This window comes from Acinetobacter sp. yr461 (genome assembly GCF_900110445.1).
Classification (GTDB): Bacteria; Pseudomonadota; Gammaproteobacteria; order Pseudomonadales; family Moraxellaceae; genus Acinetobacter; species Acinetobacter calcoaceticus.
In genome coordinates this window covers 57,672-173,014 of record NZ_FODU01000003.1, presented here as the reverse complement: position 1 = coordinate 173,014, position 115,343 = coordinate 57,672, and the positions used below count along the sequence as shown (strand labels likewise).

Annotated in this window: 103 protein-coding genes and 2 pseudogenes (2 of these 105 cut by a window edge); 46 read left to right on the top strand and 59 right to left on the bottom strand. The window is 38.4% G+C overall.

Annotation, left to right across the window (positions count from 1 at the left end):
* Positions 1-1,961: the 3' portion of a TonB-dependent receptor family protein gene (locus tag BMW38_RS07125; protein ID WP_092706879.1), read on the top strand. 229 nt of this gene lie to the left of the window's left edge; 1,961 of the gene's 2,190 nt are visible here — the last part of the coding sequence; its start codon lies beyond the left edge, outside the window; it ends in the stop codon at positions 1,959-1,961.
* A gap of 76 nt (positions 1,962-2,037) precedes the next feature.
* Here the strand turns inward: BMW38_RS07125 and BMW38_RS07120 are convergent, their stop codons facing one another.
* Complete coding sequence (locus BMW38_RS07120) at positions 2,038-2,589, bottom strand: TetR/AcrR family transcriptional regulator (protein ID WP_092706877.1); 552 nt, start codon at positions 2,587-2,589, stop codon at positions 2,038-2,040.
* Positions 2,590-3,279: 690 nt separating this feature from the next.
* Here BMW38_RS07120 and BMW38_RS07105 point away from each other — a divergent pair.
* The gene (locus BMW38_RS07105; protein WP_092706873.1) at positions 3,280-3,615 is read left to right on the top strand and encodes a hypothetical protein; all 336 of its coding nucleotides are present in this window, start codon (positions 3,280-3,282) and stop codon (positions 3,613-3,615) included.
* On the opposite strand, the gene BMW38_RS07100 is transcribed toward BMW38_RS07105, so the two are convergent.
* The 9 genes from BMW38_RS07100 to pepN all read right to left on the bottom strand — a co-directional run bounded on the left by BMW38_RS07100 (position 3,596) and on the right by pepN (position 14,607).
* Complete coding sequence (locus BMW38_RS07100) at positions 3,596-4,144, bottom strand: chorismate mutase (RefSeq protein ID WP_244524338.1); 549 nt, start codon at positions 4,142-4,144, stop codon at positions 3,596-3,598. The two genes, BMW38_RS07105 and BMW38_RS07100, sit on opposite strands and share 20 nt — an antisense overlap.
* Before the next feature lie 91 nt (positions 4,145-4,235).
* The gene (locus BMW38_RS07095) at positions 4,236-4,919 is read right to left on the bottom strand and encodes an SDR family NAD(P)-dependent oxidoreductase (RefSeq protein WP_092706869.1); all 684 of its coding nucleotides are present in this window, start codon (positions 4,917-4,919) and stop codon (positions 4,236-4,238) included.
* 9 nt (positions 4,920-4,928) lie between these two features.
* Positions 4,929-5,690 (bottom strand): SDR family NAD(P)-dependent oxidoreductase, encoded by a 762-nt coding sequence (locus tag BMW38_RS07090; RefSeq protein WP_092706867.1) that lies wholly within the window; start codon positions 5,688-5,690, stop codon positions 4,929-4,931.
* A gap of 7 nt (positions 5,691-5,697) precedes the next feature.
* Positions 5,698-6,384: a glutathione S-transferase family protein gene (locus BMW38_RS07085; protein WP_092706865.1), complete on the bottom strand. Its 687-nt coding sequence runs from the start codon at positions 6,382-6,384 to the stop codon at positions 5,698-5,700.
* Positions 6,385-6,615: 231 nt separating this feature from the next.
* Positions 6,616-7,635: a Csu type fimbrial protein gene (locus tag BMW38_RS07080; RefSeq protein ID WP_092706862.1), complete on the bottom strand. Its 1,020-nt coding sequence runs from the start codon at positions 7,633-7,635 to the stop codon at positions 6,616-6,618.
* Positions 7,626-10,085: a fimbria/pilus outer membrane usher protein gene (locus BMW38_RS07075; RefSeq protein WP_092706860.1), complete on the bottom strand. Its 2,460-nt coding sequence runs from the start codon at positions 10,083-10,085 to the stop codon at positions 7,626-7,628. Before BMW38_RS07075 ends, BMW38_RS07080 begins: the two co-directional genes overlap by 10 nt.
* Before the next feature lie 9 nt (positions 10,086-10,094).
* Positions 10,095-10,802, bottom strand: a complete 708-nt coding sequence (locus BMW38_RS07070) for a fimbrial biogenesis chaperone (protein WP_092706858.1) — start codon at positions 10,800-10,802, stop codon at positions 10,095-10,097.
* A gap of 74 nt (positions 10,803-10,876) precedes the next feature.
* Complete coding sequence (locus BMW38_RS07065) at positions 10,877-11,413, bottom strand: Csu type fimbrial protein (RefSeq protein ID WP_198495542.1); 537 nt, start codon at positions 11,411-11,413, stop codon at positions 10,877-10,879.
* A gap of 587 nt (positions 11,414-12,000) precedes the next feature.
* On the bottom strand, positions 12,001-14,607 hold the full coding sequence (pepN, locus tag BMW38_RS07060; RefSeq protein ID WP_092706856.1) for an aminopeptidase N: 2,607 nt from the start codon (positions 14,605-14,607) through the stop codon (positions 12,001-12,003).
* A gap of 318 nt (positions 14,608-14,925) precedes the next feature.
* Here pepN and BMW38_RS07055 point away from each other — a divergent pair, with 318 nt between their 5' ends.
* The 3 genes from BMW38_RS07055 (at position 14,926) to thiM (ending at position 17,355) form a co-directional block, all read left to right on the top strand.
* Positions 14,926-15,183 carry a hypothetical protein gene (locus BMW38_RS07055; RefSeq protein ID WP_004643236.1) on the top strand — a complete coding sequence of 86 codons (258 nt, stop codon included), beginning with the start codon at positions 14,926-14,928 and terminating at the stop codon, positions 15,181-15,183.
* A 151-nt stretch (positions 15,184-15,334) separates the two neighbouring features.
* Positions 15,335-16,492 carry a hypothetical protein gene (locus tag BMW38_RS07050; protein WP_213031117.1) on the top strand — a complete coding sequence of 386 codons (1,158 nt, stop codon included), beginning with the start codon at positions 15,335-15,337 and terminating at the stop codon, positions 16,490-16,492.
* A 35-nt stretch (positions 16,493-16,527) separates the two neighbouring features.
* Positions 16,528-17,355: a hydroxyethylthiazole kinase gene (gene thiM, locus BMW38_RS07045; RefSeq protein WP_092706854.1), complete on the top strand. Its 828-nt coding sequence runs from the start codon at positions 16,528-16,530 to the stop codon at positions 17,353-17,355.
* A gap of 32 nt (positions 17,356-17,387) precedes the next feature.
* Here thiM and BMW38_RS07040 read toward each other — a convergent pair whose 3' ends face one another.
* The 3 genes from BMW38_RS07040 to BMW38_RS07030 form a co-directional block, all read right to left on the bottom strand.
* Positions 17,388-18,239: an AraC family transcriptional regulator gene (locus BMW38_RS07040; protein WP_092706852.1), complete on the bottom strand. Its 852-nt coding sequence runs from the start codon at positions 18,237-18,239 to the stop codon at positions 17,388-17,390.
* A gap of 81 nt (positions 18,240-18,320) precedes the next feature.
* On the bottom strand, positions 18,321-18,680 hold the full coding sequence (locus tag BMW38_RS07035; RefSeq protein WP_213031116.1) for a 5-carboxymethyl-2-hydroxymuconate Delta-isomerase: 360 nt from the start codon (positions 18,678-18,680) through the stop codon (positions 18,321-18,323).
* A 43-nt stretch (positions 18,681-18,723) separates the two neighbouring features.
* Positions 18,724-20,436 carry an AAA family ATPase gene (locus BMW38_RS07030; protein ID WP_092706848.1) on the bottom strand — a complete coding sequence of 571 codons (1,713 nt, stop codon included), beginning with the start codon at positions 20,434-20,436 and terminating at the stop codon, positions 18,724-18,726.
* 230 nt (positions 20,437-20,666) lie between these two features.
* On the opposite strand from BMW38_RS07030, the gene BMW38_RS07025 reads away from it, so the two are divergent.
* Together BMW38_RS07025 and BMW38_RS07020 are read left to right on the top strand one after the other, a co-directional pair.
* Positions 20,667-21,839 carry an iron-dependent methanol dehydrogenase gene (locus BMW38_RS07025; protein WP_092706846.1) on the top strand — a complete coding sequence of 391 codons (1,173 nt, stop codon included), beginning with the start codon at positions 20,667-20,669 and terminating at the stop codon, positions 21,837-21,839.
* Positions 21,840-22,034: 195 nt separating this feature from the next.
* The gene (locus tag BMW38_RS07020) at positions 22,035-23,003 is read left to right on the top strand and encodes an alpha/beta hydrolase (protein WP_092706844.1); all 969 of its coding nucleotides are present in this window, start codon (positions 22,035-22,037) and stop codon (positions 23,001-23,003) included.
* Here BMW38_RS07020 and BMW38_RS07015 read toward each other — a convergent pair.
* Positions 23,000-24,190, bottom strand: a complete 1,191-nt coding sequence (locus tag BMW38_RS07015; RefSeq protein WP_092706842.1) for a helix-turn-helix domain-containing protein — start codon at positions 24,188-24,190, stop codon at positions 23,000-23,002. The two genes, BMW38_RS07020 and BMW38_RS07015, sit on opposite strands and share 4 nt — an antisense overlap.
* 142 nt (positions 24,191-24,332) lie before the next feature.
* Here BMW38_RS07015 and BMW38_RS07010 point away from each other — a divergent pair, with 142 nt between their 5' ends.
* The 6 genes from BMW38_RS07010 (at position 24,333) to BMW38_RS19585 (ending at position 30,897) form a co-directional block, all read left to right on the top strand.
* Entirely contained in the window at positions 24,333-25,844 is a 1,512-nt protein-coding gene (locus tag BMW38_RS07010) for an acetaldehyde dehydrogenase ExaC (RefSeq protein ID WP_092706840.1), read from the top strand.
* A gap of 221 nt (positions 25,845-26,065) precedes the next feature.
* The gene (gene eat / locus BMW38_RS07000) at positions 26,066-27,502 is read left to right on the top strand and encodes an ethanolamine permease (protein WP_092706838.1); all 1,437 of its coding nucleotides are present in this window, start codon (positions 26,066-26,068) and stop codon (positions 27,500-27,502) included.
* 14 nt (positions 27,503-27,516) lie between these two features.
* Positions 27,517-28,902: an ethanolamine ammonia-lyase subunit EutB gene (locus tag BMW38_RS06995; protein ID WP_092706836.1), complete on the top strand. Its 1,386-nt coding sequence runs from the start codon at positions 27,517-27,519 to the stop codon at positions 28,900-28,902.
* A 10-nt stretch (positions 28,903-28,912) separates the two neighbouring features.
* A complete protein-coding gene (gene eutC / locus BMW38_RS06990) occupies positions 28,913-29,728 on the top strand; it encodes an ethanolamine ammonia-lyase subunit EutC (protein WP_092706834.1) in 816 nt (271 codons plus the stop codon).
* Positions 29,729-29,894: 166 nt separating this feature from the next.
* Positions 29,895-30,617 (top strand): glutamine amidotransferase, encoded by a 723-nt coding sequence (locus tag BMW38_RS06985; RefSeq protein ID WP_092706832.1) that lies wholly within the window; start codon positions 29,895-29,897, stop codon positions 30,615-30,617.
* A 166-nt stretch (positions 30,618-30,783) separates the two neighbouring features.
* Positions 30,784-30,897, top strand: coding sequence for a hypothetical protein (locus BMW38_RS19585; RefSeq protein WP_080592263.1), 114 nt, complete (start codon positions 30,784-30,786; stop codon positions 30,895-30,897).
* Positions 30,898-31,012: 115 nt separating this feature from the next.
* Here BMW38_RS19585 and BMW38_RS06975 read toward each other — a convergent pair whose 3' ends face one another.
* The gene (locus BMW38_RS06975; protein ID WP_092706830.1) at positions 31,013-32,740 is read right to left on the bottom strand and encodes a glutamine--tRNA ligase/YqeY domain fusion protein; all 1,728 of its coding nucleotides are present in this window, start codon (positions 32,738-32,740) and stop codon (positions 31,013-31,015) included.
* Positions 32,741-32,908: 168 nt separating this feature from the next.
* Here BMW38_RS06975 and BMW38_RS06970 point away from each other — a divergent pair, with 168 nt between their 5' ends.
* Both BMW38_RS06970 and BMW38_RS06965 read left to right on the top strand, forming a co-directional pair.
* Complete coding sequence (locus BMW38_RS06970) at positions 32,909-33,418, top strand: peptidylprolyl isomerase (RefSeq protein WP_003652397.1); 510 nt, start codon at positions 32,909-32,911, stop codon at positions 33,416-33,418.
* A gap of 15 nt (positions 33,419-33,433) precedes the next feature.
* The gene (locus BMW38_RS06965) at positions 33,434-34,153 is read left to right on the top strand and encodes a UDP-2,3-diacylglucosamine diphosphatase (RefSeq protein WP_092706828.1); all 720 of its coding nucleotides are present in this window, start codon (positions 33,434-33,436) and stop codon (positions 34,151-34,153) included.
* Positions 34,154-34,160: 7 nt separating this feature from the next.
* Here BMW38_RS06965 and BMW38_RS06960 read toward each other — a convergent pair whose 3' ends face one another.
* Entirely contained in the window at positions 34,161-34,391 is a 231-nt protein-coding gene (locus BMW38_RS06960) for a hypothetical protein (RefSeq protein WP_092706826.1), read from the bottom strand.
* A 139-nt stretch (positions 34,392-34,530) separates the two neighbouring features.
* Between BMW38_RS06960 and nfsB the strand changes: the two genes are divergently transcribed.
* A complete protein-coding gene (gene nfsB / locus BMW38_RS06955) occupies positions 34,531-35,184 on the top strand; it encodes an oxygen-insensitive NAD(P)H nitroreductase (protein WP_092706824.1) in 654 nt (217 codons plus the stop codon).
* 35 nt (positions 35,185-35,219) lie between these two features.
* Here the strand turns inward: nfsB and BMW38_RS06950 are convergent, their stop codons facing one another.
* From BMW38_RS06950 to tsaE, 5 genes are all read right to left on the bottom strand, one after another.
* On the bottom strand, positions 35,220-36,080 hold the full coding sequence (locus BMW38_RS06950) for a DMT family transporter (RefSeq protein WP_092706822.1): 861 nt from the start codon (positions 36,078-36,080) through the stop codon (positions 35,220-35,222).
* Positions 36,081-36,220: 140 nt separating this feature from the next.
* A complete protein-coding gene (gene hfq, locus BMW38_RS06945) occupies positions 36,221-36,745 on the bottom strand; it encodes an RNA chaperone Hfq (RefSeq protein ID WP_199989827.1) in 525 nt (174 codons plus the stop codon).
* A gap of 95 nt (positions 36,746-36,840) precedes the next feature.
* Positions 36,841-37,785 carry a tRNA (adenosine(37)-N6)-dimethylallyltransferase MiaA gene (gene miaA / locus BMW38_RS06940; RefSeq protein WP_056480935.1) on the bottom strand — a complete coding sequence of 315 codons (945 nt, stop codon included), beginning with the start codon at positions 37,783-37,785 and terminating at the stop codon, positions 36,841-36,843.
* Positions 37,786-37,791: 6 nt separating this feature from the next.
* Positions 37,792-39,741: a DNA mismatch repair endonuclease MutL gene (gene mutL, locus BMW38_RS06935; RefSeq protein WP_092706818.1), complete on the bottom strand. Its 1,950-nt coding sequence runs from the start codon at positions 39,739-39,741 to the stop codon at positions 37,792-37,794.
* Positions 39,734-40,207, bottom strand: a complete 474-nt coding sequence (gene tsaE, locus BMW38_RS06930) for a tRNA (adenosine(37)-N6)-threonylcarbamoyltransferase complex ATPase subunit type 1 TsaE (protein ID WP_035362360.1) — start codon at positions 40,205-40,207, stop codon at positions 39,734-39,736. The genes mutL and tsaE overlap by 8 nt, the downstream gene beginning before the upstream one ends.
* Positions 40,208-40,327: 120 nt before the next feature.
* On the opposite strand from tsaE, the gene BMW38_RS06925 reads away from it, so the two are divergent.
* The 3 genes from BMW38_RS06925 (at position 40,328) to BMW38_RS06915 (ending at position 42,199) form a co-directional block, all read left to right on the top strand.
* On the top strand, positions 40,328-41,236 hold the full coding sequence (locus tag BMW38_RS06925) for a pseudouridine synthase (RefSeq protein WP_213031115.1): 909 nt from the start codon (positions 40,328-40,330) through the stop codon (positions 41,234-41,236).
* Positions 41,237-41,347: 111 nt separating this feature from the next.
* Positions 41,348-41,656 (top strand): type II toxin-antitoxin system RelB/DinJ family antitoxin, encoded by a 309-nt coding sequence (locus BMW38_RS06920; protein ID WP_003652408.1) that lies wholly within the window; start codon positions 41,348-41,350, stop codon positions 41,654-41,656.
* Between the two features lie 99 nt (positions 41,657-41,755).
* A complete protein-coding gene (locus BMW38_RS06915; protein WP_004643268.1) occupies positions 41,756-42,199 on the top strand; it encodes a GNAT family N-acetyltransferase in 444 nt (147 codons plus the stop codon).
* Here BMW38_RS06915 and BMW38_RS06910 read toward each other — a convergent pair.
* Positions 42,192-42,896 (bottom strand): pseudouridine synthase, encoded by a 705-nt coding sequence (locus BMW38_RS06910; RefSeq protein ID WP_092706816.1) that lies wholly within the window; start codon positions 42,894-42,896, stop codon positions 42,192-42,194. The genes BMW38_RS06915 and BMW38_RS06910 overlap by 8 nt on opposite strands.
* A 90-nt stretch (positions 42,897-42,986) precedes the next feature.
* Complete coding sequence (locus BMW38_RS06905; RefSeq protein ID WP_017388115.1) at positions 42,987-43,205, bottom strand: hypothetical protein; 219 nt, start codon at positions 43,203-43,205, stop codon at positions 42,987-42,989.
* 254 nt (positions 43,206-43,459) lie between these two features.
* Between BMW38_RS06905 and BMW38_RS06900 the strand changes: the two genes are divergently transcribed.
* Entirely contained in the window at positions 43,460-43,912 is a 453-nt protein-coding gene (locus BMW38_RS06900) for a DUF441 domain-containing protein (RefSeq protein ID WP_003652413.1), read from the top strand.
* 66 nt (positions 43,913-43,978) lie between these two features.
* Here BMW38_RS06900 and BMW38_RS06895 read toward each other — a convergent pair whose 3' ends face one another.
* The 3 genes from BMW38_RS06895 to BMW38_RS06885 all read right to left on the bottom strand — a co-directional run bounded on the left by BMW38_RS06895 (position 43,979) and on the right by BMW38_RS06885 (position 46,605).
* Positions 43,979-44,899: a LysR family transcriptional regulator gene (locus BMW38_RS06895; protein WP_003652415.1), complete on the bottom strand. Its 921-nt coding sequence runs from the start codon at positions 44,897-44,899 to the stop codon at positions 43,979-43,981.
* Between the two features lie 312 nt (positions 44,900-45,211).
* The gene (locus tag BMW38_RS06890; protein WP_213031114.1) at positions 45,212-46,009 is read right to left on the bottom strand and encodes a DUF4198 domain-containing protein; all 798 of its coding nucleotides are present in this window, start codon (positions 46,007-46,009) and stop codon (positions 45,212-45,214) included.
* A gap of 167 nt (positions 46,010-46,176) precedes the next feature.
* Complete coding sequence (locus tag BMW38_RS06885) at positions 46,177-46,605, bottom strand: hypothetical protein (RefSeq protein ID WP_199989838.1); 429 nt, start codon at positions 46,603-46,605, stop codon at positions 46,177-46,179.
* A gap of 226 nt (positions 46,606-46,831) precedes the next feature.
* On the opposite strand from BMW38_RS06885, the gene BMW38_RS06880 reads away from it, so the two are divergent.
* Positions 46,832-48,031: an MFS transporter gene (locus BMW38_RS06880; RefSeq protein WP_092706814.1), complete on the top strand. Its 1,200-nt coding sequence runs from the start codon at positions 46,832-46,834 to the stop codon at positions 48,029-48,031.
* Between the two features lie 26 nt (positions 48,032-48,057).
* Here the strand turns inward: BMW38_RS06880 and BMW38_RS06875 are convergent, their stop codons facing one another.
* Positions 48,058-49,041: an ion transporter gene (locus BMW38_RS06875; protein WP_005039691.1), complete on the bottom strand. Its 984-nt coding sequence runs from the start codon at positions 49,039-49,041 to the stop codon at positions 48,058-48,060.
* A gap of 122 nt (positions 49,042-49,163) precedes the next feature.
* The gene (locus BMW38_RS06870; RefSeq protein ID WP_092706812.1) at positions 49,164-49,598 is read right to left on the bottom strand and encodes a hypothetical protein; all 435 of its coding nucleotides are present in this window, start codon (positions 49,596-49,598) and stop codon (positions 49,164-49,166) included.
* Positions 49,599-50,268: 670 nt separating this feature from the next.
* Here BMW38_RS06870 and BMW38_RS06865 point away from each other — a divergent pair.
* Positions 50,269-51,726: a DASS family sodium-coupled anion symporter gene (locus BMW38_RS06865; RefSeq protein ID WP_092706810.1), complete on the top strand. Its 1,458-nt coding sequence runs from the start codon at positions 50,269-50,271 to the stop codon at positions 51,724-51,726.
* A 125-nt stretch (positions 51,727-51,851) separates the two neighbouring features.
* Here BMW38_RS06865 and BMW38_RS06860 read toward each other — a convergent pair whose 3' ends face one another.
* From BMW38_RS06860 to BMW38_RS06830, 6 genes are all read right to left on the bottom strand, one after another.
* On the bottom strand, positions 51,852-52,433 hold the full coding sequence (locus BMW38_RS06860) for a hypothetical protein (protein WP_092706809.1): 582 nt from the start codon (positions 52,431-52,433) through the stop codon (positions 51,852-51,854).
* Positions 52,434-52,546: 113 nt separating this feature from the next.
* Positions 52,547-55,186 carry a bifunctional aconitate hydratase 2/2-methylisocitrate dehydratase gene (locus BMW38_RS06855; RefSeq protein WP_004643279.1) on the bottom strand — a complete coding sequence of 880 codons (2,640 nt, stop codon included), beginning with the start codon at positions 55,184-55,186 and terminating at the stop codon, positions 52,547-52,549.
* A 251-nt stretch (positions 55,187-55,437) separates the two neighbouring features.
* On the bottom strand, positions 55,438-55,800 hold the full coding sequence (locus BMW38_RS06845; protein ID WP_005046379.1) for a hypothetical protein: 363 nt from the start codon (positions 55,798-55,800) through the stop codon (positions 55,438-55,440).
* A gap of 132 nt (positions 55,801-55,932) precedes the next feature.
* Entirely contained in the window at positions 55,933-57,168 is a 1,236-nt protein-coding gene (locus BMW38_RS06840) for a lactonase family protein (protein WP_092706805.1), read from the bottom strand.
* 324 nt (positions 57,169-57,492) lie between these two features.
* On the bottom strand, positions 57,493-61,998 hold the full coding sequence (locus tag BMW38_RS06835) for a translocation/assembly module TamB domain-containing protein (protein WP_092706803.1): 4,506 nt from the start codon (positions 61,996-61,998) through the stop codon (positions 57,493-57,495).
* Between the two features lie 26 nt (positions 61,999-62,024).
* Complete coding sequence (locus BMW38_RS06830) at positions 62,025-64,757, bottom strand: autotransporter assembly complex protein TamA (RefSeq protein WP_213031113.1); 2,733 nt, start codon at positions 64,755-64,757, stop codon at positions 62,025-62,027.
* Positions 64,758-64,923: 166 nt separating this feature from the next.
* Between BMW38_RS06830 and BMW38_RS06825 the strand changes: the two genes are divergently transcribed.
* On the top strand, positions 64,924-66,246 hold the full coding sequence (locus BMW38_RS06825; protein ID WP_080758369.1) for an MFS transporter: 1,323 nt from the start codon (positions 64,924-64,926) through the stop codon (positions 66,244-66,246).
* 3 nt (positions 66,247-66,249) lie between these two features.
* Positions 66,250-66,885: a 2-polyprenyl-3-methyl-6-methoxy-1,4-benzoquinone monooxygenase gene (coq7, locus tag BMW38_RS06820; RefSeq protein WP_005046369.1), complete on the top strand. Its 636-nt coding sequence runs from the start codon at positions 66,250-66,252 to the stop codon at positions 66,883-66,885.
* A gap of 44 nt (positions 66,886-66,929) precedes the next feature.
* Here the strand turns inward: coq7 and BMW38_RS06815 are convergent, their stop codons facing one another.
* Positions 66,930-67,478 carry a DUF2799 domain-containing protein gene (locus tag BMW38_RS06815; protein ID WP_080027388.1) on the bottom strand — a complete coding sequence of 183 codons (549 nt, stop codon included), beginning with the start codon at positions 67,476-67,478 and terminating at the stop codon, positions 66,930-66,932.
* A gap of 404 nt (positions 67,479-67,882) precedes the next feature.
* Here BMW38_RS06815 and BMW38_RS06810 point away from each other — a divergent pair, with 404 nt between their 5' ends.
* Positions 67,883-69,307 (top strand): glutamine synthetase family protein, encoded by a 1,425-nt coding sequence (locus tag BMW38_RS06810; RefSeq protein WP_092706801.1) that lies wholly within the window; start codon positions 67,883-67,885, stop codon positions 69,305-69,307.
* Between the two features lie 101 nt (positions 69,308-69,408).
* On the opposite strand, the gene BMW38_RS06805 is transcribed toward BMW38_RS06810, so the two are convergent.
* The 9 genes from BMW38_RS06805 to BMW38_RS06765 all read right to left on the bottom strand — a co-directional run bounded on the left by BMW38_RS06805 (position 69,409) and on the right by BMW38_RS06765 (position 80,388).
* Positions 69,409-70,125 carry a response regulator gene (locus BMW38_RS06805; protein WP_092706799.1) on the bottom strand — a complete coding sequence of 239 codons (717 nt, stop codon included), beginning with the start codon at positions 70,123-70,125 and terminating at the stop codon, positions 69,409-69,411.
* Positions 70,126-70,136: 11 nt separating this feature from the next.
* Positions 70,137-72,791, bottom strand: a complete 2,655-nt coding sequence (locus BMW38_RS06800) for a sensor histidine kinase (protein WP_092706797.1) — start codon at positions 72,789-72,791, stop codon at positions 70,137-70,139.
* 38 nt (positions 72,792-72,829) lie between these two features.
* Positions 72,830-73,435: a potassium-transporting ATPase subunit KdpC gene (gene kdpC / locus BMW38_RS06795; RefSeq protein WP_092706795.1), complete on the bottom strand. Its 606-nt coding sequence runs from the start codon at positions 73,433-73,435 to the stop codon at positions 72,830-72,832.
* A 13-nt stretch (positions 73,436-73,448) separates the two neighbouring features.
* Positions 73,449-75,488 carry a potassium-transporting ATPase subunit KdpB gene (gene kdpB / locus BMW38_RS06790; protein WP_092706793.1) on the bottom strand — a complete coding sequence of 680 codons (2,040 nt, stop codon included), beginning with the start codon at positions 75,486-75,488 and terminating at the stop codon, positions 73,449-73,451.
* An 8-nt stretch (positions 75,489-75,496) separates the two neighbouring features.
* Positions 75,497-77,206 (bottom strand): potassium-transporting ATPase subunit KdpA, encoded by a 1,710-nt coding sequence (kdpA, locus tag BMW38_RS06785; protein ID WP_092706791.1) that lies wholly within the window; start codon positions 77,204-77,206, stop codon positions 75,497-75,499.
* Between the two features lie 258 nt (positions 77,207-77,464).
* Positions 77,465-77,902, bottom strand: coding sequence for a 2-amino-4-hydroxy-6-hydroxymethyldihydropteridine diphosphokinase (locus BMW38_RS06780; RefSeq protein ID WP_092706789.1), 438 nt, complete (start codon positions 77,900-77,902; stop codon positions 77,465-77,467).
* Positions 77,859-78,239 carry a dihydroneopterin aldolase gene (folB, locus tag BMW38_RS06775; protein WP_092706787.1) on the bottom strand — a complete coding sequence of 127 codons (381 nt, stop codon included), beginning with the start codon at positions 78,237-78,239 and terminating at the stop codon, positions 77,859-77,861. The genes BMW38_RS06780 and folB overlap by 44 nt, the downstream gene beginning before the upstream one ends.
* Before the next feature lie 15 nt (positions 78,240-78,254).
* Complete coding sequence (locus BMW38_RS06770; RefSeq protein WP_005039653.1) at positions 78,255-79,553, bottom strand: ABC1 kinase family protein; 1,299 nt, start codon at positions 79,551-79,553, stop codon at positions 78,255-78,257.
* A gap of 58 nt (positions 79,554-79,611) precedes the next feature.
* Entirely contained in the window at positions 79,612-80,388 is a 777-nt protein-coding gene (locus tag BMW38_RS06765) for a HesA/MoeB/ThiF family protein (RefSeq protein ID WP_092706785.1), read from the bottom strand.
* A gap of 171 nt (positions 80,389-80,559) precedes the next feature.
* Between BMW38_RS06765 and BMW38_RS06760 the strand changes: the two genes are divergently transcribed.
* Entirely contained in the window at positions 80,560-81,138 is a 579-nt protein-coding gene (locus BMW38_RS06760; protein ID WP_092706782.1) for a flavin reductase family protein, read from the top strand.
* A gap of 136 nt (positions 81,139-81,274) precedes the next feature.
* Here BMW38_RS06760 and BMW38_RS06755 read toward each other — a convergent pair.
* The 3 genes and pseudogenes from BMW38_RS06755 to BMW38_RS06750 all read right to left on the bottom strand — a co-directional run.
* Positions 81,275-81,403, bottom strand: a pseudogene (locus BMW38_RS06755) (acyl-CoA dehydrogenase family protein); the annotation flags it as partial.
* Positions 81,402-81,527, bottom strand: a pseudogene (locus BMW38_RS19315) (acyl-CoA dehydrogenase family protein); the annotation flags it as partial. The pseudogenes BMW38_RS06755 and BMW38_RS19315, both read right to left, overlap by 2 nt.
* A gap of 19 nt (positions 81,528-81,546) precedes the next feature.
* Entirely contained in the window at positions 81,547-82,317 is a 771-nt protein-coding gene (locus BMW38_RS06750) for a 3-hydroxyacyl-CoA dehydrogenase (RefSeq protein ID WP_092706780.1), read from the bottom strand.
* 169 nt (positions 82,318-82,486) lie between these two features.
* Here BMW38_RS06750 and BMW38_RS06745 point away from each other — a divergent pair, with 169 nt between their 5' ends.
* From BMW38_RS06745 to BMW38_RS06735, 3 genes are all read left to right on the top strand, one after another.
* Positions 82,487-83,515 (top strand): AraC family transcriptional regulator, encoded by a 1,029-nt coding sequence (locus BMW38_RS06745; protein WP_092706778.1) that lies wholly within the window; start codon positions 82,487-82,489, stop codon positions 83,513-83,515.
* A 237-nt stretch (positions 83,516-83,752) separates the two neighbouring features.
* Positions 83,753-84,727 carry an aliphatic sulfonate ABC transporter substrate-binding protein gene (locus BMW38_RS06740; protein WP_092706776.1) on the top strand — a complete coding sequence of 325 codons (975 nt, stop codon included), beginning with the start codon at positions 83,753-83,755 and terminating at the stop codon, positions 84,725-84,727.
* A 3-nt stretch (positions 84,728-84,730) separates the two neighbouring features.
* Positions 84,731-85,570 (top strand): ABC transporter permease, encoded by an 840-nt coding sequence (locus BMW38_RS06735; RefSeq protein ID WP_092706774.1) that lies wholly within the window; start codon positions 84,731-84,733, stop codon positions 85,568-85,570.
* 2 nt (positions 85,571-85,572) lie between these two features.
* Here BMW38_RS06735 and prmC read toward each other — a convergent pair whose 3' ends face one another.
* From prmC to BMW38_RS06720, 3 genes are all read right to left on the bottom strand, one after another.
* The gene (prmC, locus tag BMW38_RS06730; protein WP_092706773.1) at positions 85,573-86,388 is read right to left on the bottom strand and encodes a peptide chain release factor N(5)-glutamine methyltransferase; all 816 of its coding nucleotides are present in this window, start codon (positions 86,386-86,388) and stop codon (positions 85,573-85,575) included.
* Entirely contained in the window at positions 86,388-87,476 is a 1,089-nt protein-coding gene (gene prfA, locus BMW38_RS06725; protein WP_003652455.1) for a peptide chain release factor 1, read from the bottom strand. The genes prmC and prfA overlap by 1 nt, the downstream gene beginning before the upstream one ends.
* A 291-nt stretch (positions 87,477-87,767) precedes the next feature.
* On the bottom strand, positions 87,768-88,607 hold the full coding sequence (locus tag BMW38_RS06720; protein WP_213031127.1) for a type 1 glutamine amidotransferase domain-containing protein: 840 nt from the start codon (positions 88,605-88,607) through the stop codon (positions 87,768-87,770).
* Positions 88,608-88,726: 119 nt separating this feature from the next.
* Between BMW38_RS06720 and BMW38_RS06715 the strand changes: the two genes are divergently transcribed.
* The 5 genes from BMW38_RS06715 (at position 88,727) to BMW38_RS06695 (ending at position 92,842) form a co-directional block, all read left to right on the top strand.
* Positions 88,727-89,629, top strand: coding sequence for a LysR family transcriptional regulator (locus BMW38_RS06715; RefSeq protein WP_092706771.1), 903 nt, complete (start codon positions 88,727-88,729; stop codon positions 89,627-89,629).
* A gap of 195 nt (positions 89,630-89,824) precedes the next feature.
* Positions 89,825-90,244, top strand: a complete 420-nt coding sequence (locus BMW38_RS06710; RefSeq protein ID WP_005039626.1) for a glycine zipper domain-containing protein — start codon at positions 89,825-89,827, stop codon at positions 90,242-90,244.
* A gap of 237 nt (positions 90,245-90,481) precedes the next feature.
* Positions 90,482-90,994: a hypothetical protein gene (locus BMW38_RS06705; protein WP_092706769.1), complete on the top strand. Its 513-nt coding sequence runs from the start codon at positions 90,482-90,484 to the stop codon at positions 90,992-90,994.
* Between the two features lie 131 nt (positions 90,995-91,125).
* Positions 91,126-92,130 carry an LLM class flavin-dependent oxidoreductase gene (locus tag BMW38_RS06700; RefSeq protein WP_092706767.1) on the top strand — a complete coding sequence of 335 codons (1,005 nt, stop codon included), beginning with the start codon at positions 91,126-91,128 and terminating at the stop codon, positions 92,128-92,130.
* A 148-nt stretch (positions 92,131-92,278) separates the two neighbouring features.
* Positions 92,279-92,842 carry a flavoprotein gene (locus BMW38_RS06695; protein WP_092706765.1) on the top strand — a complete coding sequence of 188 codons (564 nt, stop codon included), beginning with the start codon at positions 92,279-92,281 and terminating at the stop codon, positions 92,840-92,842.
* A gap of 38 nt (positions 92,843-92,880) precedes the next feature.
* Here BMW38_RS06695 and pgaD read toward each other — a convergent pair whose 3' ends face one another.
* The 5 genes from pgaD to BMW38_RS06670 form a co-directional block, all read right to left on the bottom strand.
* Entirely contained in the window at positions 92,881-93,339 is a 459-nt protein-coding gene (gene pgaD / locus BMW38_RS06690; protein WP_092706763.1) for a poly-beta-1,6-N-acetyl-D-glucosamine biosynthesis protein PgaD, read from the bottom strand.
* Positions 93,336-94,583, bottom strand: coding sequence for a poly-beta-1,6-N-acetyl-D-glucosamine synthase (gene pgaC, locus BMW38_RS06685; protein ID WP_092706761.1), 1,248 nt, complete (start codon positions 94,581-94,583; stop codon positions 93,336-93,338). Before pgaC ends, pgaD begins: the two co-directional genes overlap by 4 nt.
* Positions 94,583-96,409: a poly-beta-1,6-N-acetyl-D-glucosamine N-deacetylase PgaB gene (gene pgaB, locus BMW38_RS06680; protein WP_092706759.1), complete on the bottom strand. Its 1,827-nt coding sequence runs from the start codon at positions 96,407-96,409 to the stop codon at positions 94,583-94,585. The genes pgaC and pgaB overlap by 1 nt, the downstream gene beginning before the upstream one ends.
* Positions 96,409-98,850: a poly-beta-1,6 N-acetyl-D-glucosamine export porin PgaA gene (pgaA, locus tag BMW38_RS06675; protein WP_092706757.1), complete on the bottom strand. Its 2,442-nt coding sequence runs from the start codon at positions 98,848-98,850 to the stop codon at positions 96,409-96,411. Before pgaA ends, pgaB begins: the two co-directional genes overlap by 1 nt.
* Positions 98,851-99,233: 383 nt before the next feature.
* On the bottom strand, positions 99,234-100,070 hold the full coding sequence (locus BMW38_RS06670) for a posphoenolpyruvate synthetase regulatory kinase/phosphorylase PpsR (protein WP_003652470.1): 837 nt from the start codon (positions 100,068-100,070) through the stop codon (positions 99,234-99,236).
* A gap of 147 nt (positions 100,071-100,217) precedes the next feature.
* Here BMW38_RS06670 and ppsA point away from each other — a divergent pair, with 147 nt between their 5' ends.
* The 12 genes from ppsA (at position 100,218) to alr (ending at position 112,621) form a co-directional block, all read left to right on the top strand.
* On the top strand, positions 100,218-102,605 hold the full coding sequence (ppsA, locus tag BMW38_RS06665) for a phosphoenolpyruvate synthase (protein ID WP_170834047.1): 2,388 nt from the start codon (positions 100,218-100,220) through the stop codon (positions 102,603-102,605).
* Between the two features lie 64 nt (positions 102,606-102,669).
* On the top strand, positions 102,670-103,425 hold the full coding sequence (locus BMW38_RS06660) for an RDD family protein (protein ID WP_092706755.1): 756 nt from the start codon (positions 102,670-102,672) through the stop codon (positions 103,423-103,425).
* A 316-nt stretch (positions 103,426-103,741) separates the two neighbouring features.
* The gene (cyoA, locus tag BMW38_RS06655) at positions 103,742-104,776 is read left to right on the top strand and encodes a ubiquinol oxidase subunit II (protein WP_092706753.1); all 1,035 of its coding nucleotides are present in this window, start codon (positions 103,742-103,744) and stop codon (positions 104,774-104,776) included.
* Positions 104,777-104,779: 3 nt separating this feature from the next.
* Positions 104,780-106,771: a cytochrome o ubiquinol oxidase subunit I gene (gene cyoB / locus BMW38_RS06650; protein WP_003652474.1), complete on the top strand. Its 1,992-nt coding sequence runs from the start codon at positions 104,780-104,782 to the stop codon at positions 106,769-106,771.
* Between the two features lie 4 nt (positions 106,772-106,775).
* A complete protein-coding gene (gene cyoC, locus BMW38_RS06645; protein ID WP_005306751.1) occupies positions 106,776-107,396 on the top strand; it encodes a cytochrome o ubiquinol oxidase subunit III in 621 nt (206 codons plus the stop codon).
* Positions 107,396-107,725, top strand: a complete 330-nt coding sequence (locus BMW38_RS06640; RefSeq protein ID WP_004643325.1) for a cytochrome o ubiquinol oxidase subunit IV — start codon at positions 107,396-107,398, stop codon at positions 107,723-107,725. Before cyoC ends, BMW38_RS06640 begins: the two co-directional genes overlap by 1 nt.
* 10 nt (positions 107,726-107,735) lie before the next feature.
* A complete protein-coding gene (cyoE, locus tag BMW38_RS06635) occupies positions 107,736-108,614 on the top strand; it encodes a heme o synthase (RefSeq protein ID WP_092706751.1) in 879 nt (292 codons plus the stop codon).
* A gap of 183 nt (positions 108,615-108,797) precedes the next feature.
* Complete coding sequence (gene rpsF, locus BMW38_RS06630; RefSeq protein ID WP_003652481.1) at positions 108,798-109,181, top strand: 30S ribosomal protein S6; 384 nt, start codon at positions 108,798-108,800, stop codon at positions 109,179-109,181.
* 11 nt (positions 109,182-109,192) lie between these two features.
* The gene (rpsR, locus tag BMW38_RS06625; RefSeq protein WP_003652483.1) at positions 109,193-109,420 is read left to right on the top strand and encodes a 30S ribosomal protein S18; all 228 of its coding nucleotides are present in this window, start codon (positions 109,193-109,195) and stop codon (positions 109,418-109,420) included.
* An 8-nt stretch (positions 109,421-109,428) separates the two neighbouring features.
* On the top strand, positions 109,429-109,875 hold the full coding sequence (gene rplI, locus BMW38_RS06620) for a 50S ribosomal protein L9 (RefSeq protein WP_004643328.1): 447 nt from the start codon (positions 109,429-109,431) through the stop codon (positions 109,873-109,875).
* A 197-nt stretch (positions 109,876-110,072) separates the two neighbouring features.
* Positions 110,073-111,518, top strand: a complete 1,446-nt coding sequence (dnaB, locus tag BMW38_RS06615) for a replicative DNA helicase (protein WP_003652486.1) — start codon at positions 110,073-110,075, stop codon at positions 111,516-111,518.
* A gap of 32 nt (positions 111,519-111,550) precedes the next feature.
* Positions 111,551-112,621, top strand: a complete 1,071-nt coding sequence (gene alr / locus BMW38_RS06610) for an alanine racemase (protein ID WP_092706749.1) — start codon at positions 111,551-111,553, stop codon at positions 112,619-112,621.
* A gap of 59 nt (positions 112,622-112,680) precedes the next feature.
* Here alr and BMW38_RS06605 read toward each other — a convergent pair whose 3' ends face one another.
* The 4 genes in view from BMW38_RS06605 to BMW38_RS06590 are tightly spaced (at most 22 nt apart) and all read right to left on the bottom strand, a layout consistent with a single transcriptional unit that may run on beyond the window.
* A complete protein-coding gene (locus tag BMW38_RS06605) occupies positions 112,681-113,415 on the bottom strand; it encodes a proteasome-type protease (protein ID WP_004643330.1) in 735 nt (244 codons plus the stop codon).
* A gap of 16 nt (positions 113,416-113,431) precedes the next feature.
* Positions 113,432-114,211, bottom strand: a complete 780-nt coding sequence (locus BMW38_RS06600; RefSeq protein ID WP_005046296.1) for a transglutaminase family protein — start codon at positions 114,209-114,211, stop codon at positions 113,432-113,434.
* Positions 114,212-114,213: 2 nt separating this feature from the next.
* Complete coding sequence (locus BMW38_RS06595; RefSeq protein ID WP_092706747.1) at positions 114,214-114,810, bottom strand: alpha-E domain-containing protein; 597 nt, start codon at positions 114,808-114,810, stop codon at positions 114,214-114,216.
* Between the two features lie 22 nt (positions 114,811-114,832).
* Positions 114,833-115,343, bottom strand: partial view of a circularly permuted type 2 ATP-grasp protein gene (locus tag BMW38_RS06590; protein WP_092706745.1) — the final stretch only. The gene runs 1,040 nt beyond the window's last position; the window shows 511 of its 1,551 coding nt (coding positions 1,041-1,551); its start codon lies off the right edge, out of view; the stop codon is at positions 114,833-114,835.

Sequence of the window (115,343 nt, the reverse complement as noted above, 5' to 3'; positions counted from 1 at the left end):
AACGTTTAGATGAAACCGCTGCAACTTCAATCCGCGAAGCATTAAAACAAATTCCTGGGGTTCAAGCTCAAGATAGTAGTGGAACTGGTGGTAGTGATGTTTCACTCAATATTGGGGTCCGTGGTTTAGCATCACGCCTATCGCCTCGCTCAACAGTTTTAGTAGATGGTGTTCCACTTTCATTTGCTCCTTATGGACAGCCACAATTATCTTTAGCGCCTGTTTCAATAGGTAATATTGAATCTGTTGACGTAGTACGGGGTGCGGGGTCAGTTCGTTTTGGGCCTCAAAACGTAGGCGGAATTATTAACTTTGCGACCCGATCAATTCCACAAGATTTTAGTGGAACTGTTAGCTTAACTTCAGAATATGCATCTGGTACTGACCAAGTAAAACTCAGTCCTAATCTATTTGTTGGGGGAACTTTAGATAACGGATTAGGCCTTGCCCTCTTATATTCAGGGACTAAAGGAAACAATTATCGAGAAGCAAACAATAAGATTGATATCGATGATGTAATGTTAAAGTCTGCTTATCAATTTAATGATAAAGATTCAGTTGCTTTAAATCTGCATCATTATGAAGGTCGAGGCGAAATGCCAGAGGGTTTAACTCAGGCTCAGTATGCTGAAAACCCTTATCAGTCTTCTGGTGAAAAAAACTATTTTGCAGGTCGACGTACTGATGTCTCTTTACGTTATAACCATAAAGATGAAAAAAATAACTTCGAAGTTCTGACTTACTACATTGACTCTTTCCGCACAAGTAATCTTGAGACCGTGTTAGCTAATGGTCAAAAGCGCCTCGACTCTGCTCCACGTGATTACAAGGTCTACGCAATTGAACCGCGTTACTCTCGCATTTATGAGCTAGGTAATACTCAAAATGAAGTAACAGTAGGCTATCGCTACTTAAAAGAAGAAAGTTCTGAGTTTGCTGGACGTACTGCATCTTATGCAGCAGATTCATCAGCTCCAGATTTTGCTCCACGTAGTAGCAGCGAAGGTGGCACCAAAGCGCATGCGGTATATATCGACAACCGTATGGAATTGGGCCGTTGGACGATTACACCAGGTGTTCGTTTCGAATCAATTGAAACCCATAATAACTTCACAGGTTATAACAAAGGACAACCTAATACTGTTTATCCAAAAATTGATTCAGACGAATTTTTGCCAAGTTTATCTGTGATGTACTCGGCAAATGAAAATTGGAATATATTTGCAAACGCTGGTGTATCTTTTGGTCCACAACAGTACAGCCAATTGGCTCGACTTGAAGGAACAACCGCAACAGCTACAACCGAAGGTTTACATCCTGAAAAATCGAATAACTATGAAATCGGAACCAAATATCTAGGTAATGGTTTAAATGCCGAATTTACTGTGTTCTATCTAGACTTTGATAAAGAGCTTTCATTAGTACGCGATGCTGGTAATAACGGGATCTGGACAGACTTAGGGGCAACCAGCCATAAAGGTATCGAAACTGGTATTAGCTATGATTTCGGTCAATTAACAGACGCGTTAGAAGGCTTAAAAGTATATGGTAACTATACTTTTACCAAAGCAGTAGCTGAAGCAGGTCAATTTAAAGATAAAGATTTACCGTTTTATTCGCGTCATGTTGGTAACGTCGGTCTAGGTTATACACTTGATAAATGGGCTTTAAATGCGGATATGTTTGCACAGTCTAAGCAGCATTCACCAGATCTTCCAGATAGTAATGTCTATCAAACAGAAGAAACTGCTGATGGTAAATACGGAGATATTCCGGGTTATACCACTTTTGCGGTCCGTACCTCTTATGACTTAAGTTCACAAGTTAAAGGTTTAAAAATCGCTGGCGGAATAAAGAATGTCTTTGATAAGCAATATTTTACCCGCTCAACTGACTCTACAGGTGGTAAGTATGTAGGGCAACCACGTACTTTCTATCTACAAACATCTTTTGACTTTTAAAGCTAAATCAAATTGAACAAAAAGCCCTCTTCGGAGGGCTTTTCTAAAGGCATTAAAAACTAGAATATTAATCAACCTAAACGAGCATCGACATAAAATATTCTAATAACTTATCTCTTTCATCGATCTTATTTGCACTTAAAAGCTGAACCATTGCTCCATCAATCACAAATAAAAACATGTAAGCATCTTCAACTGTGGCTGTAACTTTTACGGTTAAAATCAGCTTATAAATTTCTTTAATGAACCAATTTCGATAGTCACTGACGACCTTATAGGCTGCGGGATAAAGCTTTTCAATTTCAAAAATGGCTTTAAACTGCAAATGATAAAATCCTTCTAAGTCAGCATGTAAAAAGAAGATTTTCTTTAACTGATCGAAAACCATAAGTTCTTGGTAAGAATGAATAATAGAAAACACCTCATGTTTTAATGCGTCTTTTTGAAAAGTCAGAGACATCTCAACCAATTTTTCTTTAGAGTGAAAGTAATTATAAAAGGTGGCTTTTGGAATTTTGGCTTCACTAATAATTCGGTCAACCCCGATGTAAAACCCATGTTGATTAAATAAATCTTTTGCCGCGTGGAGCACTTGTAGTGCTTTAAATGAAGCTTCTAAATTTGGCATAGATATACCGTTTAAAATAATTTTTTGTTGTATATAAAAGAGATAGAAATGCCGTCACTCTTAAAATGAGCGCTAAAAACAGGCATGTGAAAACGACACAAAAGTGGTGTGTTCGCCTATCTCAGGTTTTATTGTTGCTATGTTTTTTAGTCGTAATTGATCTAGAGGTTAAAACCTATAGTCGATTAAACCTTTTTAAAGACCAGTTAGGTGGTATAAATAGAGAGAATTTGGCAAAGGCCAAGAAATAAGAAGAATTAGTACGCATAGCGGACTCCTAGATGAAATAGAAGTTCTACCAAATCACTGCTAAATGATTATGGTGGCAGAACGAAGAAGGGTTAGCAGACCAGTCATCTAGGAACCGGCACGCCCGAGGGCGTCCCTCCTCCGTCCTACCGCTACGAAGGGAGACGAACGAGTTCGACACCAAAAAATTGCTTTTTTGATGTCCTAGATGAAAACGGTCTGCTAAAACCGACTGGCAATGTGGCCAGCAGGCAAAGGATAATCGGAGAGATTTTGGGTGTCAATGTAATATTGGCCAGAAAACAGTTAAATAATTATTGTTTTTCATTAGATTAGAATATTTAATTACTTTATTAAAAATTCATTATTAGCTCGTCTTTAGTTAATATGAACTACAACTTAATTATATATTTCATCCACTACTTTAAAATAAGGATAATTATGTTAGACCTAGACGAAATGAATGGAAATTTTTTTAATTTTGATCAAGTAGATACATTCAAAATAGAACATGATCCTATAATGAATTGCTACAACCTTGTTTTGATTCTATCTAAGGATTTACATGATCCTTCAGCCCCAAAATTCAATGTATGCTTTAGCTATATTTCAGATTTAAGTCTGAATGATAGTTTTAGAAATAATTCTCAACAATTCCCTTCTTTAATTATCGAAAAGCACAAAAATCAGTGGGATAATGTTAATTATGAAATCAGACAAGTGGAAGATGAAAACTTAAGTTTCAAATGCAAGAGTTTTACTGCTTTCTTAACTTAATTTTATTTAGTGTCATACATAAAGCTTTTTTATCGGCTTCTTTAATTTGAGGGTGTTGAACAGACCACATGTAGCCACAGCTATGAGGTGCTTTGTTATTATTTTTCTTGAGTTCATAGGCAATATTTTTTAGAAGCTCTGTGTTTAGCGTACTAATTTTTAAACGTACTTCTGCTAAATCTTGGGGCTTCCAATTGGTTTCCGGACTCGATAACCAGTCTGCTCGATAGCGGTACTGAATTGCCTTAGCAACATTCATTTGAGTCACAATAAATGGCTTCATTGTTTCGCTATTTAAACCAAAAGATTCAGCTTCGGAAACAGATTGATCTAGCACTTTCTTTTCTTGAGTTAAATCTTCAATCGGCAAATGCTGCTCTGCTTTATAACCTGCTACATCCTTCATATAAGATAAACGCTCGTTAATTAAACGGGCAGTCTGATCATATTGATATGCTTGTGCTAATGAAGAAAAGCCCATGAAAACTGCCAACGTACAAACCGCTTTAACAGCTTGCTGAACACGCATAATTTTTGCCATGTAAATACCCTATCGAAATTATTGTTTTGTCATCATTCCAGATCAGTACTGTATTTTAACAACATGCGAAAGTAAAATTTCAAGATAGGCTAAGTTCTTGGCTCCATGCCGAATCAGGCTGCTGATAGATGTGTTGGCACACTTGTTTTACAGATGAAATAAAATGCTGGTTTTGTCCATCCCATTTCTCAACCATGCAATAGGTGATATGAATACCTTTAGGTTGAAACTCTCTTGCCAATGACTGCGCTAAAGCACGAATGCCCGCGAACATGCTTTGACTCAATACATCATAATGAGTCGAGTTGCTAAATGGCGCTCCAAGAAAAATAACCGTGCCCCGCTGCTGCTTTAGCATGGGCTTAATCACAGCTTGCGCTACACTCACAGCACTTAAACCTGTGGTCTGCCAACGGTGTTCAATCTCTTCTAAAGATAAAGCCTCAATATTTGGCGAAGATGAAAAGTTTGGATGAAACACACATAGCTCAATTTTGTGGCCGTGATGAGAAATATAACGCACCAAGCCTTTTAAATGATCTGCATTCATCAAGTTCAAATGGAGTGCTGTCACACCATCATTTATAGAATGGACTTGCATATTCTGTGCAGCTGAATCATGCACAACTTGATAAAGGTGTAATGGAAATTGTGCGTTTTTATCTAGAATTACAAAGTCACGCTCAATCAGTTGTAAATCATGACCAGCAACGACAACACAACCCTGCTTTTTTTGAAATCTTAGAAATATTTTTTTTAGCATTTTAGTCTCTCAAAATTTTTCTTGATAAGGGCGTAAATCCAACTCATGTGTCCAAAGCTCAGGCATTTGTTGGTAAAGCATCCAATAGTTTTCCGCAATTGCATCAATATTGAGTCCACCCGTTCCACGCGTAAGACGGGCTAAACGCCCTAGGCCAAATAATGCTTTATTCACTCTATCGCCATCGACCATTCCATCAATAATCACATGAGCAATATGTATGCCTTGTGATTTATAGATTTGAGCTAGATTTAGTGCATAAGCTCGCAAGGCAGATTTACCCATCGTAAAAGCTGCAAAAAAAGGTTTTCCGCGCAAAGAAGCACTCGCCCCAGTAAAAATAAGCGTACCGTAGTTTTGATCTTTAAAGATTTTTAGACAGCTTTGAGAAACTAAATACGCCGATAGAAAAGTGGATTGCCACATTTTAGTAAAAAATGATAGCGGGCTGCGTAAAAAAATTGAGGGAATATTCCCTCCCACATTATGAATTACAGCGGTAATACGCTCATTTTGGCTGGTGATTGTGTCAAACAAGGCCTGGACTTGCTTTACATCTTCTGCATCCAGACGAAATGCAACAGCATCGCCGCCTTTTGAATGAATTTCGGCAGCCACTGCTTCAATTTTTTGGAAAGTACGCCCAGCGACATAAACTTTTAAGCCTTCTTTTGCAAAACGATGGCACACGGCTGCACCAATGCCCTGCGATGCTCCAACGCCAATAACAACTACACAATCTAATCTTTTATCTGGTGTTGCTAATGTCATGGTCGTTTCACCCTGTTTGTTTTTTATACCATAATGCAATAGACGGACGATCCAAAATTTCTTTACTAAATTTTTTGCTTGTGCGAATCACTTCACCAAGTTGAGCCACAACAGCAATATCTGCAATTGTCTGCGAGTCTCCAACCAACCATTCACTTTGCGATAAAACCTGCTCAATACGGTCTAGGTGTTTTCTAAACTCTTCTTCAACATGTTCAGCTTTCATTCGGCCAAGGCCCTGAAAAAAAAGCTGTGTTTTCAATTCGGCCAAAATAAAACCTTTTACCATTGGTTTTTCATACGCTGGGCGGCCAACACTGCTAATACGAATTGCTTCAACTAGGGCTTCTGGGTCATTTACGCGTAAATAGACTTCAAAGAAATAAAGAGATTCATCTGCCCAGTCTTCCCATAATTCGACAAGAGCTTTTTGATTTGGATCGTCAGGATAAAGCCGTGGTGTATCTGGATAAGTTTCTTCTAGGTAGCGAGCAATTCGGGTACTGTCTTGTATTCGCTGTCCATTATGGTCAATTACAGGTACTTTACCCACTTTACTGAGCAAAGGAACTTTAGCTCCCAAAATGCCGTTATAGTTAACTGTTTCAAATGAGATTCCTTTAAATTTCAAAATTCTTGAAACTTTCTGACAAAATGGGGAAATTTCCCATTGATGCAAAATAATATTCGACATTGATTTACCTTTATTTTAATTGCCTGCTTTGCTTACTAGTTCTTTTTCAGAACTAATCAATAAATATACAGAATGTATTTTTAAGTCAAACCATTTTTAATGACGAATAAGTTTTAAAATGCCAAAATCATTTGATTTATATCGTTTTATGCTCTGCCAGTTTTAATGAATATAATTAAAATTATGCGGAACCATGTCATTAAAATAGAACCGCGTGTAGGCTCGAAAAAATTAATAAGTCACTGTAACAACAACGCTATCAGAATAATTTCCTGGCGTACTTGCAATGGAAGTACCTTGAGGAATTTTTCCATAAACTGGCGTAGTTTGAGCACTACCTGTTCCTGTGCCAGACACTCCACCTGCTCCCCCAATATTAGTCACTCCACCCGTAGCATCCCACACCGTACTATAGTTAGAGTCTTTATATAACTGGTAGGGAATAAATTCATTATTGCCATTAGTCATACGTCTAAATCCACCCGCTATACGGTTGTTTCCATCCCCTAAATAAATGCTATATGGCGTTCCATAATTACAAGTCGAATTTACAGCTCCTTGTGCTGTGTAATCATGTTTAGTCGTACTAATATCATTTATATTACCGAAATCTACAGTTGAGGTTGAGTTTAATTGGCACAAACTTGGTACCACAAAGTTCGCTGTTAGCAACGTATCGCCTGAATCCCACCCCCCAATTAAATCACCGCATGATAAACCCAAAAGATCCATATCCCAATACAACCGAACCGAAGCCGTATAGGTTCCTTTAGGATATGCAATGAGTGACCCCGTTCGGGCTGGTACTTTCACATTTACCGAGTAACTCACAATATTATTTGATGCGATTGTTGCTACTGGTCCATACCACACATTGGAGGTTTGATTCGTGGTAGAAGAGCCAGCTCCACCTACAGTTGCAGTGACTGTATAAGGTAAAGTCACACTATTATTCGCAGTGGTTGCTCCCGTAAATACGGTTTTCATACACATGAAATTAGAAATCTGGGGAAGTCCTAAATTCGTGCAAGTAATTGTGCCTGAAAGGTTTACAGTTGCATCACTATTAATATTTGCTGCCGTGTAGGTAAAAGTACTATTAGTAGTTCCGCTTACTGTACAAGCAGCATGTGCTGGACTAAAAAAAGCATAAACGAGATAAAATAAGCAAATGCCTATAAAGTATTTTAAAGACAATGAAAATTTCTTATAGCTCTCTATTTGAGCCTTATTCATAATATTTAATGACATATATAAGGTCCCAATTTCTTAGTTGAGTACTGATTACTGTTATATGTGAAGTCAACTTGGCATGAGCCATGATCCAAAAGATCGACTTCAAGTTTGTTTTGTTTTAACAGGTTTGGAATAAATACTTCACCATCGTAGCCAACTACACCATCTTGTTGCCCATTAATTCGAACCGTATAACCTGGTAATAATGCTGAGTTGTTCGAATCAACAAGTTTAACTAACCCTGAAATGACCTGATGAGCGCCAAAATCAATAAGACCACCTTGGCGATAACCTACAACTGTTTTCTGATCTGTAGATTTAACGCTCCAATTTAAAGGAAGATACGACGGATCTAAATAAATATGATTCTCTTTATATGGCATTAGACTAGGAATCAGAAATCTTCCAGAATTATCGGTTACGCCTAAATTTACCCCGCCATTTATAATCTGACTTTGCGGTCCGGCATTGGTCACAACTGCATAGCCGTCACCAATTTCATTGGCTGCAAAAATCCGTCCTGCTGCCGCAACCAACGATCCTGTCGCTGAAACTGCAACCTGATCGTTATCTCCAATTCGGTTATATCGACCTGTCAGGTAGGCTGCCCGAGCACGGTAAGAGGCATAGACCGATGCATTGTTTTGATTGGCATCCTGATCGCGCTCAACATAGCCGCCCCATCCAAATGAGCCGATTTGGGGTTCTGATAAGCCAAATATTTCTTGACGGTAACTCAACCTGCCGCTATCACTAGATACACTCGTAATCGCATTAACTCGGGTAGACGGTGTATAACGCAGTGCAAAGTAAATGCCATAGTCTTTGTGATTTTCATAATCTTTATACGCTGAGCTATAAAATCCCCAGTTCTTGTTCAGGCTTCCGCTTAAATTGGCAGACACTAACTTATAAGAATTGTCGCTAAATTTGATCTGGTTATAACCCAGATAAGCGCTATATCCTTCGTAAAAGTTATAGCTCATCCCTGCCCTAAAAATCTCATCTGCCAGCGCACTGTAGCTCAAATAATTTTTGGGTTCAGCATCGGCCTGATTATCTTTTAAATATCGAATTTGAGACACGCGGGCAAGGTCAAAGTAGTTATCAAATACTTTACGGTAACTGGTATTAAATGAAATATTCTTACTGATACGCCCTTCTAAACCAACCAAGGCAGAATAACCGTTTTCATCTTTATATTGGCTTGCTGCAATATCAGCATTAATTACCCCGAAACCAAACAGGTTCTTGGCAAAACCAGTACCCAGATTTGACAGACCATCTGTAGAAGCCTCTGCACCACCGCTTAAGGTCAGTGAGTTACTGTAGCCATATCGAATCGCGCCCGAAGCAAAGGTGGCATCATCATAATCGTTCGAATACAGCCCATAGTTATAACGTGGAACCCCAACATCTACTGAGAATTCATTAATGCCTTTTGCTAAAATTTTAGATGAAAAATAGTAAGCCTGTTTGGTAATGCTCTGCTGACCTGTTGCATCAGTGGTTACAAGCGTGACTTCATTACCCGAAATAAACGGGAGCTGCTTAATGTCAAACGGGCCTGAAGGCACTAGTCCCGAATAGATCTTTTGTTGGTTAACGTATAAATCCAGAGTCGAAGGCAGTGCAGCCGAGCCGGAAAATTGTGGTAATGCCGAAGTGACAATATCGCCACGTTGGGTATAAGCACTCGACCACTGAAAACCCGCCAAACGTACACTACTTCCCCAGTCAGAACTATTGGAAATAAAGTCTCCTAGGGTATATATCCTGATCTTTTCAGGGTCTACATACTGCCACTTACTCTCTAAGCGCACCCACTTTTCATGGCTATAACTAGTTTCATTACTGCCGTTGTATAAAACGCCTGATGAAAAGTTACCAATTGCACTGTTAAAAATCCCTTCTGCCGAACCAGAGAAAACATTCTCGTCATTAGTCAGGGTGTGATAGAGGCTATAGTTCAAAATGGCAGCGTTTAAGGGTTTCATTTTTAGTAAATGAGGACTGGTAATCTGCTGGCCATTTAAATCAACTGCATAGCCTGCCAACATGCTGGACGGAACTTGTAAGTTTAGAGATTGTTCATTCTCTAAATATTTAAACTGAATTCCTTTTAGCTCATTAATACACACCCATTGGCTATCTGGAGTATGCTCATCCATTTTAACTCTTAAATTTTTTAAGGCACCAGAGCGAATATATAGCTTTCCATCCTTAGATTGCTTCACGGCAACCAAGTCTTCAGCGGCATTTGAATTAATAGAAATAATTAAAAAAAGCTGAGTAAAATTAAGATATTGTTCCTCTCCATTGGTATTCACCTGTACATATTTATTATTGCTATCTATAGATTTAGGAACACTGGGAATTGGAGTGTTCGTATTATCTTGGAGTTGCTCAGCAAAAGAATACACAGGAAGATATGCAACACATAAGACACCTATAATGTATTTCATAGAAGCCTCTTAAAGTGTGGTTTTCTTACCATTAACTGTCAGAGAAACGCTGTATTTATGATTTGGCTGATATGTAAAATTATTAATAGAGTAGCTTCGTGCCTGCTCCGCAAGAATATAACCATTCACGGTATTTACTTTAATCGGATAGCTTTTATTCGCTGTGGTATCCACAAGCGCTAAGTCATTTAAAAGTGCATGCCTGTTTCCAATATTGCTAATATTTAAGGAAGGTACCTCCTGATTAGCATCAATTTTCCAATTCAATTGAGTAATCGCGTCTTTATTTACCACAAATACAGGCAATGACGAGCGTAAAAGTACGTTAACCCCTTGAGCTGCTTTACGGCTATCAATCGGTTTTGGTAGTTCATCAATAATAATGCGATACGTTTTTTCACCAGAAACGGGTGCTGGATTAATTCTAACTACACGCAAATTATAAGAATCATTAGACTGTAATTTTAAAAATGGCGGGCTAATTGCGATTTCATCTGTAGGTGTTAACTGATCCTGTCCATTTTTCTGAGTCCATTCAAATACACGAATCTGCAAATCACTACTTTCATTCGATTGATTAAATAAACTAATTGAAGCAGCACTCTGATTACTTAATATTTCTACATTCACAGGCGAAAGACGAATTGTAGCGGCGTTAATATTGTTAGATGATAAAGATAAGAATAATCCCATAATAATAAAGATATTTTTTTTCATGATTTACTCAAATATAACTTTTTTAATGTGTTAGCCCTTTCAAAAGGGCTAACAATATTTCTAATTTATAAAAATTAATAAGTTACTGTTATTGTTACTGTATCAAGATAACTACCCGCACTCGGCAGCGTTGAGCCAGCAGGAATACGGCCATATACATTCACTGTTTGCACTGCACCACTACCAGTTCCACTATAGGCAGTCGTTGCAATGCCGATTGCTGTGGCATGCCCCGAATCTGAGTAAAGGTTATAAGGAATATATTCGTTGCTTGTTGCACCACCAATCATACGACGTTGAGTCGTCTGAGCATTTTGCCCAGCATCGAAAGCCAAGGTCCACGGCACAGTGTTGTTACAAAGGACTTTGATTGAGGTGCCACCTGTTGTTGTGGTGTCTGCATCGACGTTGCTAGCAAGAGAACTTAAAGTCCCAAAGTCTAAAACCGCATTCGCTGTTGTACCTGTAGCGGAAGTATTCAATACACAACTATTCGTTACTGTTGCCTTAACAGTTAATGTACCCGTTGCTGTAGCTGCATTTGCTGAATTGAGAGAAAATAATGCTATAGCAATTACTGATAAATGAAAAAAAGTCTTTTTCATAGTCAAAACCTTTTAAATTAAATTGTTAAAACTAATAGATATAAAAAATTTAGCACTTATTCTTACAATCATTTTTTATTTGACTGCTCCTTTTAAAGTTTATTTTTTTACCCTATTTTTAAACATCATACATAAAAACAATTAAAATGCATGAACTTATTATTATTTTAATTTCTAATTAACAAAATATAATTACTCAAACCAACTCCACAGATACAAAAATTAACACATCAAAAACTCAACCTATTGATTTAAATAATTTAAATAAAACCTTCACAAAGTTTATTAAGTAAAATTTAAATAAATATGTCAAAAATTCAGCTAATTTTATGAAACTAAATGCTAAATACAGATTTACTTACTTTATTTTTATATTATTGCTCTCTTAAATTTTGATTGTATAAGATTACTTAAAGATAAATTTCAAACAAACTATCAAATATTATAATTTAAATAAAAGTAAAATGATGCGCAGTGGAGCTAAAGACGAATCACTATAAGGAAAGTTTTATTTTTTAAGCGTTAAATCGCTATAGAGACATATAAAAATAAAGGCCTCTTACGAGACCTTTATTTTTTATATTTAAGTCTAATTAAACACTCAACATACTATTTAAAGTTTCAGAGACATTTTTCGATTTCACTTTAGGCTGCAATGCTTGCAAAGCCTGTTGCACTTGAGTCCGCTGAGGTTCTGCCAAAGTGTACCAACGCGACAATACTTGTAACAGTCGTGAACCTAAAATTGGATTCTTCTCGTCAAGATATTGTGCAAGGTTAATAAAGTGAGCTACACCAAAGCCCCACGTGTTTTCAGGATTATTTGATAATCCTCCACTCACCGCACGAATACGGTTTGGAGTTGTTAAATCATAATCAGGATGTTGAGTAAGGTATTCAATTGTTTCAGTTGTCGCATTCGGGTTTGCAGCCTGAATCATAAACCACTGATCTAAAGATAAAGCTTCATCTTTAAAACGGTCATAGAAATCAGCAAGTACATCTTGAGCTTGAGGCGCATTTTGCCAAACCAGTACACGTAGCGCACCTAATCGTTCAGACATATTACCTGTGTTCTGATATTGCACATGTGCGAGTTCAAATGCGGTTTGATCACCCTGACGAGCCATCATCATGAGCATAATGTTCTTTAACGCACGTACACCCATTGCCAAAGAAAACTCTTTTTGCAAATCTGGGTCAAGTGTAAGGTAAGTATCTTTCCAGAATGAACCCAACTCTTGTGCTAAACGATTGAGCAATGCTTCACGTTTTACATGAATATCAGCTGGTGCATAGTTCTGATCTATACGACTACCCAAATAACCTTCGCTTGGTACATCAAACAAGCGTGATGCCAATAGCGGGTCGCGACCGACTAACTCAGGCAGAGTGCTTTGAATTGCTTGAATGTATGCATCCGCAGAATGGTCTGCTAGCAAAATACGTTCAAGCAAGGTTTGCGTTGCTTGCCATTGGTTAAAGCCATTTGTTTCATGCTGAATTAAGAAAGCTAACTCTTCATCTGTATAATCAAACACAAGATTGACTGGTGCAGAGAAATTACGGAGTAGTGACACAACTGGTTGTTCAGTCACGCCTGTAAATTCGATAGTTGCTTCATTTTGGTCAAACAAATACACGCCATCTTTAACACCGTTTACAAATAAGCTCTCACTGTGCAATGCATATTGCTCACCAGTTTTAGCATTAAATAGCGCTAAAGCCACAGGAATTGGAACAGCTTTTAAATTTGGATATTTAGGATGTGCTTTTAAACTTTGTTTAAAGCTTAAGCGATAGGTTTGTGCTGATGCATCGTATTCACCTTTTGCTTCGAGCTTTGGTGTTCCTGGTTGGTTATACCAAGTTAAGAATGCAGATAAATCGACACCTGAACCAGCAGTTAATGCAGCAACCCAATCTTCTACAGTCACGGCTTGTCCATCATGACGGCGGAAGTATTCATCGGTCCCTTGACGGTATTTTTCTTTACCTAACAAGGTCGACATCATGCGGTTAATTTCCGCACCTTTTTCATAAACTGTTGCAGTATAGAAGTTATTAATTTCGACAAAGTGATCTGGACGCGGCGGGTGTGATAATGGACCTGCATCTTCAGGGAACTGGTGTGATTTCAGCACAGCTACATCGTCAATACGTTGTACCGCAGCAGATTGTAAATCTTCAGAGAATGACTGATCGCGGAATACGGTTAAGCCTTCTTTTAAGCAGAGCTGGAACCAATCACGACAAGTAATACGGTTTCCTGTCCAGTTATGGAAATATTCGTGAGCAATCACAGACTGTACACGCATAATCGCAGCATCAGTGGTGTACTCTTCATCAGCAAGCACGCATGCCGTATTAAAGATATTTAAACCTTTATTTTCCATTGCGCCCATGTTGAACTGACTGACTGCAACAATCATGTAGTTGTCGAGGTCATAAGGACGACCATAATGTTCTTCATCCCAACGCATTGAATGCTTTAATGCTTCCATCGCGATATGACATTTTGGAATATCTTTCTCAATTGCATAGATTTCTAAAGCAACATCACGTCCTTCAGAGGTCGTATAGCGATCTTTAAGAACTGCTAAATCACCAATGACACAAGCAAATAAATAGCTTGGCTTTTTGGTCGGATCTTGCCAAATCGCGAAGTGGCGGTTTTCACCAGCTTCACCCGTTTCTAGCAAATTACCATTGGCAAGTAGCACTGGATATTTTTTGTCTGCTTCTACGCGTGTAGTAAATACAGAGAGTACATCTGGGCGGTCTGGATAGAACGTGATTTTGCGGAAACCTTCAGGTTCGTTCTGCGTTACAAACAAGTCATCTGCTTTATATAAGCCTTCTAATTGAGTATTCGTTTCAGGATGAATAATGACTTGCGTTTGTAAAATGACTTCATCTGGTGCATCAGTGATCACCAGTTGTTCACTATCGAGTGAATATTGTGCAGGAGTGAGAATTTGTCCATTTAACTGAACAGATTGTAATTCTAGGTCACGGCCTAATAGCACCAAATCTCCAGCAGTTTGACGCTTCATCACTAATGTCGAATCAACAATTGTTTTGTCATCATATACTTGGATATCAAGATTAATTGATTCAACCAAGAACGCAGGTTTTTGATAATCTTTTAAATAAACTGTCTGATCTGCCTGAACTGGAGGCTGCGCCGCAATATTCATCTTTATTCCTTATATACTCGTCTAAACAGTAGTATGAGTCGTCATGAAATATCATACGCCAAGTCATACACACTGTATTTGATTACCTTTATGAAATTAATGGGACTTCATTTATACATTTCAAATTAGAATCTTGTTTTATTAGCACAGATTAGACCAAATTTACGATAATCGTTGTTTATATAAGCAATCTATACAATAAAAATAAAACACCTTTAGCTTTTAACATTTTTTAGAGTCAGCTTACATTTTGGGCATGGTTCTTGCCTAATAAAATATACCAATATGGGTATCTAAATTAGAACAAGAGGTGTCAGCATGGAATTCAAAGCACATTTTCATCGACTAGAGAATATTAAAGCTATTCATGATCTATCAGCAGCAGGACTCGATCACCATGTGATTGCCGTGTTCTTATCTGCGGAAGGTATTTCTATTACAACTCAGGAGGTTACTTCTATTGTTAATACTTACGATGCGTTAGGGAAACTGAAATTACCAAGTAAAAAAGTACAGGCGCTTATTAAAGCCAAAAAACTTGGCCAAAATGATGAGAGCTTGCCGTGCCCTGTTTAATTCAACTTTTTAGCCCACTATGAAAACCTAAAATCGAAACATAGATTTTAGGTTTTTCTATTTTAGCAACAAACGAAAGTGGCAATCTCAGCCATCTATAGCTCGGCTGTGTATAATAGCCCCATCATTTTTATTTTATGTTCGGAGCAAAATGGCCTTACAAATTCTACAGAAACAGCTAGATGAAAGTAGCCATTGTCCTCTCTGCCAAGCCTCAATGTACTGGGTAGATGCCGAGCAATTTGAACAAGACATTCAATTCCATGAATGCAGTCATTGTCAGCACCGTCTATTTAAAGATCAAAGAATGACTTGCCACTGTGATACATGCACAAAACAACGGAAAAAGCTTCTACAACAAACACGCCTACAAGAACAACGACAATTTAAGTCAAAAGAACAACCACAACGCAGTCTGGAACAGCTCAGCTTTTTACATAAACTGTTCTTGCTAAGTCTCCTAGACGACTATGCGCGTGAAGAAATCGCTCATGATGAATATATTCATTGGGACAAAATTAAATACCATCACATCACGCCTAACTGGATGTTTCAGAGCTATTTAATTAAACAGTTGCATAAAGATGGCATTTTGAATGCAAATGACCAAACTGATGACCCACAATGTTTTCACTTAAATATTCGTTTAGATGGCTACAGCGATCCAAGTTTATTTAGTGTGGCTCAGCAACTACGTAATTGGTTTTATGAAAACTTAAGCTTTGGTATTCCTTTTCGTAGTGCAGATGAAGTGAAAGACGTACTTTTTCAGGTGCTCTATCAAGAAATTATCCAGTTCATGCAGTTCTACTGCCGAACTTGGGGTATCCAAATTGCCGGAAATTCAAATTTTCAAAGCTTTTGCTATCGTTTAATGGATTCACTCGCAATTGGGCAGATTTATTATCTGGTACAAACTGCACTCGAATATCTGTATAAACAAAAAGTTTTACAGCCTCGCAATGATAAATTTATTAACACTAATCTATTAAAGAAAACATTAGAACAATATCGAGAAAGAGCCGTGACCGAAAAGTGGGAAACCTCTATGCTCCCCCGTCCTCACAATATTCCTTACAGTAAAATGAGTTATGTTTTGCTTAATCGTTTCTTAGGGTACGACGAACAGATATTTGTGCAACCTGTATGGAAAGCATGGCGAAAAATTGAACCACGTTTAAACTTTTATTCTGTCAAACGTTGTATGTATTGTGGTTCAAATGATTTAACCGTTGACTATGATGCAGCAGATTATGTTTCTTTGATTTGCCAAAAATGTAAGCATCAAGACCACTATTTTACCCACTAAATCTATAATCACTTTGGCTTACTAGGGATAATAATATGACATCGACATCTAGTTTGATTGAACAGGTCATTGAAGCTTGGCAGAACATGCAAGCAAAAACGCCTCTTGTACAATGTATTACTAATAGCGTTGCTGCAAACTATACGGCCAATGTATTACTCGCGTCTGGTGCTTCGCCTGCGATGATTGATAATCCTTATGAAGCAGAAAGCTTTACCAAAATCGCATCGGCCTTGAGCATTAATTTAGGTACACCCACCACTGAGCAAATGCAAGCCATGCAGATCTCAGCTAAAACAGCTCAGCTAAATGATATTCCATGGGTACTTGATCCGGTTGGCTATGGGCCAATTTTACCTTGGCGTAGTCAAATGACAGACGAGCTTTTACAATTTAAGCCAAGCATTATTCGTGGTAATGCTTCAGAAATCAGTACACTTGCAGGTAATCAGGTTCAATCTAAAGGTGTAGATAGTACCCTTAGTAGTGATGATGTCTATAGACAGGCTTACGCGCTATTAGTACATACAGACTGTATCGCAATTTCAGGCGAGTCAGATTACATTCTGTCTAAAGAACTAGATGTCGTTATCCAAATTAACGGCGGCAGCCCCTTACAACCTAAAATTACAGCAACAGGATGTGCTTTGGGTGCATTAATCGCTGCATATAGTGCGGTAACGACTCCAACCATTGCAGCGCTTTCAGCTCATATACATTTTGCAATTGCGGGTAAACTTGCATCCAATCAGGCACAAACCATGGGAAGTTTTAGTACCATTTTTATGGACTATATCCATATGTTAGATGCTAACCTAATTGAGCAATATGCAAATATCAAACTATTTGGTTTAAAGGCATAACCACAAGAAGTTATGCCTTTGTGGGTAACAGACTACTTTAAAAGTAAGTAGATATCTGTAATAAGATCACATTCTTTCACATCATGCACAAAGTTATAATAGTGAAAGAAAACTGGATAATCTCCAGCTTCTTCAGGCTGCTCAGTTAACCAGTTTTTAAAAATGTAATACACGCTATCTTTAATCTGGTCATGGCTACCAAAATGTCTTACGGTCGCGTAACGTCCGGCAGGAATTTCCCCTGTTTGTACGCCATAAATATTTTCAGGTACAGTCGTTTCAATTGACCCTGCAATGTCAAACCTAAACGCGTCTGATGGCGTCTGTTCAGGGTCAGAAAAAGGAATGCCATACGTTCTTGATTTAGTCACGGGTGATAAACCCGTTTCTTTACGCCAAGCAATAAAACGTGCAGCAGTTTCAAAAACTTTATCTGGACTTCCCAGATGCGACAGATACGCAATCTTTTGGGCAGGACGCTCAACAATATTTACATTCATTTTTAGCTCACTTTTCGGAAGTGTAAAAACAAGCTTCTGGTGCCAAGATTCCCAGTCCGGTTTATCTCTAAAAGCCCGAGGAGTTTGATCAAATGAACGCTTAAATGCACGAGTAAATGCCTCTGGACTATCAAACCCTGCTTGTAATGCAATCTCAATAATTTTGAGATCAGGTTCAAAAGCCAATTGAAAAGAGGCCCGCTTTAAACGAGAAAGTTGAATAAACTTCATCACATTTAAACCAATATGAACGGCAAAAATACGATGAAAATGAAATTTGGATAAGGCTGCAATCTGGCTCAATCGATCAACATCTAAATCTTCATCTAAATGTCTTTGAATATAATCGCAAACCAGTTGCAGCTTTTGTGTATATACAGCCATACATTTATGTCTGTTCATTCGATAGCACTACTTTTACATAGTGCTGATCTCTATTCTTGATCGAAATTGCGCTTTTTAAAGTTATACAACTTGCTTAAAATAATCTTCTTTTGGCATATCAACAAGTTCAACACATAATTGAATTTCTTTATTAAACTCTTGTTGTAGATAATTTTTATTGCTGAGTGCCGCTAACAACTGATCACCCATCAACTGTTTTTGCTCTGCATTTCTTCCCGACAAAATATAAACTTTTACATGAATATAAGCCTGTTCTAGTCCCAAACCAATTAGGAAAACATCATCTTTACGCGCACGGCTTTTAATGTCTTCTGGACTAAATAACTCTGTTTCAATGAGCGTTGTATTAATTTCTTTAAGTAATTGTTTTGCGTTTAATCCAGTTAAGTTATCTGAATAATCAACTACAATGTGCGGCATAGCCACCTCAATTTATGTAATAAGTAATTAAGCTAATTAAACTTTACTCAATAAATAATAAAGCTAATCGAACCTGATCATATCCCATTCGAGGACTGGTTGCTTCAACGATTGGTCTTAGTTTGATCGAACCATCATCAGAAAAATGATCTGGATTTTGGCGCTTTTTCAGTTTCTTATAAATTTTTCGGATTTCTTCGACCACTTCTTCCCCAGGATGGGCAACCGAAATATCCAGTTTTTGTTCTTTATGCAGTCGCGCCAAATGGTTAATAATTGTCGCTGGGGTAAGGCCACGTTCATGTGCAATATCTTCAATCTCATAGCCTTCTTCAAACAACGCACGTGTTTCGTCTAGGGTTGCCGTAGCGTAATTTTGCTTACCACCTTTTGCGATTTTTTTCTCATTACGAGAAATCTCGGTTTCATTTAAAGTTCCGCCACAATGACGAATAAATGCTTTGTGCTGAGCAGTTAAATCTACATCTGCAAAGTTGCCTTCTGCTTCTTTAGACAACTCTTGGAAACGACGATCGGCTTTTACAGCCAAGCTATCTAGCTCTAGAGCTTGCTCGTTAATCCCTAATAACTTTAAACCCGTTAAAGATTTCAAACGCGACAATGCCACATAGCCCTGACCTTTTTCGAAGGTATTCGTGAGGTTAATTTCAGCAGCTTCTAAAGTCATCCCTTGGCTTTTATGAATGGTAATCGCCCATGCCAAACGGAGTGGAATTTGCTGGAAACTGGCAATCACTTTACCTGCATCATTTTCAACTGACCAAGTTTCAGGCGCGACCAGCAATGTCGTGCCATCGGTCAATTTCACCTTTGGTAGCAAACCATTTTCATCATCTTCTTCAAAACCAATGACTTCACCTAAACTCCCGTTGATATAGCCCATATCAAAGTTGTTTTTTACAAACATGACTTTTGCATGTTTCTTTAAGGTGAGCTCTTCTGGTGCACGAACCGAAGATTTTAAAGTTTCTACCAGTTTTTCATTACCATCTAAAACCGCATTGAATTGATGCCCTTCATTATCAATTTCATTTAAGTGCTGATAATTGATATTGTCGACATCCATATTGTGCGTATAGAGACGAGTAAAGGTCTCGCCAATATCTTGTGAGCGTGATTGACGTAACGCGTGTATATGGTCTGCTTGAATATTTTGCGCGCGAATGGCATTTAAAATCTGGTTAAGAATTTCATCGTCTTGGCGGTGTTGTTCTGTTAAATAACATACGCGGAATTTAGCTTCGACCCATGCATCAGACATAAAACAGAACTTGTCACGGTTGGCTTCACTATTACGTCCCACTGGTGGCAACTGGAAGAAATCTCCGGCAACAATGACTTGGATGCCACCAAATGCCTCGTCACTCTCTTTAAAATATTTTAAAACCTGATTCACCAGATTAAGCTGCTTTGCATGCAACATCGAGATTTCATCAATGACGAGAACTTGCGCATTTTCAAGGTGTTCCTTGAGATATTTACGCTCTTTCATACGTTTTAAGTCATCGTCAGTTAACTGATCTTTAATCCCGATGCCTGCCCATGTATGAATCGTCATACCGTTCATATGCGTTGCAGCAATACCTGTAGATGCCGTAATCGCCACAGGCACTTTACGTGCTTTTAAGTATTGGATGTACTGATTGAGTGTATAGGTTTTCCCTGCACCAGCCGAACCGGTTAAAAAGACATTTTCACCTGCTTTAAGCAGTTTAAGCGCAGTTTCCTGTTTCATAATCTCATAAGTACATCTTCAACAGCCCATAGCTTAACGACTTTCCCGAAAAAATTAAATGAATGCGCCAGAATTTCTGTAAAATCATTATAAATCAACAACTAATAATAAAATAATATTTGGTAGGTTTTTGGTAGGTAGGAAAATAATCTTTACATAACAATACTAAGGCCATGGTGAGGCTCACCTGTAATAACAAACAATGGATTTATGGAAGAAGGAATCACTCCATGGCTTTTAAAAATATTGCAGATCAAACAAACGGTTTTTATATTCCCTGTGTATCACTCTTTGGACCAGGATGTGCCAAAGAAATTGGTACAAAGGCACAAAACCTCGGCGCAAAAAAAGCATTAATTGTGACCGATGAAGGCTTATTTAAATTTGGTGTCGCAGATCTTATCGCAAACTATTTAACTGAAGCAGGTGTTGCTAGTCATATTTTCCCTGGTGCTGAACCCAACCCAACTGACGTCAATGTTCATAATGGCGTAAATGCATATAACGACAATGGCTGTGACTTTATTGTCTCGCTAGGTGGTGGTTCATCTCATGACTGTGCAAAAGGGATTGGCCTAGTCACTGCGGGTGGTGGTCATATTCGTGATTACGAAGGTATCGATAAAAGTAAAGTCCCAATGACGCCACTGATTGCAGTCAACACAACCGCTGGTACTGCATCTGAAATGACCCGTTTCTGTATTATTACCAATACAGACACTCATGTAAAAATGGCAATTGTCGACTGGCGTTGTACCCCACTCATTGCAATTGATGACCCGAAGCTCATGATTGCAAAACCTGCTGGTTTAACAGCAGCAACAGGTATGGATGCTTTAACCCATGCTGTTGAAGCCTATGTTTCTACGGCGGCAAACCCAATTACCGATGCTTGTGCAGAAAAAGCTATCACCATGATTAGTCAATGGTTACAACCAGCTGTAGCAAATGGTGAAAACATCGAAGCTCGTGATGCAATGAGCTATGCACAGTACTTGGCTGGTATGGCGTTTAACAATGCATCTTTAGGTTATGTACATGCGATGGCGCATCAATTGGGCGGTTTCTATAACCTACCTCACGGCGTATGTAACGCAATCTTGTTACCACACGTGTGCGAATTTAACTTAATTGCCTGCCCAGATCGCTACGCAAAAATCGCAGATTTAATGGGTGTAAAAACTCATGGACTGACGGTGATGGAAGCTGCATATGCTGCAATTGATGCCATTCGTAAACTGTCTTCATCCATTGGTATTCCATCTGGTTTAACAGAGCTAGGCGTAAAAACTGAAGACCTTGCGGTTATGGCCGATAATGCTCAAAAAGATGCATGTATGCTGACCAACCCTCGTAAAGCAAATCATGCACAAGTTGTGGAGATTTTCAAAGCAGCACTTTAATACTGATGTAATGGCACATCCCTCTAGTAAGTCAAACCCCTCCGACCGTTGACTTACTTTTTGGGGAATACTTAGCTCCAGCGGTATTCCCTTTTTTTAAACCTCTATTCCAATCGAACCTCTAAACCTGATTGACAATTCGCCCATTTCATTGAAGGATACTCAGCATGTCTTAATTACAATAGCTCGATAAAAATGAATACATCCTCAGCTACTCAAAATTATGTTCCAGATATTTTAGGTCATGGCTACGAACAGCTCACACTCAACTTTCCCGATGATTACGAAGGTAAAGTGGTAGCAACCTTAGTGCGTAAAAAGGCCGCTCAATCTACTCAAAAAGCTGTGCTTTATATTCATGGTTTTTTAGATTATTTCTTTCAAACTGAAATGGCTGAACAATTCAACGCGCATGGTTACGACTTCTATGCCTTGGATTTAAGAAAATATGGTCGTTCCAAGCTACCCCATCAAATCTTCTATAATGTGCTTGATTTAAGTGAATATGATGCCGAAATTACTCAATCATTAGATATCATTGCTAAAGAACAGCACACTCAAGTCTTACTTGCTGGCCATTCGACTGGTGGTTTAACAGCAACGCTGTACGCGGCTCATCACCCAAACCACCCTCTTATTAAAGCGCTATGGGCGAATAGTCCATTTTACGACTTTAATTTAAGCTTGGTCGAAAAGAAGTTTGGTATTCCAATGCTCAGCCGGGTAGGAAAATATCTACCTAAAGTTAAATTCCCAAGCCAACTGAACAAATGGTACACCGCGAGCCTTCACAAAGAACTTAAAGGCGAATGGGACTTTAATCTGGACTGGAAACCAACATCTGCCTCTACTGTTCAACTCAGCTTTGTACATGCGATTCATACGGCACAAAAAGAGATTCATCGCGGGGTTAAACTCGATATCCCTGCACTGATTATGCACTCCCACCAAACTAAAAATCCCAAAAAATGGGGAGTAGATGCGACTCAAAGTGATGTGATTTTAGATGTTAAAGACATTGAAAAACACGGTAAAAAAATTAAAGGAGATGTCTCTGTTGTCTCTATTCACAATGGCTTGCATGATTTAGTCCTTTCAGTCCAGCCAGTACGAAAACAAGTCTATCAACAATTGTTCCAGTGGCTGGATCAAAAAATCACTTAACTGAGCTTGGGTGAGTCAAGGTATTTCATCAGCAATTGATGCGCGGGATGTTCGCTAGGTACTAACTCCATAAGACGTTCTACCGCATCAATTGCTTCAGGGAAATGAGCTAAATGCTTTAGTAATAAATCTGTTTCTTGTGTTTTAAAAATCGCATCGCTTAAACGTGATTCGAGGCAATCACGCCATGCACATAAAAACGGGCTTTCAGTTTTTGCCAGAAATACGCCTGTGTAAAGCTGCAAAGCAGAAGCCGCATATCCCGCATCCAGCGCCTGTTCAGCTTGTAAAAAATCGGCTTCAACATGTACAAGCAAACGATATGGGCGTGAACCAAGCAAGCCTCCTAAAATATCTCGTAGTTGAGACATTTCAGCTTTAAGCGTACCCATGCTGACTTTACGTTCACCATAGAGCGCCTGATAAAGATGCTCTAAAGTTAAGCCATGCGGACATAACGCCAATATTGTCAAAATTTCAATTTGGCGTGGTGTTAATAACAAACTTTTGCCATTAAATTTAACTTGTGGCGTCGAAAATGCACGAATATGTAATTGCTGACGCTGCTGCTCTAGCAAGGCAGATTGAATAATGGATGCACAACGTTCAGCAGCCAATATCCCTAAACTATTATGATTCTTCCATGTGGTTGATAAATCAACGACACCTAAAGTTTGTTTTGAGTATGGATCGATAATTGGCGCGGCATAGCACACCCAATCATGAATCGATTCCATATAGTGTTCATTAGAAAAAACACAACTTGATTGCTGAGTTTTTAAAGATAAAGCCAATGCATTGGTGCCAACAAATTCTTCACGCCATTGCCCACCCTGCACAAAGTGAACACGCTCAGCTGCACTTTGCATTTGAGCACTTGTTGCCGTCCAAATGATCGTACTACCAATGTCACCAACAGCAATGACCATTGAAGATTGTTCAGCAATATGTCGTAAGTCGTCGGAACACTGGCTTAAAGCCATATCTAAAGCATTTTGTGAAGCAGATTTTTTCTCGACTAATGGAGCAGCAAAACGCTCTTTAGGAATCGCAGCAGAGGCTGACCGCTCCCATGAACTTGCAATACTTTGACCCAGTTTGGCAGCATTTTGAGGAGAGAGACTATTTTGCGTACGCAGTTGATCAATCAACGTCCGTTGCTGCAATAAATCCTTTTTTGTGAACATTTGTAAATTCCTTATATATCCACATTTCTATTCCAACCTTTCTCCAACCTTCTTCTTTATATCCTAATTATACAAAGTACGAAAGTACCTACTGACAGGGTTCTTGTTAGTCTTTAGTCCTAAAAAGCAAAGGAATATTTATATGCGCTATATCGATCCAAATCAACCAGGTTCAAAAGTTCAATTTAAATCACAATATGAAAATTTTATTGGCGGTGAATGGGTTGCACCTATAAAGGGTGCATATTTTGATAATGTATCTCCTGTTGATGGAAAAGCTTTCACCCGTATTCCACGCTCTAGTGCCGAAGATATTGAACTCGCTCTAGATGCAGCACATAAAGCGAAAGCAACATGGAATAAAGCCTCACCAACGGTACGCTCTAATATACTTTTAAAAATTGCTGATCGTTTAGAAGCAAATCTTGAAATGCTTGCTGTTGCAGAAACTTGGGATAACGGTAAAGCGGTTCGTGAAACTTTAGCAGCAGACCTTCCACTTGCGATTGACCATTTCCGTTATTTCGCAGGTTGTATTCGTGCTCAAGAAGGCGGCATCTCTGAAATTGATGAAGATACCATTGCCTACCATTTCCATGAGCCATTAGGTGTGGTTGGCCAAATCATTCCATGGAACTTCCCAATTTTAATGGCAGCATGGAAACTTGCTCCTGCTCTAGCGGCTGGTAACTGCGTCGTGATTAAACCAGCAGAACAAACACCAGTAGGTATTTTACTGGTTGCTGAACTGATCCAAGACATTTTACCGCCGGGTGTACTTAATATTGTCAATGGTTTCGGTTCAGAAGTCGGCCGTCCTTTAGCGACAAACCCACGTATTGCAAAAATCGCGTTCACAGGTTCCACTCAAACTGGACAAATGGTTATGCAATATGCGACTGAAAATATTATTCCAGTGACATTAGAACTTGGCGGTAAGTCACCAAACCTTTTCTTTGAAGATATCATGGATAAAGAAGATGACTTCTTAGAAAAAACGCTTGAAGGTTTTGCCATGTTTGCCTTAAACCAAGGTGAAGTATGTACTTGCCCTTCTCGTGCTTTAGTACAAGAAAGTATTGCTGATCAGTTCTTGGAGTTGGCTGTAGAGCGTGTAAAACGTATTAAAACTGGCCATCCGCTTGATACCGAAACCATGATTGGTGCTCAAGCATCTCTACAACAACAAGAGAAAATCTTACGTTGTATCAATACTGGTCGTGAAGAAGGTGCAGAACTCTTACTTGGTGGTAGCGGCCGTAAAGAAGTAGGCGATGGTTACTATGTCGATCCGACTATTTTTAAAGGTCACAATGGCATGCAAGTTTTCCAAGAAGAAATTTTTGGACCGGTACTTGCTGTGACAACGTTCAAAGACTTTGACGATGCAATTAAAATTGCCAATGACACCATGTATGGTTTAGGTGCAGGTGTATGGTCACGTTCAGCTCACATTTCTTATCGTGCTGGTCGCGCTATTGAAGCGGGTCGTGTCTGGACAAATTGCTATAACATCTACCCTGCCCATGCTGCATTTGGTGGCTACAAAAAATCAGGTATTGGCCGTGAAAACCACAAGATGATGTTAGATCATTATCAACAAACTAAAAACTTGTTGGTGAGTTATTCAACTAAACCAATGGGCTTCTTCTAAGTTCTGCACCAAGTTGATACCAGACTATCAACACTAGAAAGAAGTAAGATCATTAATTATGTAAGAAGCCGGTAATTTAGATTGCTGGCTTCTTTATTTAGTACTGTTAGTTCTCAAGTTTTTATCATTTGGAATAAAAAAGCGTCATCTATTATCTAAAGCTCTTCATTTAGGCATTGCTTTTGCATTGATTCATACAAACCCACTCGCAGGAGTATTGTATGAATCAACCAGAAACAGCTTCCGTTATTACTTCAAGCTCAGAAGTTTCATCAGCAGAATATTTTGCTCAGCGTCAACTTAAACAAGGTACTGTGGGTTGGTTACTCCTGATTGGTTTAGGTGTAGCTTATGTGATATCTGGTGATTTTGCCGGTTGGAACTTCGGTATTGCCCAAGGTGGTTGGGGCGGTATGTTTATTGCCACTGCGCTTGCTGCACTTATGTACCTGTGCCTGTGTCTTTCTATGTCAGAAATGTCCACCATGATGCCTACGGCGGGTGGTGGTTATAGCTTTGCACGTGCTGCCTTTGGTCCTTTTGGTGGCTATTTAACAGGTACAGCTATTTTAATTGAATACGCGATTGCCCCTGCTGCTATTGCCGTATTTATTGGTGGTTATTGCGAATCTTTATTTGGAATTAATGGCTGGATGATTTACCTCGCCTGCTATGCCATTTTTATGGGCATACATTTGAAAGGTGCTGGTGAAGCCTTAAAAATCATGTTTGCAATTACGCTTGTCGCAGCGGTTGCTCTTGTTGTATTTATTGCAGCAATGATCCCGCATTTTAATGCACAAAACCTGTTAGATATTCCGGTTGGCACAGGTGTGGGCGCAAGTCGTTTTCTACCTCATGGTTACTTAGGTATCTGGGCAGCAGTTCCTTTTGCAATCTGGTTTTTCCTTGCAGTTGAAGGTGTTCCTTTAGCAGCCGAAGAAGCGAAAGATCCAGCCAAATCACTCCCACGCGGTTTAATAGGTGCCATGCTAATTTTAACGGCATTTGCTATGCTCATTTTATTCTTGGGTGCAGGCGCAGCGGGCGCAAGTACTTTACAAAACTCTGGTGCTCCCCTCGTAGATGCTCTGGTTAAAGTTTATGGTACCAACACTTGGCTTGCGACCTTTGTAAACTTTGTCGGTTTAGCTGGTTTAATCGCGAGTTTCTTTTCAATTATCTATGCTTATTCCCGTCAAATTTTTGCACTCTCTCGTGCTGGCTATTTACCAACCTCACTCTCTTTAACTAACAAAAATAAAGCCCCTTATCTCGCGATTATTATTCCGGGCATTATCGGGTTCTTGCTTTCACTTACCAAAGAAGGCGATTCACTGATTTTAATCGCGGTTTTTGGTGCAACCATTTCTTATGTGTTGATTCTTTTATCTCACATCAAATTACGCCTATCTAAACCCGATATGCCCCGTCCCTATAAAACACCAGGTGGCATTGTGACCTCAAGCATTGCATTAGTTTTAGCAGTGGCTGCGGTAGTTGCAGGTTTTGTGGTAAACCCTAAAGTCTGGTTTATTGCTGCCGCTATTTATGTCTTATTTATTGCTTACTTTTTATTCTATAGCCGTTATCATTTAGTTAAAGGTACACCAGAAGAAGAGTTTGCAAATATTAAAGCCGCAGAACAAGAACTATAAAAAAGGATGCAACTATGAGTTATCGCAATATTGTTGCCAATCAGCAGTATCACTTTGCTGACCTAAAAACTTTAATGGCAAAAGCAACGCCATTACGTTCAGGTGATGAACTCGCAGGTGTAGCTGCCAGAGATGCAACCGAACATGTTGCGGCACAAATGACACTGGCCGATGTACCGCTTAAAACCTTTTTAAATGAAGTTGTGGTCGATTACGAAACAGATGAAATTACGCGACTGATTATTGATGAACATGATCTGGCGGCCTTTGCCCCTATTTCACACTTTACAGTAGGCGATTTTCGGAATTGGTTACTTGGAGAAGAAGCAACTGCACAAAGCTTAAAAGCATTAGCATCAGGTTTAACTCCAGAAATGGTGGCTGCTGTTAGCAAAATTATGCGCAATCAAGATTTGATTTATGTCGCCAGCAAGTGTGAAGTCGTTACCCAGTTTCGCAACACCATCGGCCTAAAAGGCCATCTTTCTACCCGTCTGCAACCCAATCACCCTACCGACGATGTACTTGGTATTTCCGCCAGTATTTTAGATGGTCTGATGTATGGCAATGGTGATGCCGTGATTGGCATTAACCCTGCGACAGATAATTTACATAATTTGTCAGAGCTACTGAAATTGCTTGATCATGTAATTCAGGAATATCAAATTCCGACGCAATCTTGTGTACTCACACATATCAGCTCAGGTATTCAACTCGCTGAAAAAAATGTGCCGATTGATTTGATGTTTCAATCGATTGCTGGCACACAGCTGGCTAATGAAGGTTTTGGAATATCGCTCGATTTATTACAAGAAGGATATGAAGCCACATTAGCCCTTAAACGCGGAACCATTGGGCAAAATCTTATGTACTTTGAAACTGGTCAAGGCAGTGCCTTATCAAGTAATGCACATCACGGCGTTGATCAGCAAACACTGGAAACTCGTGCCTATGCAGTGGCTCGTAAATACAATCCACTATTAGTAAATACAGTCGTCGGTTTTATTGGCCCAGAGTACCTTTTTAACGGTAAACAAATTATACGTGCAGGTCTAGAAGATCACTTCTGCGGCAAGTTACTTGGTGTACCGATGGGTTGCGACATTTGTTACACCAACCATGCCGATGCTGACCAAAATGATATGGATGTTCTTCTTACTCTATTTGGAGCCGCGGGCATTAACTTCATTATGGGAATTCCGGGTTCAGACGATGTCATGCTCAACTATCAAACGACCTCGTTTCATGATGCCCTCTATTTAAGACAACTCCTCGGTTTAAAACCCGCTCCTGAGTTTTCCGCTTGGCTTGAACAGCAAGGTATTTTTAAACAGCAAAACTCTCAAATCTGTTGGGCAGACCACATGCCTGACCAATTCTCTCGTCTGCTCATGAACTAGGGAGAACGCCATGAAACTAAACCGTGATATTCAATATCCATCTTCTACTCATCAAGATCAGTGGGAAAAACTTAAACAGTTTACTGATGCCCGCATTGCTCTAGGCCGTGCAGGTTGTAGCATCCCAACACAAGCCTTACTTGAATTTCAGTTGTCGCATGCGCAAGCAAAAGATGCGGTTTATCAAGATATGGACGTTTTCCATTTATCTGAACAATTACAGCAACAGCAGCTTCCAAGCATTCATGTACAAAGTAATGCATCCAATAAAGAAATTTATCTCAAACGCCCAGATTTAGGACGTCAGCTTTCAGATCAATCAAAAGATGTCTTAATTAAGGAATATGCAGAAAATCCACAACAGTACGATGTTTGTATTGTGGTAGGTGACGGACTCTCTGCAAGAGCAATTGAAGCGAACGCTGTGGCATTTATTGCAGCGCTGAGTGAACAAATTCAGCAAGAAAACTGGAGTCTTGCACCAATTGCACTTGCGACAGGTAGTCGGGTTGCTTTAGGTGATGAAGTTGCTGAAATCTTTAAGGCACCCATGCTAGTGATGCTTATTGGAGAACGTCCGGGATTAAGCTCTCCGGACAGTATGGGTATTTACTACACGTTGAATGCATATACAGGCTGCCTCGATGCGAAACGCAACTGTATTTCCAATGTTCGCCCAGCAGGCTTAAGTATTCCAGTTGCAGTACAACGTTTAATCGCATTAATGAAAAAATCAAAACAACTCGGCTTTTCAGGAGTTAATTTAAAAGATGAACATCAACTTTCGAACATAGGCCTTGAGGAAACTCAAAAGCTATTATTTTAAACAGTAGAATATGTTTAGGGATTTATTCATAAATAGATAATCCTTTGCATAACAACATCATTTTAACGAAAAATATCAATTTTCGGGTATTGGCGATTTATACAGATATTCTCTTCTTTATATTTATCGCTATACTCCACGTATTGATCTTCTATGAATCATTTGTATGAGCACAACAAACGCCTTCCCTAAAACTATTTATGCCATTCAGCATCTTGCTTTCGAAGACTTAGGTTCATTAGAAGATGTCTTTTATCAACTCGGATTTCGTGTCCGTTATTTTGAGGCAGGTGTTGATGATTTAACCCCTGCTTTTTCACATGAAGGTTTAACCATTATTTTAGGTGGTCCAATCGGAGTTTATGAAACTGACGATTATCCATTCTTAAAAGATGAAATCGCTTTACTCAAACAACGTTTAGCAGCTGACAAGCCTACAATTGGCATTTGCCTAGGTGCACAGCTTATTGCTCATGCACTTGGCGCAAAAGTATATGCAGGACATCAAAAAGAAATTGGCTGGGGTCCACTAAGTTTAAGCTTACGTGCTAATCAGGTTTTATCTGGCTTGCTTAACAATGTTCATGTTCTACATTGGCATGGCGACACTTTCGACCTTCCTGAAAATGCGGTGCTCTTAGCAAGCTCTGATATTTATACCAATCAAGCATTTGAAGTCGGTAATAATATTCTTGCCTTGCAGTTCCACATTGAAACCACTGAAGAACATTTTGAAAAATGGCTGATTGGTCATACATGTGAACTTCGCCATGCAAATGTTTCGATTCCAAAGCTTCGCGAAGATAATTTGCAGTACGCTCAAGAGCTCGAACATGCTGCATTTGAAATTATTCAAAAATTTCTCAAACGTATTGGATATAGTGGTTAAATTATAAAAATACAATTTAATAATTAATTAAATTATATCTACAAAGCCAAATGCTTACTTTTTACCCAAAGATGGATTATTAATCTATCTTTGGGAACCTTTATAATTAATTTCCGTGTATTATTAATTTATTCATTTTGTAACTTAAAATAAACGCTGATTTACTATGGAAATCCTGAAATTTATTAAAAGCTTTAACACGGTGAATACTTATTTATCGCTAGCATTTATTCTTCTTATAATCATTGTTCTTTATTTTTATGTGGTTAATCCAGCTTAGCTTATTTGCCAAAGCACAATAAAGAATAATATATGTAGGAAAATAGATATAAAAAAAGCCCAACTCAGTTGGGCTTTTTTTATATCTGCTATTTACTCGAAACCTGTTACTCGTGTTACTTTTTCTCAGGCTTAAAGCTATCTTTCAAATCGAGAATACGGTTAAACACTGGTTTTTCAGGTGAATGATCATGTTGATCTGCAACGAAATAACCTTCACGTTCAAACTGGAAACGATCTTCAGGACTCGCTTGTGCCAAAGCGGGTTCAATTACAGCTTCTAATACTTTCATCGAATCTGGATTTAGGTTTGCCAAGAAATCATCACCTGTTTCAGGGTCTGCTTCTGTGAACAAACGATCGTAAATACGTATTTCAGCAGGAATACCTTTTGTTGCAGATACCCAGTGAATTACGCCTTTCACTTTACGACCTTCAGGATTTTTACCTAAAGTTTCAGGGTCAATTGAACATTTCAGCTCAACCACTTCACCATTTTCATCCTTAATGACTTCATCACATTTAATCACGTAAGCATGACGTAAACGTACTTCGCCTTCAGGAATTAAACGTTTAAAGCCTTTCGGTGGTACTTCCTCAAAGTCTTTACGGTCAATATAGATTTCCTTAGTTAAAGGAATTACACGATCACCCATATCAACGTTAGGATGGCGAGCATGCGTAAGATCCATATCTTCTGGCAAATTGGTCAAAGTCACTTTAAGTGGGCTTAAAACAGCCATACCACGCGCAGCTGTATTTTCCAAAGATTGGCGAATACAGAACTCAAGCATTGCAACATCTACAATACCATCAGTTTTTGACACACCTACACGTTTACAGAAATCACGTAAACCTTCTGGTGTAAAGCCACGACGACGCATACCCACTACTGTTGGCATACGCGGGTCATCCCAACCATTTACATGACCACCCTCCACCAATTTACGTAATTTACGTTTTGATGTAATGGTGTAGTCCACGTTTAAACGTGAAGATTCATACTGATGTGGAACTGCTTTAGATTTTACCTTTTCTACAATCCAGTCATAAAACGGACGGTGATCTTGAAACTCTAATGTACAAAGCGAATGAGTAATCCCCTCAATAGCATCAGACAATGGATGAGCATAGTCATACATTGGATAGATTTTCCATTTATCACCTGTTTGGTGATGCTCTGAATGCAATACGCGATATAAAATTGGGTCACGCATGTGTACATTTGGGCTTGCCATATCAATTTTGGCACGTAAAACAGCTTCACCCTCTTTAAATTCACCACTACGCATTTTTTCAAAGCGAGCAAGATTTTCTTCAACAGATGCATCACGGTATGGTGAATTTTTACCTGGTTCAACAAAACTACCGCGGTTTAACTTAATTTCTTCTGGAGACTGTAAATCAACATAAGCATCGCCTTGCTCAATCAATTGAACAGCCCATGCATATAATTGATCAAAATAACTTGATGCATAGCGTGGCTCACCATTCCAGTTAAAACCAAGCCATTTCACATCATTCGCAATACCGTCAACGTACTCTTGTTCTTCAGCATCAGGGTTTGTATCGTCAAAACGTAAATTACATAAACCATCAAACTCTTCAGCCACACCAAAGTTTAGGCAAATCGCTTTTACATGACCAATATGCAAATAACCATTTGGTTCTGGTGGAAAACGCGTTACGATCTGATTTGCACGTCCAGCAGCCAAGTCTTCAGTAATGACTTGGCGAACAAAATCTAAGCCAGCCTGTTGTTCTTGCTGCGCAGAATCGACAGAGGCATGAGTATTCGGTGTCGGGTTATTTGGCAGGCTCGAGACAACATCATTAGGCTTCATAGTGTATCAATCACTTCTTTGTAGATAAAATTTCGAAAAATTTAAACGCTATCTTCATTTTTAACAAAGATTTTAACGTTTTTTACTTGCCTTGTAGTTTACAGTTTGCTTATGCTTCTCTCAACCAAAAACCCATGGTCATAAGCCCATGTTTAGGAGATTAATGTAATGAGTTTTCCTCAAGTCGAATTAAACACCAATAAAGGTCGTATTGTTCTTGAACTGAATGCTGAAAAAGCACCTAAAACAGTAGCAAACTTTTTAGAATATGTACGTGACGGTTTTTATGACGGCGTTATTTTCCACCGCGTCATTGATGGTTTCATGATCCAAGGTGGCGGTATGGATGAAAACTTCAAAGAAAAAGCAACACGTGATTCAATTGAAAATGAAGCTGATAACGGTTTAAGCAACGACGAAGGTACGATTGCAATGGCGCGTACGCAAGCTCCTCACTCAGCGTCTGCTCAATTCTTTATCAACGTGAAAAATAACTCTTTCTTGAACCATACCTCTAAAACTGCTCAAGGTTGGGGTTATGCTGTATTTGGTAAAGTTGTTGAAGGTTTAGACATTGTTGAAGCGATCAAAGGTGTTCGCACTGGCAACCGTGGTTATCACGCTGACGTTCCATTAGAAAACGTTGTGATCGAATCTGCTAAAATTATTTCTGAATAATTTTAGGATAAAGCTGTGACTTATCTGTTTATCTCAGATTTACATTTGTCACCTGAACACCCTCGACTCGTTCGAGGGTTTTTAGACTTATTGGTGCATTACCAAGATAAAAATACTCAACTCTACATTTTAGGTGACTGGTTTAATGCCTGGATTGGAGATGACTATTCAGCACCATGGCTCGATGAAATTGTCGATGCCCTAAAGGCTTTTACTCAAAAGGGTAATCGGGTTTACTTTCAAGTAGGCAACCGTGATTTTGCTCTTAATCAAGTTTTCCTCAATAAATTTAATGGCGTTTTACTCCCTGACATTTATTCCCTCAATATTGCAGGACATCAATATCGTCTAGAACACGGCGATGCATTATGTACAGATGACGTTTCTTATCAAAGATTTAAAAAGATTATTCGAAATCCGCTCTTAGTCGCTCTTTTACGTCGAACTCCACTCAGTTTTCGCACTAAGCTGGTTAATGGCTTCCGCAAGAGAAGCTCCGCGGATAAACAGCAAAAAAGCTATGAAATCATGGATGTAAATGAACAAGCAGTTCTGTCTGCTTTAGCAAATGTAGATACACTGATTCATGGGCATACTCACCGCCCTTCAATTCATCAAGTGCAAGATAAACAACGAATTGTTCTTGGCGATTGGCGTGAGGATCAGGCTTATATTTTAGAAATTGATCCATCTTCAAATATGCGACAGCTCGAATTGGTTGTCTGGAATTATTAGCTAGAAATTAGTCACTTTTTATTTGAAATTTCAATTCTTTAATTTTTTTATTTAAATCAAAATCCCAAATCACACATACCCCAGTAATAAATACAAATCTCCAATTTATATGTCCATACTTTTGATACTCAATGTATAAAATTAAAAGACACAGTACAAATGCAAAAATTATAAAGGCTTTAACATTTCTACTTTCTCGCAACTTACTCTTTGCATCAGTTGGCATTAAATCAATCATTTTCAATAGATTACTAAAACTTTATATAAGTATTATATTTCTTTATCAAATTACATAGGAAATGTTTTTGAATAAAATAGCGTATGATGACAAAGATTAAATTCTCTCAATTGCCATAAGATTGATATGGAGTAGACCTATGGACCTATTGAATTCTGTTAAAAGCCGCTATACAACAAAAGCGTACGATTCTGAAAAGAAAATCCCCCAAGAAAAAATTAATAAATTATTAGAAATTTTACGTTTTTCACCTTCTTCAGTGAATATACAACCTTGGCACTTTTTCGTTGCAGATAACCTTCCAGCTAAAGAAAGAATAGCGAAAGCCTTAACAGGTAAATATGCTTACAATGGTCCCAAAGTGCTTGAGTCATCACACACACTTGTATTTTGCACAAAAACAGATATTTCATCTGAATACTTAAATCAATTACTTGAACAAGATGATTTAAGTGGTCGTTTTAAAGATGAAAAAGCTAAATTAGGTCAAAAAGATACTCGCCATGGCTATGTTGAGTTCTATCGAAATGAGCAGAAAAATTTATTTGGATGGATGGAAAATCAAACATTCATTGCTCTGGGGCAACTACTTTTTGCTGCGGGCTTAGAAGGAATTGATGCAACCCCAATGGGCGGCTTTGATGAAGACATTTTAAATAATGAGTTAGGTTTAAGTGAAAAAGGCCTACGTAGTTCAGTCATTGTTTCTCTAGGTTATCGTAGTGAAAACGATTTTAATGCCAAACTACCTAAATCACGCCTACCAGATGAAGTTATTTTTACCTATTTATGAAATTAGAATAGTTCAAGAGATTCAACTCTCTTGAACTATAAAGCCATTGCCCTAGCTAAACAAATCACACCACTTATCCCAAATAAAATACCTAAAGTGGTCGGCCATTTTAATTTTTCTTTATATAAAATAACGCCACTTGCAATGCCTAATAGCACCACAAGAATATTCATACTTGCAAAAACAATTGCAGGTGAATCCTTTAAAAGAATATGAGCTTTCACATATAAAGCAATATTCGAAAAATTAAGCCCCCCCAAAACCAACCCAGCTATAGCACTTTTAAACTGCCATTTTTGGGTTTTCTGCACCAATAAATATGAAATTGATAATATAAAAGCTGTAATAAAAATAAGATTCAAAGTGAGTGTAAATTGAAGACCTAAACTACTCGTATATTTTAAGAGAATATCTACTGCGGCATATCCACACCAAACACTTAATAGAGCAAAAATTGCTTTTCGAGATTGATGATTCGAAGAAGTACTCATTTGTCCAAAAAGGACAAGTAAAACAGCAAAAATTCCTAAACCTATTCCCCATAGCTTTAATGCATTAAATTGTTCATGAAAAAAGAAATAAGCTGCGAGTAAAGAAAGTACGACGGAAAGACGCTGTGCAACCTCAGTCTTAACAATTCCTGCATATTCTAATGACTTGGCTAAACACAGAAAAATACTGGGCAAAATCAGTCCCAATGCAATAATTAACCACCAAGGGGTCTTTTGTATTGAAATATGTTGAATATCAGGCTGAAACCACCAAAAACAAAGAAGACTCGCGCTCGCATAGTTCCATGCAATCATTTGTAATGGCTGATACCCTTTTTTCTTTAAATTTTTTAATAGGATAGACACCAAAACACTACTTAAAGCAGCAGCCAATATTAATATCATCGATTAAAACTCTATTTATTTAAATATATGAGTCACCATGGTCAAATTATGACCTTTGATGAGTTTAATATTTTCAATTAACTTTTAAATAAACATAAAAAAACCAGTCATTATCTGACTGGTTTTTTTTTAGATATCAATTAACGATTATTTTCGTCTTCTTGACCATCTTCAAATTTAGTGTCGTTGTCAAAACCACCTTGATGACCACCGAAGCCGCCTTGACCACCGAAACCACCGCCTTGACCACCGAAGCCACCTTGACCGCCGAAGCCGCCACCTTGACCACCGCCGAAGCCGCCTTGACCACCGAAGCCGCCTTGAGCGCCACCGAAGCCACCTTGAGCACCACCGAAGCCGCCTTGAGCGCCACCGAAGCCACCAGTAGGTTGACCACCACCAAAGCCGCCTTGTGTGCCACCTTGTGCTGGGAAGCCTGTACCTTGTGCGCCTGCTGGGCGTGGGTTACGAGCTGGAACAACAGTTGAAATCGCGTGTTTGTAAACCATTTGACTTACTGTATTTTTTAATAAAACAACATATTGGTCAAATGATTCAATATGACCCTGTAATTTAATACCGTTCACAAGGAAAATAGAAACAGGGATACGTTCTTTACGGAGAGAATTTAAGAACGGATCTTGTAAAGTTTGACCTTTAGACATTTTTAACTCCAAAAAAAAATTTTTAAATCAGCGCAAAAAAAACTATCTTTATTTTTCAACTAAAAATTATAAAAAGACAGTGTGCAAATTTTGCTTTATCCATAAGAGTTTCGCAAGTCTTCTTTCGCCTGCTTTATCGTCAAGTAAGTTTTAAAATCGTGTATTTCTTGCAAAGAACGTAACCACGTATATTGACGTTTGGCAAGTTGTCGTGTTGCAAATAAAGCTTTATCCTCCATTTCACGTTTACTTTTGAGACTTATATCACTTTTTAATAGAAATTCTAGTGCTTGTCGATAACCCACCGAACGCATTGAGGGTAAATTTTCATCTAAATCGTATTTTTCAATTAGAGCTTCAACTTCACTCAAAAAACCGATATCCCACATTTTGCTTAATCTTTGCTCAATGCGTTGATGTAATTCTACCCGATCTGGAAGTAAAGCATAATTATGAAATATGTATCGATATGGTACGTTTTTGGGTTGTTCTGCCTGCAATTTAGTAATTGGCTCACCCGTAAGCTTATAAACTTCTAATGCTCGAATAATCCTTTGCTTATCAGTCACATTAAATTTTATAGCCGCGGCAGGATCTACAGAAACTAATTCGTCATAAACAGCCTGCCACCCTTCATTTAAAGCTTTTTCTTCAATTGCTGCCCGAACTTGGGCATCTGCACTCGGTAAATTACTCGATAGGCCTTCTAATAATGCCTTAAAGTACAACATTGTGCCTCCTACCAAGATAGGAGTTTTCCCGCGTGAATGCATGTCATCAATCAACTTAGATGCATCTTCAACAAATTGCGCAGCTGAATAAACTTCAAGAGGAGTAATCAGATCAATTAAATGATGAGGATATAGCGCTTGTTCTTCACGAGTTGGCTTAGCAGTACCGATATCCATATCTTTATAAACGAGAGCAGAATCAACAGAAATCAGCTCAAAATTTCCACGCTCGTATAATTCACATGCCAAAGCGGTTTTACCGCTTGCAGTTGGTCCCATTAAATTGATGACGGGCAATTGATTTGACATGTAAAACTACTCTCCTCGAGCAAATAATTTATCTAATTGAGATAATGGAAATGCACGCCAAGTTGGCCTTCCATGGTTACATTGGCTCGCAAATTCAGTTTGTTCCATTTGGCGAAGTAAAGCATTCATTTCCGAAAGACTGAGTTGTCGATGTGCACGTACTGCTCCATGACATGCCATTCCAGCTAATAACTCATCTCTTTTTTGAAGTAATCCTTGTGCTTCATCATTTGGATCTAAATCATTTAAAAGTTCAGGAATAAGATTTTCAAAGTCAGCTTTTTGTAATATGGCTGGTACTCCCCGAACAATAATCTGCTCATCCCCATATAAATCAATTTCAAGCCCTAAACGCTCAAGTTGAGGTTTCAACTCTTCCACACGAACTGCCTGCATACGGCTAATAGAAATGACTTTAGGTATAAGCAACTGCTGAGATGTCCAGAACTCTGGTTTATCCCAAGCATTTTTCATTTGCTGTAATAAAATACGCTCATGCGCTGCATGCATATCAACAATAATCAGCCCTTCAGTGTTTTGCGCTAAAACATAAATTCCATGAAGTTGAGCAATTGCGATGCCTAACGGAAATTCATCGACTTTAGTTACTGGCTCAATATCTTCATTTACTGAAAAATTAGCAGGTTGATCACGCAGTGGCGCTAGGTATGTCTTTAACGCATTATTTAACTGAGGAGAGCCATTATATCTTGGGGTTTGATCTGCATAATGAACAGTTTGTGGTCGACTAGCATTAAAATCAGTTAATAGCTCTGTTGGTGCATTCTGAGTTCGCGCTTCATTGTCTGGATTTAAAGCTTCATTTGCCCGATGCAGCGTAAATTGTTCCTGATATTTAGGTTGAGGCTGCATAGAGTAATTTGAGGTTTCATCCACTTTCATCGCTTGAGCTAAATCAGCGCTCGCTGTCTGAAATTGCGACAAAGTTTCTTTTGCATAATGTCTTACAAACTCATGCACTTCTCTTTGATTCAAAAAACGGATTTCATGCTTGGTCGGATGAACATTCACATCGATATTTTCAGGATCAACTTCTAAGAAAAGTAAATAAGATGAATGCTGATGGCCATGTAAAATACCGTCATATGCCATACGTAGCGCATGTGAAATCGTTTTGTCTTTGACGATACGACCATTTACATAGACATATTGCATATCAGCCTGCGCACGTGCATCTGAAGGATGACCAAGCCACCCCGATAAACGCATGCTAATACTTTCGGCATCCATCCAATATGCATTTTGTACAAATTGCGAACCTAATAATTGCTGTACGCGCTGAAAACGGAGCTCTCCGCTATCTGCTATAGGTAAATTAATTCTAATATTATCATTATGTTCAAGCACAAAACGTATATCAAAATGCGTTAAAGCCAGACGACGAACAATCTCTTCAATATGACCAAATTCAGTCGTTGGTTTCTTTAAAAATTTACGGCGGGCCGGTACATTAAAAAATAAGTCCTGAACACGTATGTGGGTTCCCTTTTGAGCAGCAACAGCTTGTACCTCTTGATGATCAAAGGCTGTACCATTGACTTCAACCTGATGACCAATACCACTGTCATCTTGGCTACTGGTCAATGTCAATCTTGAAACTGCGGCAATCGAAGCAAGTGCCTCCCCGCGAAATCCCAAACTTACAATCGCGTGTAAATCTTCTGCCGTTTTAATTTTACTTGTTGCATGGCGCATTACGGCTAATGCTAAATCCTCAGAATGAATACCATGCCCATTATCAATAATTTCTATTAGCGTCGAACCACCTTGAGCGATCCGCACAATCAGTTCAGTTGCACCCGCATCGATCGAGTTTTCTAATAATTCTTTAACAACAGATGAAGGACGTTCAATCACCTCACCAGCAGCAATCTGGTTAGCTAACGCTGCGTCTAAAGTATGAATACGACGTTGTGTTAGCTTTTCATCAGTCATGAAGCTGTTCCTGCAAAGTCTGATATAAATGTTCTGTGGGTAGAGTTAAAGTTACAAAACGACTCAGCTCATCCTCTGACTTTTGAATATCGATGATGATATCTGCCTGAGGAATTTCATCACCACCTTTTGATGGCCATTCAAATAAAAATAATGCATCTGCGACATCTAAATAATCACGGATTCCCATTAATTCAAGTTCATAAGGGTCATTCAAACGATATAAGTCAAAATGAAAAATTTCTTTCTCATTGATTTTATACGGCTCAACTAGCGTATAGGTTGGACTTTTAACAGAGCCTTTATGACCTAAAGCTTGTAGGAAATAGCGCGTAAGTGTGGTTTTACCCGCACCTAAGTCTCCAATTAAATAAATCACACCTGACTGAACATGTTGCGCCAACGCTTGAGCTAGACGCCCAGTATCTTCTTCATGATTTAAGACCAATTTCAATGAATACGACATAGCACACATAACATGATTCAAAATAATCGATATGATAACATTGCCCTGCCTTAAAAGCCTACTCAAGCCCTAGAAGTTGGCTTTTTTTATATCAATTCTCTTACATATTGATACTTTTTTATGTCTAGTCCAAACGAATTTCTACCGCCCATGATCGATGGTGTGAGCGCAAGCCAAGTCTATCTTCCTGCACAAGCAACTGCTCAAACTATTTTTGAGTATCTATGCCAACATTTTCAACATATTAAAGCACAAGAGTGGCAGCAACGATTTCAGGATGGCCTTATTTATGGGGCAAATGGGGAAAAATTAACTTTAACTAGTCCTTATTTAAGCAATACGCATATTTTTTATTATCGATTTCTTGCCTATGAACCACATGTTCCATTTGAACATGGGATTTTATTTGAAAATGATGACTTACTGGTGGTCGATAAACCACATTTTTTAACAATTAGCCCAACTGGACAATATGTGCAAGAAACATTATTAGTTCGACTTAAAAAACAGACAGGCAATGAATTTTTAACACCGATACATCGATTAGACCGTGAAACTGCTGGAGTTGTTCTATTTTGCAAACGGGTTGAATCGCGAGGTATTTACCAACAATTATTTGCAGAGCGTCAAGTCAATAAAACTTACCACGCTATCGCTCCTTATAAAAAAGAATTAAAACTTCCTCAAACATTACATTTGCATTTAGATAAAGGTACTCCTTTTTACACCATGCAAGTTATGGCAAATGCTAAAGCAAACACTCAGACCTATATTGAGCTTATTGAACACAACCAGACTTGGGCTAAATATCGTTTAACACCAACGACAGGTAAACAGCACCAGCTTCGTGTTCATCTTAATTATTTAGATATTCCGATTAAAAATGATCCATTTTACCCCACTGTTCAACATAAGGCAGATGATGATTTTTCAGAGCCATTACAACTTTTAGCTAAGCACATTTCATTTGTCGATCCACTCACAAAAGGGGAAATGTTTTTCAATTCTCAGTTTGAATTGACGTTGTAATGTAAGCGTAATGACAAAAAGATTGTTTTTTATGCCGAAAAACATTGAAATTACATTGCGATGGTTTAAAATAAATTCCTAAAAATTAAAAATCATTTGGTTTTGTTATTCATGCGAAAAACAGAAGTTTATCAGGTTCGACTGGACTCCCAAGAGAAAAAGCAGGCTTTTGCTGTTTTTAAACAATTGGGAATTACCCCTGCCCAAGCGGTACGACTTTTTTTTAAACAAGTCGTATTAACTAAATCTATTCCATTTGCGATCGAAAATCAGAGTATTAATATGGAACAATTATTAAAACTCCGAAAAGCAAAAGCATCTTCATTAAATCAAAACCCATCAACTTTAGCCGAAGATGATGACCATGAAGATTTGTTTGAAGAACTAAATGCACTTCTTGGCGAGAGCGACAAAACTTAACACTGTTGCATTTATAAACAAGTTTTAACGTCAAAAAGTTCTTTTTTTCGTTATGCTCTCTTTGTAAAAAATATAATGATAAGTTACAAGGAGTACCAAATGATCGTTAGACGAGCGACTTTTGAAGATTTAGACCAACTCGCCGTTTTGTTTGATGAATACCGCCAGTTTTATGGGGCTTCTTCTAATTTTAATGAATCACTCTACTTTCTTAAACAACGTTTTGAGAATAGAGAAAGTGTTTTTTTTATTCACATTAAAGATGAAAAAATCACCGGATTCGTTCTACTCTATTTAGGTTTTTCTTCAGTTGCTTGTTCAACATATTATATTTTAGATGATGTATATGTTACGCCAATTTTTCGTCGCCAAGGCTCAGCCAAACAGTTAATCGATACTGCCATTTTATTTGCAAAACAACAAAATGCTCTACGCATTAGCCTAGAAACTCAAAGTAATAACCATGAGTCTCATCGTCTATATGAACAAATGGGCTTCATTCGGGATAGTGAGTTCCAGACATTCCATTGCTTTCTTAAATAATATTTTGTGCTAGCTGCTTTTGCTGCTCTGATAAATAAATCCATTCTCCATCTGCTATTTCAGGTAAAACCAATTGACCTACTTGATGGCGATGTAATGCTTCTACTTTATTTCCTACAGCAGCAATCATTCTTTTGACTTGGTGATAGACACCTTGATGAATGGTCATCGTTAATTGGTGAGTTTCCAACATTGCTACATTGGTTGCAGCAAAAATGCCTTTTTCCTGATGTAAGCTGACACCTTCGCTTAACATTACGATTTGCTCAGGTGTCACTGGATCGAGAGTCGTAACATGATAAACCTTTGGAACATGTTTACGAGGATGGGTTAAAGCTTGAAGATATTTACCATCATCAGTCAATAAAAGTAAGCCTGTTGTATCTTGATCTAAACGCCCAATTGCTTGGACGCCTCGATGAATCATGATTTCAGGTAATAGACTAAAAACGCTTTGATGATGCTGAGGCTGATGTGAACATTCAAAACCTTTTGGTTTTTTTAATGCAATATAAACTTGTTCTCGATATTGGTAAGTTTGTCCAAAAAGCGAAAATTCTAAATTTTCAGGAGAAAATTGCTTTTTAAGATCATCAGCAATTTCTCCATTAACACTTACAGAACCATTTTTTATTAACTGCTGACAATATTTACGTGAACCAAACCCTTGTGATTGTAAAATTTTTTCCAGCAGCATGGAGGTTTCTCTTTAGAACAAAACACTCATTTTAACGCAGTTTCAACTCCCTACTCACTACTCTTTGCATTTTGTTCATTAAACTGCGCTCTATTCTTCAACTACTCGATAAATATTTTCGTTCTGTTCACTTTCGAATAGCAATTCAGTTGTAGGTAAAATAATTTCATTATCAACAATAATATGTTCAATACGTTGGCTTAGCTTTAAAGTTTCATTTTCGTGTTCAACTAAATTTTGCTTTAATTGAGCCTTGGCATCATGAATTTGATCAAACTGATCTTTAATTTTGATATCTACAATTTCCATAGTCATTATCCTATGTTCATGAGTAATGACTATTTTTATAACACAACTTCAAAAGACTATAAGATTTAACTTGTTAATTTATATAACATTGTGTCCAAGCGTAACCGAAAATTAAAACTCTTTATCAATGAGTGATATACAATAAAATTTTATTAAAGATAAACTCCAAGATCTGCTGAATCTTTTAAAGCTTTCACATTCCTACTCTTAAATATTATACAATTCCATTTTATTTACTTGCCCACCCCGCTCCCATGCTTGCCCAATTTGATGTTAATTTAGTTGTCCTTCTAGTTCTACTTATCTGTGGTTTACTAAGTCAAAATGCAGCTGTAACCATTGCAGCAGGTGTGTTAATTGTCGTTAAAATTACGCCTTTAAATCAGTTTTTCCCTTTTATTCAAGCACATGGTCTTAATTTAGGAATTCTTATTTTAACCATTGGCGTACTCACACCCATTGCCAGTGGAAAACTGAGTGGAGAGAGTATTTTAAAGTCCTTTGTTAGTATTAAATCACTGGTTGCCATTGCAATCGGTCTGTTAGTCGCATGGTTAGGTGGCCGCGGTGTAAAACTTATGTCGAGTCAGCCTGATGTTGTTGCAGGTCTATTAATTGGCACAGTTGCTGGCGTCGCCTTGCTCCGTGGTGTACCTGTCGGCCCTCTTATTGCAGCAGGCTTGCTCTCGCTATTTATCGGTAAATAAATTTTTTCGATATTAAAAAAGGCGCCATTGGGCACCTTTTTTTATGCTTAAGCTAAATGAATTGCTCTAGCCAGAATAATACGAAGTCCGTTTTAAAGAAAACTTTTCTAACTGCTTTAAGAACCCTTCAAAATAACTTTTTTCTTTTTCTTCAGTTCGATAGCCCGCATATAACGTCCGTCGTAAGCCTGTAGGTGAAACGCAATCTAAACGGCGACTCGTAACCCATCCCTTTTGTTCATATTCATTCACTACCCAATCAGGCAATGCTGCAATGCCACGTCCACTTGCTACAAGCTGAATGAGCATTTGGGTTAAATCTGTTGTTCGTATTTGTTTAGGCTGAATATTTGCTGGAATGAAAAGTTTCGACATGATATCTAAACGATGCTTATCAACTGGATAAGTAATTAAAACTTCTTCTGCTAACTCTTGAACCGTAATATTTTCAGCACGAACCAATGGATGCGTGTTGGATAGAACCAAACGCGATTCATATTCAAAAATAGGAAAATACTCAATTCCTTTTAATGCAATTGGATCGGCTGTAATAAGCAAATCAAATTCAGCGTTTTGTAAAAGCTCATGTGGATTAGCTTCAAATCCAGAAGCAAAGTCTAAATCAACATCTGGGTATTGATGTCGATATTGATTCAATAACGGCATTAACCAGTCAAAGCAGCTATGGCATTCAGATGAAAAGATAATTCTACCGGTCTGTCCATGCACAATACGGGTAATATCACTATGTGTAATCTGGATTTGCGGTAAAACATCATCGGCTAACTTGAGTAAGCGTTGTCCAACATTAGAAAAACTAACAGGTCGGCTACGTCGATTCACCACCTCTACCCCATACCAATGATCTAATTCTTTTAATTGGTGAGAGATAGCCGAGGGTGTTAAACAAAGATCATTCGCTGCTGAAACTAATGAACCATGTTCACGTAAGGCAACTAAAGTTTTAAGGTGACGAATTTCTAACATGGGCCAAGCCTGAACAATAGATTTATCTATAAATGTCTTAATCTCATCTTTGCTTTTCAACAAATAGAATAACTGTAGATAAATCTTCACTAATGAATACTATTCATCTTATCATAGGATTAATTAATTTGTCTCAACATGAATTGTTTTTCATAATTATTCTATTAGATGAATTTTTTTAATTTAAAGGTGAAGTCACAATCATGTACGTTCGGGCAAAGCTTACAACTACTGCTTAATTGAAATCGAAAAGAATTTTATAAAAACAAAAAATAGACCCGATCTAGGTCTATTTCTTATGAAAAGTAATAATTACTGTGTCAACACATTTAAACTAATAATCGTATAACTTTGATTTTTAGGTTTTACCTTTAAATTCAGTGGAGCTGTTACTTCTACTAAATACTCTCCAGCCTTTGGAAATTTAAGCTCAACCTGACCGTTGCTATCTGCTTTAAACTGCTGCACGTGTTTATCAGTCGCGCCTTTTTCTCTTAAATTAATTTCAGCATTCGCGAGACTCGTTCCTTTCTCACTTATGGTTAATTTAACAGGTTGAACAACTTTAATTGCGTTGGGATGTACAGAGAAACTAACTTTAATCGGTGTGTTTGGAAGCTGAATATCTGAAACTTTTCCTTTAGAAAGATAACTTTGTAATACCCACTCTCTCGTTACTTCCTCTGTTTTAATATTTTTCGCTTTAATGTCAGTTGGAATTAAATATTCACGTTCTGCTTTCGGTGGGGCTTTATCAGCTGGCATATCAAAAAATAGATGCCATGTTTTTTGGTTATATACATATTTTAAAGGATAACTTGCTTGTGTCTGAATGATATAAGTTCCCTCTTCTGGCAAATCGACATCAAAAACCGTGGCCGATTTATGCAAAGCCTCCGCAGTAATCGTCTTAAGCTCATTTTTAGGAGTAATTACAGTAAGTTTGGCATCCTTTAAAGCATACTCACTATTTAATGCTTCTTCGGCATAACCTGCAATTACGGGTACTTGAGTTTGTTCTGTTTTATAAGCTAAAGGCGCTACATAGGGTTCATGAGCAAAGCCTGTGGTACATATAAATGCAAGAGGCACAATTAAAAATTTATTCATTCTTACAAAATCCTGTTGTACACAAAGTTAAAAAATTTCAGACAAAAGATAGGCAGCTACAGTATACATAAATAAAAATCATTATTATTATCATTTAATGTTGAAATTTAAAATTCTCTAATCTCTTATTCAAAAAGAAAGAGACCCACAGGCCTCTTTCATCTACATTATTGCTCTTTTACTTTTGGAAATGCCTGATTAAAATCAATAAGCTTATAACTTTTTACTAAATCATCTGGTCCGTAAGATACTTCATAAGATGTTTCTTTACCGTTAAAATATGCTTCTGTCGGCGTCCCAAATACTTCCCAAAGACCGATTGAAGCAACATCTGCTACACCATGACCAAAAGCTCTGCCGACTTTCACCCACTTTGAATAACCTTGCTGAAAAGTATAGATCTCAACCCGTGTTCCATCACGGTATTCTGAAAGTACAGGTGCTCCAAACTCGGCAATCACATAGTTACGAGAACTACCTGGATTTAGAACATTTACATTTTTTTTACTTGGTTGATTACCCGCCATAAATACTGAGCAACCAGACATAGATAACATAGCCATACCCATAAGGCAGGTAATAAATAATTTTCTCACGACTTAAAATCTCTATTTTTAGATATTTATACAACTTGTTGTAATGCTTAAAGTATTACGCGCCAATCATATATAATTTTCAAAAGTTTTTCGATGAATTATTTCCCATGAAAAAATAAAATTTATTTCCTTTAAATATGTAATCATTTTCTCAATATTTTAGTTTTTTATTATTTTGATCTCTTTTCCCTTATACTTCTCTTTTTGAGTCTCTTCTTAACCTATTATGGCGTCCCCGCAATCTCCTCTATCTACACATCAACACTATTCACTCTTTTTAGCAATTTTCTCACTCGCTGTAGGCGGCTTTTGTATTGGAACCACTGAATTCGTCGCAATGGGACTGATTCAGGAAATTGCAAAGAATTTAAATATTACAGTACCACAAGCTGGCCACTTTATTAGTGCTTATGCATTAGGTGTGGTTATTGGTGCTCCCATCATCGCTATTCTTGGTGCCAAAGTTCCTAGAAAAACGTTATTACTTGGCTTAATGCTTTTTTATGGTATCGCAAATGCCTGTACCGCTTTAGCCCATACACCTGAAACTGTTTTAATCTCACGTTTTATTGCAGGTTTACCGCACGGAGCATATTTTGGAGTCGGTGCATTAGTAGCAGCTGAACTAGCTGGTCCTTCACGAAGAGCATCTGCTGTTGCCCAAATGATGATGGGTCTTACAGTGGCAACTGTGATTGGTGTACCTTTGGCAACTTGGTTAGGGCAAAATTTTGGTTGGAGAGCTGGCTTTGAATTTTCAGCGACTATCGCTTTCTTCACCTTAATTGCTGTTGGCTTCTTTGTACCCAATATTCCAGTCCAAGCAAAAGCAAGCATAAAAACAGAATTAGCTGGCCTTAAAAATATCAACATGTGGTTAACACTAGCGGTAGGTGCAATCGGTTTTGGAGGCATGTTTTCTGTTTACAGCTATGTCTCACCTATTTTGACTGAATATACACAAGTGAATATCCAAATCGTCCCTATCGCTTTGGCTATTTGGGGTATTGGTATGGTTATTGGTGGCTTAGCCGCAGGATGGCTTGCAGATAAAAATCTGAATAAAACGATTGTAGGCGTACTCATTAGCTCAGCGATCGCTTTTGTTGTGGCTAGTTTCTTAATGAGTAATATTTATACTGCTATTGCCTCATTATTTTTGATTGGTCTTACCGTAATGGGATTAGGTGGAGCATTACAGACTCGTCTAATGGATGTCGCTGGCGATGCTCAAACATTAGCAGCATCACTCAACCACTCTGCCTTTAATATGGCCAATGCATTAGGTGCATTTCTAGGTGGATGGGTACTGAGTCATCAAATGGGCTGGATCGCGCCAATATGGGTCGGTTTTGTCTTGAGCCTAGGTGGCCTTATCATTTTACTTATTGCCTTTGCCGTAGAGAAAGCAAGTAAGAAAATTTAATCAAAGAAGAGGCTAACTTATTATTTCTAATCAGTTAGCTTACCGCCACAGTGAGGACAATAACATTTTGTCTCTCTAACCGACTCTTCTTCCTCTAATACTTTTTCACGCATAATTTGAATAATCAGGTTATGCGCTTGTTCTTTTGGCAATCCCACTTTTTGACGGATTCGTTCTATTTCAGCTTCGTCATGTAAAATATCAATCCCTCGTACTTGAAGTAACTCACGAAACTCTTGCTCTAGCCTTTGATTCCGTTGATTGAGTTCATTTGCAAGCCCAGATGCTAAAATACCAGCTGGTAAAGCTGCAATACCAACACCTAAAATGGTAATGAGTGCGCCTAATAACTTTCCTAAACTGGTCACTGGGGTGACATCGCCATAACCTACTGTAGTTAAAGTAACAACGGCCCACCACATAGATTTAGGTATTGAACTAAAAGCTTCTGGCTGAGCCTTATTTTCAACCACATAAATTCCAGAAGCAGTCATAATAATCATAATAATTAAAATAAAGATAACTGCCTGAAAAGAGCCCTTCTCACGCTTAATCACACATAACAATATCTGTAGTGAGATAAAATACCGCGTCAATTTTAATAAACGAAGTAAACGTAATATTCTGAGCATACGAAGATCGATTCGTACGAAGAAATTGAGATAAGCAGGTAAGATTGCCATCAAATCAATAATTGCTTCTCCACTTTTCATCCAGTTCAAGCGGATTTTCCATGCAGATTGTGTCGTATCTCGATCTGCAACACTCCATAGTCTTAATAGATATTCAATACTAAAAATTGCAATTGAAATAACTTCAAAATAGTCAAACCAAACATGATAGCTTGTGTACAAATCATTTACTGTTTCTAACAAAACGGCAGCGACGTTGCCAACAATTAAAACAACTAAAAAATAATTAATACATCTACTTACCGTAGTTTCATAGTCATGATTATGAAGATTATTATAGAAAAACTTACGCAATCCCTTCCAAGCTGAATTTTGCATATTGATCTGACCACTTGATATTAAAGATATATTAAGCTCTCGCCCTCTATTCACCAATATGGTCTTTAATAAATTTTCCTTCACTCACTTGGGCATTTAAAATTTTCTACTTTTTTCTCAGGTCAAGTCATCGCTACACATCGGAATTCATTTTCTTCCCACCACTGCACATCATAGATGCCTGGGTGTGATTTCAAAATAAGATTAATATAGTTTTGCAGCAACATAATGTGATGAGTAATATCAAGCTTTCTAAATAAAAACTTTCTTAAAATAGGTGTATTTGGAGAAATAAAAATTGCGAATCCATTGCTATATTCTTCATAGACACTGATTCCAAGATGCATGGTTATTTCGGGCAAAGGAATTTCAATTTGCCATCCCCAGTTTTCACTATATAGCTCTATATTTAAATGATATCTATTTTTCAAAATACTAAAAATATATTGTGCAATATCTTCAGTTTTTTGAACTAAAACACCTTCTTCATTGGAGTATGTTTTTTGATCATATCTTTGATAATCATCAAATTTAAATTCAACAATTGTCTTTAGCATTCTTAAATTCCCTATATAAAATACCCATATTTTTTTTAATTATTCTTAAGTTCGTTTAATTATTTTAAAACAAAAAACCAGTTAATTTCTAGTACTATATTTAATTTTATATATATCAGATTAAAAAATATCATATTTAATGTTTTTAAATAAACACATGAACCAATTCACACTTTTAACAAAACAATAATTCGAAAAGTCTATTTTTTTACCCAAAATTATATATAAGTTATTTTATTAAATAATTTTTTCACTCGTTATATCTTAATCTAGATATATAATTTATTTTTTGATCTTTAATATTTTCTAAAAATTAGTATTAGAATATATTAATTTAATTAGGTATCTTTATAGCTTTTTCTAAAACTAACAATACTACGTACTATTTATTAGGCTGATATCCATACAGAGAATTTATAATTTTGGAATCAATTTTAGAGCCAAAATTTCAGAAAAACTTAATAATACCAAATAAATCAAAGAAATTCTTAACACAAAAATTTCATCCCTTTTATTAAGATGAAAATTAGTACTTCCCACTCGTTATTTTTAAGTTTTTTGAATTTTTGTATAATTTAATCGATAATAGAACTTTAATACTTATTTCTTTAGCGATTCACTCATAAAGAACTTTATTTTTTTTAAACATATGAAAACAAGGGGAAATTACATGGGATTTAAAGCCCTCCCTACACTTATTTCTTTATTTATTACATTGTTAATCTGGTTTGTGATTCCTGTACCCGCAGGTGTTGATCCTGATGCATGGCATTTATTAGCGATGTTTGTAGGTGTGATTGCGGCAATCATCGGTAAAGCTATGCCAATTGGTGCAATTGCGATTATTGCTATCACCTTAGTCGCTGTGACAGGTGTTACCAATGACAGCCCAAGTGGAGCCATTCAAGATGCCCTTAGTAGTTTTGCAAATCCCTTAATCTGGTTGATTGGTATTTCCATCATGATCTCTAAAGGTTTGCAAAAAACTGGATTGGGTGCACGGTTAGGCTATTTATTTATCGCAGTTTGGGGCAAAAAAACCATTGGTATTGGCTATAGCATGGTGCTTTCCGAACTCATTCTCGCCCCTGTAACACCCAGCAATACGGCACGTGGTGGTGGAATTATTCACCCGATTGTACTGGCAATTTCTACTAGTTATGACTCCGATCCTGCTAAAGGCACTGAAGGTCAGATGGGAAAATACTTATCATTGGTTAACTACCAAGCCAACCCGATTACCTCTGCAATGTTCATTACAGCAACTGCCCCCAATCCATTAGTAGTTGATTTAGTGGCAAAGGCTACTAATAGTGAAATTTCTTTAAGTTGGAGCACTTGGGCACTGGCGATGTTACTACCAGGATTAATTGCTTTAATCATCATGCCTTTGATTATGTATTTGATGTATCCACCCGAAGTCAAAGAAACACCTAATGCAGCTCAGTTTGCTAAAACTAAATTAAAAGAAATGGGACCTGTCAGTAAAAATGAAATCATTATGCTTGGTGTATTCGGTATTTTATTGATGCTATGGGCGGGTATTCCTGCCATGATTTTTGGCTCTGCTTGGGCTGTTGACCCAACTACGACTGCCTTTATTGGTTTAGGATTATTACTACTTACAGGTGTTTTAACTTGGGATGATATTCTGACGCAAAAGAATGCGTGGGATACTATTACTTGGTTTGCAGCACTAGTCATGATGGCGACTTATTTAAATAAACTGGGTTTGATCACGTGGTTCTCGGGTGTTTTAGAAACTAGTATTGGTCATTTAGGTCTAAGCTGGATGCCTGCTTGTTTATTGTTAATGCTGGCTTATTTGTATGCACATTATATGTTTGCTAGCACCACGGCACATATTACCGCAATGTTTGCAGCCTTTTATACGGCGGGACTTGCACTCGGTGCACCGCCAATGTTGTTTGCCTTAATGATGGCAGCGGCTTCAAGTATTATGATGACATTAACCCATTATGCAACTGGCACTTCCCCTGTAGTGTTCGGTTCGGGTTACACCACACTGGGTGAATGGTGGAAAGCAGGCTTTGTCATGAGTGTCGTTAATATCATAATCTTTGTAGTGATTGGCGGACTTTGGTGGAAAATGTTAGGTTATTGGTGATTTTATAAATATGGAGGAACATTCTTATGCTAATAGGAATGTTCCTCTAAATTTAAATGCGAATGTATAAATAATATTACCATCAGTATAGATATCTCTTAATCTTAAAAATCTTTTGCCTAATTTTAATTTAAATAAGAATTCTCTCTATCAATCAAGGCATTCCACTCTTCATGACTATAAAGTTTAAGATTGGTCAATTGGGTACCTACTAGTAAAAAGTGATCATCCCATGTCAGCACCTCTCTACAATCCATTGGCTTTATTTCTGAAAATTTTGGCAAAACATTCATATCAAAAAGCATTATTCCAACTTCAAGCAAGTGCTTCACCTCTTTAGGGTTTTCAGGAATAGAATGAAACATAGGAATACTTTCTATTATTTTGCTGGCAATTTGATGCGGTTCAGAATACAAATCATCCAAATACCATTTCTGATCAGAACTTCTCCATATATATGCTTCAAAACTATTCTGCTTAATTAATAAGGTTTCAGTAATGGCATTCGGGTCTTGATACCAAACAATAAACTCTAGATCCTTTGTTGGAATCATTGAAAACGTTGGTGATTTTAGATAAGGATAATCTTTTAATATTGTGGAGAATAATTGCGGAATTGAGCTTTCTAACTCTTCAATTTTTTGTTTTTTATTCAAAATATTTTCTAATTCAAGAATATTGTATTCTATATTTAAAATGCTTTTCATTATAAAAATAAGGGCTGATTAATCAGCCCTTATTTTAGCTTTTTGCTCAAGCAAATCATAGATTTGCTCTTGCACTAGGGAAAAGCCTATCGGCTTTTCTTGATCCTAGCTCATTAAGTCAATTGAGCAGCAGAGATTTTCTTAGTATCAACTTGATCAGCTTCTTTAGTATATTCGCTCATCTTGTCGAAGTTTAAGTATTTGTAGATCTCAGCAGAAGCGCTGTCGATTTGCGACGCGTACTGTTGATATTCTTCTGGGCTTGGTAATTTACCAAGAACCGCAGCTACAGATGCAAGCTCAGCAGAGGCTAAGTAAACATTTGCACCTTGACCTAAACGGTTCGGGAAGTTACGAGTAGAAGTCGATACACATGTTGTGTTCGGTGCTACACGTGCTTGGTTACCCATACAAAGTGAACAGCCAGGCATCTCTGTACGCGCACCAGCACGACCATAGATGTTATACAAGCCTTCTTCCATCAATTGGTGCTCGTCCATACGTGTTGGTGGAGCCAACCATAAACGAGTAGACAGTGAGCCACTCGGTACTTTGTCAAGTAACTGACCCGCTGCACGGAAGTGACCGATGTTAGTCATACAAGAACCGATGAATACTTCATCAATTTTGTCGCCTTGAACGTCAGAAAGAAGTTTAGCGTCATCTGGATCGTTCGGGCAGCAAAGAATAGGTTCTTTGATGTCAGCAAGATCGATTTCGTAAACTTTTAAATATTCAGCATCAGCATCAGCTTTTAACAAGCTTGGGTTATCTAACCACTTCTGCATGTTTTCAGCACGGCGCGCCATTGTACGAGCATCGCCATAACCTTCTGCGATCATCCACTTCAACATGGTGATGTTAGAACGTAAGTATTCAGCAACTTTCTCTTCAGAAAGTGTGATTGAACAGCCAGCAGCAGAACGTTCAGCAGATGCATCAGAAAGTTCGAATGCTTGCTCAACAGTCAAGTCATTTTCCATTTCTGATAAATCGATCTCAAGGATACGACCAGAGAAGATGTTTTTCTTACCTTTCTTCTCTACAGTTAAGTCACCAGCTTGAATCGCGTAATAAGGAATTGCATGTACAAGGTCACGTAAAGTGATACCAGGTTGCATTTTACCTTTGAACTTAACAAGTACAGACTCAGGCATATCAAGTGGCATAACGCCAGTTGCAGCTGCGAACGCAACAAGACCAGAACCCGCAGGGAATGAAATACCGATTGGGAAACGAGTATGTGAGTCACCACCAGTACCAACTGTATCTGGAAGTAACATACGGTTTAACCAAGAGTGGATAATACCGTCACCTGGACGTAAAGATACACCACCACGATTCATGATGAAGTCAGGTAATGTATGGTGAGTTGTTACGTCAACTGGTTTTGGATATGCAGCAGTGTGACAGAAAGACTGCATCACCAAGTCTGCAGAGAAGCCCAAGCAAGCTAAGTCTTTTAACTCGTCACGAGTCATTGGACCAGTTGTATCTTGAGAACCAACAGTAGTCATCTTAGGTTCACAGTAAGTACCCGGACGGATACCTTGACCTTCAGCTAAACCACATGCACGGCCAACCATCTTCTGAGCTTGCGTGAAGCCTTTACCAGTGTCAGCAGGCTGTACAGGTGTACGGAACAATGTAGAAGGTGCAAGACCTAATTCTTCACGTGCTTTAGTTGTTAAACCACGACCAATGATCAAGTTAATACGACCACCAGCACGTACTTCGTCTAAAAGTACTGGAGTTTTAAGTTCTGCTTCTGAAATTTGTACGCCATCTTTAAAAGCAGTAACTTTTGCAGCAGCGTGGTCAATTTTCAATACAACTTCGTCGCCCATGTTCATGTTAGCAACGTCGATTTCTACAGGTAATGCACCTGCGTCTTCCATTGTATTAAAGAAAATTGGAGCGATTTTAGAACCTAAGCACACACCACCATCTTTTTTGTTTGGAATGTGTGGAAGTTCGTCACCGAAGAACCAAAGTACAGAGTTAGTTGCAGATTTACGTGAAGAACCCGTACCAACAACGTCACCTACGTACGCAACTTGGTTGCCTTTCGCGATGAGTTCTTTGATTTGGTTTAATGGACCAACTTCACCTGGTTTTTCAGGATTGATACCATCACGCTCGTTTTTCAACATTGCATTTGCGTGTAATGGGATATCTGGACGGCTCCAAGCATCTTGTGCTGGAGACAAGTCATCAGTATTTGTTTCACCAGTTACTTTGAATACAGTGATTTTAATTTCTTCTGGAACGTCAGGACGGCTTGTGAACCATTCTGCGTCTGCCCAAGATTGTAAAACAGCTTTAGCATTGGCATTACCCGCTTTTGCTTTATCTGCTACGTCATGGAATGCATCAAATACAAGAAGCGTTTTCTTTAACGCTTCAGCAGCTAGGCTTGCAAGTTCAGCATTGTCAAGAAGCTCAACAAGTGGTGCTACGTTATAACCACCAAGCATGGTGCCAAGTAAGTAAACTGCACGTTCTTTAGAAACGAGTGGTGAAGTTGCTTCGCCTTTTGCAATTGCTGCCAAGAACGCTGCCTTTACGTAAGCTGCTTGGTCAACACCTGCAGGAACACGGTTTTCAAGCAAATCAACCAAGAACGCTTCTTCGCCTGCTGGTGGATTTTTTAATAGTTCAACAAGCTGAGCTGTTTGAGCATCATCAAGTGGCTTCGGTGGGACTCCGAGTGCGGCACGTTCTTCAACGTGTTGGCGGTAAGCTTCTAGCACGGTGTTCATTCCTCTTTTTTTGAAAAATTACTTGCAAATTCCTGCTTTCTTAAAAAGCTTCACAAGTAATATGGACTATAAAAGTTTACTAGAGTTCAAGGTAAAAGTTAATGAAAACGGGGTGTTTCTCCGTGATGCCCATTATTTTGTATCTAAATACCCGTGTGCAAATAATGAGCTAACTAGCCAAATCTGGGCTATTTTTAAGCAAAAAAGCCTCAGATGAGAGAAAATTCAATAACCCTATTCAATTAGAACGATTTATATTTTGGCATTTTGTCATGAGGCGTTGCCAAACATTCATCCATTGCTTGCTTTCTAACTTTTTCTTGGAGTGCTTGAGAATCTTTAGTCAGTTCTTCTTTTGGAATTGCATAAACTTTTTCAATAACATTAAGAATAAATTTTTTCGTAATGTCATCTTCAATCTTATTTGCATGCTCAACTGCTTGAGTTTTTTCAATTGCTTGCTGACGATCAAAAACAATACTTCTCGCTGCATTTCCTACGCTAGTACAAAAGCCATGCCACTGCTCTTCAGGTGTTAAAGGCTTCTTTTCTGAACAACCGACAAAGAACAAACTCATTGCAATCAATAAAATCTTTTTCATCATTTCACTACACTAATTATTGCTGTTGATATCATACGGAAAATCATCATTTTTGCAAAAATTGCCATAAAAAAACCGAGATAAAAACCTCGGTCTTTTTATACAAGCATTAGAAATGCCAATTTCATAATTCAGTTAATTAAAAAATTTAATATCAGTCGGTGTTGATATTTTTGCTGCATCACCAACAGGTTTTAAGGTGCCATTTTTTGCATCAAAGCGGAATAAACTAATGTTATTACTAAAAACGTTTGTCACGTATAGGTATTTACCAGATGCATCGAATGAGAAAGCCCTTGGTTCAATACCATTCGCTTTATAAACTGTTGGTTTACCTAGCAATCCATTTTGTTGAATTTTAAATACCAAAAGTTTGTTGTCTGCACCACGATTAGCAGCAATCACATATTTGCCATTTGGGCTGAGGATAATTCCACTCGCACTCTTAAATTCAGGTGTTTTGTCCTCATGAATTAGTTTTAGCTCAGCTACTTTTTTCAAATGACCATCTTGCACGTTAAATGTCACAATTTCACTTCGCATTTCTGCGGTAATGTACGCATGTTTGCCATTTGGTGAAAAGACCATATGACGTGGACCAGAACCATGCGTAAAGGTCACATCTCGACTGCTATCCGCTTCGAGTGGTTGAGGCTTATTTGGGTGATAACGAAAGGTATAGACTTTGTCATTTCCAAGGTCGCTAGCATATAGATATTTACCATCGGGACTGAAAGTTGTCGAGTGTGCATGACCACTCTCCTGACGCCCTTTAACATGACCAGAACCTTCCGCGAAAACAATATTTTGAACCATTTCACCCAAATGACCGTTTGGCAAAATTGGCAAAACAGCCACCCCACCACGACCTTTATCGAATGCTGAATAGTTCGACACAAATAAGAATTTACCATCTAAACTGATTGATGCATGTGTTGGATGTCCACCATGGCTATTCACTGTGTTCAACACCTCTACCTTACCATTTTGAACTGATAAAGCAGTTACCGCTCCTTCATTTTCTTCATTAGTGGTATAGGCAAAACGACCATCTTTCGATTTTACAATCCAAGAAGGACTTTTCATTTTCAACACATTAATAGGAGTTAAAGTTCCATTGCTATTCACTTGAAGCTGGTACAAACCTTCACTGGCTTGTTTTGGTTTTTGCACAAGCGGTGCCTTAGGGATGGATGTCCATGTTCCCACTAAAGCGATTTGTTGCTGTGCAGCATTTACAGTGGAGCACCATCCAAATGACAAAAGCGTCAACGACAATGTTGCTTTTAACTTGTGAATTAGCCCACGATATTTAATATTTGTATCGTTGTCCTTGCCATATTTTATTTCAACATAAGTATCTATTTTCACGTTTATTTCCTTGAAAAATTCACCTTATTTGCACTTATCAACAAGGTATTATCAATCTAATTTCATTTAATGTTTCTGAAAACTAATTTATAAAACAGCAATTTTCAAGTGAATTTTCTTTAATCAGAAGTCTACTCAAGGTGGGCTTACTTTTAAGAGAATCGATGGTTTATATAGTAAATATTCAACTTTTTTAAATGTTATGAAGGTGTTATTAAATTAAAAGCCCACTTGAAGTGAGCTTTTAATTTATTTATTAGTGATTGAAACCAATCAAGGTATTCACAGTACTAACGTACTTTTCTAATGCTTAATTTCCATCTATTAGAAACGCCAGTTGTAGAAAAGATCGATTGCTCTTTCTAAAGATTGACTTGCTTCTAGATATAAACGGCGGTTCATTTGATAACGTAAAGTCAGCTTGTTGACTGGAGTAAACACACCGACACCATAACGAATAAATAGATCAGGTGTAATATAGCCAGTTAAGCTCACCTGAGTATCATCACCTGTACCTTGAGCATCTAAAGCTAATCCACTTAAACCGAAAGTGCGTCCAATCTGGTTAGTTAAAGCACGTGTACCGCCTAAGCCCATACTGATACCCGCAGCAGCAATGGTGTTATTTACATCAGACTTAAACCCTTCTGCATTACTTAAACCACTTGAACCCTCATTAATACGTCCTGTGACGAGCGCATTTAATGCTTCTTGCTCAGATAGTCCTGCATCATTATAAACCTGAATGTTTGGTGATGTCGCAGTACCTGTGACACGTACCCCAACCATACTACCCTGAACATTTTTGTTTGCATCTATATCTAATGTTGGGTTTGCCAATGGACCATTAAAACGCGCAATCGCTCGATTCAAATCTAGACTTTGTCCATAAGCTTCAATTTTCACTTTTTGACTGACACCAATTGCCCCGTTAGCTCTCATCGCAGTCTCGTAACCACGTTGACTTAAGTTTAGACGACCAACTAACGGAATATTACTGTTAAAGCCTTGGAATATTACTTGCTTTCCAATATTAACAGTAATATCAGCTCGGATATCCCAAGGTTTAGCAGCACGTAAAATTGCAAGCGGGTCTTGGCCTTGTCGAACTATGCGGACATCTGATGAAGTATTAATGACTGGAGCAGTTGTTTCTGGCATTGAAATTCGCGCACGAGGAACATCTACTGACCCTTTTAAGCTTAAACGCTTATCGAAAGGATACATATCAAGTGTAAGGTTTGGATTCGCAATTGCAGTAATTAATGGCGCCTGACGTACAAGTAAATTATCACCTTTGAGGTTTAATTGAAGACGCGGTGCATCTTTCCATTCAAAACTACCTTTTAAAAGCCCTACACCTTGACCGCTGTTAAACGCGCCATCAATTGTTGCTATGTTCTGACGAATTGATGAGTAAACCTGAACATTAGTTAAATTAACTGGCAGCGAAATCATACTGATTGCACCATTTTTCAGACGCATTTCACCAGTAAACTGTGGCTGAGTTAATGTACCGTTGACTTTACCAGCCAAGGCTAAAGTTCCACTTAGTGTGCGGACATCTTGAATAAATGGTTTCAAGACTTTTAATTGAACATCATTAAAAGCGACCTCACCATGCATTGGCATTGATGGCTGGAATGGATTGATAATAACATTCGCATATCCTGTACCAATATCAGGTGTTTTAACATCAACACGGAACAATAGACCTTCTGATACACTTTTTGCAATAACACTTAGTTCATCATAAGCCAGAGTGGTTGCAGGGTCTTGAGGATCTTCAGCAGCTAAACCGATTTCACCTTTGCGCGTAATTAAACGGGCATCAAGTTTTGGATTTCCTCCATTTACCCACGATGCCTTGGCATAACCATTTAATTGTCCAGTCATCGCTAAGCCTTCTGGCATAAATGCCGCGAAGTCACTTAAATCCATATTTTGAGTTACAAATGAAATATTACCGCGGGCCTTACTTACCCGTACCGGCTGGTCAAAGCAGAGCTGGCTATTCGCACTTTGCCAGCAGTGTTGACCTACATATAGCTCAGACCTTGCAGAAGAATAAATCACTGGAGCATTTTGATTTTGTGCTAAACGAATGCGTTTTGAATCAAAACTTCCTTTCTGAATTTGGCCTAACCAATCATTATTTTGGTTAAACCCGCCCGCCAACTGAACATAGAATTTGGAAATACTATTATTGCCGAGTACTTTCAATAGATGCGCTTTTCTTGTTCCAGTTAAATTCAATTCGGCAGACTGAATTTGTCTATTTCCACTCCGCAAATTATCTAATTTTGCGGTTAATTGAGTCGGTGTTGTTTCCGATGTTGGAAGCTCCCCTTGAATACTCAACCGCTTCACACTTACTAAAGTATTAAATGCAAAGTTATCTACTGCGATATTTGCTGTTGCTTTTAAACGTGGTTGTGATTGTACATTTAGGTCGCCATAAGCTCGACCACGCAACCCCGGATATAACTCGTAGAGTGCAGGTGCATTGAGCTTGATTTTCAGATTTTGTGCATTACCTGTCGCCTGTAGCTGATTCTGCCCATACACTAAAAATAAATTATTGGCTTCAAACTGCTGAGGAAAAAAGCCCTTTTGATTAGAGTCCATCAATAAAGATAAATTACCCTTACCTCGAACAGGTTTATTATTTATAAAGCCTGCAAGATTCAATTGCTGAATATTAATTCGTTTCAAATGGTCTGACCAAACTCCTTGAGTTTTCAGATTTCCTGAAATTTCACCTTTTACAGTTGAGGTAAAATATTGGGGTTTAAAACGTACCAATGAACTATTAATATCCCATGCAATGCCATCTTTTAAATTTACAGAACCTGTTGCATAGATTTTTCCAGCGATGCCATCATGCTGTAACTGGTTAATTCGAATAAAATCTGGTGTACCGGCTATAGAAAACTTCAATAAACCATTTGCCTGTTTTAAGGCTTTTAAAGATCCATCATAATTAACTGCAAAACCTTTAAAGCCACCACCAGCTTTCACATCATGGAATAATAATGCTGCTGTACTTTTACCACCTAAAGTTACAGTCTCTTGACCTGCTTGAGCCAGTCGACCCGTTAAATCAATTTTCTCAAATTGAATGATTTGCTGGTTTGGTTTAGCAAAACCATTTGCTTTAATCGAACCATTTAAAAGATTAACAGGCGCTGCTGCATGAATACTTTGTGGATTAAAATCTTTTGCATTTAACAATGCATTCCAAACCAACTGACGTTTTTCGGTAGGAAGCAACACTTTAGCCTGACCAGTTAAACTACCTTTTTCAGCAGTAAAACTAAAATTGGGAACATTTAAAACATTATCTTTAACATTTAGATTGGCTAGATATTGCCCTGCTGGCAATAAAGTTTTTTCATGCTGATATACTTTTGTAGCAACTTTAATGTCTTGCTGACCATCACGTAATGTTAAATCAACCTGACCACTGTCACTGCTTAACCATCCGATATAAGGCATTGCACGGTCTATTTTCGTCCAAGCTACATTCATGAGCATCGGTTGAGGTTTATTATTTTTTTCTGGGGCCTGATTAAACTTAAGCTTCCAAGACTCGTAACGGTCAAAATCAACATTAGCAAATACTTCAGTACCTTTTTCCAAAGAACCGGTTGAAGCAACAGCAGCATCTAAACTTGGCGGTAAAAAGTCTTGAACGACCGGAGGAATTGCTTTGTCTTTAGGATTAATATGGTCTAAACGGCCTTTGATATCCCAAGTAACATGATCTTTCCAATTCACCAGACCTTTAAGGTTAACAGCACCTTTCATGACTTGACCATTAAAATCAGTGATATTCAACTGATGAACCAAGTCAGTATTCATTAAAGCGTTGTATTGACCTTCAGGTAAATTCTCACCCTTTAAATCTGTATCAACTGCTAAATTAAGTTGTTTAATATCGCCTTGAAACTTGATCACACCATTTTTTGCAAATAATTTTTGCTCAATCAATAAAGGTAAATGATAATTTTTGAGTAATAACTCACCTTGCATTGGAACTTCATCACGAACAGGATGCAATACCGCCCAACCCGTTAACAAATCAGGTGTTGTTGTTGCAACACCAACTTTTAAAGTATCTAAACTTCCGCGAGCTGCGACTTTAATATTTTGAATATTTAAACTTTTTAAAGATGGGATTCTTAAATCTGCTGTAGCGTCTAATGGATATTTACCACTGAAATCCATTTTTCCTGTGGCATTGTGGACTGAAAGATAGCCCATATCCATACTGGATTTTTCAAATTCCAGTTTAGTCTCCGACCAAAGTGCATCTTGTAGATGAACATCATGAAAACTTACATCTGAGGTTGCTAGTTTAATTTCTAAATGATCAACATCGGCTTCATCAACACGTAGAACAAATGGCAACTTAATAGGCTTAAATTCAAACGCCTTACCAGAAGGCGGAGTTTTATTAATAATACGTAAGTTACGCACATCTGCATGGCTCAAATGCACTTCTTTTTCTAATAATAAAGAGCGCCAGCCTAAGCCTACATCAGCTCTATCTAAGGAAACATCAACATCCTTTAATTGCACCAAAACATTCTTAAGAATAATTCCGCGCAGTAAGTTCCCGCCTTCGTATTCATATTTAATTATTTTCTGAGCGTCTAAAACCCGATCTAATAAAAAACGACTTCCGCGATCTGTTGACATCATGATCACTAACGAAGACGCTAATAATAAAAATATGATCAATATCGTCAGCACGAAACTACGCAAAATACGCCGCTTCTTAGGAGAGCTAGGTGCCGAAGTTGGCTGCTGTTCTACGTCCGCCATAAAATAAACCTAATAAAATTTTATTTTTAAAGTTGTGGGCCTATAAAGAAATGTAAACGAATCGGATGGTTTTCATCTGAAATACCCGAAGCGACGTCTAAACGGATTGGTCCAATTGGAGACTTCCAGCGAATTCCAACCCCAACGCTATAAGCTGCTGGATTATTAAAGTCTTTATCATAGGCATTACCAAAGTCAGAGAAAACAGCTGCTCGCCAACCGTCCTTAAACTGATAATTATATTCTAAAGAACCGACAGCCAAAGCTTGTCCCCCAATTTTATATCCATCTACTTCTGGGGAAAGACTCTTATAGTCAAAGCCACGAATGGTTTGGTCACCACCTGTAAAGAATCTAAGATTGTATGGAACTTTGTCAAAATCATCGGTAAAAATGTAGCTTAAGTCAGATCTTCCAACAAATTGATGATCATCATTTTCACCAAGAGAGTAAATAAATCTCCAACCCGCACTTGCAATTGCCATATTGGCATCGGACAGTAAACTCTCGCTACCTAATTCTACTTTATAGGTTTGTTTAAAAGCCTTAGTTGGGTTCAAACGTGTATTACTAGAAGTTTTAGAAGTTTCATAACTAAATAATAATGCTTCTTGCTCTGATGCGGCAGTTTTAAAAGCATCTGGTAATTCAGAAATATCAACATTACCTTGTTGGGTTAAACGGTCTAAACGATAGCGGACACCAAAAGTATGTTGCCAGTTCCCTAACGGACGTTTAATGATACGCTCTCCACCAACAACAGCGGATTCAGTAAGTAAACTTACATCTGGACCAATATCATCACGGGTTTCACGCTCATATCCACCCACAATGTTAAAGTAATCATTTAATGGGTGTTTATAGGGAATACTATATCGGCCATCAATAGATTGACGAATTTGCGAAACTTCTAAGTTTGCATCAAAAGAATGACCATATTTATTGACAATAGAACGGCGATACTGACTACGTAAACGTGCGCCTGTATCGGTACCGTAACCAACACCTGTTTCTAAACTATTTAGCTTATCTGCATTTAAAGTCACAATGACTGGAATTCTTTTAGTTTCACGTGCTTGTGCTTGCAGGCGGTCCTGTTCAGTTTCTTGTTCTTCCTGCTGAACTGACGCACTTTGCAACATAGCAGTTTGAGGTTCTGCCTCTTTTGCCTTTTGTGTTCCTGCAAACTGTTTTTCATCGACTACGTTTTGTGTAACTTCTTTATTAGATGTGGCTAATTGACGTGCTTTAGCCAATTGTCGTTGTTCAGGTGAAAGTAAATTAGACTCATCAACATCAATGCTTTGTTCATCGACCAAAGCCTGTAAATCTGGTGGTAACTCAAGTCGTTTTTCAATTGGATCTGGTTTAACAGAGTCAACTAAAGTGTAATTAAAATAACGTGAGTTGGTTAGGTTATTTGCTAAAGTATTTACCCGCCAAAATGCATAGTCATCGCCCTCTTTCCACGGCGCCATACTTTCTAAAATATTCAAATTTAATGGCAAAGGTTTCGATGGATCACTCATACGAAACTCAACCTTATCTAATTTGTAACGCTCACCCGTTTCATAGCGTAAGTTAATATCAGCTTTATTTTCTGGCTGACTCACTTTCACATCATGCAAACGCCAGTAAGCATCAAAATAACCATTATTAGATGCGGCATCAACAATACGACTTTTAGTGGTTTCATATAAACCATGGTTAAAAATGTCACCTACATCCTGATCAGGAACTAAACGAATAACCTGAAACTGTGGTTGCTTTTCACCCGCACCAGTAAATTCAATATTTTGCTCATTAATTCGTACTGGTTCATTAGGCGTAACATTTACACGAACCCGACTCGAACTTAATTTTTCAAAGCGGAACTCAGCATTATAATAACCAACTGCCTGTGCTGCTTGATTACTTAATGTTCTAAGTTGGGGTAAAGCAGCATTGAAATCTTCAAATGACTCTTGAGTAAATGTCGATAACTTACCTTTAATGTTTTTAGCAAGCAAATCTGAAGCACCACTTACTTCTGCACTAATACGTGGTACTTGTTCCATTGGAATTGCACGTGGCGGACGCACTTTATTTAAAATACGCTTAAAGAAACCAGCTTGTTCAGGTGGTTCATCGGTCTCGGGCGTTAACTCTGGTAAGGTTTTTCCTGTTTCATTGGCTTCGACTACAATCTTGCTATCAGATTGAATCTCTTGCATAAGCTGGTCAATATTTACAGGTGCTTGTTTAATTTCCTGTACTTCAGACTGCGTTGCATCACTTACCGTTACTTCAGGTAGCTTCTGAGTCCCATTTTGAAAACTCTGCGCTTCATTTTTAGCTTCTTCTGCTACCCTATAAATTTCATTTGCCATATTTTGGTCAACAGGCATATCTGGTAAATCTTCGAGATTATCCAGTGTAATTGGCTTAAATTCGTCAATTTGATTTGGAAATTGTTCTTGTTGTTGCAATATAGCCAAGCTATCTTGTTGTTGCTGAGCTTGGGTAACAAGTGTAGCAATATCTATAATTGGAGCAGTAGTTTGCTGATCCACTGACGCTAATTGTTCTGCTGAAGTATCAGACACAGTTGCACTTGCAGTTGATGAACTAGCTGCGACAGAAGTTTGAGCAAAGCTTGGTGTTACACAAACTGTTAACAACAAGCTGCTACAAATAAGTTTAGGAATCCCCTGCATTTTTAAAATTAAATGCATAGAATGAGTGAGAGTTGACTGTTTAAACTTAATTTTAGAAGGCATAGAAAACTCTAGACTTATTTTTTAATAAAACGCACCAAGGTAAGTGTAAAACTCACTCAAAACCATTGATTTTTCATTTAATCAAGCGTTAAAAATATCATACATGGTTTTCGATGCAAATTAACACTCGGTCACATTTTTTTATAAAACACAATGAAGTTTGCACATGATGAAACAAGATGAGCACCTGATGACATCACGTCGGTTCGTACCGATGTTTTTTACCCAGTTTTTTGGCGCATTAAATGATAACGTTTTTAAGCAAGCTTTATTATTAGTGATTACCTATGGTTTGATTCAGCAACAATCTGCCCCAGTAAGTACCCTTAATAACTTAGCGGCTCTCTTGTTTATTTTGCCCTATTTCTTTTTTTCGGCCACTGCTGGACAAATTGCAGATAAATATGAGCGTTCACAACTTGTTCGTGGCATAAAAATTTTAGAAATTATTATTATGCTCATTGGTTCTGCTGGTTTTTTATTGGGGCACTTATGGTTGCTTCTTCTTGCTTTATTCTTAATGGGTACACATTCCACATTCTTTGGACCCATCAAGTACGCAATTTTGCCTGAAATTTTAAAGCCGCACGAGTTAATGTCTGGCAATGCTCTGTTTCAATCGGGCACTTCAATGGCAATTTTATTTGGGATGATTTTAGGTGGTGCTGTAATTGCATCATCACATGGAAACTTATTGTGGATTAGTCTTACTGTTGTGATTATTGCTTGCATAGGCTATTTATGTAGTCGCTTCATTTTACCTCAAAAAGTTGCTGCTCCCGATTTAAAGATTGACTGGAATTTCATTCGTACGAGTTTTCAAACCATTAAATATGCCAAAAGCTTACCTTTAGTGTTCACTATTTTGTTAGGTAACTCATGGTACTGGTTTTATGGCGCTACTTATTTAACGCAAATTCCACAGCTCACCCAACAAAACCTGCATGCTTCAGAAAATGTCGTCAGCCTTTTGCTTACTTTCTTTTCAGTCGGTATTGGTGTCGGGTCACTTCTTTGCCGTAAAATTGGTGGTTCAGAAATTAATATAAAAATGGTGCCGATTGGTGCTATTGGCCTAACTGTTTTTGCATTATATCTTGCTGCCAGTTTAGCTTTTGTTCCCGAAAGAACTGGTGCATTACTTACATTAAAAGATATATTTACTCAAGGTTGGGTTTACTATCATGTGATGTTAGCAGTGACTTTACTGGGGATTAGTGGCGGTTTTTATATTGTTCCCCTTTATGCCATGATGCAGGCTTATTCTCCGCGCTCACATCGTGCCCGTGTTGTTGCGGCTAATAACATTTTAAATGCAGTTTTTATGGTTTCTTCTGCAATTTTTTCAATCTTAATCTTAAGTGTTTTAAAAATTGATATTAAAATACTTTTTATTATTACAGCTGTACTTAGTGCAATCTTTAGTATTTGGCTTCTAGCACGACTAAAACCAATGCTTGCCACAGCACATCTTTCTTTGGAGGACTAATTTATGCGCCACTATACTGGAATTGATCAACTCATTAACTCTTTTGATCAGGCGTTACGTAGTCTTGTTCCGGGTGCAACAGCAGCACAGCGCCAAAATCCAGCCGAAACAGTTGAAGCAAAACTAGGGGTAGAAGATGCTCGCCATGTAGCGGGTTTAATGCGAGTTAACCATAGTGGTGAAGTCTGTGCTCAAGCCCTTTATCATGGACAAGCATTAACTGCAAAATTACCCAATGTGCGTCAAGAAATGCAACAAGCAGCAATTGAAGAACAAGATCATTTAGCTTGGTGTGAAGTTCGCTTAAAAGAGTTAAATAGTCATACCAGTTTATTAAACCCAATATGGTATGGGCTTTCATATGGCATGGGTGCTCTTGCGGGTATTGCTGGTGATAAATATAGCTTAGGTTTTGTGGCTGAAACGGAGCGTCAAGTCAGCCTTCATTTACAAGACCATTTAAAACAGCTACCAGCTCAAGATGATCGCTCTCGTAAAATTTTAGAGCAAATGAATGAAGATGAATTGCATCATCGTCACACTGCACTTGAAGCAGGTGGCGTTGAATTACCATATGCAGTAAAAATCACCATGACAGCCATTTCAAAATTAATGACAAAAACCAGTTATTACCTTTAAAAAAACAAAGGATTGATCTGAACCAGATCAATCCTTTTCAACTATTATTTTAAGCCGTGATCATATTTAAAACGTTCGATATCGCGAATTGAGTTCCAATAGTTTCGATTAATACGGTCACGATCAATTTGTAATTCTTTTAAAAGTTTACGATAACGTTCACGCTCTTCTGGCTTTAATTTTTCGTTGTACGCGTTATCAGAATATTGCTTAAACTTTTCGTCATAACGATCATATTCATTTTTTGCATTGTAGTAATCGGAAGCTGCCTGATAATAAGGTCTTAAACGATTACGCTGCTCAACTGGGCACACATTGATATTGCCACTACCCTCTAAAGCGTTATAAAAAATATTTGTTGGCTGGCAATAATACCCCAGACCTTCTTTATACCCACGTTCATATGACTTTTGATCTGGAACAATATTGGCTTTTCCGCATGCTTTGTAATATTGATCTAAACGTGGCGACGAACCTTTTGAACCATCTTTCTCACCCACTAATGACCAATTCGCAGTCTTACATTCTTCTACGCTCATTGCAGCACAACCTGAAAGGCTGATGGCTAGAATGGCTAAACCGATATTTTTCATATTAAGAGAACTCAAAAAATAAATTTAAAAAACGCAAAAATAAAATTCCAGTAAATACCCTAAAAGGTCTTGCTCTATTCAAGACTTCAAAAATAAGTGACTCACTGGATAAGCCTTTAAGTTTAAATCAGTTTGACCATCTCACCAAATTGAAAGGCCATAATTCCTAACATTGTTTAATTTAAAAATAAAATTCGAAGAAATTTGCTAACTCTTAGACTACCCTTATACGCTAATTTTACTTAAATTTTTAATTATAAAAATTAGACTCAAATAATTGATTATTCATACAAAAAATTTAAATACTCCCAAAATCATTCTTTAATCATTTTACTCTTTTTTTATGCTATTAACCTTACAGCTTGCGGTAGGATTTTAGCTAAATAACCACCAAGGTTTTTATAATGAGTACGCATATTTATCCAAACTTAAACTTACAAGACTCTCACCTTAAGGCTTTTAAAATATCAGACGATTTTACTCCACCAACACAGGCCGATACGTTCCAACCCGATTTATTTTTGAAAGAAGTCGATGAATATTTAAACTCATATCCTCATACTCAGCATATTGATATTTGCCTACATGATTTAAACGGACATATTCGTGGCAAACGAATTGATGTTAAAAGTTTGAGAAATCTCTCCAACGGATGTTATTTTCCACTTTCTGTTTATGCAATGAGTCTTGATGGAAAAGTTATTGAAGAGACAGGCCTAGGAAAATATATTGGTGAACCAGACAGACTTTGCCTGCCCATTTTAGGCAGCTTGCAACCAAATGCCTTATCCCCTGAATTGAATGCTCAGCTTTACCTATCCATGCAAGAAGAACATGGCTCAGATTGTCGATATGAACCACGCAATATATTAAAAAAATTATTAAATCAGTTACACGCCGACAATTATTTTCCAGTTATGGCTGCTGAGTTAGAGTTTTATCTTTTCTCAACCAACCATCACACTGAAACATGTTTGGAAAATCAATGTTTTGACATAGATGCACCAAATAACTATCAACAAGTCTTAGAAGAAGTTGAAAAAGCCGCCCTACTACAATCTATTGAAATTACCGCTATTGTTGCAGAGTCATCACCTGGACAATACGAACTAAACCTTCAACACACTCATGATATTTTAAAGCTGTGCGATCAAATTAATGCTTTAAAAAGAATTGTAAAACAAGTCGCAAGAAAGCATGACTTAACTGCCTGTTTCATGGCGAAACCGAACTTGGCAAAGGCTGGTAGTGGCATGCATTTTCATATGAGCATGCTTAATCAGTACCATGAAAATGTATTTAGTTCAGAAGTAGAAAAAGATGAACCTTCGGCCAAATTACTCAGCGCGATTAGTGGCCTAATTGAATTAATGCCTGCATCTATGGCGATTTTAGCACCCAATATTAATTCTTATAGACGCTTTAAAATTGGGCACCATGTACCATTAGAAGCAAATTGGGGTACCAATAATCGTAATGTCGCAATCCGTATTCCATGCTCAGATTTGAAAAATCAACGTCTAGAGTATCGTGTTGCAGGAGCGGACTGTAATCCTTATCTGGTTACAGCTACGATTTTAGCTGGTGTGTCTTACGGCTTATCTCATAAGTTAACGCTACCAAAACCTGCACATCTTTTAAAATTTCCTGATGAGCACATTCTATTAGCCAACAATCAGCCAGAAGCATTAAAAATATTTAAAGGGAGTCTTATTTTAAAAGGATATTTAGGGGCAGACTTTGTAGAGCATTGGTACACAGTTAAACAGGCTGAATATCAAAATATTTATAGTCAAATGACCGAAGCAGAACAACATTGGGATATATAACTAAAAAAATACTATGACATAAAAATAAAGAAACACTGTATTTAGCGAACCCTTAGGGAGAAATTCCCTAAGGTTTTTTTTATATTTAATTAATAATCCAATTAATAATTTTTCTGTTTAGCTAAAAAACGTAATCCAACACCTGGTTCAGTTGCAATATAACGTGGATGAATTGCATTATCTCCAAGTTTACCGCGCAACTTGCCCACTAAAATACGTAAATAATGAGTATCTTCCTGATGGGTTGGTCCCCATAGTTCTTTTAATAGTTGTGGCTGTGTTAAAAGCTGCCCTTGATAGCGCATTAACAGCGTCAACAGTTGAAACTCTTTGCGAGTTAAAGTAATTGGCTGTTGCTCGATCCATACTAAACGTTGCATAACATCTACTTTAAGGTAGCCATCATCATAAACATGAGCTTCTTGCTGAATGGGTTGGTTTCTTAAAATGACTCGTATGCGCGCTAATAACTCTTGCACACTAAAAGGCTTGGTCATGTAGTCATTTGCACCCGCATCTAGCAAGGCAACTTTTTCATATTCATCTGCGCGTACAGATAAAACAATCACAGGAACATTCGACCAACTACGTAACTCTTGAAGCACTTCTTTACCGTCTAAATCTGGCAAACCCAAATCTAAAATAACTAAATCAGCACCTTGTGTGGCCAAAGCCTCCAAACCTTTGTAACCAGTCTCACAGAGCGTGGTTTTGTATTTTTGTGTTCTTAAAGCAATGTCTAAAAATTTACGGATTTGCGGCTCATCATCAATAATCACAATACGTGTTTCTACAGGTGATGTTTCTGAACTTATCATGACTTTACAACTTATTCTTTTACTGGATGAATGGGTAGTTTGATTTGAATTAAAGTACCTTTATTTTGGCGACCTGAAAATGCTTCTATTGTACCCATATGAGCACCAATAATCGCTTTCACAATTGTCAGTCCTAAACCTGTACCGAATTTTCCACGGTCTCCACGTTCCATAGTATAAAACATATCGAAAATGCGGTTTCTTTCATCTTCAGGAATTCCCGCTCCTCTATCTTCAATTTCTATTTTCACTTCATCTTCAAACAAAAGAGAAGCCCGAATCATGACTGGTTCATCTGGAGGTGAAAAGTTTGCAGCATTTTCTAAAACATTAAAAATAGCTTGCTCTACCAGTGCTGGATGAACATATAAACTAATGGTTTGTTCAGGTAATTCGACCAACACTTGAGTATCTGGTTTATAACGCTTCAAACGGCGGGTTGCAGAACCAATTAATTCATCGATACCAATCCAGTCTCTTTTTAAAGATAGACCTTCATGCCCCAAACGTGTCATATCAAGCAAATTCTGAATATAACGATCTAAGCGCTCGCCTTCTAAATGAATAGTTTCGAGTAAATCTTGCTGGTCTTGCTCTGACATATCTGCTTTAAAATGGGCCAGCGTATCAGCTGCTCCAATAATAGAAGCAAGTGGTGAACGTAAATCATGCGATACCGACGATAATAAAGCAGAACGTAATCGCTCTGTTTCACTGGTTACTTTTGCTTGTTCAAGTTCATTAACAAGTTGGGTCCGGAGTGCTGCCTGCGCAATATATTCAATTACACTTTCAGTCAGTTTTTTTTGCTCAAAATTTAAAGAAATAACTTCATCTTTAAAGTAGATTCCCACAATACCTAGGCTATTTTTTTGTTCTAAAAGTGGTAAAAACCACCAGTTTGACTGACTAAGCGTATCGGTAAAACGCCCACATGGTTGTTGATGCTTCAAACACCAATCTGCTGCCACTTTTTCTTTATCGTTTAGCTCTATGTCAGATGAAATCACTCTATCTTGAATAGAAATCCATACTTTAGTTTGAAGTTGTGTTTCTAAGGTCATACGTCCTGTTTGCATGACTTCTTCAAGGTTCACTGCACGAGAAAGTTTACGCGCCAAATCTTGCATCACAGTAGTGTAGGCATTCGCAGCTTTTAAAGACAAAACCTGCTGACGTAATTGAGAAGCTAAGCGTCCAGCGATTAAAGCTGCTGCAAAAAAAGCAACAACGGTAACCACACCTTGATGTGCTGAAATCTGTAAGGTAAAACGCGGTGCAATAAAGAAAAAGTTATAAGCCAAGAAACAGATTAAAGCTGCCACGACAGCAACGAGCATTCTGGTTTTAGTTGCAACAATTAAAACTGAAATAATAAAAATGACAGAAAAGTCTTCAATACCAAATAATACTTCAGCAAAGTGCGCTATAAAAATACTGGCACACGTAACAACTAAAACAAAAATACTTTCTTTTAGTGATAAAAATGATGGCTTTTCAAGCTGAGTTGTCTTTTTAGTACCCTGTTCAGGATGCAAAATAGTTAAAGCAATTGAGTTTTCTTGATTCAATAATTGTTGAGCTAAATTTTTCTTAAATAACTTTAACCACCACGGCGAAATACTTTTACCAATGACCAGATTTGAGATTCCCCTATCCACAGCAGCATCCATTAAAACAGATGCAACCTGATTGCCATATATTACTTCTGTTCGACCACCGAGTTGTCGAGCCAGTTCAAATGCACGGTCGATCTCGATATATTCTTTTTTATATGAACTTTCTAAACTCTGCCCAAAGTCCAAACTTTTAGCAACATTCACTACAGTCCACGTAGCCCCATAACGTTCTGCTAAACGACAACCCGCCCGTACTAAATACTCTGAAGAACCTTGCCCATCTATCGCAATCATTAATTCATTTTGCAACGATATAGACTTCAAACCTTTAGAGGCATAACTCTCTTTTAAATCTGAATCGACATGTTCCGCAACGCATTGCATTGCTAGTTCACGTAGTGCAGTTAAATTTGAAATGCTAAAAAAGCCTTGTAATGCTAGATTTGCTTGATCGGGCACATACACTTTTCCTTGATGAAGCCTTTCAATGAGTTCACTGACTGGCAAATCAATTAAACGAATGTCTCGAATACGATCAAATACTCTATCTGGTACAGTTTCACTTACCCTAATGCCAGTAATCTGGTACACCACATCATTTAGGCTTTCTAAATGCTGAATATTCATGGTAGTAAATACATCAATACCTGCATCTAGTAATTCATTGACATCTTGCCAACGGCGTTCATGGCGACTGTTCGGTATGTTGCGATGAGCCAACTCATCAACTAAAACGATTTCGGGATGCCTAAGTAAAATAGCATCCAAGTCCATTTCTTCTAAAGTGTGCCCCTGATATTGCATTTCCTTTCTAGCAATTTGAGGCAACCCTTCCAAAATTTTTAGAGTTTCTATTCTCCCATGGGTTTCAACAATACCAACAACAACATCTGTACCCTGTTGAAATAACTCTTTGGCACGAGCAAGCATGGCATAGGTTTTTCCAACACCAGGCGCCGCACCGAGAAAGACCGTTAGTCGACCGGCTTGATATCTGTTGACATGATTTAATAAGGCCTCAGCCTGATTTTCGCGATTGCTTTGCACTTGATATCATCCGGTAAACTAACAACTTTATTTTTAAGTTAATGTGTAGATTGTAATTGATCTAAAGCGATATTGAGCTCTAATACATTAACACGAGCTTGTCCTAATACACCAAACTGCATCGGTTCAATATGCTTTTGCAGTAGCCCTTTCACAACTTTAGTATCTAAATGGCGCGCTTGAGCCACTCGGGCAACTTGTAACTGAGCAGCTTCAGGGCTAATATGCGGATCTATACCACTACCAGATTTAGTCACCAAATCACTTGGAATAGGTGTATTCCCAGTGTGATCTTGTTTTTTCACCGCAAGAATCTGAGCATCAATTTGCTTTTGTAACTCAGGATTAGTACGAGCTAAATTTGTACCCGCCATTGCCATGGGGTCATAATTTGCTGCCGAAGGACGTGGATGAAAATATCCCTCCCCAATAAATGGCTGAGCGACTAATTTTGACCCTATAACTTTATGATCTATTTCGACCAAACTACCATTGGCCTGATCGTTGAATAAAACCTGTCCGGCGCCAGTAGCGATAGCACTGTAAATAGCACCGCACCCCACTAGAGTAAAAATTAATAATCCTAACGATGCTCTTAAGGTCTGACCCAAATTTGCTTCTGAATTTTGTACATAAGTTTTCATTTCAAACTCCAGATTACAAACCAAATAAATGAACAATCACCACATCGATCGCTTTAATGGCAATAAATGGTAGAACCACACCACCCACACCATAAATCAACATATTTCGACGTAATAATTGAGTTGCAGTTGAAGGTTTAAATTTCACACCTCGAAGAGCAATTGGAATTAATAGCGGGATAATAATCGCGTTAAAAATTAATGCTGATAAAATCGCACTACTTGGGCTCGCCAGATGCATCACATTTAACACTTGCATTTGCGGAATCGCTGCAGCGAATAATGCAGGCAAAATTGCAAAGTATTTCGACACATCATTTGCTAAAGAAAACGTTGTTAAAGCACCACGAGTAATGAGCTGCTGTTTCCCAATCTCAACCACAGCCAGTAGTTTGGTCGGGTCTGAGTCTAAATCGACCATATTGCCAGCTTCTTTCGCAGCTTGTGTACCAGAATTCATGGCTAAGCCAATATCTGCCTGTGCTAATGCGGGCGCATCGTTGGTTCCATCACCGACCATCGCAACTAAACGACCTTGTTGTTGTTCAGTACGAATACAAGCCAATTTGTCTTCAGGTTTTGCTTCGGCAATATAGTCATCTACCCCAGCTTCCGCAGCAATCGCAGCAGCAGTTAATGGGTTATCACCTGTCACCATTACGGTTTTGATGCCCATTTCTCTTAAACGAGCAAAGCGTTCTTTAATACCGTGTTTAATCACATCTGAGAGTTCAATCACGCCCAATACATGATGTTGATTTGCCACAACCAATGGGGTTGCACCTTTTTTGGCGACTTGTTCAACACGTGCTTTTAACTCTAAATCTTGAGAATAATCTTCATCGACAAATTTCAAAATGGCATCTAACGCACCTTTACGAATTTGATCACCATTAGGGAAATTCACACCAGAAATTCGGGTTGAGGCACTAAAAGAGATAAATTCAGCCTGCTCAGGTTCTTGCTGTTTTAGCCCTTGTTCTTTTGCTAATTTAACAATCGATTTTCCTTCTGGTGTTGGGTCTGCAAGCGAACTTACCCAAGCAGCAGCTCTCAATTCCAACTCCGTTACCGAAGTTAAAGGATAAAAAGAGGTCGCTTGACGGTCGCCATAGGTAATAGTTCCAGTTTTATCGAGTAAAAGCACATCGATATCACCAGCAACTTCTACGGCTTTACCTGATTTTGCTAAGACATTAGCCTTAAGTGCACGGTTCATACCCGCAATCCCAATCGCAGGCAATAAACCACCAATAGTTGTTGGAATTAGGCAGATCAATAACGCCACGAGCACGACAGGATCGAGTTCAACATGCAAATAGTTAGCAATAAAAGGTAGGCTAATCACGACAATTAAAAATGTGAGTGTCATCACCATTAACAAGAAGCCAAGCGCAATCTCGTTCGGTGTTTTTTGACGATTTGAACCTTCAACCAAAGCAATCATACGGTCCAAGAAACTTTGGCCAGACTCAGCAGTAACCTGAACGATAATACGATCTGTAAGTACTTTAGTCCCGCCAATCACACCTGAACGGTCAGTTCCAGCTTCACGTAATACGGGTGCCGATTCACCTGTAACAGCTGATTCATTAATAGTGGCAAAACCTTCTACAATTTCACCATCGGCTGGAACAAGTTCACCTGCATGGACTTCAATAAAATCATTTAAGTGAAGTTCAGTTGCTGCAACTTGAGTCGCTTGACGATCGGTCAAAGAATTGAGTCTTCGAGCGGTTAAGTTTTCTCTTGCTGCACGCAATGAAGATGCCTGACCACGACCTCTAGCCTCTGCAACAGCTTCGGCATAGTTGGCAAATAAAATGGTAATGAACAGGATAGCTGTTACTGCCAAACCAAATAACAGTGTGGTGTAACCCAAAATGGTACTAATTGCAGTAACCACTGTCCCAAGCCATACAATTGCCATCACAGGATTTTTAATTGCATGTTGTGGTAGCAATTTCACAAATGCATTTTTCCAAACTTCAAAATTTGGTACCGTCATGGTTTTTTTATGGCTATTTACATGAGTTTGTGTATTCATTTTCACTCGCCTCCTTAGCCTTTAACCAACAAAAGTTGATCGGCAATTGGCCCAAGGACAAGAACTGGCATAAATTGTAATAAGGTAAGCAACACCACAATCGTGATCAGCGTTAAGGCAAAAGTTGGAGTTTCAACTTGGAGACTACCTGCTGTTTCAGGCGCTTTCCTTTTTGCAGCTAATCGCGTAGCAATCATTAATGGTAAAATTAATGTGGGGAAACGTCCTAAAAGAAGAGCAATACTACAAGTGACGTTCCACCATACGGTGTTATCTCCAAGGCCTTCAAAACCTGAGCCGTTGTTGGCAAATGCGGAGACATATTCATAGAACACTTGGCTAATGCCATGAGGTCCCGGATTGCTAATTCCCGATATTCCCGGAATGCTGAGGGTTAATGCAGTAAAGGCAAGAATAATGAGAGGTTGAATCAAGATAATAATCGCGAGTAACTTAATTTCTGCGGCTTCAATCTTGCGCCCGAATAACTCAGGGGTACGGCCTGTCATTAAGCCTGCAATAAATACTGCGAGTAACAGATAAATCATAAACTGTTGCAGACCACAGCCTACACCGCCCCAAATGGCATTAATCAGCATATTAATGAGTTCAACCAGACCAGTAAGTGGTGCAGAAGAATCATGCATCATATTGACCGAACCATTATTTACTTGAGTTGTGACAGCTGCCCAAACCGCTGATGCTGCTGGTCCAAATCGTTGTTCTTTACCTTCCATTACGGCAAGTTGAGATGCTGTAGATGACATGCTCTCAGACCAGACAGCAGCTGCACCTGAAATAACCGACATAAAAAGCATGCTACCAAAGACAAAGTAAGCAAACTTTTTACGCTGGGTAAAATGCCCGACCATAAAAATCACGGTAAGTGGAATGAGTAAAATCGCAATCATTTCTAGCAAATTAGAAAGTGGTGTTGGATTTTCTAAAGGCACAGAACTATTTGGACCGTACCATCCACCACCGTTACTACCCAATTGCTTAATAGCCACCATCGGTGCAACTGGTCCCAAAGGAATTTTTTGAGTTTCTACAGTGTTGGCTTTATCAATAAGCTGTACTTCCGGCCCGCCTTGGAAAGTTGCTGGGACACCTTGGCTATTGAGCAATAATGACCAGACAAAACAGAGTGGAAGCAAAAAGCGTACTGTAGGGCGAATTACATCTGCCCAATAGTTACCAATTAAAATTTGATCTGGTTGCTCGGCAACATCGGCTGCGATATGGCTGGGACGCTGATAAAAGAACGCTCTTAAGGTCGCGACAACCAAAGCCAGACCCATCATTGGAGTAATGACTTGCAAGCCCACAATACCTGTCATTTGCGACAAATAAGATAACTGAGCCTGACCAGAATAATGCTGTTGGTTGGTGTTTGTTAAAAATGAAATAACAGTGTGTAGCGCTAAATCCCAACTCATATTTGGTGCATGGTTAGGATTTAATGGTAGCCATGCTTGCGTCATAAAAATAGCAAGAATAGCCACTGCAAGAAAAATACAGCTAACAACAAATGCTAGAGAATATTGTTTCCAGTTCATTTGTTGTTGTGGAGATACACCTAACAAGCGGTAAACAGGATTTTCAATCCAACGAAATAATCCATCACCCCACATCGGCTGATTTGCCATCACTTTGGATAGATATTTACTGAGACACCATGCTAGAAAAATAGCAATAAATAAAACAAGTATAAGTTCTAACATGGCTACTCTCCTCTAAATCCCATGGCTTGACTTGCCAAACTGGAAATAAGGAGAAATAAAGAAATATCATTTTTTTTAAGTCCGCATAAGACAATGCCAGACTGATGCAAGATGCGCATTTGAGAATTTATAAGCATCTTTATTGTCCTGAAATAACACTAATTTAGTGAATTTCAGTATCGGTAAAATGCTCGTAAATTCTCTATTGAGGAACTCAAAGCCCGCGTAAAATTTGCGTAAAATATAAAGTAAAAGACGTTAAACTTTAAAATTGACTACCGGATAAAGTACTGCTTTAGACTTTAGGGTTTCACAATTCCATAATTCATATAAAGGAATTTTTACGTCTAGTGCCAAAGGTAATTTTTTAGAATTAAATTGCATATGGTCGAGATCAGTTCCACATGCAATCAAATCTACATCTAAAGAAATATGATGTGATGGACGAATACGCCCTGTGTCTGATTCAAGTTTTTTTAAGAAAGCTTCTATTTGTGAAGGATTTAAAGAACTTTTTAATAGACATGCTGAATTCCAGTAATCATCTCCAATGCCATCTCGGCATGGAATTTGATAAACCGATGAAAACTGCACTTTCCCCAATGTTGCCAATTGCATATAAGCAAAAGTAAAGTGTCGTTCTGCGTCTAAATTACTCGCTAGAGCGAGCGCAAAAATTATTTCTGGTGCGTTCAAGACGAATTCCTACAGCATTAGCTTCTGCAATGATGGCGGGCTTACGGATGGTAATGATAATTTTTTCAATCGTTGGGAAAGTTTCGAACAAACATTCCATAACGAGATGTGCTGCATGTTCGATTAATTCAGGCTTGGCTTGTTGAATAGTTTGAGCCGATAACTCACAAATCTGTGCATAATTGAGTGTATCTTCAAGTTTGTCAGACTGCGCAGCTCGGCTCAAATCATTATGGATGGTTAAATCCAACATTAAAGGTTGAATGATTTGTCTTTCCCAGTTGAAACAACCAATGACTGTTTCAACCTTTAACCCTTCAATAATAATGGCATCCATAAATTTAAACTGACCTTAGTGCTTTAACAACGAAGCAGGTTCCATATTTTGAACCATTTTCAAACGCTGGTCTGCATAAATATCGGTATATGGTGCGAGTACGCGCATAAAACGATCGAAATAAAGCATTTGCTTAAATAATAAAGCAAAATCTCGAGGGAATTTAATACCGTGGCGCTCACCAACACCCACCATATCCATCATAATGTCGTTTAAATCGGCAGGATTGGTAGACAGAATTTGCTGTGGATCAGCCATTAATACGCCATTAAATAAGCGTTCCAAATCTTGTGCCAATACTTCCACATCAACTTTGTTATGTGTCATGCCCATTTTCAGCATGTTTTCGGCCATCGCTTGATAATCAGTCTTTTGCAACGCATCCATAAACGCAATACATGCTGTCCAGACTTCTGGCTTTAACTGCCCCACAATACCAAAATCAATAAAACCAATTCGACCATCTTCGAGCAGCATCAGGTTTCCAGCATGTAAGTCCGCATGGAAACTCTTACATAGCATGAGACTACCAAACCATGTATTCATGGCAGTAATCAGCACTTGTGATGGATCTTTTGCGTATTGTTTCACCACACTAAAATCTGTCAAAGACACACCATATAGACGTTGCATGGTCAAAACACGGCGTGTTGAAAATTGGTGATAAACCTTAGGTGCAGTCACAGCATGGTTTTGAGAAATATTCAAATATTCAATAAAGTCATCTAGATTTTGTGCTTCTTCAATAAAATCAACTTCACGCACCATACGACTTTTGATTTCATCGACAATTTCAGAAAGTGCAGCAAATTTGATTTTAGGTACTGCACGTTCAAGCAATTTGGCAGCCCAATGCACGACACTTAAGTCAGTATATAAAATTGTTTCTACACCCGGCTTTTGTACTTTAATAACAACATCTTCGCCTGTGGTCAATTTAGCTGCATGAACCTGAGCAATTGAAGCAGAAGCTAATGGTTTTTCATCAATATAGCTAAAAATTTGACTTAAATCGCGCCCTTCAAACTCAGAGTCAAGTACACCTTGAATATAGCTGAACGGCAAAGTAGGTGTCTGGTCTAAGCAACCTTGAAATTCTTCTACATATTCACGAGGGAAAAGCGATGGAGTACTCGCAATAAACTGACCAAGTTTAATATAAGTTGAGCCAAGCGATTCAAAGGTTTCCCGCATGAGTTTGGCATTACTTGGTTTTTCAGTTGCGTATTTAATCCCAGCTTTGGCGGCAACCACTGCTGTTTCACCAATACGGGCGACAGAACGTAGCCCATCAAACAAAATATTTTTTTTCATATTTCTTCAAAACCAAATCATTCAGGTTGAGTGTAGCAAATTTTATTTCATTTACTGATTAACTTGCCTGACAAACTGGGCAATTTACATCCTTATCAAAATTAACAATGCGTTGTGTCATGTTTAAGCCATCCCAAAGCAACAGTTTCTGTTTTAAAGGGGTCAGATTGAGTCCTAGATAGAGCAAAGTGTGATGTGCTTGTAATGACGCTATCATTACAGGAGTAGTCGCAAGTACGCCTGATTCCGCACAGCGTAGGCCTTCATTGCTATGATGTTCTTTAGGAAATAAACATTCATAACAAGCTGAATCACCTTCAACCATAAACATTTGTGCCTGAAAACCAATTGCTGAAGCACTAATTAATGCAACCTGATGCTTCTTACAAGCGGCATTTACCAAATAGCGCGTTGTAAAATTATCACATCCATCCAACACCACATCTTGGTGTTCAACAAGTCTATCAATGTTATGTTCATCTAAACGTTCGTTGTAGTACTCAACACAGATATAAGGGTTAATTTTCTGTAACCGCTTTGCAAGAACTTCAGCTTTATAACGACCAATATCTTCATGACCAAATGCAATTTGACGTTGTAAGTTACTTATCTCAATGGTATCGGCATCAATGAGTGTAATTTTCCCAACCCCTGCTCGCGCTAGTAGCTCTGCACTACTACAACCTATTCCACCAGCCCCAACAATAAGAACATTGGCAAGTTTGAGTTTTTCCTGAGCTTCTATATCCCATCCATCAAGTAAAATCTGACGGCTATAGAGATGCATTTCTTCATCACTTAACTCTACAAAATCGATATCTTGAAGCTCGGTCACGCGTTAATCCTTTCACTTAGAAGCCAAATGATTTTATGACTAAGTCAGGCATTAGGAAAGGTATAAAATAAAAACAGCATTTTATTCTTTAAACTTTTATCCACCACATTACTTCTCTCAAGCTTTCTGCAACAATAGAAATATCTATTTTCTTTATTACTTAGGCTAAATATGTCCCAATCATATATTGCACCTGTAGAGTTAGAAAAAGCTTATCGTTTGTTAAATCATGGTCCAACTGTACTTGTCTCTGCTCAGCATGGAGATGACCGAAATGTAATGGCAGCCGCTTGGGCATGTGCATTAGAACTCACTCCTGCCAAAGTAACTGTTGTTCTCGACAAAAGTACTAAAACTCGTCAGCTTGTTGAACAAAGTGGTTATTTCACCCTACAAGTTCCCTGCTATGCGCAGCTCGATATGACCCATCAACTTGGTACAATTAGCAAATTAGATGATCCGCAAAAACTAGAACATTGTGGTGTTGAACTTTTTTATCAAGAAAGTCTTACCAGCCCATTAGTATCTGGTTGCATCGCATGGCTCGTGTGTAAACTTATTCCCGAACCTCACAATCAATCTGCTCATGACTTATTTATTGGTTCTGTTGTCGGTGCTTGGGCCGACACTCGAGTATTTAAAGACGGGCATTGGCACTTTCAAGATGCACCAAAAGAGCTTCGAAGCCTGCACTATATTGCTGGCGGAACGTTTTATTTAATTGGTGAGCAAGTTAAAGCTCAGCTTTAATCATCAAAATATAGTTTTATTTAACTTTCTGAAGTGTATTTAATCGAATTAAAACCAGAAAATTTCGATTGCAAAAAACCGCATGGTATTTGCGGTTTCTTGCAGTATTAACACTTAAACTAAATATCTTTATTGTTTAAATTTGGGTAACTTCACGAGCAATCACTAAACGTTGAATATCGGAAGCCCCCTCATAAATCTGGCTCACCCGAACATCACGATAAATTCGCTCAACAGGAAAATCACTCACATAGCCACCATGAATCTTTTAATTTCTGAGCAGGAAATTCATAGGTTTTATCTCTATGAGCAGCTGTAGGTTTTAACTGATTTTGCGCATAATCACGCATCATCTCCTGAACCATACTTTGTTCAGCACTTAAAATCATTTCAACGTCCTTATTTTTACTATTTTGCTGCCATACGAATTGCACCATCCAAACGGATGACTTCACCATTTAAATATGAATTTTCAGCAATATGCCCAACTAAACGAGCAAACTCTTCTGGCTTTCCTAAACGAGACGGATACGGCACCATTTGTCCTAAAGCATCCTGAACATTTTGTGGCATACCTTTAAGCATCGGAGTTTCCATAATTCCCGGTGCAATCGTCATAATTCGAATGCCATGTCGCGCAAGCTCACGAGCAATTGGCAATGTCATGGCAACAATAGCGCCTTTAGATGCTGAATAAGCTGCCTGACCAATTTGACCATCAAATGCTGCAACTGAGGCTGTGTTTACAATTACACCTCGGTCCTCGTCCCCTGCTTCAACTGTATTTTTACTCATCGCATCTGCTGCAAAGCGCAGCATGTTAAATGTACCGGTGACATTAATTTGCAGAGTCTTTGAAAATAGCCCCAAATCATGTACACCTTCACGACCAACCACTTTTGCAGAAGGACCAATACCAGCACAGTTAACTAAGCCATGCAAACGACCATGCTTGGCCAATACATCCTTAAAGAACTGTTCAGCAGTTTGCTCATCGGTTACATCAAGCTTTACAAAGTCAGCTTTTGATCCTAATTGTTTTGCTTGCTGTTCACCTGCTTCTACATTCATGTCTACCAATGTGACAGAGGCACCTTGTTGTACCAAATATTCAGCTGTTGCAGCACCCAGACCAGAGCCACCACCTGTAATTACGAAATGTTTCCCTTGAATTTTCATTATGTAACGTCCTATAGAAATGTTCTTTAAACTTAGTAGTGAGAGTAAAAGTTGTTGTTTTCCGATACAATTTCAAAAAGCCTCAAAATGTTTGCAGCTTTTGATCAATCCAAATTTTAAATATGAAATATTTCACTTGAAATATATGAAGAAAATATGAGTCTTTGACATGGTTGTCCAATCTTCTTTAAGTAAAGGAACTATTTCGATTGCACTGGTACATGAAGCACTGGGTGCTGCTTATGCCAAAGGGCTAAATACTCAACTAATTCTAAATAAAGCGGGAATTCCTGCCGAATTACTGATGTCTCCCAAGGCACGTGTGCCTGTTACGACATATGCGCAACTATGGATAGAACTTGCCAATGCCATGAACGATGAATTTTTTGGTATGGATAGTCACCCTATGCGTCGAGGTAGCTATAAATTACTTACTAAACTTGTCAGTACGGCGGAAACTTTAGAAAAGGCCCTTTACGATATTTTGAAATTTTTTAATTTTATTCTGGATGATCTACAGGGTGAATTAATTCGAGAGCAAGAAAAAGCTTATTTGGTGATTCATGATCGTGAACAACCTAAACGCATGTTTACCTATGCAACCTTTTTAATATTAGTACACGGACTTATGTGCTGGTTAGTAGACCAAAGGGTTGGCTTAAATAGTATTAGAGTACGTTGTCCTAAACCGAATGATATTCAGGATTATCTCGTACGTTTTGGTGAAGATATTCAATTTAATGCCGAGATAAATCGAGTTGAATTCGATGTCCACTATTTAGATATTAAAATTAAAAAAGATAAAAAAGCGCTTTATGATTTTTTAGAACAAACTCCACAAAATCTTTTAGTTCGCTTTAAAAATGAAAATGCACTGAGCCTTCTTATTCGTCGTCATTTATTGAAACTTCATCCTGCCCAATGGCCCGAACTTAAAGATGTTGCACAACAGCTCAATATTTCTGAAGCTACAGTTCAACGCCGACTGAAACATGAAGGCGTCAGCTACCAGCAAATTAAAAATGAAATTCGCTGTGATATTGCTGTTGAACGTTTAAGTAAAACCAACGATTCAATTCAAGATATTAGTGAAGACTTAAGCTTCCAAGATCCAAGCGCGTTTCACCGTGCCTTTAAAAAATGGACTGGCGTCAGCCCAGGCGCTTATCGAAATAATTTAACTTCACACAAGCAATAATATAAATATCACAAGCTTAAAAAATAATGCTTAAGCTTATGATGTTTATATCTTTTAAATTCAATATTTTAGATAAGTGCATTACTTTAAGTTCAATAATCACTATAAAAACAGTGAGTTATAATTTTACCTAAACTTTTATCTTTCAATCTGATTTATAAATCAAAATAACTATGTTGGTAAGCCATCAAACCCATGGAAGGATGATCTATTATTTATTCTGGTTCTATTCTTATTATGTCTTTAAAACCAAAATTTTCTCTAACAAAGACTTTGTTGGCATCAACATTGGGGTTTGTATTTACTTCATCTGCCTTTGCAGCAGTTCCGACTACACTTAAACTTGATTATGCCTACTATGCACCAACCAGTTTAGTCGTAAAAGATCAAAAACTTCTTGAAAAAGCACTTCCAAATACTCAAATTAAATGGGTTTTTAGCCAAGGCAGTAACCGCTCACTAGAATATCTCAACAGTAATAGCATCGATTTTGCGTCTACCGCTGGGTTAGCAGCTGTATTAAGTCGAGCGAATGGCAGCCCAATTAAAACTGTTTATGTACAAAGCCAGCCAGAATGGACCGCTCTTGTGGTAGCAAAAGACTCACCAATCAAAAATCTAAAAGACTTAAAAGGTAAGAAAATTGCAGCAACCAAAGGCACAGATCCGTTTTTATTTACCTTACAGGCACTAGACACAGTAGGCTTAAGTAAACGCGATGTACAACTGGTTCATTTACAGCATCCTGACGGGAAAACTGCATTAGAACGTGGTCAAGTAGATGCTTGGGCTGGGCTTGATCCGTTAATGGCTGCGGCTCAAATTCAATCAGGTGCCAAATTACTTTATCGTAATATTGGATTTAACAGCTATAGCGTGCTGAGTGTTAAAGAAGATTTTGCAAAGCAAAGTCCTGAAGCGGTTGAAGCAGTGATTAAAGCCTATGAACAAGCCCGAAAATGGGCAAAAGCTAATCCTGATAAAGTGGCAGCACTTTTAGCTCAAGAATCAAAACTTCCCCTACCTGTGGCTAAACTACAATTGAGCCGAACCAACTTTGATCAAAGCATTCCATCGGCAACTCAAGCACAAGCACTGAAACGTTCGGGGAAAATTTTGACAGAAGAAGACTTGGTCAGAAAAGGCACCAACGTCAATCAAGTGGTTGATCAGTTATTAGATCCACGTTTTGCTCAAAAAGTCGTGAAATAGTATATGAGTGATTCATTTAACAAAGCTGAGCTAAATCACTTCTTAGCTCAGCAAGCTTTAAAATCTCAGAAAAAGCATTTAAACAATAAATTTACACGTTGGTTTAAAGCACTGCTCATTCCCTTAATCTTTTTAGTGGGTTGTGAGTTTTTAGTCAGAAATGGCTACGTCGATGCTTATCTGCTCCCCGCGCCTTCTAGTTTATGGCAATCTTTTTTAGATTTAGCTCACAGTGATCTTTTTGCCCATATTTATATTAGTACATGCCGTGTTTTAGTAGGTTTCATTGTAGGGAGTGGTTTAGGGTTAATTTTTGCAATTTGGGTTGGATTAAGTAAAGAAGCCGAAGCGTATTTGGAACCAACTTTTTCAGCAATTAAATCAATTCCAAGTCTTGCTTGGATTCCATTGTTACTACTTTGGTTAGGAATTGATGAAGGTTCTAAAATTACGCTGATTGCAATCGGCGCATTTTTTCCAACCTATACCAATACAGTTGCAGCAATTCATAATGTAGATAAAAAGCTCATTGAAGTTGGAAAAGTTTATCGGCTTAATACTTTTCAGCGTATTGTATCTATTATTTTGCCGGCAGCATCTCCGGGAATTTTAACCGGTTTACGCAACAGCTTAAGCTTATCATGGATGTTTATGATTGCAGCTGAACTGATTGCAGCCACTCAAGGAATCGGTTATTTATTAAGTGATGGTCGAGAAACATCCCGCCCAGATATTGTCATTATTGCAATTATTTTATTGGCCCTATTGGGTAAAGTGACCGATAGCTTAATGAAACTTATAGAAAACTGGTTATTACGTTGGCGAGATACACTACAAAAATAACTTTAAATCCAGCACGCCAAAGTGACTCGATCATTTTGGCCGTAATCTTGAATGGTTTTAATTTCACTAAAACCATGCTCAGCAAATATATTTCGAACAGCCCGTCCCTGATCATAACCATGTTCAAGAACAATCCAGCCTTGTGGTTTTAACCAGTTTTTTCCTTGAGTAATAATAATTTCAATATCAGCCAGTCCCTGATGATCTGCAACCAATGCACGGCGTGGCTCTGTCGCCAAAGCCTGCATGTGTTCATCCTCAGGGTCAATGTACGGCGGATTAGAAACAATTAAATCAAATTGCTGTTTGTCTAAAGCATCAAACCAAGCACCACAAGCAAATTTCACTTGTTGTAATCCATGGGTTTGCGCATTCTCTTTTGCAACTTCTAAAGTCGGTGCATAAATATCAGTTGCCGTTACTTGCCAATCTGGGTGTTCACTCGCTAATGCAAGTGCAATCGCGCCTGTTCCCGTTCCCAAATCCACAATATTTGCATTCTTTGGCAAATTTAGATTTAAAACGGTTTCAACCAAAACCTCAGTATCAGGTCGTGGTACTAAAGTATCAGATGTTACTTTTAAATCGAGCGTCCAAAATGGCTGTGAACCTGTTACATAAGCTAAAGGTTCACCATTTTGAATACGCTCAAGCCCAGCCAAGTAGTCTTGCTCTTGTTGAATTGTTAACTCTTGCTCAAGTTTAAACTTTAATTCAAGCGAATTGATTTTTAGAAAATGCTCAAGTAACCAAGCATTTTCCTGACGTTCATAACTGTCAGGCTCACCACGAATTGCAAGCGCTTGAGCAATGTTCATTAGCCGCCATTTTCCTGAGCAAGCATTGCAAGCTGATCTGCTTGATATTCACGATGCAAGCTATCAAGTAATTCAGTTAAATCACCTTCCATAATGGCATCTAACTTATATAAAGTGAGGTTAATACGGTGATCAGTCATACGACCTTGCGGATAGTTATAAGTACGGATACGTTCAGAACGGTCACCAGAACCCACTAAGTCACGACGCATTTCAGAAGTCGCTGCATCTGCCGCCGCACGTTTCGCATTTTCTAAACGTGAAACTAATAATGCCATCGCTTTGGCTTTGTTTTTATGTTGTGAACGTTCTTCCTGACATTCAACAACTGTACCTGTTGGAATGTGAGTAATACGTACCGCAGAATCGGTTTTGTTAATGTGCTGACCACCTGCACCAGATGCACGGTAAGTATCAATACGCAAATCTGCTGGGTTAATCTCGACATTTGTATCGACATCAATTTCAGGCAAGATCGCAACTGTACAAGCCGATGTATGCACACGACCTTGTGACTCAGTTGCAGGCACACGTTGCACACGATGCGCACCACTTTCAAATTTTAGGCGACCATATACTCCATCACCGTCCACACGGCAAATGACTTCTTTAAAGCCACCATGCTCACCTTCATTTTCAGAAAGTACTTCTATACGCCAATTTTGTGTCTCGGCATATTTACTGTACATGCGGAATAAGTCACCAGAGAAAATTGCAGCCTCATCACCACCCGTTCCGGCGCGAATTTCTAAATAAGCTGCATTAGAATCATTTGGATCTTTTGGAATCATCAAAATATTAAGCTGGCTTTCTAACTCTCCAAGCAACGCTTTATTCGCTTGAATTTCTTCTTCTGCCATATCTTTAAAGTCAGGGTCAGACTTCATCAATTCAGCAGTTTCAATATCTTCTTCTGCTTGACGGTATTTGCCCCAAACTTCGGTAATTTCAGATAAATCACTATGTTCACGAGACAATTTACGGAAACGTTTGTTATCGGAGATGACTTCCACATCTGCAAGCAACGCGGTAAGTTCTTCATGTCGATCACAGAGTTGATCAAGTCGTAAACGGAGTGACGCTTTCATAAGAGGAAATATCTCAAAAGTCCAAAAAGCTTATCGAACGCTATGTAAATATAGAAGATAAGCAAAATCGTAAAAATAGCGCATAGTTTACAGATTATGCCGCTCAAATGACATATATAATCAGCCAATTCATCAACTTTCACAGTAAGTGACAACTTATAAATATAATGATTTCAGATGAGATTTATTTACTCGCCTATAATTTAGCTTTTTTATAGAAAATAATACGTCACCTTTTTACCCACTAAAGCAATAGAGGCTTTATTCATAAAACCTCTTTAACATGTCTATTTATTTTAATTTTTCTAATAATGTTTTACCCACCAGAACAGCCGAGGCTGGATTTTGTCCCGTAATAAGTTCACGATCCACCACAACATTTGGAGTCCAAACATTCGTATTACTTTGATATTTACCCCCAATTGACTGTAATGCCGTTTGTGGGTAGAACTTCATTTCACCACCTTTTAATAAAACCTTCGCTTGCTCTTCCTCTTGGTTACTAATCACAGTCATCCGATAGTTCTTATAAATCCACTCACCAGTTTTTACAGTTTTGCCTTGCTCAAGTTGCTGAACGACTTCAGAAGCATTAGGTAACGTTGACATCAATGCAATAGGGCCATGGCAAACCAGCGCTGTAGGTTTTCTAGCTTTATGAAAAGCTGTCAAAACTTTCCCAAGTTGTTTATCTTTTAATAGATCTTGCATAGGTGCATGTCCACCTGGAATATAAATAGCATCGAACTGATCAATACCAATTTGCTCAATACGCGACAAACTCAAAACTGGAGATGCTTGAGGCGACGTTAACTTTAGATCATGCAATAAGCCTTCATATTGCTTTAATGCTTTTTCATCTTGGTTAAAGTACATCGCACTATTTGATGACTCATCTAACGTTGGGGCTTTCCCTTTTGGTGTAGCGAAAGTTACGGTGTGCCCTGCATCTAAAAGCATTTTTGTAGGCTGCATTAACTCATTTAAATAAAAGCCTGTTTCAAAAATATGACCATTTTTTAATTCTAACTGCCCTTCATCAGACAATACAACTAATACATGAGCAGCATTTGCACTCAATGCTGCTGAAGCGGTCACTACTGCAAGCATTATTTTATTTAGAGATTTCATCATTCAACCTTCATTCCAGCCTTGTGCTGGATTTATAACTGGGATGGATATATTCTATTTTTGCCAGCAAGGTAGAAAAACAACCACATTTACAAATCTTTTTTGCGTTTGAGGACAAAATGTCTCGTCAATTTGACCATCTTGCCGATGTTGAAGTGTTTTTAATTGTGGCCGAAAAGCTTTCTATTAGTGCAGCTGCAATTTATTTGTCCACGACACCTTCAGTCATTAGTAGAACAATTACGCGGTTGGAGAAAAAGTTAGGTATTCAGTTTTTTAGAAGAACTACTCGACATTTGAGCTTGACTGAAGCAGGTCAACTTTATTATGAGAAAATGCAGCATGCTTTTCAGTTAATCGACCATGCAGAACGTGTGGTTCAAGGTGATCAACTGCAAATTTCTGGAAAAATCAAATTAAGCGTTCCTACAACTTATGGGCACTATCGCTTACCACCCTTATTAGAAAAATTTCTTTTGCAATATCCAGACATTCAAATTGAAATGAGTATCTCTAACCGAAATGTTGATTTAATTGCTGAGGGTTTCGATTTAGCCATTCGTCAAGGCCATCTCCCTAATAGCTCTCTTGTCGCCAGACCGCTGGAACTTGCGCCTCTTCAACTTGTTGCCTCGCCCGATTATTTAAAACGTATGGATGTCCCTCAAACTTTGGAAGAATTAAATCATCACCAATGTATTGCCTTTGAATTACCGAGTAGTGGCAAGATAACTCCATGGTTCTTTAAAGATGGTGATCACCAAATTCAGTGGACACCAACAAATCGGATTTTAGTAAAAGAAGATATTTTAGGCGTGGTTTCTCTTGCTGAAAGTGGATTAGGGATATGCCAAAGTTATAGCTTTATTGTTAATGAAAAAATTCGACAAGGAAAATTACAACCTTTACTTGAGGCTTATGCAGGTCACACACGTCCCTTCTCTTTACTGTACGTACAACATAAACATATGTCTTCTGCCACCAGAGCTTTGATCAATTTTCTATGTTCAGATCACGAGTAATGAACTCATTAAAACTAAATGAGACTCATATTTATCTATATGAGTATTAAACATTCTATTTTAATAGAAAACATACAAACCTGACACTAAACTACAATAATGAATTGATGGTTCTCCATATTTTAAGAAACGTGTTTTGTTACATTTGCCGTAACAAAAGATTAGGGTCCTGCTGCTAAGGACACGGAGTAAAAAATGAAATTAAATGCTTGGTTATGTAGCGCTGTTTTAGCAACTTCTATGGTTACCGTAGCGCACGCTGACAATACAACACATGTAGCAGCCGCTTCTGCTTTAGGTAGTGTCGCTGGTACTGCAATTGGTAAAAGCATGGGTGGTACATCTGGCGCAACAATTGGTGCTGCTTTAGGTGGTGCTGGTGGTGCAGCAGTTGCAAGTGACCGTCGTCACCGCACAGAATCTGCAATTGGTGGTGGTTTAGGTGGTGGTGCTGGTTATACCGTTGGTAGAAGCATGGGCGGTACAAATGGTGGTTACGTTGGCGCTGCTCTAGGTGCTGCGGGTGGTTCTGCTCTAGGTAATAAAATTTCTAAAGACCGCGATGCTGACAGATCTTCTAAGCACTGGAAGAAAAAACACCGTCGTCATCACTAATCAAATTTGATGAAACGTCACTAAGCACCTTCGGGTGCTTTTTTATTAGGACCAACAAATATTCACCACCTCTCTTTTGCTCAGGACTTATCCACAAATTAATAGAAACAATACAAACAGACACAAAACTAGCGTATCGCCTTTGGGGTTCTCCATAATTATCACGAAATTTTTGATTACATTTATCTCAAGATAAAAATACTGTCCTTCTTAGTAAAAAGGACATGGAGCTGCAAGATGAAAATGAATATTTGGTTAGCTAGTGCATTAATTGCAACATCGTCTATGGTGACAGTTGCACATGCAGATAATGGTACCCGTGTTGCTGCAACCTCTGCGTTAGGTAGTGTTGTGGGCACTGCAATTGGTAAAAGTATGGGTGGTACAACAGGCGCAACAATTGGTGCTGCTTTAGGTGGTGCTGGTGGTGCAGCCGCAGCGAGTGACCGTCGCAATCGTACCGAAGCTGCCCTGGGTGGTGCTTTAGGTGGTGGTGCTGGTTATACAGTCGGTAAAAACATGGGCGGTACCAACGGTGGTTACATCGGTGCTGCTGTAGGTGCTGCGGGTGGTTCAGCGCTAGGTCGTAAAGTTTCTGAAGATCGTGACTACAATGATCGCTATGATCGTGGTAGTCGTTATGATCGAGATGATCGTAGATATGACGATGGTGACCGTCGTTACTATAGTAAAGGTGGCCATCGCCGTCATGACAATGGTTTACATCGTGGCTGGTATAAAAATCGCTAATTTGTACATGCATGAAAAGCACCCTCGGGTGCTTTTTTATTGAAAGATAAGACCTAATATCGAAAAAAAACGATATACATTAATCCCTATATATCGTAGTATTTCGATATACCCTTATTCGAGAATATCGCATGCGATCACTTCAAGATACCAAGTTTTCAATTTTGGAACTTGCTCCTATTCGTAATGATAAAACCATCGAATTTTCGTTACGTCACGCATTAGAATTAGCACAACATGCAGAGAAACTAGGTTATGAACGTTTCTGGCTTGCAGAACATCACAACATGGATGGAATCGCGAGCTCTGCTACGGCTGTCTTACTCGGTTTTATTGCAGCACATACACAGCATATTCGCTTAGGTTCAGGCGGGATTATGCTTCCTAACCATGCTCCTTTAGTTGTCGCAGAACAATTTGGAACACTTGCTACTTTATATCCAAATCGTATTGAACTAGGTTTAGGCCGTGCTCCTGGTACAGATCAACTCACCATGCGAGCTTTACGTCGTGGGCATCAAGAAACAGAAGATCAATTTCCAAAAGATGTTGTCGAAATCCTAAGATATTTTGATGTACCTCAAGCAGGACAAAAGATTATTGCAACTCCAGGGCAAAATACACATGTTCCTGTTTGGTTACTTGGATCTAGCCTTTTTAGTGCGCAATTGGCTGCAAAACTTGGTCTACCCTACTCATTTGCGTCGCATTTTGCACCACGTATGCTAGGCCAAGCCATCCAACTCTATCGTGAGAACTTTGAGCCTTCTGCTTATTTAGATAAACCTTACGTTTCTATGGGTGTGCCTGTTGTTGTAGCAGATACAGATGAAGAAGCACAGTTTTTAGCAACAAGTGCATACCAACGTGTATTAGGCTTAATTCGTGGTGAAAGCTTAAAGCTTAAACCGCCAGTTGAATCAATGCAGGGACTATGGAATACAGCAGAACAGCTTTCTGTTGAAAACTTCTATGCAATGGCACAAATTGGCTCGGTTGAGACTGTTCGCACTGGTTTACAAAAACTTTTAGCGACATACGATGTTGATGAGTTTATTTTTACATGTGATATATACGACACAACGAAGCGTCTAGACAGTTTTACGCAACTCATGAATGTAAAAACAGAACATTAAAACTCTGCTTCACTTTCCCATACTTGAATGGATTTCGAGTATGGGGTGACCATCTATCTGAAAAGACTTTACCCCAACTTCCTGCTTGGTTATTTATATTAAAACGATAAAAACATCATGATTGAAAAACCAAAAGGACTTTTGGAAAATGAGTATTAATATTAAAAATAACGCTTCAAAATCAGTAATTTTTCAAAATACAGCTCAAGATTTTGAAGACTTTGCTGGTCAAGTTATTCCGTCAACCTCAATTAAAGAGTTTGATTTTTCACATTCATCTGTCGCGATTATTGGTACAAATCAAGATACTGTGACCCATCTTGAAAAAATCTGCCAACAAGCAAAATTTGTAACTGTATTTCAAATTACACCTCACTTTATTTTGCCCCATAGTCAAATGGGCACACACAAGTTAATTACGCATCCACTCATTATTAAAAACCGGAGATTATTTAACAATCGTGTAAAAAGTCTTTTGGCCTTACGTTTTCTTGAGACTCAAGTAAATGAAACATGGCTTAAACGCCTTTTAACACCCAATACTGCAACGACTAAAAAAGTATTTTTTAAATCTGATAGTTATTATGCTGCACTCCAAAAAGCCAACTGTAAATTACAAACTTGGCCCATTATTAAAGTTACAAATACATCAATTCACAGCATGGATGGTATAGAACAACCAATCGACATCATTATCAGAATAACGGCATAAAAATAAAAAGCATGGTTTTAGACCATGCTTTTTCTCATTTACTCATATTTTTGCAAATTGCCGTGATCATCGTAATGCAAAATGATGCGTTGTTTTTTTTGCAATTCACTTAAGATCTCGGGACTAACCGAAAATTGGGCTGCTAGTAATTCAACAGAACTATTCGGCGCTTTCGCCCGTCGGTCTTCACCACTGAACCTAATCCAGTTATAACTCGCCCACAAAATTAAAATGAGCGCGCTAATCCCGATTAATAATGCTAAATGAAGTAAGGTCTTAACTTCTGATATATGGTCAACCCAGACATAATCATAAATTAGGTGCCCTTCAAAAACCCATAAGAACAGTGAAACCAATGGAAATAGCAACCACATCAAACAAAACCAACCAATAGTTTGTAAGGTATAGTTTGCTGTTTTATTTTTGACGTATTCCGGCTGGTCAATATATTCGGGGATATCTAAAGGCTCTATATCCTTATTTTCTTCAGGTTTCATGGGTTATCTCCACGGAAGCCTCGGTCTGGGCTCACCCAGCGAGCACGTTTTTTAGTGTTAAATAAAGTTTTTGGTACCGCGACAACACTTGTAAATAAAGTAAGTAACCAGAAAAACAACGGGTACCAAATAACCCAGAAATAGTTTCTAAAGAAGCGACCACGGTCATAACGCTGATCAATCCACAAACTAACCAAAAACTGTATCAGACATGTTCCACCTAATATCACGCCATACCACTGCGGCATCAGTGTTTTGATCTGCCATTGCAAGGGTAATTCAATAAACAATCCCACAAAAAACAGAGTGAATATCAGAATCATGACATAAGACCAGATAATACTAACAAGAGCTTCAAGCATCACTGGCCACATACGACGTACGCGCAATTTGAACATTTGTGGAATATATTCTAAAAGAACCTCTACCCCACCTTGTGCCCAGCGAAGGCGTTGTTTCCATAGGCCTTTAAATGTCTCAGGCATATAGATATAGCAAAGCGCTTGCGGAATATACTGAATATCCCAATGGTCCAGCTGTAACTTCCATGAAATATCAATATCTTCAGTAATTTTATCGTCTGACCAAAAACCCACACGAACTAGAGCGGTTTTACGGAATGCTGCAATAACACCAGACACTGTAAAAATACGACCATATGTACGCTGTGCACGTTTAATTAAACCAATAATCGAAGAAAACTCGCCAACCTGTAATTTTCCTAAAATACTAGATCGGTTTAAAATGCGTGGATTACCCGTTACTGCACCAATTCGTGGGAATCTGATAAAGGGTTGCATTAACCAAAGTACAGCATGCGGATGTAACAATGCATCCCCATCAATACAAACAAGATATTCGTATTTACTGACCAGTACTCCCGATCTTAACGCTACGGCTTTACCCTGATTTTCTGCTAAGTGTACAACCCGAAGTCGTGAATCTTGCGCTGCCAATTCATCAAGGATTTCAGCTGTTCTATCACTACTTCCATCATTGACGGCAATCACTTCAAAATTAGGATATTTAGTTTGCAGTGCATAACGAATGGTTTGTCGTACCTGAGCTTCTTCATTAAAACACGGAATAATGATACTGCACCCTTCACTCGTTGGTTCAGGAAGCGTTTGTTCGCGGTATTCCCTTTTAAAAAAGAACCAAAGTCCTCCTACCATCCATGTCCAAGCCATGAGTAAAGGGTATAAAAAGGCAAAAGCAAATAGAATATCGAGTAATACTCTCATTACTTTTTCCCCTCTACTAATCCAGCAAAAGGCTGATACATGACAGGGCTAGCGTTCAAACTAATCGGATTATATAAATACTGATGTACATCTTTTGATTTTTCAAAACTATAGCCATCAATTCCGAACTTCTGAATCCCTGTTCGCTGAATCGAAAAAAGCCCTTGCTGTACTTCTTCCCAACTCGTCTTTGAAGTATTTTCTGGCAACACTAAAGTCAGCATAATTCTTTGCTTATCTTTTTCATCAAGCGTGTTTAAAAGTGCTAACAACTGATTAAATTGCTTTTTCTTGCCAATCATGTCGAACTTTAAATTGACTAAATCATGTTGCGATAAAAGTGTTTTTAAAAGCGCTGGTAGATTTTCTACACGATCTAAATCAGGAGTAAGCAATAAAATAAATTGCCCTTGGTTACTCATATTTAAATAAGGCTTTACAGCTTTTTTAGTAAGCTGGCTGAGTTGAGCTAGATGTTTTGATTGTTCAATACAGCTATTCTCTTGCGCAGTTACTGTTTGCATTTCGCAATTTAAAGAGGTGCCCGCATTAAGCTGAATACCACTCAAATTACTATTTAAGCGTGCAATATCTTTAGCCAAATCTACTGCTAAAAACGGCTTACTTTTTTGTGGATAAGCTGGTAATTCTAATATTACCGCTTGACCCGCACGAGTTTGAGCCTGCCATAAACTACGGTTTAAAATATCTTGTTGAACAGACATTTTATCTGTAGGGAAATAAGCAACATCATATTGCCCATCGCCATCTTTATCTTCCAAAGGTTTTAAGATTAAAGCATTGTTTTTTAAGCTATATAGTTTTGATAACAACTGCCCTAATTTTTCATCTGTTTGGGTGTTTTGTGGCGCTGCTAACTGTTTTAAATCCATACTCACAAAGTGACGAGGCTGTTTAAATAAATCTGACTCTTCGAAATTCAGAATATTTAACATGCCTTCAGTGAGCTGTTCAGCTGTAGGGTTATTTATAACCAAGCTCCGTTTAAACGTTGAATCACTCACCCGATTCATACCATCACGACCCAAACTGAAAGAAAACTCAAAACCTGCCTGCTGCGCTAGTTTTTCCAATTGCTCATTCACGGCACCATAAGGCCAAATAATTGCTTTGGGACTAACACCGACTTCTTTTTTCAAAACGGCGTAGGATTTTTTCAAATCTTGCAAAATACGTTGTTGATATTCTGCATCTGTTTCATAACGAGACTGCGATTTTAAATATGCATAAGAAGTCGCAGCTGGTTGCTCGTTACCTTGAGGATTAGCCAATATGCCATGATGTAAATCATCACTATGACTTGCAAACTCAGCTAAACCTGACGCTTGCATTTCGCGCACTTGAGCCCAGTTCATCAAGTTACCCTGACCATAAGCTTCATAACCTGCCTGTGTATTACCATTCATCCAACTGGTTGGAAGAGCAAAAACTGCCGGAATCTGATATTGCTTAAGTAATGGAAATACTCGGCTATAACTACTCAAAGCCCCATCATCAAAAGTAAGTAGAATAGAGTTATGGGGTAATTCTTTACCTTGCTTACGAGCTTCCTCAATGTCTTTTAAACGAATCGGCTTCCAGTCAGATTGACTCAGCCAATCTAGAAACTGTGCCAGATTATTGGTCTGAATTGCATAAACATCTCTGTCACCTTCCTTTAACACATCATCTCGCACATCATGAAAAGTTAAAGAAACCGTATGATTTTTTGGTAGTTCAGTTTCAATGCGGGCATGAGAAAATTGTACGGGTAATAATGTTGAAGCAAACACACAGCTCAACATTTTTGACATCATATTATTCATTAAAAACGCCCTTCAAATCCGAAAATACCATAGGTATGCTGTTCATCATGACCATCGTATGGGTGATATTGCCAACCAATTCCATAATTAAGTTGCCAAGTCCGTGAGAGCTGCCATTGATGCTGATATTGCAGAGAGTATGTTGGTCTAGCCGAGTAATCTGCTTGTTTATAGAGTCCCACTCCAGCTTCAAAATGCTGCTTAAATGAACGCTCATATTCTCGCCAAGTTACCCAGTCATGACTTAAATTAAGCTCGGTACTGTAATGATTGCTGGGGCTAAAATATGCGGTCTGATCTTGGCTATTGCTGCCATAAAATCCACGAACGGTCCCGTAGGTGATATGGTGCGGTGCATCAAATAATCGTTCGCGCCAAAAAGCTGAAAATTCTTGTTGTTTATTACCATCACTAATATCAGTTAGGCCATAACTCGCCCCAATCTGACGTGACTCATCTTTTTGCCATGTCAAAGCAGCACGGTAGGCTTGTCCATCTTCACCAGCATCAATTGCCTGTAATGGAATATTAGCTTGGCTGTCATATTGCAATTGATACTGCCAGTGGTCATTTAACCATTGCGACCAATCAAGACGAACACCTGCTTGCTCACCATCTGTACTTTGCGACAAAATCGCCGACAACGCCTTACGGTTCGCTTGCCACTCAGCACCGACACCATAACGTTGGTCATGCACATCACCAAAACGGTACTCTCCGTAACGATCTTGATGCCACGCAAATAGGCGATAATTATCTTTGATCCATGGGCTATTAAGACGAGTTTCCATTTCACGGTCTTTTAAACCATTCTGACCACTCACAGAATCGCTACTACTATCTGCCTTACTTTGTCCCCAAGTAGTTGAGTGAGAAATTGTCGGCCTATTGCGGTCATCTAATTCTTTCCGACTTTTAATTACTCCACCATCTTCAGGGTAATATTCCAAAAGACTTTCTGTATTTTTACGCCATTCCGGAATATCCCCTAAAGCCTGAGCATTTTGCATCTGGTTAATTCGGGTGTCTTTGGCAACTGGTGTTAAACCATTTAAACGAGAAATAGTTTGCTTGGACTGTAGAGGTTTATCTCTCCAACGCTCAACACGAGCCAGATTATTAATTAGACCTTCATTGGCAGGTGCAAGATCTACTTGTTTTTGAAAATGCTTTTCTGCTTGATCAAGATGATTTGCATAAGCTAAGTGCATACCCTGTAAAGTAATATAGTCATCACGGTCGGGATGACTTGTTTTGTCTACCCCTTTTGCCTGACTATATTTATACATCGGAACAAGTCGATCAACCTCACTCAAAAATTGTTCAGCTTGTTTATATTTTTCTTGTTCAATATATGAATAGTACAGTCCAGTATATACCGTCATATCTGGATAGTTTTTTTCAGTAAGCAAGGTTTTAAAGGCAAGTTCAGCTTGCTGTGGCTGTCTTTCAGCTAAATAACTATCAGCTATTGCATGACGAATATAGGCAGGTAGTTTTTCTAAAGGTATATTTAATTTAGTAAATTGATCCAGGACTGTACGAGTACGCCCACGGAAATCTAACGCATATATATAGTCATAATGGAATCTTAAATAATTAGGATCTGACGGTTGAATCAAAGGCTGCATTTGCTCGCCTTGCTTCAACACAGCATCAAGCTCAGCAAAGCCTTCGCTATCTGACATGCCTTCTCGATTCAAATATTTATAGCGAGCAATTGCGTTATTTACACGTTGAGAAAACTCACTGACTTGTAGCCAGTGTTGTAACGATTCTATTTCTGCATTTTTATCGCTGGCAAGCAATAACTGCTGAGCCTTGTTATAAGCCCCCACAGCCGCTAAGTCATAACTGTATTCTTGCACAACTGCAAAAGACTTGGGCTGCTGCTTATATGCTTGTTCAATTGCAGATAAAGCATCTACAGGTAAATTGATAAGACGATAGGCGTAAGCTATTTGCACCAGCTGATCAGTCTTCAGATTTTTACTATTAATTTTTGCTAACTGTGCTTTGGCATTTACAACATCCTGAGCTTCAGCGTATAAAACTGCTAACAAAATCTGCCCATCAAGTGTTTTTTGAATATTAAATTTATTCGACCAATCAATCGCATTTTTAAAATGTTTAAAATCACGAAAATTACGTATTAAAGGTAGCTGTCCATATTCTGGAAAAATAACCGGATTAATATTTGCTAAATGCTGAGAAAAAGTTACTAGATCTTTTTTTTCATTTGACATTACAACTAAATAATCAGCTAGCAATTTTTGATCATGCGGATAGGTTTTTAGCAATTGATCCAGTTGAAATATTGCTTGGTGAGTTTGTCCAGTTTTATAAGTGTGAATAGCCTGCTCTCTCAATTCATCCACTTGAGCAGCATATAAATTGAGAGGCAAGATGTATACCAATGAAAAAACACATTTTTTTAGCATTTTGATAATCGGATAGTCCCATATCGAGGTGGGAAAGTATAATTAAAAATAAATAAATAATCACACAACAGCAAAATAGTGTGATCTAGTTAACATTTTTGAATTATGGATTTTTTTTGATTGTTTTTTTAAAATATTTAGTAAAATTAAACAATTACCATTTTTCAGCACAATAAAATACATACACTTCTTTTCAATAGTATTATTTAAGTTTACAAATGAGTTGCAAAAGAAGTACAGGTTTGTAACCAATAAAAAACATTTAATAATGTTTGGTTTTATATTTAAAACTTTTATTTTTATTGTATTTATATTTTAACCACTCAATTTATTTATAAATTAATATACATAAATCGAATGGTTAAAATAAGCAGTTGATTAAATTAACCAATACGACGTTTTAATCCTGTCATCTGCAAAACACGCGTTGAAATTTCTTCAATCGACATTTCAGTCACATTTAAATATTTAATACCTTCAGAAATATAGATTCCTTCAATTGCTCTAAGTTCCATTTGGCATTGACTAAAACTTGCATAACGACTATTAGCCTTACGCTCACTACGAATCGCAACTAATCGCTCAGCATCAATCATTAAACCAAACAATTTATTACGATGTGGTCTTAGTACTGCTGGTAAACGGTTATCATCCAAATCTTCTTCTGTTAATGGATAGTTTGCAACACGAATACCGAATTGAAGCGATAAGTAAATAGAGGTCGGCGTTTTCCCCGAACGAGAAACTCCAATTAAGATTAAATCAGCTTTATCATAATGGCGAGTACGCGCTCCATCATCATTATCAAGCGCAAAATGAACAGCATCAATACGAGCTTTATAAGACTCAGAATCGGTCACGGCATGTGTCTGTCCCACCAATGTGGTGGGTGGTGTACCCAGTTCTTGTTCTAATTTACTGATTAAACCTTCAAATACATCAAGATTAACTGCTTTAGCAGTATTAATGATTTCTCGCACATGCGGATCAACTAAAGTATCAAATACTAAAGGCAGACAACCATCTTTGGTTTGACATCGATTAATCTCGACTACAATCTCCATTGCAGCCTCTTCGGTTGCAATATACGGCATGATATGAATATCAAAATCTACATTGGGAAATTGTGCTAATAACGAATGTCCAAGAGTCTCTGCAGTAATTGCAGTTCCATCAGAAATAAAAAAAACGCTTCGCTTAAATTGTTTACTTTCTGACATTAAAATTCTCCTTAAACATTTGTCTTAGTACTATATAATCTTTATAGTAAACTGATCTTACATGACTGTCGCTTAGTATAATTCTCAACTAAGCACTTTATTTTTATAATTTCATGCCAAGATAGACATTAATACTGCAAAAGTGGAGTGAAAACTTTGGAAGCGCGCGTAATCGGTCTAGAAAAATTAGGGAAACACGATGTCGAACTCGTAGGTGGGAAAAACTCATCTTTGGGTGAAATGATCAGTCATTTAGCAAATGCTGGTGTATCGGTACCAGGCGGTTTTGCAACTACTGCTGATGCCTATCGTGAGTTCTTAGATCAAAGCGGTCTTAACGCTCGAATTCAAGCAGAACTTGCTCAACTCAATGTTGATGACGTAAATGCTCTTGCAGAAACAGGTGCTAAAATTCGTCAATGGATTGTAGAGACTCCACTCACTGCAAGCCTAGAACAAGAAATTCGCGCCGCTTTTACAACACTTTCTAACGGCAACCCAGAAATCGCGGTTGCCGTTCGTTCATCTGCAACTGCTGAAGATTTACCAGATGCTTCATTCGCAGGTCAGCAAGAAACTTTCTTGAATATTCGCGGTATTGATAACGTTCTTATTGCGATTAAAGAAGTATTTGCTTCTTTATATAATGACCGTGCAATTTCTTACCGTGTACATCAAGGTTTTGATCATGACGTCGTTGCACTTTCTGCAGGCGTTCAGCGTATGGTTCGCTCTGAAACTGGCGCTGCGGGTGTAATGTTTACCCTTGATACCGAGTCTGGTTTCCGCGAAGTTGTATTTATCACAGCATCTTATGGTTTGGGTGAAATGGTTGTGCAGGGTGCTGTGAACCCAGATGAATTTTACTTATCTAAACCACTATTAAATGCTGGTAGACATTCAGTTTTACGCCGTAACCTTGGCTCAAAACACCAGAAAATGATTTATGGTGAAGAAGGTTCTGCTGGTAAATCAGTTGTCGTTGTTGATGTTGAAAAACAAGAGCGCCAACAATTTGCTTTAAATGATCATGAGTTACAAGAACTAGCTAAACAAGCGCTTATTATTGAGCAGCACTACGGTGCGCCAATGGATATCGAATGGGCGAAAGATGGCGATGATGGTCAAATTTATATTGTTCAAGCTCGTCCTGAAACGGTAAAAAGCCGTCAAAATGTAGGCACAATGGAGCGCTACCTTCTTAAACAAAGAGGCACTGTTCTTTGTGAAGGTCGTTCAATTGGTCAACGTATTGGTTCTGGTAAAGTCCGCATTATTAGCTCAATTAAAGAAATGGACAAAGTTCAAGAAGGCGACGTTCTTGTATCAGATATGACCGACCCTGATTGGGAACCGGTAATGAAACGTGCCGCGGCAATTATTACTAACCGTGGTGGTCGTACATGTCACGCAGCAATTATTGCACGTGAACTTGGTGTACCCGCTATTGTAGGCTGTGGTAACGCAACAGAAGTATTGACTGATGGTCAAGAAGTAACTGTTTCTTGTGCTGAAGGTGACACTGGCTTCATCTACGAAGGCGCTTTAGATTTCGAAGTTCAACGTAATTCAATTGAATCTATGCCTAAGCTTTCGTTCAAAATCATGATGAACGTAGGTAACCCAGACCGCGCGTTTGACTTTGCTCAAATTCCAAATGAAGGTATTGGTCTTGCTCGTCTTGAGTTCATTATTAACCGTATGATCGGCGTGCATCCTAAAGCGCTACTCAACATTGATAGCCTACCTCGTGAAACTCGTGCTGCAGTTCTAACTCGTACTGCTGGTTATGCTTCACCTGTAGATTTCTATGTTGAAAAATTGGTTGAAGGTATTGCGACTCTTGCTGCTGCATTCGGTGACAAGCCAGTTATTGTTCGTATGTCTGACTTCAAATCAAATGAATATGCAAACTTGATTGGCGGTAAGTTATACGAGCCTGAAGAAGAAAACCCAATGCTCGGTTTCCGTGGTGCAAGTCGTTATGTATCTGATAACTTCCGTGACTGTTTCGAATTAGAATGCCGTGCACTTAAGAAAGCTCGTGATGAAATGGGTCTAACCAATATTCAAATCATGATTCCTTTTGTACGTACTGTATCTGAAGCAAAACGCGTTATTGAGTTACTAGCACAAAATGGTTTGAGACGTGGTGAGAACGGCTTAAAAGTAATCATGATGTGTGAATTACCAACTAACGCCCTATTAGCTGAACAATTCCTAGAGCATTTCGATGGTTTCTCTATCGGTTCGAATGATTTAACTCAGTTAACACTAGGTCTTGACCGTGACTCAGGTATTGTTTCACATCTATTTGATGAGCGTGATGCAGCAGTTAAAGCACTTCTTTCAATGGCTATCCATGCCTGCCGTAAAGCGGGTAAATATGTAGGTATCTGTGGTCAAGGTCCTTCAGATCATCCCGATCTTGCAAAGTGGTTAATGGAACAAGGTATTGAGTCTGTTTCTCTTAACCCAGACTCAGTTTTAGATACATGGTTCTTCCTTGCTGAAGAAAAAATCAAACAAATCTAATATGTTATAAAAAAAGGCCCATCCGTGGGTCTTTTTTCATCTTTAGAACAGAGAATTTTTATTTATGCAAATTTACTTGGCACGTAATAATCAACAAGCTGGGCCTTACACCTTAGAGCAAGTAAATCAAATGTTGGCTAGCCAACAAATTTTGTTAACTGATTTAGCTTGGCATGAAGGCATGACAGAATGGAAAGCTTTAGGAGAATTAACCCAAGGTAAACTTGTATATCAACCTATCGGTTATTCTGCACCTGTCATAAACACAAATAGTTCATCTAATGAAACTATTCGTCAAATTCGTGTAGAGCCTAAAATTCATGAACTTGCCTCTATTCCATCTCGAGCTTTGGCAAAAATTATTGATTTATTGCTTTGGTTACCAATAGCCGCAATTCCTTCTTTTTTCTTTAATGAATCTCAGTATAAGCAATTATTTGAGTTGCAAAAACAAATGCAATCAACTGAAGTTGCTTCAACTAAAGCAGCAGAACTACAACACCAGCTTTTCACTTTAATCCCTATAGAAGCTTGGCATTCTATGCTTGTTTACGTAGTAATCATGCTTGCAATTCAAGCCATCCTTTTAACAAAGTTTGGGCAAAGTATAGGTAAGAAAATTGTTGGCATTAAAATTGTAGATTTTGAAAGTAACGGCAAAGTTAATTTAACTCGCATCTTCTTATTAAGAAGCATTGTTTTCATCATATTAAACTTGCTGTTTATGCCTATTAGTACAATTATTGACTATGCATTTGCATTAGGGCAAAAACGCCAAGCGCTACATGACAAAATTGCAAGAACAAAAGTGATCAAATGATAGCAAATGACTCATTGATTTAAAGTCTAAAAAAATGGAGGCACCTCGCGTCCATTTTTTCTATAGAGAGTTGATATTTAAATAAAAGCTCCATACAGATTAAATACCCTACAAAAAAAATCGGGTTTTAAAACAATTATTTCAGGCTGCTTTATGTATAGCTTAGTTTGTCGATATGAGGCATAATGCCCTACAACGTAGCGGTGTCATATAATTGAGAAGTCTAAATTTAAGGATTAGCGTTCTCAATCATGCGACACTTTAATCGCTATCCCATATTTAATTAGGGAATGGGACTCTTCACCGAGGTTGTAAAATGAGACAAACGATTTTAGCTGTATTGTCTTTATCAACGCTTGCCGCACTTTTGACTGGGTGTGGTGGTGATATGGTACTTCTAAACTCTAAAGGTCCAGTTGGTCAAGGTCAAAGTGACCTTATGATGACTGCGATCTATTTAATGTTACTTGTGGTGATTCCTTCAATCATCATGGCATTATGGTTTGGTTGGAAATATCGCGCGTCAAATAAAGATGCAGACTATAAACCTACATGGGCACACTCAACTACAATTGAAGTTGTAGTATGGGGTATCCCTGTCATTATTATTGGTATTTTAGCTTGGTTAACTTGGTGGGGTTCCCACAAGTATGACCCATACCGTCCTTTAGAATCAGATAAAGCACCTTTAACTATTCAAGTTGTTGCTGAGCAGTTTAAGTGGATCTTTATTTATCCTGAACAAAACATTGCAACAGTTAACGAAGTACGTTTCCCTGAAAAAACTCCGTTAAGCTTTAAAATCACTTCTAACTTTACAATGAACTCATTCTTCATTCCACAGTTAGGCGGCCAGATTTATGCAATGGCAGGTATGCAAACTCACCTTCATTTGTTAGCAAATGAACCTGGTGTATATCGTGGTTTCTCTTCTAACTACTCAGGTTACGGTTTCTCTCAAATGCGTTTCAAGGCGCATAGTGTTACAGAGCAACAATTCAACGAATGGGTAGCAGCTGTTAAAGCAGGTAATGGTTCTACCATTAACCCAGAAGCAGTTCAAAAAACTACGCTTGACCAAGCTGAATTGGCAACCTTACGTGATGGTGACCGTTCTAAGCACCAAATCGAGCATTTAGTAAATCGTGCTAAAGCCGCTGGTGATCAAGAAGCGCTTGCTAAAGCTGAAGCTATGAAACCGTTCCCGACTAAGCCACACCCTGTGACTTATTACTCTTCAGTTGAACCAAAATTGTTTGAAACAATTATCAACCACTATATGAGTAACTATCATGGTGTTGACCACTCTGCTGCGCATGCAACAGCTGAACACGCTGCTCAAGGGGAATAAGACATGGATATGATTTTTGGTAAACTGGGTTGGGACTCTATCCCGACAGAGCCAATCGTGCTTGTCACCATGGTCCTTATGGCACTTGGTGCAATTGTTGTGCTTGGCGGTATCACCTATTTCAAAAAATGGGGATATTTGTGGAATGAGTGGTTTATTACGGTAGACCATAAAAAGATTGGTATCATGTACATTCTTGTATCTGTAGTCATGCTTTTGCGTGGTTTCGCCGATGCAATTATGATGCGTCTACAACTTTTCCTCGCTAAAGGCGGCGGCGAAGGTTATCTACATCCAGACCATTACGACCAGATCTTCACCGCACACGGTGTAATTATGATCTTCTTCGTAGCAATGGGTCTCGTTGTTGGTATGATGAACATCTCTGTACCTTTACAGATTGGTGCTCGTGACGTTGCTTTCCCATTATTGAACTCTTTAAGCTTCTGGTTATTCGCCGGTGCTGCTGGTTTGATGATGCTTTCACTTGTATTAGGTGAATTTGCTGCGACTGGCTGGATGGCTTACCCTCCTCTGTCTGGCATTCAATATTCTCCTGGTGTAGGTGTTGACTACTATATCTGGGCACTTCAGGTTTCTGGTCTAGGTACGCTTTTATCTGGTGTTAACTTCTTCGTTACCATCATCAAAATGCGCGCACCTGGCATGAAATTGATGGATATGCCTATTTTTACGTGGACTTCACTTTGTACGGCTGTATTAATCATCGCATCGTTCCCTGTATTAACAGGTACACTTGCAATGTTAACTCTAGACCGTTACTTCGGCTTCCATTTCTTCACAAATGAGCTTGGCGGTAGCCCAATGCTTTATGTGAACTTGATCTGGACATGGGGTCACCCTGAAGTATATATCCTAGTATTACCAGCATTTGGTCTATACTCAGAAATCGTTGCAACCTTCTCTCGTAAAGCGTTGTTCGGTTATAAGTCTATGGTGTATGCAACTATCGCGATTACTGTTCTTGCGTTCGTTGTATGGCTTCACCACTTCTTTACCATGGGTGCTGGTGCGAACGTTAACGCGTTCTTCGGTATCATGACCATGGTTATTGCGATTCCTACTGGTGTGAAAATCTTCTCTTGGTTATTCACCATGTATAAAGGTCGCATCACCTTTACTACTCCAATGTTATGGACGCTTGGCTTCCTTATCACATTTGGTATTGGTGGTTTAACTGGTGTACTTATGGCTGTTCCACCTGCGGACTTCCTTGTACACAACTCATTATTCTTGATCGCTCACTTCCATAACGTAATTATCGGTGGTGTGGTGTTTGGTATGTTTGCCGGCATCATTTACTACTGGCCAAAAATGTTTGGTTGGAAGCTCAATGAAGCATGGGGTAAAGCTGCGTTCTGGTTCTGGTTCTTCGGTTTCTATTTTGCATTCATGCCACTTTATATCCTTGGTTTCATGGGTATGACTCGTCGTTTGAATACATATGACAACCCAGAATGGGATCCTTACCTTGCAATTGCATTATTTGGTGCTGTTCTCGTTGCGATTGGTATTGCATGTTTCTTAATGCAAATCATTGTTGGTTTCTTACAACGTAAGGACAACATGGACCTTACAGGCGATCCATGGGATGCACGTACGCTTGAATGGGCGACTTCTTCCCCTGCTCCGTTCTATAACTTTGCGCATGAACCAGATGCAAGCGGTATTGACCGTTTCTGGACTGACAAAGAAAATGGTGTAGCATACGCACGTAACACTAAATATGAAGACATCCACATGCCGACTGATCGTGCTGCTGGTTTTGTCATTGCAATGTTCATTACGATCCTTGGCTTTGCTCTCATCTGGCATATTTGGTGGCTCGTTGTTGTTTCATTCGTTTCAGCTGTTGTTAGCTTGATCGTAAGCTCATTCACTAAGAATGTTGATTACTATGTTCCTGCTGCTGAAGTTGAGCGTATTGAAAACGAACGCTATGCTTTACTTGAAAAACACTTGAAGAAGGACTAAGGAAATGGCTGAAGTACTTCATCACGACAACCACGGCCACGATGGTCATCATGAACATGATGATACCGACTTAACGGTCTTTGGTTTCTGGACATACTTGATGAGTGACTTGATTCTTTTCGGATCACTCTTCATTGCGTTCGCTGTATTAAGCAGTCATATTCCACCAGGAACTCCAAGTGCATATGACCTGTTCCATGACTCATTAGGCTACGTGTTAACTGAAACATTTGCCTTATTGATTTCATCGGTAACTTTCGGTTTTGCTGTACTTGCATCTTATAAAAAGAATGTAAATCAAGTCATCACTTGGTTATTTATTACATTCCTTTTTGGTGCAACGTTCATTGGAATGGAACTTTATGAGTTCCATCACCTTGTCGAAGAAGGTCATGGTCCAACTCACAGTGCATTCTTATCATCGTTCTTTACTTTGGTTGGTACACACGGTATCCACGTAACTTCTGGTTTAGTGTGGATGTTGGTCTTGATGTATCAAATCAAAACTAAAGGTTTGACATTACCGAATACACGTCGTCTAGCTTGCTTAAGCTTGTTCTGGCACTTCCTTGACATCGTTTGGATCTGTGTATTCAGCGTCGTTTACTTACTGGGAGTTCTCTAATGAGTAGTCATGACCATAATGCTGCAGGTGCGTCACACGGTAACTTTAAGCAATACACTGTTGGATTTATCCTTTCTGTTATCCTCACCATCATCCCGTTCGGGATGGTGATGGCGGGTGGTTTCAGTCGTGGCATCTTAGTTACAGTAATTGCAATCGCTGCTGTTGCTCAGGTTCTTGTACAGCTTGTGTACTTCCTACACATGAATACATCATCTGAACAACGCTGGAATATGATTGCATTCATCTACACAATCTTATGTATCGCGGTACTTTTAATCGGTTCTGTGTGGATTATGAATTACCTTCACTACAACATGATGATCTAAACTGATTGACATGTTGAAAAAATATCTATTCCTGACTAAACCAGGAATTCTCTTCGGTAATTTCATTACCACCTTGGGCGGCTTTTTCTTAGCCGCCCAAGGCTCTATAGACATCTTATTATTACTACTCACCCTACTTGGAACAACTTTAGTTGTAGCTTCTGGTTGTGTTGTAAATAATGTTATAGACCAAGACATCGATATCAAAATGCAGCGTACGCAAAACCGCGCACTAGTCAAAAAAACCATCTCTCCTACTGTTGCACTTATATATGCATTTGTTCTTGGACTTATCGGTTTTAGTATTTTGTGGTTCGGTGTAAATGCTTACGCTTTTTTGTTTGCAATGATTGGTTTTATTGTCTATGTCGGTTTTTATAGTTTGTGGACAAAGCGTACCTCAATCCATCAAACCGTAATTGGTAGTATTTCCGGGGCGAGTCCTCCTGTTATTGGTTATACAGCAGTAACTCATCATTTTGATGTAGCCGCCTTACTTTTGTTTTTGGCTTATGCGCTATGGCAAATGCCACATTCATGGGCAATTGCTATTTATCGTTTTGACGATTACAAAAATGCCGGAATCCCCATTCTGCCAGTTGCACGCTCTATTTATCGCACGAAAGTAGAATGTGTCATTTATATTCTGTTGTTTGCAGCCGTATTGAATGGTTTATATTGTTTTGGCTATACCAATATATTTTTTCTAATAACCTTTAATGCACTAACAGCGTATTGGTTATATTTATCAATTATTGGATTTAAAGCTGAAAATGACCAACTTTGGGCTAAACGTTTTTTCCTCTACTCGGTCATATTAATTACCCTGTTAAGTTTGAGCTTTAGCTTTACCTATCAATCCCCTGCTCCAAATCTTCCTCTCTTTTAAATAAGGGAGGATTTTCTCTTATAGTAAAGAAGTTTTACTTTTCTCATCAAAAGATTTGTTTTTGGTCGCATTTTTACCTATAATTCAGCCTTCGCAAATTTTGCGACATAACTTATTAAGTTATGACTCCTTGCTTCTAATGTTTTATTTATTAGGGGCTGTTTAAACCGTAAGGAGCTGACAATGCGTCATTACGAAATCGTACTTTTAGTACACCCAGATCAAAGCGATCAAGTTGTAGGTATGGTTGAACGCTATATCTCTCAGATCAAAGAAGCTGAAGGTCAAATTCACCGTTTAGAAGATTGGGGCCGTCGTCAATTGGCTTACCCAATTAACAAAATTCACAAAGCACACTACATTCTTATGAATGTTGAATGTGGTCAAACTACGCTTGATGAGCTAGAAGAATTATTCCGTTATAACGACGCGATCATTCGTAACCTTATCATCCGTCGTGAACACGCAATCACTGAAGAGTCATTGCTTGCTAAAAGTGCTGAAGAAAAGCGTGCGCGTAAAGCTCAACGCGAAGAAGCACAGCAAGTTACTCACGAAGCTGAATAAGGAGAACATCAATGGCACGTTTTTACCGTCGTCGCAAGTTCTGCCGCTTTACAGCTGAGAATGTTGTGTACATCGACTACAAAGATATCGATACTTTAAAACAGTACATCACTGAAAACGGCAAGATTGTTCCTAGCCGTATCACTGGTACTAAAGCTCGTTATCAACGTCAATTAGCACTTGCTATCAAGCAAGCTCGCTACTTGTCTTTGATTGCGTACACTGACAACCATAAGTGAGGTGATCTGTGGACGTTATCTTATTACAACGCATTAAAAACCTTGGTAAATTAGGCGATAAAGTATCAGTTAAAGCTGGTTACGGCCGTAACTTCCTTATCCCTCAAGGTAAAGCAGTTGCAGCTACTGAAGCTAACACTGCTGCTTTCGAAGCTCGTCGCGCTGAACTTGAAAAGCAAGAAGCTGAAATTTTAGCTGCTGCTCAAGCACGTGCTGAACAATTGAATGAAGTTAATATCGTTATCACTGCTAAAGCTGGTGACGAAGGTAAACTCTTCGGTTCTATCGGTACTCGTGACATCGCTGACGCTTTAACGAATGCTGGTCTTGCAGTTGACCGTGCAGAAGTTCGTTTACCGAATGGCGCACTTCGTCACACTGGTGAATTCAACATCGCAATCCAATTGCATCATGATGTTGCTGCAGAAGTTCTCGTTACTATCGTATCTGAGTAATTTCTCACCAAAAAAAGAGCATGCTTTTGCATGCTCTTTTTTTATGTGCCCTACTTTTAAAATAAGATATATTAATTCCTGATCAGTTCTTTAGTTTAATTGGTTTTTTAATTAGGTAGTTTATTTAATTTTGTTTTAAGATAGTTCTCGGCCTCACAGGCTATTTGCGTAACCTTTCTTTATCATCAGGTCTAATTATGTCTCAGGCGAATGCCAGTTCTTTAACCCGTTCATCTCCAACAGAAAATAAGACGAGTGAATCAGGCCAACTTAAAGAGTTTCGCACTCCCCCACACAATTTAGCCATTGAGCAAGCTGTACTTGCTGCACTAATGACAGTTGCCGAATCTTTCGAGCAAGTTAGTGATATGTTAAAAGAAAATGATTTCTATGCGACTCGCCATAAATATATTTACCGTGCAATCGAAAAACTCGCACAAGAAAATTCACCTTATGATGCGGTCTTAGTTAACGATTGGCTTTTAAAACAAAATTTACTTGATGCTATTGGTGGCGAAGAATATTTAATGCAGCTTATGGCTGACTCCCCATCAAGTTTCTATAACTTAGAAACGTATGCCACAAAAATTAAAGAGTTCTCTACGCTTCGTAGTATGATCAAAGTCAGTACTGAAATTCTACAAAATGCTTATGACACAAAAGGTCGTGGTGTTAGTGAAATTCTAGATCTAGCAGAAACCAGTATTTTCTCTTTAGCAGAACAGCACAATAACAATAAAAAAGATGCAGGTCCTAAATCTATTAGCTCTGTAACTGCCGATGTAATTAGTAAACTTGATGAGCTTTCAAAACTTGATGGCAATATTACTGGTTTAACCACTGGCTTCTTAGAACTTGATAATAAAACATCTGGTATGCAAGCTGGTGACTTAATTATTGTTGCTGCACGTCCATCTATGGGTAAAACCACTTTCGCCATGAATTTGGTTGAAAGCGTTCTACAATATAACAAGCTACCCGCTCTGGTATTCTCAATGGAGATGCCAGCAGACTCAATTGCGATGCGTCTTATTTCTGCAATGGGTAAAGTTCACCAAGGACATTTACGTTCGGGGAACTTAGATGCGGATGAATGGACCAAAGTTACTGGCACAATTTTGCAGCTTCAACAAATGCATTTGTATATTGATGACTCATCTGCCCTACCTCCAACGGAACTTCGTGCCCGTGCTCGACGCATTGCCAAAATGCATGATGGTAAAATCGGCTGTATCATGGTCGATTATTTACAGCTCATGAAAGTTCCTGGCATGGGTGATAACCGTGTGGGTGAGATTTCAGAAATTTCACGTAGCTTAAAAGCCTTAGCAAAAGAAATGCACTGCCCCGTTATCGCACTTTCCCAGCTCAACCGAAGTCTGGAAAACCGACCAAATAAGCGCCCAGTAATGTCAGACTTACGTGAATCTGGTGCGATCGAGCAGGATGCCGACTTGATTATGTTTATTTACCGTGATGAGGTTTATAACAAAGAGTCGAAAGAAGCCGGTACCGCAGAAATTATTATTGGCAAACAGCGTAACGGTCCAATTGGTTCAGTTCGTCTTGCCTTTGAAGGTCAATATACCCGATTTAGTAATCTCTCTCCTGAGTATTACAGCCAATATGATGATGAAGAATAAACTCTATCTCTAGCCCAAAGGAGTAAATGAGGGTGCGCCAAGCAACAGTTTATATTGATCGCCATGCGCTTCAATATAATTTAAACCGTGTCAAACAACTCGCAGCAAATTCAAAAATTGTAAGTATGGTGAAAGCTAATGCTTACGGACATGGAATCAAAGACTGTTTAGCAGCCTTAAATGCCTCAGATGCCTTTGGTGTCGCCTGCCTACAAGAAGGTTTAGAAATTCGCGAACTTGGATTTCAACAACCTGTTACTTTAATTGAAGGGGCATTTTCTGAAGATGAAATGCCTATTGCAATTAAGCAAAAATTTGAATGTGTGATTCACCATCAACAGCAGTTTGAATGGTTAATTAAACATAAGCAAGAATACATCGCTCAAGGCCTAAAAGTCTGGATTAAGCTCAATAGCGGCATGAACCGTTTAGGATTTAAAGTTCCTGAAATTATTGAGGTCATTAAAACTTTAAAATCTGAAGGCTTTACCTGTGTACTAGCGATGCATTTCGCAAATGCAGATGTGGACCATCCCCTCAACGAGCAACAAAAACAACAATTTTTACAGGTTAAACAAGCTTGTGATCCAGTTTTAGCATCTTGCTGTAATTCTGCTGCTATTTATAAATGGCCAGAATTACATTTTGACTATGTTCGCCCGGGCATTATGCTTTACGGCGCTTCGCCTTTTGCAGATAAAACAGTACATGATCTTGACCTAAAACCAGTCATGTCCTTTACAGCAGAAGTGATTGCATTGAATCACATTCAAGCTGGAGAACATGTAGGTTATGGTTCAACCTTCTGTGCGCAACAAAAAATGGATATTGCAATAGTTTCTATTGGCTATGGTGACGGATACCCGAGAGCTTATATTAAACAAAATTATGTAGCGATTAATGGGCAATTATGTCCTGTAGTGGGCAGAGTCAGCATGGATATGCTTGCAATTGACGTTACAGCTATTCAAGTTAAATTAGGTTCTCAAGTCGAACTTTGGGGAACACACCGCTTAGTTGATGATGTCGCCGATGCAAACGGAACAATAGGATATGAATTACTCTGTCGCTTAAGTAATCGCCCTATTCGTAAAAGCAGTTAAATAATAAAATATAAAAAAATCCAAGCATGCTTGGATTTTTTTATCAGCTTTTAAAAATTTTATCGCCAATAATCATCAGTCGGTTTTGGCAATTCTTGCAAACCACGGCGTAAAGTATCGGACCATTGTTTACTAATTTGTGAAAAATACGGATCATCTTCGGTAATTCGTTTACCCACCGGAATAATGAAACTATCTTTATTGTAAACCAATGCGTCAAGCGGCAATCCAACAGAAACATTTGAGCGCAAGGTTGAATCAAAAGAAATCAAACTACAACGTAATGCATCATCTAGCGGCATCGCATAATATAGAGCACGATCCAAAATAGGTTTTCCGTATTTGCTTTCTCCTATTTGAAAATAGGGTGTATCCGTAGTTGCACAAATAAAATTACCTTGCGGATAAATATTATAAAGCTGCATCTCACCGCCTTTAATTTGCCCACCTATTAAAATACTACACGCATAATTCATTTGTTCTTGAGTGTCTGAACTAATATCTTCTAAAACACTTTTTAAGGTTTTACCAATCAGTTCAGCCGCCTCAAACATCGTATTGACACTATATAAGTTAGGTTCTTGCTGCAAAGTGAGAGCATTTTGCAAATGACCTATAACAGCTTGTGTCGTCGCTAAATTACCTGCTGTTTGTAAGGCCATGAAACGCTCTCCAGTAACGCCGAAAGTATGCAATTTTCGGAACACAGAAATATGATCAACTCCTGCATTAGTTCTCGTGTCACTAATAAACACTAAACCTTGTTCCAATCTAAGCGCACAACAATAGGTCATTTCATTCTCTTTACATTCAACATGCCAACACCTGAACCACAGACATCATGTTTTCCACCCCACCTTGCTCTCTTACACCACGAATAGGTGCCACATCGAGATAATCACGGCCTACTGCAAGGTAGATATGATGTTTGGGTGTAAACAACTGATTGCTTACATCAAAACAATACCACTGATTTTCTAAAAATACTTCCGCCCAAGCGTGACTGGCAAGGTGCGGATAGTTTTGATCAAATAGATAACCAGAAACATAACGTGCCGGCAATTGTAGCGCACGACACATCGCAATTAAAACATGAGCATGATCTTGGCATACACCCTGTCCAGCGTGAAATGCTTCAGTTGCAGTTGTCTGAACCGAAGTACTTTCAGGCTGATAGAGTATTTTCTGCAAAATATGTTCACTTAATAATGCAATATGCTGTCGGTCTTTGACCCCCACAATATTTTTGGCAAAGTCCAACATTGCCAAATCACATCGGGTTGCACTTGTCATCTGCAAAAACAAATTTGTCGGTGTAGATAGATTTACACAACCTAGCTCTACATTTTGAAGTTCAATGATTCCTTGAGCCATAAATGTAAGATGTTGGTATTGATAACGCTGACTAGCCGTCATCCATACATTGTTAAATATGTCCCTTTTTATCGTTTTGTCACCCGGCACGCTAATTGCCCAATTCATAACATGTTGATGCGGTGATGTTTGAGGCATCATTTTAATATACTGAATACTGTTTTGAGCAGTTTCAGTATAGCTATAATGCGTTTGATGATTCACCATCAATTTCATAATCAGACCTCAAACATATTTTCCAGCTGCTGTGTAAAAGTATAATAAGCGTCCCAAGTTAGCTGATGCTTTAGTACTTGCCAATTTTGATCTATATTCTCCCAACCTAAGCTAACAAGCCGTTGCACCACAACATCTAGCTCTGACACGAGGCCTGATAAATCTTGCCCAAAACGTAGTTCTATATCAAATTGCTCTATTTTTTGACCTAAATTCAGAAATAAACAAATATCTTCATTCTCCGCTTCTAATATTTGAGTACATTGTTCAACAGCTTTTCTCAAAGTCTCAGGTTGAGGTTGAAGCGTGTTAATAACATTATTTAATTCTGCATAAGCATTTGATGACAATATACCTCTTAGTGCCTGAATATTATCTTTAGCAATAACGAGCTGGTTCAGTAATGAAAATGTTTGCTTCTTGTCTAACATATAGTGATTTAGTAATTCAGCATTTTCTATGACTAAACCAAATGCTGCTGCAAATTTTGTTGCTTTCTCATCTTGTGTAAAGGGTAAATGAGAGGCAGCAAATTTAACTCGCATTAAATATCGACCCAACCAATATATTTGATGCGCACTCGAATTGAGTAAAACCATAAAGTTCCTCTTTAACCCACAATTAGGAATGTAATGTTTCGACAACCCATGTATCTTTTATGCCGCCACCTTGGGACGAATTTACGACTAAAGAGCCCGCCTGCATGGCCACTCGCGTTAAGCCACCCGGCACTATTTCTGTACGATAAGGTGAACTCAATACAAATGGACGTAAGTCAATATGACGTTCAGCCACCCCAGATGTAGTTAAAGTTGGAGCAACAGATAAGGCCAAGGTCGGTTGTGCAATGTACATATGAGGTGTGGCGATCAATTTTTTTCTAAAGTCATCAATTTCACACGAACTTGCTTGAGGCCCAATTAACATGCCATAACCACCCGACCCTTGTGCTTCTTTAACAACTAACTGGTCCAGATTAGAAAGTACATAATCTAAATGTTCATCTTTACGGCACTGATAAGTAGGTACATTTTTTAGAATTGGTGTTTCACCCAAATAATATTGAATCATTTGATCCACATAAGGATAAATAGATTTATCATCAGCCACACCTGTTCCAGGCGCATTTGCA

What these genes read in the sequence shown, in the direction of transcription:
- BMW38_RS06920 (WP_003652408.1), top strand. Translation starts at nt 41,348, where the DNA reads ATGCGAAAAACAGAAGTTTATCAGGTTCGACTGGACTCCCAAGAGAAA.
- BMW38_RS06715 (WP_092706771.1), top strand. Translation starts at nt 88,727, where the DNA reads ATGTCTCGTCAATTTGACCATCTTGCCGATGTTGAAGTGTTTTTAATT.
- pepN (WP_092706856.1), bottom strand. Translation starts at nt 14,607, where the DNA reads ATGAATATTGCGGCGCAGCCTCCAGTTCAGGCAGATCAGACAGTTTAT.
- BMW38_RS06825 (WP_080758369.1), top strand. Translation starts at nt 64,924, where the DNA reads ATGATGAAACAAGATGAGCACCTGATGACATCACGTCGGTTCGTACCG.
- folB (WP_092706787.1), bottom strand. Translation starts at nt 78,239, where the DNA reads ATGGATGCCATTATTATTGAAGGGTTAAAGGTTGAAACAGTCATTGGT.
- BMW38_RS06950 (WP_092706822.1), bottom strand. Translation starts at nt 36,080, where the DNA reads ATGATATTAATATTGGCTGCTGCTTTAAGTAGTGTTTTGGTGTCTATC.
- BMW38_RS07105 (WP_092706873.1), top strand. Translation starts at nt 3,280, where the DNA reads ATGTTAGACCTAGACGAAATGAATGGAAATTTTTTTAATTTTGATCAA.
- BMW38_RS06895 (WP_003652415.1), bottom strand. Translation starts at nt 44,899, where the DNA reads ATGTTAGAAATTCGTCACCTTAAAACTTTAGTTGCCTTACGTGAACAT.
- BMW38_RS06740 (WP_092706776.1), top strand. Translation starts at nt 83,753, where the DNA reads ATGTCTTTAAAACCAAAATTTTCTCTAACAAAGACTTTGTTGGCATCA.
- eutC (WP_092706834.1), top strand. Translation starts at nt 28,913, where the DNA reads ATGAAACTAAACCGTGATATTCAATATCCATCTTCTACTCATCAAGAT.
- prfA (WP_003652455.1), bottom strand. Translation starts at nt 87,476, where the DNA reads ATGAAAGCGTCACTCCGTTTACGACTTGATCAACTCTGTGATCGACAT.
- BMW38_RS06720 (WP_213031127.1), bottom strand. Translation starts at nt 88,607, where the DNA reads ATGAAATCTCTAAATAAAATAATGCTTGCAGTAGTGACCGCTTCAGCA.
- kdpA (WP_092706791.1), bottom strand. Translation starts at nt 77,206, where the DNA reads ATGTTAGAACTTATACTTGTTTTATTTATTGCTATTTTTCTAGCATGG.
- BMW38_RS07085 (WP_092706865.1), bottom strand. Translation starts at nt 6,384, where the DNA reads ATGTCGAATATTATTTTGCATCAATGGGAAATTTCCCCATTTTGTCAG.
- pgaC (WP_092706761.1), bottom strand. Translation starts at nt 94,583, where the DNA reads ATGAGAGTATTACTCGATATTCTATTTGCTTTTGCCTTTTTATACCCT.
- BMW38_RS06770 (WP_005039653.1), bottom strand. Translation starts at nt 79,553, where the DNA reads ATGAAAAAAAATATTTTGTTTGATGGGCTACGTTCTGTCGCCCGTATT.
- BMW38_RS07070 (WP_092706858.1), bottom strand. Translation starts at nt 10,802, where the DNA reads ATGAAAAAAAATATCTTTATTATTATGGGATTATTCTTATCTTTATCA.
- dnaB (WP_003652486.1), top strand. Translation starts at nt 110,073, where the DNA reads ATGTCTCAGGCGAATGCCAGTTCTTTAACCCGTTCATCTCCAACAGAA.
- BMW38_RS06915 (WP_004643268.1), top strand. Translation starts at nt 41,756, where the DNA reads ATGATCGTTAGACGAGCGACTTTTGAAGATTTAGACCAACTCGCCGTT.
- cyoE (WP_092706751.1), top strand. Translation starts at nt 107,736, where the DNA reads ATGTTGAAAAAATATCTATTCCTGACTAAACCAGGAATTCTCTTCGGT.
- BMW38_RS06890 (WP_213031114.1), bottom strand. Translation starts at nt 46,009, where the DNA reads ATGAATAAATTTTTAATTGTGCCTCTTGCATTTATATGTACCACAGGC.
- cyoB (WP_003652474.1), top strand. Translation starts at nt 104,780, where the DNA reads ATGGATATGATTTTTGGTAAACTGGGTTGGGACTCTATCCCGACAGAG.
- cyoA (WP_092706753.1), top strand. Translation starts at nt 103,742, where the DNA reads ATGAGACAAACGATTTTAGCTGTATTGTCTTTATCAACGCTTGCCGCA.
- BMW38_RS06705 (WP_092706769.1), top strand. Translation starts at nt 90,482, where the DNA reads ATGAAAATGAATATTTGGTTAGCTAGTGCATTAATTGCAACATCGTCT.
- BMW38_RS07075 (WP_092706860.1), bottom strand. Translation starts at nt 10,085, where the DNA reads ATGAAATACATTATAGGTGTCTTATGTGTTGCATATCTTCCTGTGTAT.
- BMW38_RS06640 (WP_004643325.1), top strand. Translation starts at nt 107,396, where the DNA reads ATGAGTAGTCATGACCATAATGCTGCAGGTGCGTCACACGGTAACTTT.
- pgaB (WP_092706759.1), bottom strand. Translation starts at nt 96,409, where the DNA reads ATGAATAATATGATGTCAAAAATGTTGAGCTGTGTGTTTGCTTCAACA.
- BMW38_RS06985 (WP_092706832.1), top strand. Translation starts at nt 29,895, where the DNA reads ATGAGCACAACAAACGCCTTCCCTAAAACTATTTATGCCATTCAGCAT.
- nfsB (WP_092706824.1), top strand. Translation starts at nt 34,531, where the DNA reads ATGGACCTATTGAATTCTGTTAAAAGCCGCTATACAACAAAAGCGTAC.
- BMW38_RS06805 (WP_092706799.1), bottom strand. Translation starts at nt 70,125, where the DNA reads ATGATAAGTTCAGAAACATCACCTGTAGAAACACGTATTGTGATTATT.
- BMW38_RS06595 (WP_092706747.1), bottom strand. Translation starts at nt 114,810, where the DNA reads ATGGTTTTACTCAATTCGAGTGCGCATCAAATATATTGGTTGGGTCGA.
- cyoC (WP_005306751.1), top strand. Translation starts at nt 106,776, where the DNA reads ATGGCTGAAGTACTTCATCACGACAACCACGGCCACGATGGTCATCAT.
- BMW38_RS07020 (WP_092706844.1), top strand. Translation starts at nt 22,035, where the DNA reads ATGAATACATCCTCAGCTACTCAAAATTATGTTCCAGATATTTTAGGT.
- BMW38_RS07025 (WP_092706846.1), top strand. Translation starts at nt 20,667, where the DNA reads ATGGCTTTTAAAAATATTGCAGATCAAACAAACGGTTTTTATATTCCC.
- BMW38_RS06900 (WP_003652413.1), top strand. Translation starts at nt 43,460, where the DNA reads ATGCTTGCCCAATTTGATGTTAATTTAGTTGTCCTTCTAGTTCTACTT.
- mutL (WP_092706818.1), bottom strand. Translation starts at nt 39,741, where the DNA reads ATGACTGATGAAAAGCTAACACAACGTCGTATTCATACTTTAGACGCA.
- BMW38_RS06960 (WP_092706826.1), bottom strand. Translation starts at nt 34,391, where the DNA reads ATGATTGATTTAATGCCAACTGATGCAAAGAGTAAGTTGCGAGAAAGT.
- BMW38_RS07040 (WP_092706852.1), bottom strand. Translation starts at nt 18,239, where the DNA reads ATGGCTGTATATACACAAAAGCTGCAACTGGTTTGCGATTATATTCAA.
- BMW38_RS06910 (WP_092706816.1), bottom strand. Translation starts at nt 42,896, where the DNA reads ATGCTGCTGGAAAAAATTTTACAATCACAAGGGTTTGGTTCACGTAAA.
- rpsF (WP_003652481.1), top strand. Translation starts at nt 108,798, where the DNA reads ATGCGTCATTACGAAATCGTACTTTTAGTACACCCAGATCAAAGCGAT.
- BMW38_RS07100 (WP_244524338.1), bottom strand. Translation starts at nt 4,144, where the DNA reads ATGCGTGTTCAGCAAGCTGTTAAAGCGGTTTGTACGTTGGCAGTTTTC.
- BMW38_RS07080 (WP_092706862.1), bottom strand. Translation starts at nt 7,635, where the DNA reads ATGTCATTAAATATTATGAATAAGGCTCAAATAGAGAGCTATAAGAAA.
- miaA (WP_056480935.1), bottom strand. Translation starts at nt 37,785, where the DNA reads ATGTCAAATCAATTGCCCGTCATCAATTTAATGGGACCAACTGCAAGC.
- coq7 (WP_005046369.1), top strand. Translation starts at nt 66,250, where the DNA reads ATGCGCCACTATACTGGAATTGATCAACTCATTAACTCTTTTGATCAG.
- BMW38_RS07120 (WP_092706877.1), bottom strand. Translation starts at nt 2,589, where the DNA reads ATGCCAAATTTAGAAGCTTCATTTAAAGCACTACAAGTGCTCCACGCG.
- BMW38_RS06815 (WP_080027388.1), bottom strand. Translation starts at nt 67,478, where the DNA reads ATGAAAAATATCGGTTTAGCCATTCTAGCCATCAGCCTTTCAGGTTGT.
- BMW38_RS06875 (WP_005039691.1), bottom strand. Translation starts at nt 49,041, where the DNA reads ATGCAAAATTCAGCTTGGAAGGGATTGCGTAAGTTTTTCTATAATAAT.
- BMW38_RS07090 (WP_092706867.1), bottom strand. Translation starts at nt 5,690, where the DNA reads ATGACATTAGCAACACCAGATAAAAGATTAGATTGTGTAGTTGTTATT.
- BMW38_RS07030 (WP_092706848.1), bottom strand. Translation starts at nt 20,436, where the DNA reads ATGAAACAGGAAACTGCGCTTAAACTGCTTAAAGCAGGTGAAAATGTC.
- hfq (WP_199989827.1), bottom strand. Translation starts at nt 36,745, where the DNA reads ATGTCTAAAGGTCAAACTTTACAAGATCCGTTCTTAAATTCTCTCCGT.
- BMW38_RS07050 (WP_213031117.1), top strand. Translation starts at nt 15,335, where the DNA reads ATGGCCTTACAAATTCTACAGAAACAGCTAGATGAAAGTAGCCATTGT.
- BMW38_RS06660 (WP_092706755.1), top strand. Translation starts at nt 102,670, where the DNA reads ATGCAAATTTACTTGGCACGTAATAATCAACAAGCTGGGCCTTACACC.
- tsaE (WP_035362360.1), bottom strand. Translation starts at nt 40,207, where the DNA reads ATGTCGTATTCATTGAAATTGGTCTTAAATCATGAAGAAGATACTGGG.
- BMW38_RS06925 (WP_213031115.1), top strand. Translation starts at nt 40,328, where the DNA reads ATGTCTAGTCCAAACGAATTTCTACCGCCCATGATCGATGGTGTGAGC.
- BMW38_RS07095 (WP_092706869.1), bottom strand. Translation starts at nt 4,919, where the DNA reads ATGCTAAAAAAAATATTTCTAAGATTTCAAAAAAAGCAGGGTTGTGTT.
- pgaA (WP_092706757.1), bottom strand. Translation starts at nt 98,850, where the DNA reads ATGCTAAAAAAATGTGTTTTTTCATTGGTATACATCTTGCCTCTCAAT.
- eat (WP_092706838.1), top strand. Translation starts at nt 26,066, where the DNA reads ATGAATCAACCAGAAACAGCTTCCGTTATTACTTCAAGCTCAGAAGTT.
- BMW38_RS06970 (WP_003652397.1), top strand. Translation starts at nt 32,909, where the DNA reads ATGAGTTTTCCTCAAGTCGAATTAAACACCAATAAAGGTCGTATTGTT.
- BMW38_RS06905 (WP_017388115.1), bottom strand. Translation starts at nt 43,205, where the DNA reads ATGGAAATTGTAGATATCAAAATTAAAGATCAGTTTGATCAAATTCAT.
- thiM (WP_092706854.1), top strand. Translation starts at nt 16,528, where the DNA reads ATGACATCGACATCTAGTTTGATTGAACAGGTCATTGAAGCTTGGCAG.
- BMW38_RS06600 (WP_005046296.1), bottom strand. Translation starts at nt 114,211, where the DNA reads ATGAAATTGATGGTGAATCATCAAACGCATTATAGCTATACTGAAACT.
- BMW38_RS06995 (WP_092706836.1), top strand. Translation starts at nt 27,517, where the DNA reads ATGAGTTATCGCAATATTGTTGCCAATCAGCAGTATCACTTTGCTGAC.
- BMW38_RS06695 (WP_092706765.1), top strand. Translation starts at nt 92,279, where the DNA reads ATGAGTATTAATATTAAAAATAACGCTTCAAAATCAGTAATTTTTCAA.
- BMW38_RS06700 (WP_092706767.1), top strand. Translation starts at nt 91,126, where the DNA reads ATGCGATCACTTCAAGATACCAAGTTTTCAATTTTGGAACTTGCTCCT.
- kdpC (WP_092706795.1), bottom strand. Translation starts at nt 73,435, where the DNA reads ATGAAAACTTATGTACAAAATTCAGAAGCAAATTTGGGTCAGACCTTA.
- BMW38_RS06670 (WP_003652470.1), bottom strand. Translation starts at nt 100,070, where the DNA reads ATGTCAGAAAGTAAACAATTTAAGCGAAGCGTTTTTTTTATTTCTGAT.
- BMW38_RS06975 (WP_092706830.1), bottom strand. Translation starts at nt 32,740, where the DNA reads ATGAAGCCTAATGATGTTGTCTCGAGCCTGCCAAATAACCCGACACCG.
- BMW38_RS07015 (WP_092706842.1), bottom strand. Translation starts at nt 24,190, where the DNA reads ATGTTCACAAAAAAGGATTTATTGCAGCAACGGACGTTGATTGATCAA.
- BMW38_RS07010 (WP_092706840.1), top strand. Translation starts at nt 24,333, where the DNA reads ATGCGCTATATCGATCCAAATCAACCAGGTTCAAAAGTTCAATTTAAA.
- BMW38_RS06750 (WP_092706780.1), bottom strand. Translation starts at nt 82,317, where the DNA reads ATGAAAATTCAAGGGAAACATTTCGTAATTACAGGTGGTGGCTCTGGT.
- BMW38_RS06830 (WP_213031113.1), bottom strand. Translation starts at nt 64,757, where the DNA reads ATGCCTTCTAAAATTAAGTTTAAACAGTCAACTCTCACTCATTCTATG.
- BMW38_RS06835 (WP_092706803.1), bottom strand. Translation starts at nt 61,998, where the DNA reads ATGGCGGACGTAGAACAGCAGCCAACTTCGGCACCTAGCTCTCCTAAG.
- BMW38_RS19585 (WP_080592263.1), top strand. Translation starts at nt 30,784, where the DNA reads ATGGAAATCCTGAAATTTATTAAAAGCTTTAACACGGTGAATACTTAT.
- BMW38_RS06870 (WP_092706812.1), bottom strand. Translation starts at nt 49,598, where the DNA reads ATGCTAAAGACAATTGTTGAATTTAAATTTGATGATTATCAAAGATAT.
- BMW38_RS06710 (WP_005039626.1), top strand. Translation starts at nt 89,825, where the DNA reads ATGAAATTAAATGCTTGGTTATGTAGCGCTGTTTTAGCAACTTCTATG.
- BMW38_RS06735 (WP_092706774.1), top strand. Translation starts at nt 84,731, where the DNA reads ATGAGTGATTCATTTAACAAAGCTGAGCTAAATCACTTCTTAGCTCAG.
- rpsR (WP_003652483.1), top strand. Translation starts at nt 109,193, where the DNA reads ATGGCACGTTTTTACCGTCGTCGCAAGTTCTGCCGCTTTACAGCTGAG.
- BMW38_RS07055 (WP_004643236.1), top strand. Translation starts at nt 14,926, where the DNA reads ATGGAATTCAAAGCACATTTTCATCGACTAGAGAATATTAAAGCTATT.
- BMW38_RS06605 (WP_004643330.1), bottom strand. Translation starts at nt 113,415, where the DNA reads ATGACCTATTGTTGTGCGCTTAGATTGGAACAAGGTTTAGTGTTTATT.
- BMW38_RS07035 (WP_213031116.1), bottom strand. Translation starts at nt 18,680, where the DNA reads ATGCCGCACATTGTAGTTGATTATTCAGATAACTTAACTGGATTAAAC.
- BMW38_RS06860 (WP_092706809.1), bottom strand. Translation starts at nt 52,433, where the DNA reads ATGAAAAGCATTTTAAATATAGAATACAATATTCTTGAATTAGAAAAT.
- BMW38_RS06810 (WP_092706801.1), top strand. Translation starts at nt 67,883, where the DNA reads ATGAGTACGCATATTTATCCAAACTTAAACTTACAAGACTCTCACCTT.
- BMW38_RS06880 (WP_092706814.1), top strand. Translation starts at nt 46,832, where the DNA reads ATGGCGTCCCCGCAATCTCCTCTATCTACACATCAACACTATTCACTC.
- prmC (WP_092706773.1), bottom strand. Translation starts at nt 86,388, where the DNA reads ATGAACATTGCTCAAGCGCTTGCAATTCGTGGTGAGCCTGACAGTTAT.
- BMW38_RS06745 (WP_092706778.1), top strand. Translation starts at nt 82,487, where the DNA reads ATGGTTGTCCAATCTTCTTTAAGTAAAGGAACTATTTCGATTGCACTG.
- BMW38_RS06845 (WP_005046379.1), bottom strand. Translation starts at nt 55,800, where the DNA reads ATGATGAAAAAGATTTTATTGATTGCAATGAGTTTGTTCTTTGTCGGT.
- BMW38_RS06865 (WP_092706810.1), top strand. Translation starts at nt 50,269, where the DNA reads ATGGGATTTAAAGCCCTCCCTACACTTATTTCTTTATTTATTACATTG.
- BMW38_RS06760 (WP_092706782.1), top strand. Translation starts at nt 80,560, where the DNA reads ATGTCCCAATCATATATTGCACCTGTAGAGTTAGAAAAAGCTTATCGT.
- pgaD (WP_092706763.1), bottom strand. Translation starts at nt 93,339, where the DNA reads ATGAAACCTGAAGAAAATAAGGATATAGAGCCTTTAGATATCCCCGAA.